The sequence below is a fragment of the candidate division WOR-3 bacterium genome (genome assembly GCA_039803925.1).
In the GTDB taxonomy this organism is placed as follows: Bacteria; Hydrothermota; Hydrothermia; order Hydrothermales; family JAJRUZ01; genus JBCNVI01.
In genome coordinates this window covers 1-82,784 of record JBDRZL010000005.1, presented here as the reverse complement: position 1 = coordinate 82,784, position 82,784 = coordinate 1, and the positions used below count along the sequence as shown (strand labels likewise).

Sequence of the window (82,784 nt, the reverse complement as noted above, 5' to 3'; positions counted from 1 at the left end):
AATAGATGAATTTATTTATTCAAATCCTTATCTAAAAAAAATACTCATTAATATACTTTCTGACAAAGATGTCCTTTTAAAGGCAATCAAAGATAATGAAATACCTATTGAATTTTTACCTGAAATAATAGTTGATAAGAAAATTTATTCAAAATCGATTTTCAAAGAAATCAGTAAGAAGGGTAAGGAAGCGAAAAAAATAATAAAAGATATTTTGTATTATTTTCAAATTGAACCCCCTCCACTTATTATAAAATTCTTCGGAAATTTCGAAATAATTTTAGGAGAGGAAAAAATTATTCTCCAAAGAAAAAAATTAAGACAGTTTTTTAAAATCCTGGTTTTTATGAAAAACAGATGGGTAAGCAAAAGGAGAATTATTGAAATTCTTTATGGAAAATACTCTGAAAAATATGTCAAATCTATCTCAATTCTTTTTTCCTTTCTTAATAATGAACTTAATATTTTTCTTGAGAGAAATATAGAAGGTTATAGATTCTTAGAGAGAAAAAAATGTTTTTATAGATTATTTTGACCTAAAAGAAAAAAGGAATACGGGCGAAAATTTTTTTGAAAAAGGAGATTATAGAAATGCCCTTAACTATTTTGAAAAATTTATAAGTGAAACTGAAAATGAATTTTTAGAAGAAGATAAAGGAAATGAATTTTTTGATAATATCATTTTAGATCTTAAAAAGGAAAGAATAAAAGTTTTAGAAAAATTGGCTGTAATTTATGAAACTTTAAAAATTAGAGAAAAAGAAATAGAATGTTTAGAAAAAATTATAAAACTTGACCCTTACCTTGAATTTCCCTATAAAAAATTGATTCTAATATATGAGGAAATTAACGAAAAATTAAAGGCTAATTTAATTAAAGAAAAATATGAATCAATTGTAAAAAATTTGTAAATTTTAGAATTTATAATTTACTATAAAAAGGAGGTTTAAGATGAAAAACATCATACTAAGTATAACAACTGGTGGTATTACAAATTTAATCCTTTCAGGATTAATTATATCCTCTTATGGTTCCAGAAAAGAAGAAAACAAAATTTTTTGGATACAGCCTAAAATGGGCTGGGAAGTAAATTATGGAACAAACCAGATTTACGCTCTTGATAATTCTGGCGGAGTAAATCCTAATGTGGGTATTGGAACAGATAACCCACTGTCAAGATTCCACTTACTCGGTGATTTTTATAATCAGGGATTTGTGGGATTAAAAAGTTATTATGAACCCTCGGGGATAAGCTGGAATAATGTTGCAACGCTTAATTATACATCACATGGAACAGGAGAAGATGGTTCTGTTGTTTTAATATATGCTCACTTACAGACTAATGCTTCTGGTGGGGCTGTTGATGGATTTATAAGAGTTTTAAGAGATGGAACACCTATAGCAAGTGCTTGCGGAGGTGGATTTTATGATATTTGGTCTGGTCAATGGGGTTATTTCGGTGTAACGCTTGTAACTTATGATGAACCCGGTGCAGGTTCTCATACATATACATTACAAAGGGAAAATGTTTTGCCACAAAATGGTTATACTTTTTTCATTATAGAGCTTAAAAGGTAATAATTTTTTTAAATTTTGTTTTTTCCTTTATGAAATAAATTTTTCTTTTTCTTAAATTTTCATTTATTTTTCTTCCGGTTATATCATAAAAAATTATAATTTTATTTTCTTCTTTTTTGACATTTTCCTCAATATTCAATACATTAACAAAAAAACCGTATGAAATTGTTGGTGCATTTTCAGGGTCAAAAGATATATTATCTGAAAGGTCTTTTGCTTTTAAATAGTATCTTATAAAGGTAGGAGTATTAACATTAGGAATTAAAAATAAGAATTTATATAAAAAAGAATCGCAAGGAGAAACTGAATCCCATGGTTCACTATTAAATCTATAAAACAATTTTTTATTTTTTAAACCAAAAAGATCTTTAATCTCAGACCATATAGGAAAAGGACCAGGAAAATTTGTGTCTGTCCATATTGTTGTGTTTAAAATAGAAGGTCCTATTGTATCACCTCCTCCAAGGGCATAAAAAGCATCTATTCTACCAAATCCATATAAAGTATCATAACCTGGCATTCCTAAATCTTTTGAATAAATCCTCAATATTTTCCTTACATTTTTAGTGGGTATCTTATGAGAGAGCATTAGCGCAATAACACCTGTCACATGGGGAGTAGCCATTGAAGTTCCAGCCATTCCTACATAAAAAAAGGTATCAGGTTTTGGTTTTGGAAAACCTATTTCCCTCATTCCAATTGTCTGTTGAACAACAAGGTCAGGAAAACCGTTTCCATCTCTATCTATTAAATCCCCACCAGGCGCAACAACATCTATTGTATCACCATAATTGGAATAAAAAGTTAAGGAATCAGCTGAATTTGTTGCTCCAACACCTATTACTTCTCTATATGCAGCAGGGAAATAGGGTTCACGATAGGCGCTATTTCCTGCTCCTGCAACCATTATTACCCCTTTTGAATATGCGTATTGAATTGCCTCATAGAATATAGGACCTGGATCAACTGCAGATGCAATACTCATATTTATAATATCACAACCGTGCTCTACTGCATAGTAAAGTCCATCTGTTACCCAATCAGTTGAACCCCATCCATAAGAATTTATAACCTTTATTGGCATAAGGGTTATGTTGAATGCTATTCCTGCAACACCTTTTCCATTATTTGTGCTTTCAATTATTGTTGCTGAAACAAATGTTCCATGACCGTGATCATCATTAGGATGAAAATCATTATGGACAAAATCGAAACCGTTTATAAAATTTGCCCTATCAAAATCAGGTGCTTTTTTATACCAATCAGAATTAACTTCATCTCTCTCGTAATTCGGAACAGGAAAGTCTTCAAAAGCACATCCTGTATCAAGAACACCCACTTTAATTTCGCTTTTTCCTCCCTGTTCAATATCCCAGGCTTGAAAAAGTTTTATTTTTGAAAAATGCCATTGATAAGAAAGATAGGGATCATTCGGTATCCATTTTATATTATGAAGAGTTATATACCACTTAACATTTGGCTGAACATACATAACTTCACTTTCAGTTTTTAACTTATCGATCATCTTTTCTATATTTTCTTCTGTGAAAACTGTATAAAAATTCCCATACTGGCTTTTTCTTAATATCTTTAAACCATTTTTAGAAAAAAATTCATCTTCCTTCACACCCTTTTTTAATTTAATCAGAATCTGATTTTCCACATATAAAGAGGAATTTTTCTTAACCTCTTCTATTTTTATAATTCCTAAAAGTGTAAATAAAAAAAGTGTTACCTTACACATAACATTTTTCTTATTTTTTTATTTTTTTCTGAATCCAGCACAATAAAGTATATTCCCCTTTTTAATTCCTTAAAGGAAAATTCATAAACACCTCTATTTACTTTACCCTCTAAAATTTTCTTTATTAAACTTCCATCAGATTTATAGATTTTTAAAGATATAAAATCTTCTTTTGGAACAAAAAGATAAAGTTTTTTATTTTTTATATCTTCATTAAATACAAGTTCACCTCTATTAACTAAATTTTCATCCACATTAACATAGTTTGCAATAAATTGATAATACTGATTTGGATTAGAAGGATCTCTTCCTACATTCTGATTATTATCTTTTGCTTTTAAATAATATCTTATTATAGATGTTTGAGTAATAGGTGGAATATGAAAATGAAAAGTATCACCCTTAACAGAATCATAGGGAAGTGAATCCCATGGATTCGTAAAAATTTTAAAGTATATTCTTGCCCATTGTATACCAGCAGGATCTTTTATAATTGATCTTACAGGGAAAGGACCATTAAAAGTAGTATCATTCCATACTGTTGTGCCTGTAAAAGAAGGGGGCATATTATCAATAACATTAAACATATAAACTGAATTAGGAGCATTCTGTGGATCATATCCAACATTTCCATTATAAGAATAATCTTGAGCCATTAAATAATATTCTATCACTGTTGGAGGAATAACCTGAGGTATTTTAAAATAATAAGTGTTCTCTTTTACTGAGTCAGGAAATTTAGCATTATAAGGACCACTTCCTCCAATTCTATAATATAATAAAGCAAAATCTATACATCCTCCAGAATCTATAATTGTAGATTTTACTGGATAGGGACCTGCATAGGATGTATCATGCCATACTGTTGTGTTGTAAAATTTAGGTGGAAAATTATCCTGCTGGGGGTCAATAAAAAAGAAAGAATAAGTATTTAAAGGAGCTCCCTGTGGATCTGTTCCCCTATTATGATTAGTTGAATTGTCATATGCTACAATATAGTAATTACAAGTCACTGGTGGATTGACCTGTGGTATCGTAAAATAATAAATATTGTTTTTAACACTATCATGATAAACTCTAAACCACCCTGTATTAGAAAATTTATAATAAAGTGAATCAGTATAAATTCCTGAAGGATCTGTAATTTTACTTTTTACTATGAAAGGACCATAACAGGAAGAAGAAAAAAGTTCTGTCTGGGAAAAAATGGGTGGATTTACTTCATTTAATGTTGCACTTTTAAGTCTTATATATTTCTCAGCTGTTGTAAAATAAGGATTCATTTCAGGCGATTGACTCATAATGGTAGCCGCTGAACCAAGGTTCGGAACAACCCATTCATAGATATACCTATACTCATTTATTATTCCGTAATCATCATAGGCATGGTATCTCTGTCTTATTACAAGACATGGATAAGGACCTCCCAAGGGATCAGGTAAATAAAGGGTTCCTTCCTTAACTACTGTGTCCTTATACTCTTCATGAACAACATCCCCATAAAATTCCCAATCAAATTGAGTTATCCAGTTAGAACCAAGTTGCATTGGAAATTTATAAGGTATCCAGTATGGAGAATAATTTATCTGACCATAAGATTGATTGTAAAACCCATAAACATACATACCATTTGAATTTTCTGATTCATACATATAAGTTAAAGGCTGACCTGTTATCTGTTGTTTTTCAGCAAATTGAGAACCCGGAGGTGGATTTCCTGGAACATTTGTTAAATCAAGTAAAGTACTTGTCCAAACTTGAGCAGTTGGACCTGTTTCAAAGTGCCATACATTAGTCTGATTAATTAGAGAATCCATCTTAACAGATACTGGTGAAGAATTAGCATACCATTGCCACTGATTTCCTATCTGATTCAATCCATATGGCCAGTTTGACTCATTTATTATTGTCTGAGATTTTAGAGACCAGATACATACAATTATAGTTATTAATTTTTTCATTTTTTACCTCCTTTTTTATAATTATAATCTATCAAATTTACAAATTTTTTACAAAAAATTTATTAAGATTTAATAAAACCTTTAAAGACTAAGGAGTATCTGAAATAAAACCTGAAATTTTATATTTCTTTAAATACTTCTTAAAAAGCAAAGTATGCTTACTTTCAAGATCTACCTTTTTACCCTGAATAAATGCCATTAAAACATTTGTCTTTATATCAAGAGGATTACCATCTGTAACTATTAAAGTTGCATCCTTACCTTTTTCAATTGAACCAACCCTATCTGATATACCAAGAATTTCAGCAGCATAAATTGTTATTGACTTTATACCCTCTTCTAAAGGTAAACCAAAAGCACAGGCAGTGCTCACCTTATAGGGAAGATTTCTCGCATTACTTGCAGAAAAAGCACTCCCTGAACCAGCTATACAGAACTTAACACCTTCTTTATAAAGTTTATAAGGCAAGGTAAAAGGTTCATCATAAGGCTCATCCTCCCTCACTGGATTCGTATGTATCCCTGTTATTATTACAGGAATATTCTTACTCTTCAATTCATAAGCTAACCTCCACGAATCATAACCCCCAACTAAAATTAATTTCAAATTTTTAAAATTACCGAAGAAATCCAGAGCATCCCTTACCTCGTAATACTCATCAGCATGAATAAAAAGGGGAATCTCACCCTTTAAAAGAGGAACCATTGCCTCAAACCTCTCATCTGTATCATAAACTTCACTTAATTTTTTATCAGAATACTTAGCCTTTAAATAAGAATAGGCATCCTCAAAAAATTCCTTGATCTTTTTAACCTTTTCTTCATATTCCTTTAAAAGTTCTTCCTCTGATTTTGGTCTCATATAAAACCTGTATGAGAACTCCTTTTTTGAAGGCCATTTGAGATGAATTCCTGATATACTTTTTAAAACCATATCCTCATTTGTCCAACCATCAAGCATTATAACTGATGAACTACCAGTTATTATACCCCCCTGAGGAACAACATTACTTATTAAAATTCCATTTGCCCTTGTTACAGGTAAAAGTTCACTGTCAGGATTTATTGCAACTTCTGCCCTTACATTTGGATTAAAATCAAGAACCTCAGCATAGTCAAGGGTTGCCTCAATAGAAGAAATCTCGATAAGCCCTATAATTGAATTTGCATCTATAAAACCTGGATAAACATGATTACCTTTTAAATCAATAATAACTGAATTTTCTGGAATTTTTATTTCTTTACCGAGATCAATAATTTTACCATCCCTAATTAAAATCTGACCATTTTCAATATCTCCATTTGTAACTGTATGAATAAATCCATTAACAAGTGCAAGATATCCTTTTTGAGGTTCACCAGGAATTTGAATATTTGAATAAAGTAAAGAAACTAAAAGAGAAATAATAAATTTTTTTTTCATTTTTATCCTCCCATTTTAAATTTTTCAAAAGAAGGCTTGGATTTTGTTTTATATTTATTATTGAGATAGTAATTAACAAGTTCCCTCTTTAATTTTTCATCCCTTTCCCTTAATTTTAAATCCATTTCTCTATCAAAAAATTTTCTACCCTCAATATAAACTTCAAGAACCTTACTGAAAGGTGAAAGTGGATCATTATCCCATATAACAAAATCTGCTTCTTTTCCTTCTTCAAGAGAACCAACATATTTATCTACTCCTAACTGTTTAGCCGGATTAATTGTAATAAGTTTTATAGCTTCCTCTTTTTTTAAACCCCCATATTTAACTATTTTTGCTGCTTCAGCATTTAACCTCTTCGCCACTTCTGAGAAATCAGAATGAAGGGAGGTCAAAACACCTGTTTTATACATAAGATAAGCACCATAAGGAATAGCATCGTAAACTTCAAATTTATATGCCCACCAGTCTGAAAAGGTTGTAGCAGAAAAACCAGCTTCCTTAATTTTCTCTGCCACCTTGTAAGCCTCAAGAGCATGCTGAAAACTAACATTTTTTATCCCAAATTCTTTTGCAAGATTTATAAACATTAAAATTTCATCCTGCCTATAAGAATGAACCCAGGCAAATCTTTTATTCTTTAAAACTTCAAGTATCGATTCCTTTTCAAGATCTCTCCTTATAATTTCTTTCTTATTCTTTAATTTTTTCTCATAATCAAGGGCAGCTAAAAAATTATCCCTTATTATTTCCCTTACTCCCATTCTTGTTTTCGGATATCTCTTGCTCTGATTACTCCATGATTGTTTTGGATTTTCTCCAAGAGCAAATTTGAGTATAGGGGGCGCATTTTTATATAAAAGTTCCTCAGGATTTTTAGAGCCCCACTTTAATTTAATAACAGCACACTGACCGCCTATTGGATTTGCTGAACCATGAAGAATTGCTGTCATTGTAACCCCTCCTGATAAAACCCTATAAATCTCAATATCATAAGGATTCAAAACATCTTCAATTCTCACCTCAGAGGTAATTGCATCACCTGACTCATTTACATCGCCTGTTACTGCTATGTGAGAATGTGGGTCAATAATTCCAGGTGTTACATGTTTTCCCTTTCCATCTATGATAATAGCATTTTTTGGAGGCTCAATATCTTTTGAAATCTTTTTAATTTTTCCATTTTCAACTAACATATCATAACCTTCAAGAATACCCATCTCACTTGCAGTCCATAAGGTAGCATCCTTTACAAGTATATATTGAGGGGTTTCAGGTAGTTTTTCATAACCATAAGCAGTCATAGGAAAGAAAAACTTAACATCCTCAAATTTTGGAAGAGTTTCTTTTTTCTCTTCTTTTTTTATCTTTTCCTTAAAATTCATCTGGAAATCAAAAATTCTTCCTTCAGGTAAAATTCCTTTTCCAATAATTTTTCCATTTTCAATTTTCCCGCTTAAATTTAAAAGTCCTTCAAAGCCAATCTCTTTGCCATTAAGAACAAGGTTAATGTGGGCAAAATCCAGTTTAATCTTATCAATATTTATTTTTTTATCACCATAAATAAATGTCCCGGAGTATTTATCCTCTCTTCCTTTCAATTCAATTTCTCCCTTTATTTCATTTTTTTCTATATTCAAAACAATTTCCCATTTACCTTCTAACTCAGGTAATTCTTCTCTAATTATAATTCTTTTTCCATCAACAAAAACTTCATAAATTTTTCCCTCTTTAAAAATATCTTCATCAGTTATTAAAAGATGGGCAAGTTTACCCTTTTCAATTGAACCCATTTTATCATATATTCCAAGCAGTTTCGCTGGTATTTCAGTTAATGCTTTTAAAGCATATTCTTCAGGAAAACCCCTTTCTATTATCTTTTTTAAATTATCCCAGAATTCAGAGGGGCTTTTTAAACCATAGGTTGTTAAAGCAAATTCAATTTTATTTTTATAAAGTAAAAAAGGGTTATAGGGTGAATATTTATAATGTAAAAGTTTACTTAAAGGAACATTTAAAGCCTCCTCAGGTGTTTCAAATTTTAAATCCTCTTCAAAATTTAAAGGTATTATTATAGGATTTTTAAACTCCTTTAAAAGTTCAATTTGCCTGTATTCATAACCTGAACCAAGGACAGCATAATCAAGATTAAATTCACTTGCTATTTTTTTTGCCCTGTAAAGATAAAGGTCATCCTTGGTTTCAAAAATTACTTTCTTTTTACCATAAAGGAAATCTTCAAGGTCTTTTAAATTCTTTATAAACTCCGGCTTTTTCTTACTTTTATTTTTCTCGTAATTCTCCCATACCTTTTTATGCCATATAACATCATAAAAAACCTGTCTTATTAAAGCAATAGCACCCATCAGAGAATTCGGATAATCTTCATCTTCTCTTACTTCAAAACTTATATGTTCGAAAACATCTTTCTTTAAAAGGGTTAAACTAGGTTTTTCATTTAAAAGGGAAAATAGACTGCTTTTACCTTTAAAAATACCCTTTTCAGGAACAATAAGTGCTGCTGTAAAACCATTTGAAAGATAATCCTTTATAATCTTTTCATCAGGAAAATATATATCTGCTATATCTACCTGTGGATTTACATTATCATTCCAGTAATAAACACCCTTTTTAATTTGCTTTTTTTCCTTTGAACCTGAGAAAAATGAGTAAGTAGAACCTGAAGTAGTTTCAATTTTCTTTTCACCCTTATAAATAAAATAGGGTTCTATAAATCCTGGATAAACCCATTTTCCTTTAAGGTCAATAACATAGGCATCAGGTGGTATCTCAATATCCTTCCCTACACTTTCAATAATCCCCTTCCTTATCACAATTTTACCATTTTCAATTACTAAACCTGACTTTACTATTATTTTAGCATTTATAAGTGCATATACCATAGGTGGATTTTCTCTTATACCAAAAGTTGGGCCTATTTGAGAAAAAAGAAAATTAAAAGTGATTAAAAAAAATAAAAGTTTTTTATATAAACTTTTAAACATATCACCTCCTTTTTAGTTATTTTTTATAAAGTTTTCAATTTCACTTATAAGTTCCTCTTCTGCTTTTTCAATTTCAATACTTTTTTTAAACTTTCCTTTAACATAAATTGCAGCTTTTTTTTCACCGATACCTGGAAGAGAAAGACCAATATCAGCAAATTTTGATTCACCTGGACCATTTACAACACAACCCATTACGGCAACTTTTAAATTTTTATACCTATCATCTACCTTTGATTTTTCCTCGAGATAGAGACTTACTTTTTCAGCAATTTCTCTAAAATAAGAGGACTTTGTTCTTCCACAACCTGGACAGGAAGTAATTTCTGCCTTAAATCTTCTTAAACCAAGAGATTGTAAAATCTCCTTTGCCACTTCTACTTCTTTTGTTCTCTTCTCATTTAATTTAGGTGTTAAAGAAACCCTTATTGTATCACCTATACCCTTTAAAAGCAGGCTACCTATACCTATGGAGGAAGAAATAATACCTTTTAATCCCGAACCAGCTTCTGTTAATCCGAGATGAAGAGCAAATTTTACCTTTTTTGCAAGCTCCTCATAAACATAAATAAGTTCGTTAACCTCAGAAACCTTGCAGGATAAAACAATTTTATTTTCCTTCAAACCAATTTCTAAAGCTTTTTCAGCTGATAAAACTACCGATTCTACTGCAGTATCAAGTAAAACTCTTTTAAAATCATAGGGTTTTTTTCTTTTTGAATTTAATTCCATATTTTTTGTAAGAAGGAATTTATCAATTGAACCCCAGTTTACACCAATTCTCACAGGTTTATCATTATCAATTGCTATTTTTATCATCTCCACAAAGTTTTCCTCTTTTCCTGTTGTTCCTGGATTTATTCTGTATTTATCAAGCATCTCACTAACTTTTTTATATTTTCTTAGGAGTATATGACCATTAAAATGAAAATCACCAATGATCGGATTACTATACCCCTTATCCCTCAATATACTTATTATCTCAGGTATAGACTTAGCAGCTTCCTCTGTATTTACAGTTATTCTTACCATTTCACTGCCAGCCTCAATAAGTTCAATCACCTCTTTAACTGTGCTTTCTATATCAGAGGTTTGTGTATCTGTCATAGATTGTATAACAGGAAGTCTTCCCCCACCTATTATTATATTCCCGATTTTAACCTCTATTGATTTTCTCTTTTTCAAATATTACCTCGCAAAACTTACAGCTCTTACCTCCCTTATAACAGTTACTTTAATCTGACCAGGAAACTTCACTTCTTCCTCTATTTTCTTTGCAATGGTTCTTGAAAGTTCAAAAGCCTCTGCATCAGAAACTCTTTCAGCCTGAACAATAATTCTCAATTCTCTACCAGCCTGGAGTGCATAAGCTTTTTCAACTCCATCAAAAGAAGTGGCAATTTCCTCAAGCTTTTCTATTCTTTTTATATATGCCTCAACAGTTTCCCTTCTTGCTCCTGGTCTTGAACCTGAAATAGCATCAGCTGCTGCTATAAGAGGACCATAAGGGGATTCAGGTTCAACATCCTCATGATGGGAAGCTATTGCATTTGCTACAAGATCACTTTCACCATATCTCTTTGCTATCTGTGCACCTATAAGAGCATGAGGACCCTCGTATGAAGGATCAGCAACTTTTCCAATATCATGTAAAAGAGCAGCTCTTTTTGCAATCTCTACATCTAAATCAAGCTCACCTGCTATCATACCTGCAAGTTGTGCAACTTCTTTTGAATGAAGTAGAAGATTCTGACCAAAGGAGGACCTAAATTTCAACTTTCCAACATACCTCAATAGTTCTGGATGCATCCCTCTTAAACCAAGTTCAAGAATAGTTTCCTCACCTATTATTCTAATATATTCATGAAATTCTTCCTCAGTTCTTTTAACAACTTCTTCAATTCTTGCAGGGTGAATTCTTCCGTCTGCAATAAGCCTTTCCATTGAGATTCTCGCAATTTCCCTTCTTTCAGGGTCAAAGGAAGATAAAATAACAGCACCCGGTGTATCATCAACAATCACTTCCACACCTGTCAGAGATTCAAAGGTTCTAATATTTCTACCTTCCCTTCCTATAATTCTACCTTTTATTTCATCAGAGGCAAGGGGTATAACTGTAACAGAAGATTCTGAGGAGACCTGTGAAGCAAGTCTCTGCATAGCTGTAATTATAATTTTTGTTGCCTCCCTTTGAGCATTCTGTTTTGCCTCCTCTCTTATCCTGTGGATAAGCTGAGCACCTTCAAGTCTTGCTTCTGCTTCAATGATTTTAAGAAGTTCTCTTTTTGCCTGCTCACGGGTCATTCCAGAGATTTCTTCCAGTTTCTTCATTTCCTCAGTTAATGTCTGTTCTAACCTTTCCATCTTTGATCTTAAAATTCTTTCCTTTTCAGAAATTTCCTTTTCTTTTACCTTAAGTTCCTCTTCCTTTCTTAAAATAAGTTCTGCTTTTCTTTCTATTTGGTACTCCTTATCCTGAAGCTCCTTTTTGAATTTTTCTAATTCCCTTCTTGCCTTTGCATACTGTAAATCAACCTTTTCCCTCTCCTTCCTTGCAATCTCTTCAGCCTCAGATTTTGCTTTTGCTATAATTTCTTCTCTCATTCTTTTTGCTTCCTCTATAATAGATTTAGAGTCTTCTTTCTTCTTCTTTAAAGAATTCTCTATAATATATTTTGAAACAATATAACCCGTTATAATTCCTGAAAGCAGAGAAAAAATAGAGATAATTAAGAGTATCATTTTTCACCTCCTTCTTTATATTTATATCTTTTATATCTTATTTCCTTGAGTTTTAAAAGTAAGTCTTTTTCCTTACCGATTCCCTTTAAAAAAACAATAGGGAAAAATTCTTTCATATATTTTTGATAAATAGCTTCAGGGTCTGAGTGGGGGTATAGATAACCTATCCCCCTTCCAAGTTTTTTTGCTGAAGGATAGTGGGAGTCCCTTAAATGTAAAGGGACCTCACTTATTTTTTTCTCACTTACATATTTTTTTGCATTTGACATAGAAATTAATACACTATTTGATTTTGACGCAAGGGAAAGGTAAATTGTTCCCATACTTAAAAAAAACTCGCCCTCAGGCAATCCAACCATTTCAAAAGCATTTGCAAGTAAAGTTATTAAAACTATTGCATAAGGATCAGATAACCCCACATCCTCACAGGCAAAAATAAGCATTCTCCTAAAAATAAATCTTGGATCCTCACCTGCTTCAAGCATTCTAAAAAGGTAATAAAGAGCTGCATCTGCATCAGAACCTCTCATTGATTTAATATAGGCTGAAATAAAATCATAATGTTCGTCTTGCTTTTTATCATACCTGAAATAAAAATTGAAATTTTCAAGGTCTTCCATTTTAATTTCACCCTTACCATTCTTTGTCTCAATGAGTATTTCAAGTAAATTAAGGGCTCTCCTTGCATCACCTTCGGAAAAAGATGCTAATCTTAAAAGAAGTTCTTCCTTTACCTCAATCTCAGGATATTCCTTTAAAGCTCTTTTTAAAATCTTAACTAAATCTTCTTCAGAAAGGGGTTTAAATTCAAAAACATAAGTCCTTGAAATAAGAGCCTTATCAAGAACAAAAAAAGGATTTAAAACAAGAGCACCGATAAAAATAATTTTCCCTTCTTCTACTGATGAAAGGAGAATTTCCTGTTGCAAGCGATTAAACCTGTGAATTTCATCTATAAATAAAAGAGGTGCCTTACCATTTGTTTTTAAATACCTCTCTGCTTCCTCTAATACTTTTTTTACCTCCTTAACACCACAAGTTGAAGCATTTAAGTGATAAAAAGGAACATCTATATATCTTGCAATTAATTTTGCAAGACTTGTTTTTCCTACTCCTGGCGGACCGTAAAATATGGAAGAAAATAACTTACCCTTTTCAAGTAATTTTCTTAAAGGGGCATTTTCCCCAATTATATGCTCTTGTCCTACAAACTCCTCTAAGGTTTTTGGTGAAACCCGCCAGGCTAAAGGAACAAAATCCTTTTTTTCTTTTTCCATAAAAAGCATTTTTCATCTCCTTCATTTTATATATTCTCTATCCTCCTGATTAAACTATAAACTTTTTTTTGGGCTAAATCAAATTTTTTTTCGCAAAAATATACTTTTTCAGCAAGGGAAAGAAGAGCTAAGATACTTATAACTTCAAAATCAGGTGTCACAGTGCTTTTTTCACTTTCAAGTAGGATATCGTTGACTATATTCACAACATTTTTTAAATCCTCATCAGATAAATCAGTTCTTACTTCATATTTTTTTCCTCTTATCACAACTTCCCTTATTCTTTCCAATCTAACCCTCTACCTCTTTTATCTTATTAACGAGACTCTCAATCCTTGCAAGAACATTATTCAATTTTTCCTTTAATTCAGCATTTTCCCTTTCAAGATGCTGAACTTTCTCCTTATAATCTTTAAATTCTTTAAGTTTTAAAATAAGTTCCTCAATTTTGTTTTCAAGCATAATCAAAATTTCATCCATCCAGTTCCTCCTTAAACCTAACCGGGGAATAGAACCCTATCCCCTTAACCTATATCCTGTTTTTTCTTCTATATATTTTACTATTTTTTCTACCTCTTTGTCCACATCCCTTTCAGAAAGAGTTTTATCCATACTTCTAAAAAATACTCTGAATGTAAAATTTTTCTCTCCTTCTTTTAAGGGTTTCCCTTTATAAACATCAAAAAGAACAAACTTTTCAATTAAAGTTTCTCTTTTTAACTCCTTTAAAGCCTTAATTAATTCCTGAGCTCTTATTTCCTCTGAACCAACAAAAGAAAGATCCCTTGAAAGAGAAGGATATAAGAAAAGTGGTTTAAAAACTAAAGTATCTTTTAATTTTATTTTATCAAGGGAAATTTCAGAATAAACACTCTGAACTTTTAAATCATAATATTTTAAAATTTCCTCTTTTACCTCTCCTATAAAACCTATTTCTTTATCATCTATTATAATTTTTGCCCCATACTCAAAAAAGGAAAAATTCTCCTCAACAAAATATAAACTGTCCTCAAAATTCTCAAAAAAACTTTCTAAAATTCCCTTTAATTCAAAATAGGGTTCAACTTCTTTACTTTTTAACCAATTTTCCTCCTTAACATCTGCTAAAAGTAAACCAAGTTTCTTTTCTTCACTATAATCTTCATAAAAAACCTTACCTATTTCAAATAGTTTTTGAATTTTCTCATTTTTTCTTAAATTGTTTTTTAAGGAAAAAAGAAGAGAAGGCAAAAGTGATGATCTTAAAACAGAAAATCTTTCAGAAAGGGGATTCTTTATTTTTAAATATTTTTCAGAAAATAAATTTGCCTCCTTTTCTTCAATTAAAGAAATATTGACACATTCAAGAAATCCCTCACCCTTAAAATGCTCCCTTATCCTATCCTCTGTAACATCTCTTTTTCCTATAAAAGAAGAAACTTCTTCTGCCTCTGATTTAAAATTCTCATAACCATAAATTCTTGCAACCTCTTCTATCAAATCTTCTTCAATTTCAATATCCCTTCTGAAACTTGGTATCTCTGCCTCTAAAATACCATTATTTAAATTAGATTTTATATAGAGCCTTTCAAGAATTTCTTTTGATTTTTCAAGAGAAAACTCGTTCCCAAGAATTCTTTTCAATTTTTCTTCTTTTAAAAAAACTTTTTTCTTTTTATATTCATTTTTTATAACATCAATAGGTTTAAAGGGAATACCACCTGATGTTTCAAGAATTAAATCTCTTAATCTGCAAGCTGCGTAATAAACCATTTCAAAATCAGCACCCCTTTCAAACCTGTAAGAGGATTCTGTCTGAATGTTAAGTTTTTTACCTGTTTTTCTTATATTTATCTTTTCAAAAAAGGCACTCTCACATAAAATATCTCTTGTATCTTCCCTTACTCCTGATTCTTCACCACCTATTACACCTGCAATTGCAAGGGGCTTTTCTCTATCAGCAATAACCATAACCTCATCATCCAGTTCCCTCAATTTTGAATCAAGACATAAAATTTTCTCTCCCTTTTTAGCATTTCTTACTATAATTTTTTCTCTAATCTTATTTAAATCAAAGGCATGTAAGGGATGACCTGTTTCAAGCATCACATAGTTTGTAGCATCAACAACTGAATTTATTGCTCTTATTCCACATAAATTTAACCTGTATTTAATTTTTGAAGAACTTTCCTTTACTTTTATATCCTTAATAATTAAACCCACATATCTATCACATGGAGCATTTTCTTCAATTTCAATTTTAAAATCTATTTCCTCTTCTTTAATCTTCTTAATTTCAGGTATTTTTAATTCAAGATTCAAATACGCAGAAATATCCCTTGCAATTCCAATTACAGAAAGTAAATCAGGTCTATTAGGGTAAATTTCAAGCTCATAAATGTAATCATTTAATCCAAGAATCTCTAAAGGGTCATCTTCTAAACTTATCTTTTCATCAAGAAAAATAACTGTTTCACTTTTATCAGCAAGGGATAGTTCCTCCTCTGAAACAATTGTGCCAAGAGATTCTTCTCCTCTTATAACTTTTTCTTCAACAATGTAATCTTTCAGGATAGTTCCTTTTGGAGCAAAGATAACTTTTTTACCTTTTTCAAGGAAAGGAGCTCCTGAAATAGTCTTAAAGTTTCCCTTTTTTGTTCTTAGATTTAAAACAAAAAGATTATCTTTCTTTTTATGCCTTTCAATATCTTCAATTACTGCTACCATTAAATTTTCTTTTCCTTTTCTAAAATCAGTGAATTCTTCAACAGGCATTCCGAGTTTTCCAAAAATTTCTAAAAGCTCCTTTGGGGAAATATTTAAATCAACATATTCTTTTAACCAGTTATATGTTACCTTCATATTGAAAATTGTTTTAGAAAACTTCTTTCATTTTCATAAAAAAGTCTTATATCAGGTATTTTGTATTTAACCATAACAAGTCTTTCAACTCCCATTCCAAAAGCATATCCATTCCACTCTTCAGGATTAATGTTACAATTTTTTAAAACATTGGGGTGAACCATTCCGCAGCCTGCAATTTCAAGAAATCTTTTTCCTTCACCTGTATCCCATAATATAGAAACTTCAGCAGAAGGTTCTGTAAAAGGAAAGTAAGATGGTTCAAATTTTATTTCAAGATCCTTCTTTTCAAAATATTCTTTCAGAAATAGCTCAACTGTTCCTTTTAAATTTGAAAAACTTACATTTTTATTAATGTAAAGCCCTTCCACCTGATGGAATACAGGAGAATGGGAAGCATCAAAGTTATCACGTCTATAGACCCTACCTGGGGCTATTATTCTAATTGGTGGTTTTTTTCTTAACATTACCCTTATTTGAATTGGTGAAGTGTGGGTTCTTAGTAAAAATCCTTTTCTTTCAAGAAAAAGGGTTGCCTGCATATCCCTTGCAGGATGCCATTCCGGAATGTTTAATGCTTCAAAATTATTAAATTCAGACTCAATCTCAGGACCGGTTTCTACTTCAAAGGAAAGTCCAACAAAAATTTCCTCTATTCTTTTAATCTCCTCTTTTAAAATATGTAAAAAACCTCTCTTTTTTAATAAACCAGGTAAAGTCGGGTCTATATCTTTTTTCCTTTTAATCTCAAATTCTTTTTTTCTTAACTCTATTTCCCTTTCAAGAAACTCTTTTACTTCATTTAATAATTTTCCCAATTCTTTTCTTTTTTCAGGCTCAATATCTTTTAGTTTGTCAAAGGATTCTTTTAGAATTCCCTTTCTGCCAAGATATTTAATTCTTATTTCTTCTAAATCCTCTTTATTTTTTACCTTTTCTAAATTTCTTTTAACTTCTTCTTTGAGTTTCTCAATTTCCATTAACTTGCCATAGCTTTTTCAACAATTTCTTTAAAACTTTCTGGTTCATTAACTGCAAGATAGGCTAACATCTTTCTATTTAATAATATACCCTTTTCTTTTAAATTGTGAACAAATTCATTGTATTTAACACCAAGATTTCTACAGGCTGCATTTATCCTTGCTATCCAAAGTCTCCTAAATTCTCTCTTTTTCTCCTTTCTGTGTCTGTAAGCATATCTTAGGGATTTCAAAACTGCCTCATTAGCCTTTCTAAAGGTTTTACTTTTTTGTCCGTAATAACCTTTTGCCATTTCCCTTATTTTTTTATGTCTTCTCCTTGTTTTTGGTCCACTTTTAACTCGCATTTTTTACCTCCTTTTGACCAAATATTTTCAAAATTAAAGTTTCAGAGTTTTATTATATCTTATTTTTTTATTTATTTCAAATTTTTTTAAACTTATAATAATAAACAAAAATGAGAAAAATTTTTTCAAAAAGACCTTTTTTTTCCTTTTCTCTCTCTGGAGGTGGTGCAAGGGGTTTAGTTCATATTGGTTTTTTAAAAGCAATGGAGGAAGAGGGTATAAAACCAGAATGTATTGGGGGAACAAGTATTGGAGGAATTATAGGAATTCTTTACTCCTATAAACTTTCCTGGAAATTTGTTTATGATAAAATAAAAGAAAGCATTGAAAGGGGAATTCTAAAAAAACTTGGTTTTGATGTTTTTACAAGAGAGGAAAAAAATATTTTTAAGAGAATACACGATGCCATAGTGGAAAGAATAAATCTTGCTAAAGCTTTTTTGTCAGAATCAGTTATTCCTTTAAAAGAAACCTATGAAGCAGCAGAAGAAATTTTTGGGGATTTAAGGTTTGAAGATTTAAAACTAAAAACTTTTGTTACTGCCTTTGATCTTGTTAAAGGAGAATATGTTTATATAAATGAAGGATTAGTAAAAGATGCGGTAATTGCAACTTCAGCAATACCTGGATTTTTACCTCCCCTTAAAAAGGAAGGAAGAATTTTAGTTGATGGTGGTGTAATCTCAAATTCACCGGTATATTTTTTGAAAAAATTATATAATCCAAGATTTATAATAACTTCAAGAGTTAAAAATGAAATTGAAACCAGAAAAGATTTTAGAGGTGGTTATGAATTCTATCAGAGAATTTTACAGTTTCACAGGGTTTATTTTGAAGAAAGAGAAATTAAAGAATCCGATTTTCTTATTACCTTTGATACACAGAATTTATCCTGGGCTGATTTTGATAAAATAGATGAATTTGTTGAAAAGGGTTATTTAATAACAAAAGCCAATATAAATAAAATAAAAAGAAAAATTTTAAAAAAGAAAATTTTATTCTGGACCTCTTAAATCAATATAATTAAATTTTTAAAGGTTCTATTCCTTTCTAAAAAAACCAATTAATATGGATTTTGAACTTAAAGAAGAACATAAAATGATAAGGGATATGGTTAGAGACTTTGTTAAAAATGAGATAGAACCAATTGCTAATAAGATTGATGAAGAAGAAATTTTTCCAGAAGAAAATATAAAAAAAATGGGGGAACTGGGATTAATGGGAATGGAAATACCGGAAGAATACGGTGGTGCTGGTATGGATTCAATATCCTATGCAATTGCTGTTGAGGAAATATCAAGGGTTTGTCCTTCTCATGGTGTTATTATGTCAGTTAATAATTCCCTTTTCTGTTATGGAATTTATAAATTTGGAACAGAGGAACAGAAAAGGAAAATTTTACCTATCATAGCAAAAGGCGAAAGAATTGGAGCCTTTTCCTTAACTGAACCTCATGCAGGAAGTGATGCTTCAAATTTAAAAACAAGAGCAATAAAAAAAGGAAATGAATATGTAATAAATGGGAAAAAAGTATGGGTTACAAATGGTTCTCATGCTAAATATATTTTGCTTTTTGCTGTTACTGAACCTGAAAAAAAACATCACGGGATAACATGTTTTATTGTAGATACTGAAAAAAAGGGAATTATAAAATCACCACCTGAAAAAAAACTCGGTATAAGGGCAGCTTACTCCTGTGAATTAACCTTTGAGGATTATGTAATTCCTGAAGATATGAGGCTCGGTAATGAAGGAGAGGGTTTTAAAATTGCGATGAGTGTTTTAGATGCTGGAAGAATAGGGATAGCGGCTCAGGCAGTTGGAATTGCACAGGGTGCTTTTGAACATGCAGTAAAATTTTCCTTTGAGAGGGAAACCTTCGGGAAAAAACTTTATGAGCATCAAGCAATTCAGTTTTATCTTGCTGAAATGAGAACAAGGATTGAGGCAGCAAGGCTTTTAACTTATAAAGCAGCCTATTTAAAACAGAAGGGAGAGAAATTTTCTGAGTGGTCATCAATGGCTAAACTTTACGGATCAGAAACAGCAATGTGGGTTACTGATAAAGCTCTTCAGATTCATGGGTCTCTTGGTTATTCAAGGGAACATGATGTTCAGAGATTATTTAGGGCTGCAAAGGTTACAGAGATTTATGAAGGAACAAGTGAAATACAGAAAATTGTTATAGCGAGAAGTATAATAAATGAAATGAAAAATTTTTATGAAAAGGTTTAAAATTAAAAAATGATTGAAGAAATTTACGAAATTATACTTGACCATTATAAAAACCCCAGGAATTATGGAGAAATGGTAAATCCTGATATAGTTTATGAGGGGGGGAACCCTTTCTGTGGTGATGAAATAAAAATGCAGTTTAAGATAAAAGATGGTGTTATTGAGGATGTAAAGTTTAAAGGAAGGGGTTGTGCAATTTCTCAAGCTGCTGCTTCTATTCTTACAGAATATATAAAAGGCAAAAAAATTGAAGAACTGAAAAATTATACAAAAGATGAACATTTAAAAAGCCTTGGAATTGAACTTTCTCCTGTAAGAATGAAATGTGCTCTTTTATCTTACGAAATACTCAAAATTGCACTTTTCGGTGAAGGGGAAATAGGAAAATAATTTTTTTAAAATTCTTTAAAGGAAGATATAAAATATGAAACTTTTAATTTTACTTATTTTTTCTATAAAGGGAGAAACAAATACTTTTTCAATTGTGGCTATGGATCCTGAGACAGAGGAATGGGGAGTTGCTGTTGCTTCAAGAGTTTTTGATGTAGGGTATATTGTGCCATGGCTTGAGGCAAATGTAGGTGCTGTTGCTACCCAGGCCCTTGTAAATCCCTATTTTGGTCCATGGGCACTTGAACTTTTAAGAAAAGGTAAAAAAGCTGATGAAGTTTTAAAAATAATTCTTGAAAGAGATACTTCACCCCAAGATAGACAGGTTGGAATTGTTGATAGATGGGGAAATTCTGCTTCTTTTACAGGTAAATCAACAATATTCTGGGCAGGTCACAAAAATAAAATGTATGTTGCTGTTCAGGGAAATATTCTTGTAAGTGAAAAAGTTATTGATACAATGCTCATTGTTTTTGAAAACACAAAGGGGTTACCACTTGCTGAAAGGCTTCTTTTAGCTCTTGAGGCTGGTGAAGCAAAAGGAGGAGATAAAAGAGGTAAACAGTCTGCTGCTTTGTATGTTGTAAGGAAAAGGGGTGGATATGAGGGTGTTGACGATAGGCTCCTTGATTTAAAAGTTGTTGATAATCCTGAGCCAGTTAAGGAACTTAAAAGGCAGTATGAAATGTGGCAGTTTGTTTTTCTTGCTCCTGCTTATTTAAGACTTTCTAAGGAAGAAAAGAAAAAGGAAAGGATTTTTCTTGAAAGAGCACATGAACTCCTAAAGAAGGCATTAAAAAGTGATATTAAATCTCCTGAAGTTTACAATTCTCTTGCCTGGGAATTTGCTTTGAGAAAGGTTTTTCCTGAGGAGACGATAGAGGCTGCTAAAAGGGCATTAGAACTTGATCCAGATGACCCGAATATAATGGATACCTTAGCAGAGGCATATTTTGCAGCAGGTGATTATGAGAAGGCAATTTACTGGGAAAAAAAAGCCCTTGAAAAAGAACCCGAAAATGAATTTTTTAAAAAACAATTAAAAAAGTTTGAAAAAAGGAGAAAGTAAGGTCTTAATTTTGCTCTGTTTTATAGAAACTTGATTTTTTTGAAAAAAAAGTATAATTTATTATGAGGGGTTCAGGATTTAATAAAATGGTATTTATTATTTATACTATTATGATTTTTTATTTTTGTGAAACGAAAAAAGAAGGGACAGAGCAAGGTCCAGGAAATGGTGTTTGGCACATAATAGGAGCTCCATTAAGGGATCACACTAATACTGTTGATGTAAGTTTACCTAAAATTTTAGATACACCATACACTTCTTTTTTGATATATCCAAGGTTTGATACTGCAAAACTTGACACAGCTATAAGGAAAAAGGGAGGATGATGAATGATAAATTTTTTACTTTTATTCACCTTATTAAATCATTCCCTCTCTCTAAGAGGGGGAATTTTTGAAAGAAAAAAAGAGTATTATAAAGAAGAAGAAATACTCTTCTACGCTGTATTAAAGAATATCTCCGAAAATCCTGTTACCATATTTTTGCCGTGGATGTGGTCTTACTTACCCCTTCCAAACTTTACCTGTATATGGTTAGATATCTATGATGAAGATGGAAAAATTGTTTTTGATCCATCTATTTACTATTTTAGACCCTTCATGCCCAAACCTAATGAAAAATCTGCCGGAGCCTGGAAGTGGGTGAATGACTTTAAATTCACTTTAATGCCTAAGGATTCTGTTTTCGTTTTTGGGAGTTCCAAAGATCTCGTTTTTAATTTTAAAAAAACATACTACTTTAAAAGAATTATTTTAAAAACAGAAGATAAAAATCTTTCATACTGGGGATTTCATGTTGAGGATTTAGAGTATGAGGTAAACGATACTATAAGGTTTAAAAGTATAGAAGATCCTGAACTTAGTAAGATTGTTAGAATACTTTCCTTTGGTCTATGGATAGAAGGTAAAGGATACTTTAAATACTCAGAATCGGATTTAAGGGAGTTTATAAAAAAATACAGAAAAAAAGAATTTCTTCCCCTTTTTTATTATAAACTTTCCCAAATTTATATAAAGGAAAGAAGAATAAATGAGATTATTTCAATACTTGATACATTATTTACTTATTATCCAAAATCACAGTATACTTTATTGACTTACGGCTACCTTCGTGATATGGAAGATGAAAAAAGTAAAATTGTTTACGATTATATTGAGAAGAAATATTCAGATAACCCGATTCTTGAAATGGAAAGAAAAAATGCAATAAAAATATGGGGTAAAATAAGAAAGGCAAAATGAATCTTTTATTTTTATTTTATATTCCTTGCAGGAAATAAAAAAAATGATATTTTACCTTATGAATTGAAAAAATTCCATATCAATAAAATATCCCTTACTCCTTACCCATTAATTAAATCTCCTCTCTTTACTGAAAATAAGGACTATTTAAAAATATTAAAAAATCCACAAGCAAAACTTACTCCCATTCCACTTGTTACAGAGCCACAGAGAATTGACAAATTCTGCAAGGAAATTGCTTGCCAGATTTATAAAGGATGTGAATTCTTTTTTCTCCACTATAATATCTGTGTAATTGAAACACCAGCAGGGAAAATGATTTTTGTAACAGATTATAAAGTAAGAATCTGCTTCACTTTTGAAGGAGCGGAAGATATTGGATGGTTTGGAGAATTTGGAACACAGCCCCACCAGTTTAAAGGAAATATAGACATTGACGGTAAATTCCCCTATTTTTATATATCTGACCCTGGAAATGGAAGAATATCAATGTGGGAAATAAAAATTTTAGAAATCCCTGTATCCTGGGGAAAAATTAAAATACCGGTTCCTTATTTCCTTAAAACTTTTGGGGAAGGTATATTAATAACACCCTGGGGTATTGATTACTCTGATAATGGAACACCAGAAATTCAGGAAGATGATAAACTTTTTGTAACTGATATGTCTAAAAGAAAAATATTTAAATTCACATATGATGGAATAGTTGTTGATTCCTTTGGAAAATATGGATATGTATGCGGATCTCCAAGGAGATGGGGAAAAATGTTATTTTTTGTAGCACCACAGGATGTTGTTGTGGGAAAGGAAAACGGTGTAAATAATAATATAATATATGTATCTGACCCGGGAAATGGGAGAATTGTAATGTTTAAAGACTCATCAGGTGTAAAAAAAATTATAAATTCCTTCAATTTTTTTGAAAAAAGAAGAAGAATAGGTAAAAGGCAGGGGCTTCCTTTTATGATTGATGTTGATGATGCAGGATTTGTGTATGCATCAGTTAGACACGATAAAATAATTAAATTTTATCCTGATTTAAGTGATACTGTATGGACATATGGAGAAAATGGAATAGGACTGGGGAAATTTAACTATTTAACAGGAATCCATATTTATAAAGATAAACTGTTTGCAGCGGAAAAATGGGGTCCAAAATCAGGAATAATGGCTTTTCAGATAGGAGAAATAACTGATAACATACCCCCTGAATGTAAAATTATATCACCTCCTGATAGCACATTTGTAAATGGAAAAATAAAAATATGCGGAAGAGTAAAGGATAATTCCTATCTAAAATACTATTACATATGGATAAAAAATACTAAGGATTCTTTAGTTTATGCATCATTTGGAACACAAGAAAAAATAAATGAACCACTTGCAATTTTTAATGCTGACTCAGTTGAAGAAGGATTATATAAAATCATTCTTATAGCAAGTGATTTTTCCAACAACATTTCTACCGATGAGGTCCTTATATATGCTGGTGAACCAAAACCAGTGCTTAAAATTGGTGAAAAAGGACTTAATCCTTCACAATTAAGACTCCCATGTGATTTAGCAGTTGATTCTCAATTCATATATATTGCTGACTCTCAAAATGACAGAGTTCAGAAATTCAATAAATATGGTAATTTTATTTTAACATTTGGAAAACACGGAAAAAATAAAGGTGAATTCATACAGCCCGATTTCATATCTTATTACAAAAATAAACTCTTTGTATCTGATAGAAATAATTCAAGAATTGAAATTTTTGATTTAAAAGGCAATTACCTTTTTGAATTCGGTGGCCCACATATATTTAACCAAACTGGTGGTGTTTCTTTTGATAAAAATGGAAATATCTATGTTTCGGATATACATCACCACAGAATAAATGTTTTTGATCAGCAGGGTAATTATATAAGATCATTTGGTGAATATGGAGATACAACTGGAAAACTTAACCAGCCCCACGGCATTTTCATTCTTGATACTTTAATATACATTGCAAACAGACAGAATAACAGAGTAGAAGTTTTTAATATTAATGGAAAATTTAAAAAAACAATAGGAAAGGAAGGCGTAGAGCGAGGTGAATTCTCTCATCCTTACGATATTGTAATAGACATGGATAGTTCCCTTTATGTCTCAGATCAGCATAATAACAGAATTCAGAAGTTTGATAAATTCGGAAATGTTTTATTAAACATTTATGGAAAGAAATTAGAAAATGGTTTAAAACAGCCCAAGGGTTTATCAATAGATAAAAAATTCCTTTATGTAACTGATACATATAATGATAGAGTGGTTCTTTTCCCTCTCAAAATAGGATATAGTATTGATAGTCTTGCCAAATATGATGTAAAACCGGGTGATATGATAATCGTATACGAAGATGGAAAAATTTATTTTGTATTAAATATTCAAGAGGAAAAAGGTATTAAAAGATTAGGCGGTATTACAAAAAGTTTTGTTGAACTTAGCATTGTTGATGTTTCAGGAAGAAAAATTGATTATTTAATAAAGGGCTTCTATCCCCCTGGCAAAATCAGAATAAAATTAGATAAAAAAATTCCTTCGGGTACTTATTTTATAGAGGGCAAAATATCACAAAATAAAATAAGAAAAAAATTTGTATTTTTGAAATAAAGAAATATTGCTGAAGTAAAAATTTTTTTTATCCCTTGATATTTTATAACTATATCATATTTTAATGCTCGCCTTAGATTTAATTTTTTTTAAAAGCAAGAAATCAAAAGGGAGAAAAAATACTTTTTCGATTGTTGTAGAATACCATAACAATATTAAATTTTTCTGGTTCAATAAATTTTTAGGAGTGCCTACTACATACAAAATGTTATTATATAGTCCTCTTTAAATCTCTCAACATAAGCATTTTCTCATAAAATCCTTCGCATTTCGCCTCAATTTTCCTTTTTATCATTATCTAATAAATTTTAAAAAGGAAAAAAATATTAAAGTCATAACACTTATCTGTCCTACCCAGAATATAAACATCCATTTTATTATGTTCGCATAAGTTTTTGAAATTTTTTCATTAAATTCAGCTCTTAATTTTGAAATCTCCTCAGTAATTCTTTTATCAAGTCTTGCAGTTTCTTCAGTAATTCTTTTATCAAGTCTTGCAGTTTCTTCAGTTATCCTTTTATCAATCTTTGCTGTTTCTTCAGTTATCCTTTTATCAATCTTTGCTGTTTCTTCAGCAAGTCTCCTTTCATATTTTTCAGTCTGTAACTCAATTAAATCAATTTTCAGTTTTTCATTAGAAGCATTTAAAAGCTCAATTAATGCATCAACTCCATCATCCCCAAGTTTTTCCCTTAATACCTTTGGAATAGTTATTATTTTCATATTTTAAATTATAAAAAAAATAAACGAAAAATTCAAATATCTGCAGAATACTATACAATATTGAATTTTTCTTGCTCAATAAGATTACAAGGGGGCCTACGACAAAATGTTTTTAATTTTTCTTCCATAAATATACCGCAATTTTTTTAAATCCAAAAGCATTTCTGTTGCTTTGTTGTCTATTTTTCAGAAAATTTGATTGCGAATTTTTTCGCACCCTGAAGGGTGCGGCTACCATAAAATTATAAAGCCTTTGTTTTTTGAAAATTAAGGGTGAAGGATATATTAGGCATAATAGAAATAATATTCTAAAAATGCTTTTACTTTATACCTTAAAAAGTGTGACTTCCCAGCTGAAAATTTTCAAAAAAATGGTAACCTATATTTAATTCCTCCTCTACTTTAACCTTTCTCCATATCATATTTTTCATAAAACTATATAATCTTAATCTTTTTAGCCTCTATCTTATCATATATTTTTTCTATTTCTTTCAGATTATAACATGTTAATTTATCTCTTAAAATTTTTCAAATTGCTATTATTTAATTTTTATCCAGAATTCTGTTGAAGAAGGACCTTCTTCTAAAATTATATATTTTGACTTTATGTGTTTTAATATTATACCTTCATTACCTTTTTCCTTTGCCTCTTTTAAAAAATTAAAAATATCATCTTTACTAATTATTTTTTTATATTCAATCAATTTAAAGGGAGGTAAAAAATTTATACTTTCAAGAATTTTCTTCCTTTCCATCAATTTCCTCTCATAAACTTTTTCACCCTTATAAAATAAAATATCAAACACATAAATGATCGGCTTTCCACCCTTTTTTGTAAATAATGAAGGAATAAACCTTCTCCCCCTTTCATCATAAAGTTCACTATCAAGTATTGTGCCAGGAGGTAAAAACTTTTCAGCAATTTCAATAAGATAATTAAGTCTATAAGTCCAGTTTGGAATTTTTTCAAGTCTTCTCCCCCAGAACTCAATTTTTCCGTTTAAATACCTTAAAACTTGCATTCTCCACCCATCTATTTTAGGCTCACATATAAAATTTTGATAATCAAGCTCTTCTCCAAAATATGGTATTGGCTGCATAAGATAAACTGGCTTTATTTCCATAATTTAAAGAACTTAATCTGAAATTAAAAATTTATTTTATTTGTAAATTTAACTTTTTTTGTATCAAAAGAACTTTCATCCACTATACAATACTTATATTTTCCCCTAAAAGAAGGCAATCTATATATAGCATCAAATAAAAGATTCTCAATAAAAATCCTTAAACCCCTTGCACCCATACCAAGTTTTTTTGCTCTCCTTGCTATTTCTCTCTTTAAACCTTCCTTAAAAATTAGTTTTATACCTTCACTCTCAAAAATCTTTTCATACTGCTTTAAAATAGCATTCTCAGGTTCATCAAGAATCCTATAAAGCTCATCCTCTGTGAGCTCGTCAAGAGTTACAATAAGAGGTAACCTTCCAACAAATTCAGGAATAAAACCGTATTCAATTATATCATCAGGAAGAATATCAAAATACCTTTCACTGTGTTCATCCTTCTTAATAAAACCAAGCGAACTTTTTAACTTTCTATTTTCAATTATTTTCTCAAGTCCAACAAATGTTCCTCCACATATAAATAGAATACCCGTAGTATCCATTGGAATAAAAGCCTGCTCAGGGTGTTTTCTACCTCCCTGAGGTGGAACATTTGCAATTGTCCCTTCAAGAATTCTCAAAAGAGCCTGCTGAACACCTTCACCTCCAACATCCCTTGTTATTGAAGGTGAATCTCCTTTTCTTGCAATTTTATCTATCTCATCAATATAAATAATACCCCTTTCTGCTTTTCTTATTTCAAAATCTGCTGCCTGCAATAATCTCAAAAGAATATTTTCTACATCCTCCCCAACATAACCAGCCTCTGTTAAAGGAGTTGCATCAACATGAGCAAAAGGAACAGAAAGAATTTTTGCAAGTGTTTTTGCAAGAAGAGTTTTACCTGTTCCTGTTGGTCCTATTAAAAGAACATTACTCTTTTCAATATTTTTATCATTCAAAACTATCCTCTTATAGTGCTGATAAACAGAAACAGATAAAATCTTCTTTGCCCTTTCATGCCCTACAACATATTTATCAAGTTCTCTTTTTATTTCTTGTGGACTCGGTATTGAAAAATAAAAATCTGTCTTTAGTTTTCTATCCTTTTCCTCCTCAAACATTAATTCATAACAGAATTTAACACAGTCATCACAAATAAAAGCACCTGCCCCTGAAAAGAGCCTTCTTGCCTGTGCCTCTGCTCTTCCACAGAAAGAACACCTAATTTCTTTCCCTGGAATTAACCTCTTCTCCCTCATTTTAGTTCTTTTCTTGAAGTTATAATCTCATCTACAAGACCATAATTAAGTGCTTCCTGTGGTGACATAAAATAATTTCTATCAGTATCCTTTTCTATTTTTTCCTTTGGCTGGCCTGTATGTTTTGCAAGAATTTCATTTAACATATCCCTCATCCTCATTATTTCCTCTGCATGAATTTTAATATCAATTGCCTGTCCCTGAACTCCACCAAAAGGCTGATGAATCATAATTCTTGAGTGGGGTAATGCATACCTTTTACCTTTTGTTCCTGCTGCAAGTAAAACTGCTGCCATACTTGCCGCCATTCCTATGCATATTGTATTAACATCAGGCCTTATATACTGAATTGTATCATAAATGGCAAGACCAGATGTTATATAACCACCCGGAGAATTTATGTAAAGATATATATCTTTCTTTGGATTTTCTGCTTCAAGATAAAGAAGCTGAGCAATTACAAGATTTGCCACCTGGTCATCTATAGGCATACCAAGAAAAACAATCCTATCCTTTAAAAGACGGGAATAAATATCGTATGCCCTTTCATATCTTCCTGTTTGCTCTATAACAAATGGTATTGTTTGGTTTTTCATTCTATTATCACCTCCATTTTAACATTATTTTTTAAAAACTCCATAGCTCTTTTTCTTTTAATTGAATATTCAATCTCTATAAGAACGTTTCTTTCTTCAAGTCTTTTTTTAAGAACTTCGAAATCCATTCTGTAATCTCTTGCAAGTCTCTTTATCTCTTCCTCTATCTCTTCTTTTTTTACCTCAATTTTAAGCTGCTCTGCAAGCCTTTCAAGAAGTAATCTTCTTCTAATCTTTTCCTCAGCAACTTTATAAAATTCCTCAAATCTCTCATTCACTTCTTCTTCCTTCAATCCATACCTTGAAATAATTCCTCTTAATTCCTCCTCTACATAATATCTTGGAACAGGAACTTTATTTATCCTTGAAAGTTCTTCAAGTATTTTATTTTCAAACTCTTCTTCAGCTTCTCTTTTTAAATCTTCAGCAATTTCCTCCCCGATTTTCTTCTTAAAATCCTCAAGACTTTCCATTTCAAACATCCTTGCAAATTCATCGTCAATAGGCGGTAGTATTACTTCTTTAACAGAAAGAATATTCCCCTCGTATATAAAGGTTCCGTTTTTTTCGTTTCTTGCTACCTTAAAATGTTCTCCTCTCTTTTTACCTTCAATCTCTCTATAAAATTCCTCTGGAATATTTCCCCTTATAAACCTAAAAGATTCCGTTTTGTCCTTTAAAACCTCTCTGCCTGAAATATCATTAACATTATATTTTAATACAATAAAATCACCTTCCTTTACTCCTTCCTCTTTATCCCTTAACTCAGCAAGAGACTCCTGGTACTTCTTTAACCTTTTTTCTATTTCATCAGGTGAAGCTCTTCTAATCCTTTTTTCAACTTTGATATTTTCAAATCCTCTAACATCAAAAGAAGGAAGAATTTCAAAAGAAACAGTAATTTCAAATTCATCACCAGAAATCTTTTTATCCTTTATATAAATAGGTGAAGCAAGTTTTGAATTCTCTTTTTTTACTTCCTCTAAAACTTTTTCCCTTATATATTCCTCTAAACTATCTTCCTCTATTTCCTTTTTATATTTTGCCTTTACAATTTCAATAGGAGCCTTTCCAGGCCTGAAACCCTGAATTTTTACATTTTTCTGATACTCTTTTGAGATCCTTTCAATAAGAGGAGAAATTTCCTCTTTTTTTAACTTGAAAATTAAAGTTTTTTCTGTTTCCATTTAAAATTATTGAGTAAAATTGGAAGTTTTTTCAAACCACTCTTTAAATTTTTTTACACCCTGGACTATTGCCTTTGTAAGATTTTTCTGATATTTCTCATCTTTTAAAAGTTTTTCATCAGAAGGTGTTGTTATAAAACCCATCTCAACAAGAACAGCAGGTGAATAACATCCATTCAATACATAAAAACCTGCCTGCTTGACACCCCTATCTTGTATATTCAATTCCTTGGAAATTGATTTCTGCAATACCTCTGCAAGTTTCTGGGATTCATACAAATATTCAGTTTGAGCCATATCCATAAGAATAGCCTCAATAATACCATCCGGAACCTTTTCATTAGGATACTCGTATTTCAAAGAAGCATTTTCAAGAGCAGCAACAGCTCTTTCCCAGTCAGTCTTTGCTTCAGAAAGAAAATAAACTTCAACTCCATTTGAGGTTTCAGTAACTCTCGGTGAAGCATTACAGTGAAGAGAAATAAAAAGATCAGCACCTATTTTATTGGCGAATTTTGTTCTATCAGAAAGAGTTATAAAGGTGTCTTCTTCCCTTGTCAGAAAAACCTCAAAACCCTCTTTTTTAAGTTCCTCTCTTAAAAATTTTGCTACCTTTAAATTAATATCCTTTTCCTTTGTTCCTTTTTTACTTACTGCTCCATAATCTCTTCCTCCATGACCAGGGTCTATTACAATTCTTTTTATAGCTCTCATTTTTTTATTTTCAGTAATTGGCTTAGTTTTTTCTCTTTTTTCCTCAGCCTTAAATAAACTATCAGGAACATTCCCCCTTAAAGTTAATCTAAAATAATCTCTTTTGTTCTCTATTCTATAATTTTTACAAAGGAAACTTAATTCAAGAAGAATCAAAGCATCACCTTCAATTTTTTTTATTTCAATACCCTTTAAAATTGGATTACTCAATTTTGAAGAAAAGGGAAAAACAGAATCTATATCCCTTATTTTAATTTCTAATTTTTGTTCCTTTAAAGATTTTTCGTATTTAAGAGGACCTTTTACATCAAAGGTAATATAAACTGTATCCTTTTTTTGAACTATTTCGGGTGGGTTTAAAAGTATATTTATAAATATTAAAAGAATCACCTTAACATCTCCCTTTTCAATTCTCTTTCCATTTCCCTCTTTTTAATCAATTCCTTTTTCTCATATTTTCTCTTCTTTCTCGCAAGCGCTATTTCTATTTTAGCCCATTTTCCTTTAAAAAAAACCCTTAAAGGGATTAAAACAAGTCCTTTTTCCTTCCATTTACCAATCAACCTTTTAATCTCTCTTTTTGTAAGTAAAAGTTTCTTTTTTCTCTCAGGATCAGGGAAAAATTTAAAAGCAGGTGGATAGGGTGAAATATGAAATTTATATATATAGGCTTCCCCATTTTCAATTTTTACATAAGCATCCTTTATAGAAGCCCTTCCATCTCTTAAAGACTTCACCTCAGCTCCCTTTAAAACAATTCCACATATATAGGTATCAAAAATTTCATAATCAGATTTTGCCTTTTTATTAACCAAAATATCTTTCTCTATTATTTTTTTCATTTCAAAATCAAATATTTATTATAACTTAAAAATTAAAAAAATTAAAGACCCTGAATTTTCAAAAAATTCTCAAAAAAATTATGATAATCTCTACCGGGAAGGGAAATGGTTAAATCCCTTCTTATACCTAAAACAGGAAAATCTTTGGAAAGATATTTTAGAAAAATATTCTGTGAAACTTTACATAAATCTATTACTAAAGTTTTTTTTGTTATCTTTTCAAGAAACAAATCCTCATTTTTTTTATCTAATTTTATTACAAAATAGTTTTTAAAATTCATTTCCTCTAAAATTTTTTCAATTTCTTTTTCTTCACCATCATGTATAACTATTACTTTATCAAAGTTTTTAAGACTTAAAGGCAAAGAAATAAATTTTTTTTCTGGATTTAGCTTAAATATTCTTAAAAATAATTTTCTTAAAAATTTTTTTAAACTCCTCATCAAAATTCAAAAAATAAACCTAATTTCAAATAATTTAAAAAAGTTTTCCCATCATAAAATGACTTCATTCCCAGAAATGGAAAAATTTCCCTTTTTAAAGTTATTAAAAAATTAAAGGAAGAAAAGTAACCTTTTTCAGTTAGATTTTTTTTCTCTTTTACACCATAAACAAAACCGGGATGAAGGGAAATATTTATCAGATTTTTAATTAAAAATTTAATATAAAAGCCTGCTTCATAATTTTTAACAAAAATATCTGTCCCTGATGAAACTTCAATTTCAGAATAATCAAAATAAAAATTAAATTTTTTTATTCCATATATAAAAACAAATTCCCTCCCAATTCCAGGTTTTTCATTTGGTTTTGAAATGGGAAAAAGTAAATTGGTATAAAAATAAAAGGAAAATAAAAATATAATCATGACTTAAATATATTTTTTACAACAAAAAATAAATTTGCGGGTCTTTCTCCAAGTCTCCTCATAAAATAAGGGAACCAATCCTTTCCAAAAGGCACATAAACCCTTACTTTAAAACCGTCTCTTACAATTTTTTCCTGCAAATCCCTTCTTATTCCATATAACATCTGAAATTCAAATTTAAGAGGAGAAATATTATTCTTCTTAACAAGTTCATAAGTGAAATTAATAAGTTTTTCATCATGAGTAGCAACACAGGGGTATGTCCCTTTTTCAATTGATTCCTTTGAAAAAAGTATTAAAAGCGCTTTTTTATAATTTTCATCAACATCCCTTTTTTTCTGATAGGCAATTTCCCTTGGCTCTTTATATGCTCCTTTACACAATCTTATTTCCGCTCCCATTGAAGAAAGCCTTTCTAAATCAGAAAGAGTTCTTTTCAAATAACTCTGTATTGCAACACCAACATTTCCAAATTCTTTAAAAATCTTTTCGTAAATATTTATTGTCTTTTCTGTAAAAGGTGAATTTTCCATATCAATACAAACTCTATTGTTCATTTCCTTTGCATATTTAACGATTTCTCTTACAGATTGATAGGCTAAATTTTCAGAGATTAAAAGTCCAAGATGAGTTAATTTAATAGAAATTGTAGAATCAAGATTTTCCTCCCTTATTATTTTTAACATATTTTTATAATCATCAATTACAACCTTTATTTTTTCTTCATCAGTTAAACTTTCACCCAGTTTATCAAGGGTACAGGAAATTTTCTTTGAATTTAAATTTTTTATGGCATTAACGGCATCATAAAGATTTTCACCAGCAACAAATCTTTCCACAAGCTTTTTTGAAGGTGGAAACTTTTCAATGTAATTTTTTAAATTGTCTTTACTGGATAAATATAAAAAAATTTCTCTAAACAATTTTTTTCCTCCTTTTTAAAATAAATTTTATGAAAAAAATAATTGATAATTCTCTATAATCTCTAATTTTTTCTTTTAAGTAAAATAAAATTTTTTTCTCTGTAAAGAGTATCGGTAAAAATACTATCAATTAGTTTCTTTAAAATTAATCTTTCTTTAGTATCATAATAATACTCTGCATTACTGTAATAAGTGTTAATAACATAAATGTATTTTCTTTCTAACTTATCTTTATCAATAAAATTTTCAATTTTTTTTGCACATATAGGGTTAAAAGAAGGAGAAAGAAAGTTTATCTTTAATCTATCAATATTGTAAAAAAAGAAATAAGGGTCACTATAGAGAAGAACCTCACTTTTATCAGGGATCAGAGAACCTGCTTTTAAAGCATTAATTTTAAAAGTTTTTGAGGTCTCTAAATCAATTTTTAAAGTGCTCAAAAAAGGAAAGAAAGAAAAAAGAAAATAAATAAAATAAAAATAAGGAAGAAAATTTCTTATATATTTTAAACCCTTATAAAAAAATAAGATTAAAGCTGGATAAAAATAAGCAATGTGTCTCGAAAAATGAATTCCAGTAAAAATTGTAAAACTATCAAGAAAAAGTATTAAAAGAAATAAAATAAATAAAAATGTTATTAAAAAATTTTTTTCTTTAAAGAGATAAAATATAACAAAAAAAAGAAAAAGAGGTGGATAAATTATACTTGAAAGATATTCAGAAATTTTTATATTTAAAATTGGAAACCCCAAAAAAATTGCTGCCAGATGTTTAAAAAAAGTTTTAAAACCTGTAATTAAAGCACTCTTAAATTCATAATTAAAAAAAATACTCTGTGCCCTTAAAGCAAGTGTAGTAAAGTAACCTGTTAAAATTTTATTAATTAAAAAGGGAAAAAGGGAAATTAAAATTAAAGTTAAAATAAAAAAAATATTATCAAATCTTTTATCTTTATAAAACTTATATAAGATGTAGAAAGGAAAAAGAATAATTCCCTCTGGTCTTGTTAGGACTAAAAATAAATAAAAAAGAATAAAAAATTTTTTTTTATCAAGAAAGTAAAGAGAAAGATAAAAGAAAAGTGTATAAAGGGGGAAATTTAAGGTTAGATAAAAATTAAATGTAAAGGGAACAGATAAAATTAAAAGAATAACTGGAATATTACTTTTTTCCATGAAAAATTTTTTATAAAAATTTTTAATAACAAAAATTGTTAGGATAAAAATAAGAGTATTAAAGATGTATGTATAGACTATGAAAAGGTCTTTGTTTTTAAAGCTCAAGAAATATAAAAGAGCATAAATAAAGGGGTGCAAATAACCGGAAGGAAAATTGGAAAATCCCTCTTCAGGGTTCAACTTAAAAAATAAACCTTCTGCAATTTTTATTGAATAAATTGTTTCTGCATAAAAATCAGCAGAGAGAAAAGGAATTGAGGTCATAAAAACTTAAATTTTTTTATACTCTCTTTTTAAAATCAAAGCATCCTTTTCAAGCACAGGACTCTCACAAATTAAAAATCCTCTTACATCTTTTTCTTTTAAAACCTTTAATGCATCCTTATACTTAAATTTTGACTTTTTAAAAATTAAATGTTTTTTTTCTCCTTTTTCCCCATACTCCATTCCTGAAATATGAATATGCATTCTTTTTAAAGAATCTTTACCCAGTGCCTTTTCATATTCCTCTATAATTTTTAGAAATTCATTATAACCATTTATCTTACCAAGGGACCTTGCATAAAGATGTGCAAAATCAAGACAGGGCTCAACTTCACCTTTAAATTCAAGGGAAAGTTCAAGCAATTCTTCAAGGTCTGCATATTGTGTTGGTTTTCCCATTGTTTCAGGTCTAAGTCTTACCTTTACATTTTCCTTATCTAATTTTTCAAGAATATATAATAATGCTTCTTTTACTTTTTTTCTTACACTTTTTAAATCATCTCCGTGGAGATAAGCGGAATGAAAACATATCTCATAGGCACCCATAAGATAACCTATTTTTGCAGAATCGTATATATGTTTCAAACTGTTTTTAAATTTACTCTTTTCTTTTGTATTTAAATTTATCCAATAAGGAGCATGGATAGATAAAAAAACTTTTTTTTCTTCAGCAAGTTCCTTTATTTTTATTGCTCTTTCCTCTTTTATCCTGACACCCTTTACAAACTCAACCTCCATACAATCAAGATTAAGTTCCCTTATTCTTATTATTCCTGATTCTGTGGAGGAATCCTTTGCAGATTCAGGAACTCCCGCAGTACCTATGAATAATTTTTCATACTGGGTTATTAATTTAGCACTCATAAATATTGAAATATGATAAATAAATAGCGGAAAATTTTTCAAACAATGGAAGAAAAATTCAAAAATTATATAAAGGAAATTTTAAAACTTGTTGGTGAAAACCCTGAAAGGGAAGGGCTTAAAGCTACTCCTCAAAGATTTTTAAAAATGCTTATGGAACTGACAGAAGGCTATAGAATTAATCCAGATAAAATTGTTGAAAAAGCTTTATTTTATTCAGATACTTATCAGATGGTTATTGTGAAGGATATTGATTTTGCCAGTTTATGTGAGCATCATCTGATTCCCTTTTTTGGTAAAATTCACATAGGCTTTATTCCTGAAAAAAAACTTATAGGTCTTTCAAAAATTCCAAGAATTGTTGAAGTATTTTCAAAGAGGTTGCAGGTTCAGGAAAGGTTAACTGACCAGATTTCTGATTTTCTTTTTAAAAAAATTGAACCAAAAGGTTTTGGAATAGTTGTTGATGCCATTCATTTATGCACAGTTATAAGGGGAGTTAAAAACAAAAGTGCAAAACTTATAACAAGTAAAATGCTTGGAAATTTTAAGGAATCAGAAATTAAAAATGAATTTTTGAATGCGATTAAAGGGTAGCTTTTTATTTTTATCATTTATTTTTTTATTATCAGTTTATAAAGCAAGTAAAGTTGAAGCATGTCCTGACTTTTTCTGGTATTTAATGGATGGAAAATATTTTGTTGAAAATCATAAATTACCCCAAAATGATTATATCTTTTTACCCCAAGAAGAGTGGATTGCTCATTCCCTATATTTTGAATCTTTACTTTATTTAATTTATAAAAAGTTCGGTGATAAAGGTGTGTATTTTTTAAAAAATTTTTTATTAAGTCTTTTATTTTTTTTAATTATTTATTTAATTAAAAGAAAAACTCAAGTTATTTTAAATTTTTTAATTATATATATACCCATTTATACCTTATTTTTCTGGGGAACAATGTTAAGACCCCATATTTTTACATACCTATCAACTATTTTGATTTTAATAATCCTTGAAAAAGAAATTTATTTTTTGACTATTCCTGTTTTAACTTTTTTTTCTTTATTTCACGCAGGTATAATAGCACCAATAGGAATTTGTGTTATATATATCTTAAATCTTTTGATTAAGAAAAATTTTAAAAAAACAATAATTTTATTTATTTACACAATTTTAAGCATAACTTTAATAATAATTTTCAATCCCTATCATCTTAAATATTTTGAATATATTTACAAAGCATTTACAGAGAAAATAGTTATATGGTCAAAGTATATAACAGAATGGGAGACAATTTTTATTCCAGTTCTGATTGAAAAAAATTTTTATTATATAATTTCTTTTATTTTTATTTTATTTTTACTTACAATATTTTTAATTTCACCATCAAAAAAAGAATTTTATCATGCTCTTTTAATAATTCTATTCTTTTACTTTTCTTTGAAACATGTAAGAAACATTCCTCTTTTCGCAACAATTTCAACCTTTATAATTCCTTCTTACTTTAACAAAATATCAAAATTTAAATTAAAATTTGATTTTTTTGAAAATAAAATATTTTTGAAAATTTTTCTGTTAATTATAAACATTTTTTTAGTGATAAAAATTTTTTTACAGGAAAAGAAAATCTTTATTGATGAAAATTTCTTTCCTGTAAAAGCAGCTCTATTTCTAAAAAATAAAAGGGAAGGTGGAAATATATTATGTCCTTCTGACAGGGGAGGATTTGTTGAATATTTTCTTTATCCTGAATTTAAAATTGCTGTTGATGGAAGACTTAGTGTAAAAACACAATTCCTTGAAGAATTTTTCAAATTCTGGAACCTTGAAATTAATCCTGAAACTTATATAAAAAAATATAAGCCTAATTTTATATTAACTGAAAATAAAATGATTTTGACCAAAAAACTCCTTTCAATACCTTACCTTAAAGTAATTTATAAAGACGAAAACTTTACTATTTTTGAATTGAAATAAAAATTAATATTTCGTAAAATAAAGGATAGTTAATAAGGAGGTAAAAATATGCAAATTTTAATTTTTTTTCTATTTAATATAACTCCAATTTCTTACTGGACAGCTGGCAATTCAAGGTTTATTTTAAAAAAAGACACACTTTTATATCTTGCTTCAGGTGGAACTGTTTTAACATACAGATTTGGGACAGGTATACCTCAATTTAAAAAAGAAATAAGTCTTGAGGGCACAATTTTTGATATTGACTTCATAGGTGATACAGTATTTCTTTCAGGTGAGTTTGGAATCAGAATTTTTAATATTCAAAATCTAAATAATCCCCAACTTATAGGAAACTATTCAAGTAATGAAATAAGGTCTTACGAAAACCTTTTCCCTTATGGTTATGGTGTATCTTCTGGAAAAATAAAAATTTTTAATCTGAATACACCAAATTCACCTGAAACTCTATTTACTTATTCATTACCCTCCTATATAAACAGAATAGAAATATTTTCCAATTTAGGTTTTGCTGTTTCAGGTGATACTATTTATATATTAAACTTACAAAATCCTGTGACACCTTCAGTTTATAGCAAATTAAAAACATCTCTATTTTTCCAGGATATTTATAAAAGAAACGATTCTCTCTTTGTTTTAACAGGTGATTCTTTTAAAATCTTTAGAATTCAAAACCCTTCAACACCTCAATATTTATACGGATTTCAAACAACTGGATTTGGACAAAATTTTGAGCTTTTTGGAAATACTTTAATAGTTGCCCTTTCTTTCTCTGGAGTTGCCACTTACAATTTTACAAATGGAAATGAATTGGCCCATAGCTACTTCTTTTCTAACTGTGTTTCTCTAACAAAATCAGGATCTTATATTTATGCAGCTGACCTTGATCTCGGTCTTATTACCCTTTCTTATCCAACCCTTTTTACCCTTGATACTTTTTCAACTCCTCAGATTACATACAGAACCAAAGTAATTTCCGATTCAATCCTTGTTTTGGCATCGGGATTAGGTGGTGTTTTCTTTTTAAATGTAAGGAATAAGCAAAAACCCTTTTATATGAATTCAATTGAAACATCAGGAACATCTTTTGATATTGAAGTATATGGAGATACTTTACTTTATGTTGCAGATGGTTTTGAGGGTGTTAAGGTTTTTAAAATTAAAAATATATATTCACCGGTTGAGATGGGTTATGTAGCAGTAAATGGATATGCGAAATCTCTTTCACTAAATTTCCCTTATCTCTACACAGCGAACGGTCCAGGATATGGTTTTTCTATTTTAAATGTGTCTAACCCTACAAAGCCACGGGAAATTATCAATTATCCTACATCAGGGAGTGGAGAAGATGTTTTATTTTATCCTCCTAATTACCTTTTATTAGCAGATGGAAATTCAGGAACCAAAATTTTTGATATTTCAGATACAAACAATATTATCTTGATAACAAATCTTCCTTCCTATGGTTTTGCACAATCTTTAAAGATAAATGGAAGCAAACTTGCTGTTGCAGAAGGATGGACCGGTGGACTTTCTTTATGGGATATTACAAATATAACAGCACCCCAATTTTACAGCAATTTTTCAACACCTGGTTTTGGATTTGATGTTGAATTTATAAGACAGGATACCCTGATAGTTGCAGATGGGCAAGTTTACGGTTTAAGAAAAATTTCAATAACTGACCCATATAACCCTACAGAAACAGAATATAAAATCCTCTTTGGAGAGCCAAGGGGGCTTTTTTATTTAAACGGATTCCTTTACACTTCTCTTGGTCCACTTGGGATAAGTATTGTTAACCCGCATATAACATACATATCAGAAGTAAGTTTTATTTCAAGAGAAAATGAAAAAGAAAAGAGAATTGGGCTTTTATATTTACCTGAATTCTTAAAAAAAGAAAAAAATTCTTATAACCTTCTTGGAAGGAAGATAGATATAAAAAATTCTGGAATTTATATAATAAAAAAAGGAAAAACTCTTTATAAATTCATAAAGATTAAATGAGGTTCAAATCCTTTTCATTATAAAGGGGGAAAAAATGTTAAGTATTATACTTACAACCTTAACTTTATTGAGTGAGGGATTTGAAGGTGGAGTAATACCTCCTAAATGGCATATAGGTAATGGGGGTAATTTAACTTATTCCTGGAGGATAGCACAATACGGGGAGTATTTTCCTGTTGAACCACCACAGGAAGGCTTATATTATGTAGTATGTGATACAAACCATGTTATATATCAGGATAGTCTAATAACACCTTCAATTGATTTACCTACCAACTTACAGGGTCTCAAACTTTACTATAATGTTTCTTTTATGAAGGATACAATAATAATCTCAAAGGGTGAAATAATAATAAGACCTTTTTCAGGTGGAACATGGGGATCCTGGACTGTATTAAAAACATACGGTGGTAATGGAAACCCTGTTTTTGAAAATCAAATTGATTCTATAAATCTTCAGGCCTATGTTAGTTATGACAGTATTAAGATAGGTTTTGTTTATTCAAAACCAGCTCAGGATACAGGGTTTTTTATGATTGATTTTATAAAGGTGGAAGCAAAACTTTCAGGAGATGTAGGAGTTAAAAAAATCTTATCACCACTTGAATATTTTGAGCCAAATACACCAACACCTGTTATAATAGAATATGAAAATTTTTCAAATACCCCGCAAATTTTTTATGTTAAATCTGAAATAAGAGATAGTTCAACTAACGCAAGGGTTTATAGGGATAGTTCTTTTGTGAGTATAGGACCTTTAAAAAAGGATACAGTTCAATTAAATAACTTTACAGGTTCTTCTCAAAAAACTTATCGTATTTTAGCTTGGACACAACTTTCAGGGGATCCTGACCCATCAAATGATACTGTTAAAGCTTATTCAACAACAAAGCCCTTTTTTGGAGCAATTATAAAGGAAATTCCTTTGCCGAGAAATGACTCCGCTTTTCAAGATATTACCTTTAAAACTAATGAAAATAGTATTTACATTGTTAATTCTCCAAGAGATACTGTTTTTGCAATTAATGAAAATGGAAATATAATTTCAAAGTATAAATTAATAGATCTTTCTCAAGGTTCAACTTTTGACAATCCCTTTGGAATATATTATGATATTGAAACAGGAACTTTTTATACAAGTCAGTTAGGAATAAGTGGAACCAATATAAATTGGTGTTATATAGTTCATTACACACCTAATTTTAACTTAATTGATAGTTTTAATCTCGTAGGAAAAGGGGTCGGATTAAGAATTTTTGCTCTTTCAAATGCTCAGGGTTCAAATTTATGTTTTGTTCACAGGGCTATTTTCCCTTCAAAATATAGAATTTATAAACTTGATTTATCAAATGAAATAAGTCCAAAGATTGATTCAATTACCTTAACACAACCTCTTTATTTTATAGCAGGTGCACTTGAGGCAGTAAATGATACGATTTTTATTTCGGCTGGATTAGGCTCAAATAAAATAAATCTCTTTACAAAATCTGGAAATATTCTTGGAGATAGAACCTTTGATGACGAAGTAAGAGGAATATGTGTTGAAAGGAGACAGATTGGTGAATACATAAATGCCTATGTAAATATTGGGGGGTACAAACTCTATAAGATATCAACTGGATTAAAATGGGTTCAAAATATTAATGAAAAAACTGTAACTAACATAAGCCTTGCTGTTCCAACCTTTATAAAAGACATTAAGGATATAAGAAGATTTCTCAAAAATCCAGAATTTTTTGATATTAGTGGCAGAAAATCAGAACCGCAGAAGATTAATAAAGTTATTTTTATTAAGGATAAAAATAAGACCCATAAGGTTATTTTAGTGAAATAAGTTCAAAAAGGGAATAATTCTCTTTCTTTTCAAGAAGGATAATATAGGGATAATTTAACCATTTCCCTTCAATTCCTTTTCTTTTAATTATTTCTTTTTGACTGATTTCTTTATTTTTATGAATTTTCAATAAAAGAATTTTTTCAGGTATAAACTCTTCAGATAAGCTTAATAAGGCAAAAAGTGTATCTTTTTTTAAAAAGAAGGATGGTTTAATAATTATGTGATTTTCTGATTCAAAAAGAAGATTTAAATTTAATAAAGAGTCAATAATATAAATCTTTTCAGGCAATAGGTCATTATCACTATCTGTTAGAAAAAATAGAAAATTATTTTCTTTATCCATTTCAAGAACTGTTTCTCTATCAAAAACAACTTTTTTATCTTCACCTTCTTTTATTTTGAATAGAGAATTAACTTTTCCCTCTTCTTTCCCGTGTATAAAGAAAATATAAGAATTAAAAAAAACCGGAAAAATCCCTGTGGATATTTCTTTTTCTTTATCTTTACTTAAAAAAATTATTTTTCCTCTTTGATCTATTAATATACCTTTATTTTCTTTGTCTTCATAAAAATCAAATTTATAAAAAAAATAATTTTTTCTTTTTTCTTCAAAAATTTTTTTTATTTTCCCATTTTTATAAACAAAAATTTTTTTTAATTTTTTTGTTTTTTTATCCTTTAAATAATCATAAAGAGAAAAAAACAAAGTATCATTTTTTATTTTTATATCACCTATTCCATTTTTATCTCGGTATATTCTTTTTGAATTAACCTTGATGTTTTTAATATCAAATCGTAAAACTTTAAGCTCTTCAGCATATTTATCAAAATTTTTATCAATAGTATAGTAAATAATAAAACTATCTTTCTTTTGATGGATAAACCAATTTTTAACAATACCCTTTTCTTTTAAAAGAACAATAGTAATTAAAAAGAAATACATAAAAAATAAAAAGGGGGAATTTAACCCCCCCTTATAAATAAAAAAATTTAAGCCTTACTCTTAAAACTGATAGACAGCGTGGAAAACTGGGTTCCAGTCGTATTGACCGTTAGAAAACTGATGATCAGTTGTTATATCAACAGAAACTCCTCCAGTTTCACTTGTCCAGACCACAAATCCAGCATTAAAAGCCACATGGGAGTTGTCATTATAATTATAGTTCATCATTACTGTATCCAGCTGATTGTTTATATATACTATTGTCAAAAGCCCAAGTTCCTGTGCACCAGCAATTGAACCGGAAAAACCTGCGTAACCGGCTGCTCCAAGATAACCATATAAATCTATTGCATAAGCAAGCTGTCCTGCAATCCAGAGGTCAAAGGATGGTTTATACATGAATTTTCCCCTTGCCTTGCATCTTGCATTAGAAAGATCAACTCCCACAAGTTCTTCAATATATCTTATTAATCTATCACATGGAATTGGAAATTCAAGCCCACCACCTGAAAGAGCTTTCATATCTTCCAAAAATCTTTCATCATTCCTCATTGCATTAATAACTTTTTCAAAATCAGCCTGATTAATTGCATAACCACCTCTCTCCTCTATTTCACTTGCACTTGCAAACCTTATCCCAGGTTCCTTGGTAACTGTAATTTCTTCTGTCTTTTTACATCCTGAAAGCACAAGGAGGAGCATCATTGCTCCTGCAAAAATTTTCCTCATATTTAAACCTCCTTTTTAAATTTAAAAGGGATTTGAACCCTTTTTATTAGTAATATAATATATTTTTTTCATTTCACAATCACAACTTTATTTATGTTTTTCTCTTTGTAATTATAGGGAATAAGGAAGTAAACTCCTGAACCATTATTTTTAATCTTTTTGAATTCTGAAACACTTAACTTTCTACCTGAAACATCATATACATCAAATTTTGAATAGGGGCTTTCAATAAGTTCATAAACTTCCCTGTTACCAATAAATTTAATATCTCCCTTCTCTCCAGCTGATGCAAACACACTAACCTGAGATTGAGGAACAAATTCTATTGCTGAGTTACTCCTTGGAAGGACACTTCCTGTTCCATATGCATAAAGATAAGCATTAACTCCATTTGCATCCTCAATACCAACAGCTGTTGTATATTCATCAGTAACAGTCTGATAATTAAACCTTATTGTTCCATTTTTGTAAAGTATAGCCTGAAAGGTTTGTTTGTTAGCATTAGAATAATTCTTAATTTTATACCAGGTTACAGCAAAATATGATGAATTGGAAGCATAGGTTATCTTTGCTCCCTGAGTTGTATCAGGTGGATAGAGGTCTCTCCAGTAAGGAGCAATAACTGCATTTGGAGCTGTGGAATTGGGCATATTCTGAGGTGTATAGGATGTAGAATTTGAGGTGAAGGAAAGCCATCCGTTACTGCAAACATATACTGAAGAATAAGAGGAACCAAAGAAAGTGAATGAGAAAGGAAGGGTGAATTTGATTGTTTGATCATCACCTGTTATTCCTGTAGGTGTTGAAGTTGTAACCCATGAATAAGAAGCCTGCCTCATATCATACCTTGCACTTGAACCACCTATCCCGTGTCTTGCAAAAGCTTGAATTATTTGACTTTCATGAGAACCTCCATAGAGATCCTTATCAGCCTGAATCATTGCATTTCTACCAGCAAGAAAATCTTTTGGATAGTAGGTATAAGCTCTCCACGTTACTCTATCAGCAGTTGTTTTATCAGTATATGTCCTGAAATCCCATAATGCACCTGAATAAATTCTTGAATCATCATGAACCTCCCCCACCCAGTCATCAGGATACTTATAATTATTCTGCAAATTTCTCTGGTACTGGGATGGCATAACCCATTCTCCCATAACAGGGTCACCTGATTGAGTGCATGCCCAATAATCAGCCCATGCTTCATTCATAGCACCTGACTGTCCACTATATGGTAAACCACCTGCATTTGCATAAATCTTATCTACAACTCCATGCGTGTATTCATGGTATATAACATCAGCAGACCTTGCCATATTCTGAATTTGATAACTTGAATTTCCCCTTCCAAAATGCATTGTTCCATTATAATAATAAGCATTAGCTCCCTGATAATGTTGGTCCACTGAGTGAGAATAAACAGTTGCCTGAATCTGATAATCCATTCCTGTAAAACCGAAGGTTCCTTTATAAAAATCATGTATTTTGTTCACATGATAAAACACCATAACCTCAGTTGTATGTTTACCCTCTGTTGATTCGTCAGAAGGATACTTCCACTCCCATGAAACTTCACTTCCTCCCCCACCCTGTTGCGGAACTAATCTATATGCAGTATTATTTGAAGGTGTTGAAACTGTAACACCAGCTGTTCCGTTTTCATTTTCTACACCCCTTGTAGTTGTATAGTCATTGGTTATTGACTTATATCTAAATTCTATATTACCATTAGGATACAAAACCACCTGAAAACTCTGTCTGTTTGAATTACTGTAATTTTTAATGTTATCCCAGGTAACAACAAACTTATCTGAACCAGAATAATAGGTTATTGAACCACCACCTGCAGCAGGATTAAGGTCTCTCCAGAAAACAGCTATAAGAGCATTTGGAGCATTGGTATTGGGAATAGGGTCAGGTGTATACTTGTTTGAATTAGAAGTAAAACTTAAAAATCCATTTGTGCAAATATAAACTGATGAATAATTCTTTCCATAGAAGGGGAAAGAAAAGGGAAGAGTAAACTGCTTTGTCTGATCATCACCTGTTAAACCAGTTGAAGTGGTAGTATTATCCCATGTGTAAGATACGTTTTGAACAGTATATGTTACCGAACCTCCAGAAGAAGTAAAAACTGCTCTTCCAGGTGGATTATCATCGTTAAAAACTTTAACATAGGGACCTTCAAGATAAGCTGTTATGTTTCCAGAAGTTGAACTTGAATAGTATCCACTTGAATTTGTTGTGGCTGTTGAAGAACCAATATAAACATACTGGTTTGCCATCGGATACTTCTGAAGTCCATCAGCACCAGTATTTGGGAAACACCATCCATATACATAGCCATAAACAGATTTTAATTCATTTCTCCTTTCAACAATTGAACCATTTATTGCATCAATGTAATAAACAAAATCACCGAGTGGATATTCTGAAACAAACCTTATTTTATAAACAAGAATAAGGGAATTTTCATAAGGATAATAAACAAGCTCGCTCTTATACTCTTCTGGAAAAACCTTTAAGCTAAGGTCAGAATAAATAATACTTAAAGCTTCTCTTTCTGTTATTCTGGAATTAGTTTTAAGAGGAGTCCCATCATAAGGAAAGTAATCAGAAGAGACATAATAAACATTACCTCTCTTATTTATATGAACTCCTACAAAAGAATTTTCAATCCTTATCCCATTTATAACTTCCTCAAAAATTACATGAGTATACCCTAACTCATCTTCTATGCTCTTTATTAAGGAAAGATACTTATAATCTATTCCTAATACTTCCCCTTTTAAACTTAAGAAGTTATATGCTTTTTCCAGTCCATTTTTCCCTGGAACAGAGAGCTCAAAATTTGAAATAAGTCTTGGAAACCCAAAATTACCAAATAACACGAAAGCACTTTCTCCAAACTCAGAATTTAAAATTTCAGTTGCATAAGAGGGGGCATACTTAGCACAAGGTTTTAAAAGTTCTTTTGAAGGAATATAAACCCTGTTAAAATCTCCATTTAAAGAGATAAAAGATATAAGAAAGAATAAATACATACTTCAAACCTCCATTATAAAAATCTCTTTTAAACCCGCTTTTTTAATTTCTTTTTTATATATGCGGGTTAGGGAGATTTGAACTCTCATAGTGAAAAATTAATTATTAAACCTAAAAAAGTCCCAGATGCTATGGCTAAAGAATAGGGAACATAAAGTTTAAATTCTCTATTTTTATCTAAAAATTCTGGATTTTTAGTAAATAGAGAAAAGATAAAATTTCTAACACTTTCTTTTCCTTCCCTAAAAGCACCCTTTAAAACAAATTCAATTTTACCCTTAAAAAGACTCACCAAGATAGATATAAAAAGACCTGAAATAGAAGTCATAAAAATAATCCAAAGAACCTGAGGATAACCAACCCAGGAACCTATACCTGCAAGAAGTTTCACATCACCACCACCAACCCCACCCAGCTGAAAGAATATAAAAAAGGGAATAAAAGATACCAAAAAACCTATAAAGGAAGAAACTAAACCAGAAAATCCTTTAAACATAAAGTTATAAAGAAATCCTGTAAAAAAGAAAGGGAATGTCAATTTATTAAAAATCTTACCGTATTTTAAATCAGTATATACTGAAATTATCACAACAAGTCCAACAATTTGGAACTTAATAATATCATAAATCATTCAGGACCAGCATGGATAGTCATAAATTTAAACTTCATCCATACAATTATCCTGTGAACCTCTTTTCCAAGTGCCTTATAAGCAGCAAAAGCAAATAATGCTATCAACCCTATAATCATTGCATATTCAACAGCAGTAGCACCTTTCTCATTTTTAAAAAATTTCTTCATAGTTATTACCCCCCTGCTTTTGTTAATTCATTCCACATATGCTCTATTACCGCATAAGTCACCCTTGAAAGTGCTCTATAAGCTGCAAAAGCATAAAGAGAAATAAGTCCTATAAGCATCGCATATTCAACTGCAGATGCACCTTTTTCTTCCCTTATTAACAACTTCATCATTCAGGTCCAGCAGAGGCTTCTGTCATCTTATTCCACATTTCGTGGATCACCCTCTGAACCTGCTTTCCAAGAGCCTTATAGGCAGCAAATGCAAATAGGGCTATAAGCCCTATTATCATCGCATACTCCACTGCTGTCGCTCCTCTCTCACACCTTAAAAACTTCATCTTAAAACCTCCTATGTTTTTTTGGGATTTGAACCCTAAAATATATCTATTATGGAGGTCCAGCATATATATAAAAAAACTTTGTTGTAAATTCATTTATTAAATCTTCTACTTTTTTAGCAACATAAGCATAAAAAGCAGAGAGACCAGAAATTCCGAGAAGAAATCCATATTCCACACTCGTCCCCGCCCTTTCATCTATCAGAATATTTTTTAGCATAATCATCTTAAAGGGCAGGGGGGATTTGAACCCCATAAATTTTATAAAATTACTCAGGCCCAGCAGAGGCTTCTGTCATCTTATTCCACATTTCGTGGATCACCCTCTGAACCTGCTTTCCAAGAGCCTTATAGGCAGCAAATGCAAATAGGGCTATAAGCCCTATTATCATCGCATACTCCACTGCTGTCGCTCCTCTCTCACACCTTAAAAACTTCATCTTAAAACCTCCTATGTTTTTTTGGGATTTGAACCCATTTAATCAGGTATAACTCTTTGTAAAGTAAAAGTTAAAAAAAGTTTAAAATTATGTTCATTTCCATCTTTTCCATAAAATGTCATAATAGCATTGAGAGGACCTTCAAAATTACCTTTGTTAGGGGCAAATAAATTTTCTACATCATCTGTAACTAAATCAAACTCAGTTGTAACTTCATTGTCAGGTGGAACATAAAGTAAAATACCTTTTCTGTAAGTGGGAAGTGTTTCAACTATAGAATCTCTAATTGGATCTGAACCTGGGTAATAGTAATCAACTCTTGCAGAGTCAATTATTCCGTAAGTTCCACCATAGATCTCTCTGAAAAATAATTTCAATTTTGGATATGTTAACCTTATTTGTCCTGGCGATATTTCATAACTCAGAGTTATAGTCTGAAGATTACTTGATACAACAATTTCAGCTTTTGGATAAAAAGGATTATTAAACTTACAGTTTAACATCATTATTAAAAAAATTAGAATTAATTTTTTCATCATATTCATATTCTACTTAAAGTATGTTGAAATGTCAAATAATGCTTTATATAAGGGTGGTGTTTTTAAAACAACATGGACAAAAGGCATAGGAGCAGGAAATGCACAACTTGCAACAACTTTTCCTTGTTTTAAATCACCTTTAAATCCAACTGATTTGAATATAGGATTTAAAAGATTGAGTATTGATTCTCCAAGTGGGTACTCCACCTTTACCTTAACAACCCATATATCACATGGAATTCTGTATTCTGTGTATCTATACCTTGAATCATCATCAAACTCTCTCTTAAGTTCCTGTCTGACAAGTCCTGAATGGCATCTTGTGCTACAGTTGTTTCCACCTAACATGTCTGTGTAAAGAGCATGAACTGTTGCTCTTCCGTTTTGACCAGGATTTTGAACACTTCCTTCTTTAAAAGGAGGAACAAAAGGAACTGGGAACCAATCAATATTTATTTTTGCCTTATCTGGATTTAAACCATTCCTTTTTAAAACATCTTTAACCCTCTTTTCAACCTCATCTCTTTTACCCTGAGAGAGAGCCATCCATACCCCCATTTTTGCCATACGCTCACCATATACAGGATCAGGATAAACAGCATACTGAGCTCCTGCTCTTGCTGCAAGAGTTACTACCTGCTTCCTATGCAATATCATTCCTAACATAAAAATCCAGGATAAAAGCAAAACAAAAATAGGAAGTATAATCGCAAGTTCTACCAGAAATGTTCCTTTCCTCTTATTTAATTTTATCTTATTACCCTTCATTTTAAAACCCCCTTTATTTAATGATAAGGCCATTGACCCTCAATGGGGTTATTACCTTCTACTCTTATTGTAGGTATAAGCTGTGGAAATGTCCAATATCCGTCTTCCTGAAGTGAGCCTATTAAAGGTATAATATCTGGCAAACCCACTCTTATGTAAAATTCTTTGGGACCCGAAGCAGCATCACTTCTAACAACAAATGGAAAACCTTCAAGAAAACTGAAAGGTTCTTTAATTGCACCAATTTTACCCCAGTTTCTTGAAACAAAAGTCCTCATCAAAAAATTGGAAGGTGGTATAAGGACATAAGCTTCACTGTAAGCTCTACTAAGTTTTTTATTAATTTCAATCTCATCATGCTTATTTCTTATTCTCCTGTGGGGGTTAGGCCCATCAACTTCCTCACCATAATCAACCCTTAAACCAGGTGGAGCCCACCCTGGACCGTTCTTATCAAATCTTAGATTGACCCATCCAATTTCGTTACCTTCAACCTGATTTTCATCATATAAATTAAAGTAACTCATAAACCAAGCAACCCATTTCATTCTATTTCTTGTTACTGGAAAATGATTCTCTGCTTCCTCTTTTATAAAATCTCTGAAAAATATTTTGGAATCATAAGCAGCAAGCATTCTTGTAACAGCAAAATCCTGAATATGAAAAAGAAAATGATAAAGTTTAACAAAGTTTTCCGCAGTTTCATCCGGTAAATCATTAACAAAAAGATCTTTCTTATACCAGGAATAACCTATAAGATATATATATAACCACGGCATACTTAAAGGAAAATCTCTTGATGTTGTTGTAACTGCAATTCTTCTGAAAAGATCCGCTGTCATATAATGAGTTGTTGCTATATTCCTTAAATTGGAAAGAACAGTTTGAGCTCCCATTGCTGAAGCATCAGCCGCATTCTGTGCCCTCATCTTTGCAATTGTCATTCTTCCCATTTCATAAACATAACCCATAACAGCAAAAACTATCAACATGAAAAAAATACCAAAAACTAAAATTGCACCTTTTCTTTTCTTCATATCACACCTCCTTATTGTTTTTCTGTGCCATCCCACTCATCCCATGGGCTTTCATACCATAAACAATCCCACTTTGTCCCCCATCCCCTTAAATCATCCTTAAAAGGAAGAGATTTTCCGTGATCAGGATGATCTACCATAAAACCTTCAACCATATATATCCATTCAATCTCATTAAAAGTAGCTACATAAAAAGCAGCATCATAAAGTCTCCTTGTCCCTTTCCAGTCCCAGGGTGAGCCGGTTCCCCTGTAATTTGCAAACCATCCATTAAAAATTGTAAATTGAAAATCATCACCAACTCCTGCTCCAGGGATACATCCCCATGGAGTACGAATCGGATCCCAACAGGCATCAGCATATGCTGTTCCCCACCCTGAAATATAATTGTCCTCATCTTTGTAATACTCTCCCCATGGATCTGAAAACCACTGATTACCCATTCCTATATAGTAAATTCCTGTAACAAGGTCAGCACAACCTACAGGTGTCCACCATAATGCCTCATACCTTGGCCAGAAACCAAACCATCCTGGTATAGCATATCCCTGAGAATAAAAATATTCCAGGAAATCTCCCCTGTAAGGATGAGCATCACTACCCTTATTTATATTATTACCATGACCAAATCCAGTAATTGCCCTTGACCAGTAAGGTTTATTCTCAGGATAAAAAGTCAAAAAGGGAGAAAAAGATGGTCCTATTAACATTGCTTCAACAAAATAATACTGGTCAATTAAAGCTTGATTTCCTGTTCTATCTTTCTCCGGATTTTTGTTTCTCAGAATTCCATAAGGTGGATACCATGTTCCAAGATGAAAAGGATCATTAGGTTCATCCTTTCCACCAACCTTGACTTCTGCTTCACCTCCACCACCATATTCCCCAAAAGGTCCCCACCCAGGATTCCACCTCTCATACCTATTATTCTCACACCTTATAAAAGCCCTTAAATACCTATCATAAGTTAAAATTCCAGCTTCCTTTTCATCTTCCATATCTGAAGAATTCCATAAAGCAGGATAATACGTGCTATAACCTTTATATTTATAAGGAAATTCTTTATTCTGAAAATGACCTTTCGGAAGTCTTGAATAACCTACAAAAACTAATGAATCCACATTAACAAAAGGAATCAAGGGGTGAAAGGTTCTTCTAACAACTAAAGAATATTCATCTCCTTCATCCTTTAACTCAAATTTAGCATCTTTTATGTGTGTTGAAATAGATTGAAGTGCCTTTCTAACAGCAGTTGTATCACCTTTATTTACAATAGCAACCCTATTTGCCTGAAAGGATGCATAAGTAATCTGAATTCTCCTCAAAGCAAATCTTGCAGTTTCAATGGCACCAAGAGTGAGCATCAAAAATAAAGCCATACCAATTGCTGCCTCTACCATTACCTGACCTCTTCTTTTTTTACTCATATTCAGACCTCCTTTACCATAATAAAACATATAAAAGCTTCATTACAACAAGTCTTAAAACAAAACCTAACATTTTCCAGGCCAAATAAGAAAATAGGGCAATCACTCCTATAATAAGAGCATACTCGATAGCAACAGCACCTTCTTCCCTTTTTACGATTTTCATGGTTTTAATGAGTAAAAAAAATTATACCATTTATAAAGGAGATCACTTCCGAGGAGGAAAAGAGCATAATTTAATAGAAAAATACCAAGAAATCCAAAAATTCCAATTAAGACCGCATATTCAACTGCGGCCTCACCCTTTTCGTTATATATTAATTTTATTACCTTCATTTTTACCTCCCACTATCTTACCCTCAATATAATTATAAATTTAAAGGGGTATTTTTGTCAAGGGTATGTGGAAAACTTTTTATACCCATATATAGCTAAAAATTTTTTCAATTTTAATTTTTCTCTCTCTTCAATATTATCACTCAATTCATAAAGAAATTTAAGTATATTTTCACTTTCAACTCTTGGATTTAAAACAGAGAGTGCTGTCATGTATAAAAGGGAATAATCTTTTTCTTTCAAGAATCTTTCCTTTTCCAGTTTCCAGAAATCTACCCTATTATCTATTGATCTATAGTGAGGAGGGGCTGAAATATATTTAATCTGTGAAATTTCAAGAAAAATATCAAAATCCATAAAATCCCCATTTAAAAAAGATAACTCTGATAATTTAAAGTAATCGTAGAATTCTTTTTTGGAAATCTTTGATAAAAGATTAATTGCTTTAGAGTATTTTTTCTCTTTCTTATAGAAATCCGCTGATAATCTGAAAATATGATTTTTAAAATCAGGAAAAGGAATTTTACTTCCGAGAGCAAAGAAAGTAAGTCCTATAATTAAAGAATAAGTTAAAAACAAAAAGTTATATAAGAAGGGGTAATTTCTGTAAACATAAAAACATAATGAAAAAACAAAAAAAGCAACTATTGTAGCTGAAGATTGGATAGAAATCAAGAGAAAGGATAGGACTAAAGGTAAAATGTACAATTTTTCTCTATTAAAGGATATATATAAAAAAAATACCGAAAGAGTTTGTAATATAATATAAAGGATATTACCAGGCAAAAAGAGAAATCTCGGAACAAATTCACTAATTTTAATAGAATATAAAACAATTACTAAAAGAGTTATAAAAGGAAATATAAAGGAAAAAATATTTACTCTTTCTGGAAAATATTCTTTAAAAGCAAAAAAAGAAAGAACTAAGATTATTATTATAAAAAAAAGATTTGGAATTGTAGGCTTTGCAATAAAAATCGGAGTAACAAGTGAATAATAATATAGTTCTTCTATAGCAAAAATTGAGCTCAAAAGAAGAGGGAAAAAAGGAAAGATAAAAAAATTTAAAATCGGTATAATCTTTTTTTTTATTCCACTTAATCTAAAAAAAAGATAAATAGAAAGAAAAAAATCAATAATTAAAACTTCAATTTTAATTCCTGGTGTTGCACCAAAGGTTACTGTGAAAGGTGAAGTAAAGAGAGAAAAATATATAGTAGGTATTTGTGAGGTTTTTGTTAAATAGCTCAAAACAAAACCTTTTCCACCTGATAGTATAAAATCAACAAAAGGGGGTAAAATTATAATAAAAAAACCATAACATATAAGTTTAAATATAAATTCTTTTTCAAAAAAAAACCTTAAATAAATATAAATTAAAATGAAAAGTGCTATAAAAAAGAGGTAAAAATGTAAAATAAAATCAAATTTATTTTCAACAGCATGTGCAGATTCTAATAAAGTTTCAAAGAAAAATCTTAAACCTATAAAGGATAAAAAAGTTAAAAAGGCTTCAGTTTTTGATTTCCTTTTTACAAAATATTCGAATCTTTTAACTATTTTTTCAGGACTTATTTTTTTAATATATTTTATCAAAAACAGGTATCGCAGGGAACCTGTAAATTAGCAGGGACTTTAACACCTGCCTGCTTTAAAACATTTTCTATTCCCTTCATATAAGAACCCATAAAAGTTTCCATAATTTGACCAGGTTCAAATCCTTTTCTTCTTCCTTCTCCCCAAGGTTTTTGTTCAACTACTTCACTTCCTCTTAGTTTTACTTGTTCCAAATCTGTTCTCTTATATATATTTATATAAGAATAAGGAGAAACCTCTGGAGTTGGTGCTGCCTTCGCAACTTTTTTAGGTTTTGGTTTTGGATTATATTTTTCTAAGATATCAAATACAGTTAAGGGTTTTTCTATTATTGTATCCTCACCTGGTAGTTTTATCTCTCTCACAGACCTTAAAACAAGTCTTATATCTGAAATTTTCTCAAGAAGAGAAAGCTCTTTTACAATTTCCTTTGGGACCGCAAGTGTAACTGAAGTTACCCTCTCTAATTCTTGTGTTTCTGGCATTCCCATAAAACCTGTCTTTTTCTCTGTAACTGTTGGTGGCAAAGCAAGGAGTGATCTTCCAACTGCAAGTACTCTAACTGCCTTATATGTAATTGTTGCAAAGGAAGAATAAGGTCCTCTTACCCTGTAAAGTTGAGGACTTCTTAAATATCTTTCAAGCTCCTGTTCTGGAATATATCTCCTTAAATCTTCAAGAGAAAAGGTTGCTACTACATCTACTTCATCTCCAGGAAGTATTAACCCTCCGACTCCTGAAACCTCATCCACATGAATTGTTATAGCTCTAAAACCTTCGGGAACAAAGGAAGAAAGAACAGTCCATGTCTGTAATGGTAAAAGCAAATTTTTTGTTATCTGTTCCCCCTTTCTTATATCAGTTATTGCAACCATACCTATAATCTCTCCTATATCTGAAACTGCAAGTGGTTCTATAAAAGGTTTAGGAATTTCTCTGTATTCTACAAGATCTTCTGAGATAATTGTTCTTGCGCTTATATCTTTTTTTGCTACAAGAACTCTCTCAGGGGCACCTTTCATTAGAGTCTTCCTTTCTACATCCTGAATATAACTTATTAATAAAAGTGCAGCTATCCCTGCCAGGGATAAAGCTATTAAAAGTCTCCTTACATTAGGTCTCATTTTTTACCTCCTTTTATATATTTCAAGCCCATAAGTATCAGAAATTAAATAATAATCCTCCATTTTATTTACATCTTGGGCATTTCCGGGAGTATCTATATGATTTAAATAAATTAAATCTCCATCTTCTTTTAGTTTATACTCAATAATACCATAAGCACCACATATTGCAAATACTCTATCATCGAGAATTTTTAATCTAAATACAGGAAAACCAGGATTTATTATTTTTTTCAATCTCGGAAAGTGAGGCACACTTAAATCAATTATTCCTATACCTTCATCCCCAAAAGAGGCATAAACATAGTTTCCAAATGATTCAAGATCAAGCACAGGAAATTTAAACTCAGAAAATTCTGAAATCTTTGAAAAAACACCTCCACGCATATCATAAACCTTTACAATGCCCGTTCTATCTCCAGCAACCAGAAAAGTATTATTAACTACATCAATTGAAAGAACATCACCCTTAATCCTTGTAAAAAACTTAGGTTTTTTATTAGAGAGAAGTTCAAAAACCTCTATTCCTCCTTCAAGGTTAGCACAGATTAAAAACCTCTGAGAAATCAGAATATCATAAGTTACCCCCTCTGAAGGTATGTGATAAAAGAAGAGTTCAGGAGAATAAATATTTGTTAAATCAATTCCTATTAAACCCGAAGAACCTCCAGCAATATATAGGACATTATCTTCTTTCAAAGGCACCGCTCTGTAAAGTTCTCCGTAAGTTAAATAATATGAGATTTCTGTTGGTGCTTCAAATCTATAGAATCTGTAAGTTTCTATAAATCTTTCTTCCCCAACATAAATACCTGATTCAGAAAAATCAAGTGATCTTATACCTTTCTTCGTTCTTATACTATTTACAAACTCAGGAACATCCTTCCCAACATTATATATGAAAATTCTATCGCTTCCACCATAGATAAATAAATAAGGATATTTCATTTTTAAATAATAAACTGGCTCAGGTAAATCAAAACTGAACTTCAAATTTTTTGCGGGTATTGAGTAAACTTTTATTTTATTAGTTGCATCGGCAACATATATTTCGTTTTTACCAACAACAAAATCAGTAACAGGAACTTTTATAGAAAAAAGAAAACTCATATTTTGAAGTGTCTCTTCAAATTTGTAAATCTTACCAGTCATATCACATATAAAAACCTCTCTACCTCTTAAGGTGTATAAGTATGGAGAGATGTCCATTTTGTGCTCTATGATTTTACCATCATAATCATAAATAAAAAGACCATTTTCCTGAAGACTTGCAAATTTTTTACCAATCTGAATTAACTTTAAAGTTTTCGCATCTGTCTTAATATTAAAAGTTTCAGATAGTTTTCCATCTTTATATTCAAGACCAATAATACCCTTCTCAGTAGCAACAAAAATTTTATTTTCAATGTCTATACAATCATTAATAAAACCCTCTATTGGGAGAAACCCTTTTATCTCATTTATTCTATCAGCATTTAAAATCCATATTCCACCTTCCCTTATAACTGCTATTATCAAATCTTTAAATTTTAAAATCTTCACAAAAGTTCCAAAAAGCTCAGTTTCTTCTTCTTTTTGAGGATCGTGGGGAGAAAAGAAAGATATAAATCTTACTCCAAGAAGAGGATCAAGAAGATAAAGCACTTCCTTTGTCATTACATTGGCAGATACAAGGGAACCAAAACCACCAAGAGTTTTGATTTCTTCCAGATCTGGTAATCTTAAAACAGAAATACCAGCTCTTCCAACCGAAGCCATAAGTATATTACCAATAGCAACAAAATCATTAATCTGACCAACCAATTGGGCTGTTGAAATAATATTCAAATCAGGGTAACTAAGTAGATATAACCTTCCATCCTCTGTTCCCACAAAAACCTGGGAACCATAGATCTGAAGGCCTGTAATTACATAGGTTGGAATAATTTCCTTTACTATTTCTATAAAAGGTTTTGAAAACTTTCCAAGGTAAAATCCTCCTTCCTTTTTACCAAATAAAATGATGGTATCAAGAACTAAAAATTTTGTAAGCTTTGATGGAGATACATATTCTTCACCTATGGTTATGTTACCTTCTTTCAAAAATTTAATCTGAGATAAAATTGAGTCAGAAACAAGTGCTACTAATCCCTGTGGAGCAATTTGAATTGAATTTAGAGGCCCATTTAACTTAATTTTCCCTTTTCCCTTTAAATTAAATCCATTTACTTCGTATATTTCAATAAAACCATCAGATGTCCCGACATATAAGTAAGGAGGAATTGAAATAATTGAATTTGCATTTTTAACTTTGAATGTATTTTTCTTAACTCTCTCTTTTAAAGAATAAACTATAATTCCTTCCTGTGAATCAAGAATATAAAGATTATTACCTGAGATTGCAAGATCCAGGGATATTCCCTGTGTTGGTATTTCATATTCGGTAAAAGGATCCTGTGGTTTTTCTACATTTATAATAGCAACACCCCTCTGAGAGACCTCGTATACATATTTTCCAGAATGAAAAGACTTTATATAATCTCCTCCTACAAGTGTTGAAATAGTTTGGGACAAAAGAAAAAGGACAAATAAATTCATCCCTCTACCTCCTTTATTTTCTTTAAGAATAAAAGCAAAATGCCTTCTTTAATTTTACTTTCTTCATACAAAAATTTAAAATTTTCAATAACTTTTTTAATATCCTCTTCATCCCTTATATCTTTAATTTTTTCAATAAGTTCATTAAATCTAAACCATCTGTAAAAATTACCAGTAACTAAAATTAAAAAGTCTTCTCTTTCAGTTTCAAAATACTTTACTTCTGATACTCTGTTTGAAAAATCATAAAATTTAGCAGGTTCATAGATTGGAATTAATTCACTTTCTCTTTTTCTATAAAGAATATGGTCACCAAAACTTGCTCCTCTTATCTTTCCTTTTTCTTCATCAAAAAATAAAAGAGAACCCTCAACAATTCCTTCATTTATCATAAGCTTTGAAAATTCATCCTGTAAATTTTTCAAAACAACAAAAGGGTCCTCCTCTGTGAAAAGGTATTTATCGAGAAAAGAATTTATAAAGGGAAATAAAATTGACCAAGTATAACCACCACTTATTATCTGGAAACTAAAGATTCCCCATCTTTCAGGAGAAATTCTAAAAACTTTATAAAAAATATTTGGTATTTCTCCTTTTTCATAAAAAGGATAAAGGGACCATCCCTCTGGTTTATATCCACCAGATTCAGGAATATGATAAGAAAGGAAATCAGAATATTTGGGTTCATAAATTATTTTCCTTCTCTCAACTGGAGTGGAAATAAAAACAAGTATTGCAGATAAAAAGAGGAAAAGTGCAGATAGTGCTACAACAAAAAGAAAAAGAATCCTCCTTAAAGAATCTCTTCCCTCTCTTAAAGATCTTGGTTTTAATGTAAAGTATATATACCCTAAAGTATCACCAAGGGTGCTTAAAGTGGGCTTAAATATATATACTTTATCATTCCTTATTGAAAAACCAACCCCTTTTAAATCAAAGGGAGCTTCATCAGGAAATTTAAATTTGCTCAAAATATAGTCGGTATTTGTATGGGCAATTATAGTATTTTCTCTATCAATTATTGAAATTTCTTCAATATCTCTATTTTCCCTTTTCATACGAGACACAATGTAACTTAAACTTATCTCATCTCCTGTTTCCCAGGGAATTTTTATACTTTCCACAAGACTACTAAAAACTGCATTGGAAAAATTTTCCGCATCACTTGTTAGCCATCTATTTGTTTCATTTAAAACCCACCTTCCAAAGAAATATAATAAAACTACTAAAGAAATTACAGATATAAAAAGCCCTGTAATAATAAAGTTTTTTCTTTCCATTATCTTCTCCCCCTTAATCTTTCTTCTATTACTGCAAGATTTCTCCTTACTTTTGTATTTTGAGGATCAATTTTGAGTATCTCTCTAAAAATTTCCCTTGCTTCTTCTAATTTTCCCTCACTGTAAAGTGTAACACCTCTTTTATAAAGTTCCTGAACTTTTGCCTGAACATCTTCTTCCACCTTAATAGCCTTTTCAGCTTCAACAGGTTTTTCAACAGGTTTTTTCACTACCTCCCTTCTTTCAACTACGAGGGGTCTTTTTTCCTCAACCTTCGGTATTTTACTAAAGTAATAATTTATTTTTTCATCAATTTCAGGATAACTGGGATAAATATTTTTAATCTCCAGTGCATACCTGTGGGCTGCTTGATAATCTTTTTTCCTTTCAGTATCTATTAAAAGGGAATAAAGTTTTCTTAGAGTATCAACTGTCCATAAGCATCTTTGATAAAAAGTAACTACTTCTGGCTCAAAATAAAATTTATCGTATAAAATTTTTGATAAATATAAAGCTGAATCAAGCTCTCCATTTCTATACTTTGATAAAGCCTTTTCCAAAATTTCTTTATCCATTTTCAGGAAATTTTTTTCAATATATTTATTTGCACTGAATAAGAGTTTTTCTCTTAATTTTTTATCTTCAGGTTTTTTAAAAATCAAATCAGAATACTCCATTACAGCATTTTTATAATCCGCAAGCTTTATGTAAAGATCAGCCCTTTCCTCAGGGCTCTGATTTGTGAGTATTATAAAAAATAAAAAACCTTTCATTTTACATACCTCCTCCGAATAGATAATATAAAACAAAAGGGCCAAAAATTATAATAAATATGGTAGGTAAAATTAAAAGTATAGTGGGTATTACTATAAGAACAGGGGTTTTTGCAGCTCTTTCTTCTGCTTGATCCCATCTCTTCCTTCTAACTTCATCAGCAAGAGAAGCTAATGTCTGGGTTATTGGGGCACCAAGCTCTTCTCCATGGGCTATTGTAATTGCAACAAGTGTAAGATCCGGATGTTGAGTTCTATCAGCAAGGGCTCTCAAAGCATCAGTCCTTTTTTTACCCAATCTAAGCTCAGAGAGCATTAAGGCAAATTCTTCTCTCAGTGGACATGGGTGCATAGCCTCTGTCACATACTGGAAAGCTGCATTGAATCCCAGGCCTGCTTGTACTGCGGTGTTTAATTGGTCCAATGCATCACCCAAATCTTTTTGTATTAAATAATGTCTCCTTTTTATCTCCTGATTTAAACTAAAATCCTTATAAAAAAATCCCGCAAAAAGAACTACAAATCCCATAATAAGACTAAAAGAAAAAGGTGCATTAAAAATAAGTATCATTATTATAATTGAAACAATGTAAAATACAAAACCACTTATTACTTTTTCCATAAGAACTGCTTCTACTGATTTACCTCTTTCTCCAGCCATTTCCATTTTCTTTTCAAGAGAATTTAAATAATCTTCTGGTAAATATTTTTTTAAAATCTTAACGATTATCTCAGCAAAGGGAGCCAGGTAGGCAATAATTTTTGAGGCAATTTCAATTCTAACCCTCCTTCTCCTTAATCTCTCGAGACGTGAAGATAAAGCCACTTCTTCAGGTGAAGGAATAAAAGCGAGAACAAGGTAATAAAAAGCAATAAAAGATAATATAAAAATTAAAAGTATCATATTTCTATAGTAATTATTTTTCTTATCCAAAGGGCTGCCATTAAATCAAGGAAGGCTGCAATAAAAAGCATTAGAATACCTATCGGTTCTTCAAGCATAGGGGCAAAAAGGTCTGGTTGTGTTATTCTTAATAAAATTAACAAAAAAAGGGGTAAAAGAGTAAGGACTATAGCTGATAACCTTCCTTCAGCAGTAAGTGTATCTATCCTTCTCTTCAATCTTCTTCTTGCCTTTATTGTATCTGCTATACCTGAAAGAACATCCACAAGAGAACCACCTGTTTTCCTCTGCAAAATTACCGCACTTGTAAATATTTTAAGTTCTCTGGAAGGAATCCTTTCTTCCAGATGATGAAGAGCTTCTTCAAGAGGTACTCCAAGAGAGACCTCATCAAGAACCCTTTTAAATTCTGTTTTCATTGGGGGAGGCATCTGCTGAACCACTATCCTCAAACAGTGATTAAAACCAAGACCAGCCCTCAATCCACTCACAATTAATCTCATCCCTTCCTCCAGTTGGTCATTAAATTTCTCTATCCATTTATTTCTTATCGTATAAGCATACTGAGGAAAGAAAATTATTATAAGAACTGTAAATAAAAGAATGACAAAAATTTTAGTTGCTAAAGTTTTACCTAGAAAGAGATATGTAATAATGGAAAGACCAAATAAAAGTCTGAGTTCGAGTAAAATAAAATTTTTAACAGGAAAATCAGCAGGATCCAGTTTTTGCTGAATATTCCTTATATAATAGATAAAAAATTCTTCAAGAAAAATTATTAAAATATAAATAGCACCTATAATTGTAAGGATAATCAAAATTAAAGTCACCATGATTCCTCTTTCCTCCCTTTATAGTATATACTCTGATCAATTTTAACACCCTTAATTTCAAACTCTTCGTGAACTTTTGGTCTTATTCCAGTCCCCATAAATTCACCTATTATCTCACCTTTTTCGGAGACTCCCTTCTGTTTAAAAATAAATATATCCTGCATTGTTATTATATCTCCCTCAATTCCTGTAATCTCTGATATTTTTGTAACCCTCCTTTTTCCATCTCTCATTCTTTCCACAAAAACTATAAAATCAATAGCTGAGGCTATGTAATTTCTTATTGCTGAAACAGGAAGCTCAGTTCCAGCCATTAAAACCATTGTCTCAAGCCTGTATAATGTATCCCGAGGGGAGTTAGCGTGCACCGTTGTAAGAGAGCCTTCATGACCTGTGTTCATAGCCTGGAGCATATCAAGAGCTTCTCCCCCTCTACACTCACCAACTATTATCCTATCGGGTCTCATTCTTAAAGCATTTCTAACAAGATCTCTTATTGTAATTTCTCCTCTTCCCTCTATGTTGGGTGGTCTTGCTTCAAGTCTTACTATATGAGGTTGCTGCAATCTTAGCTCAGCAGTATCCTCAATTGTAACTATCCTTTCATCCTCAGGAATGAATGAAGATAAAACATTTAAAAGGGTTGTTTTACCTGAACCAGTTCCACCTGCCACAACTATATTTTTCTTTACATAGACACAAGCCTTTAAAAAATCAACCATAAAATCTGCTATTGAACCAAAATTAACAAGATCCTGATAGGTGAAAGGTTCTTTCCTGAATTTTCTTATAGTTATCGTAGGACTGTCAATAGAAACAGGGGGAAGTGTTATATTTACTCTTGAACCATCTGGTAATCTTGCATCACATAGAGGAGAAGCCTCATCAACTCTTCTTCCAATTGGTGCAACAATTCTTTCTATCACCATCCTCAGTTGAGTTTCATTGAAAAAGCTTCTATCAGTCAGATAAATTTTTCCTCCTTTTTCTATGTAAATCTTATTAGGAGCATTAACCATAATTTCAGTAACCTCAGGATCAGCGAGAAGATCTTCAAGTGGGCCAAGTCCGAGTATTTCTTTTATCATATCCTCCACAAATTTTTTTCTAACTTCCTGAGATGGTAAAGGAATATTAAATTCATCTAATTTTTCTACTATTAACTTTTCCACCTTTTTTCTAATTTCTTCTCTATATGTAGCACTTTCTACTGTTGCTGTAAGTTCACCAGATAATGTCATTTCTTTAACAATATGTCCATGGATTAACTTTTTTACTTCATAGGGAACCTCTTCTACAACTTCTTCCACCAAAACACTTTCACCTGGTTTTGATTCAGTCACTACTTCTGCTACTTTTTTTTCATCCCTATCCTCTTTTTTCCTTCTTCTAAAAATACCACTTAAAAAGTCTCTTTTTACCTCCTTTCTTTTTTCCATAAAATCTTCTCTTCTTAATTCACCTAAAATAAAAGCTGATATCTCTTTAATTTTCTCTTTAAAAACCTGAGAAATTTTTTCTTTTCCCGTATCAAAACCAAACTCTGTTACACTCAAAATTGATTCATCTTCTGGCAAAAGAAAGAGAATCTCTTTTTCCAAAATCTTTTCTATTTCTTCCAAGGAAATTCCATCTTCATTAAAGAAGTTTATTACATATTCTATCTTCTGGGGAGGATAATACCTTAATCTGAAAATTTCCCTTAAATTCTTTGACTTTGCAAGTGATAGAAAATCATTCTTCATCACAACAAAAATAAGATCCACAATATCAAGAATATTCAAAATTTTTTCATCAATGGTGTGCCCGCAATCAAAGAGCACATAATCATAATCAGGTTCAATTCTCTTTAATAAGGGACCTATAAAATCATATTCTTTATCCCATATTTCACCAGTTTTAGAAAATATCATATGGAGTTTTGAAGGATAAGAAGAATAGCCATATATAAATTCACCTTTAAACTTTTTCTCCTTTTTGAAACTATCAAGGGCTTCTTTAAAACTCTTCTTTGAATCTGATCCGAAAATGTAGGGGAGATCCCCGTGATTTTCTGCCTCAATTAAAAGTACACTCTTTTTTTTCAGAGAGATTTCATAGGATAAAAGTGATGATAAAACAGATACACCTACACCTCCCTTTGCACCTATCAAAGCATATTTCTTCATAACTACTCTTTTTCTTTCAAGGTTTCAAGAACATAGAAATCATTTGTGTAAGCGTCCCAGAAACCTGATAAACCAATTGTTTCAAAAAAGGAAAAGGGAACAAATAAAACCTTATCAAGAATTTTCACCTCAGGCTGAAGCGGAAAAGCAACCCCATCTATTTCAAGAGTTGACTTTTCAACTGAAAGAAAAGATTTTCTTTTACCAAAATTTATTTCAGCTAACTTTCCTTCCTCTATCCATTTATACCATATATCAAGTTCTTTTTTAAATAAATCTGAAAGTTCAAAATAGGTATTACCATCAATAATTTTTGTAGGAATATAAAATTCCTTTGTTTTTGTCCCTTTAAAAATATGAATCTGTGCTGCTCCTCTTTCATAGGGTAATACATAAGGCGTGACAATAAAAACCACATCCTTTATAACATCATTACGAGTAACCCTTGAAAATAGTAGCTTCCCGAGTAAAGGAATTTTACCGAGGATTGGCAAATAACTTCTAAATTCCTGAACATTTTTCCTTTTTAACCCCCCTATCAGAATACTCTCACCTGGTAAGAGTTTAACTTCAACTTTTGCATTATTCTTTCTTATAGCAGGTATAACATAACCTTGAAAAGTAACAGCATTTGCATAATCAAGATCAGAAATTTCTGGTTCCAAATTTAATATTATATAACCTTCATCATCAAGTTTACCTGAAATTTTAAGTTTTACACCGTATTCTTTCCATTCAATAGTAGCAGTTCCAAGTGCCTGTGCTATAACCACAGGTATCTCTCCTCCACTCAGAAATTCTGAGGTTTTGTCTTCAAGAACCACAAGGGATGGATTTGATAAAATTTTCAATATACCCTTTTCCTCAAGAAAATTAAGTGTACTTGATAAATTAGTTGTTCTCTTTATGGGTCCAATATCAAGAGGAAAAGTTTCTGGAATTTTATATTCTGAAAATCCGAGTTGCTTTAGCCAGTCCCATCCATAATCTGAATTAACATTTCTTTCCACTTCAAGAACCCAAACATCAGTCCTCAAAGTTTTAGGTTTATAAAATTGGAGGGGATCTCTTTTTTTAATTACACATTCTATTTCCTGAGTTCCTCTATCTGTAAAAATAATCATATTTGTTACACCTTCCTTCAGAGCATTCAGTAAAACCTCACGGTCAGAAAGGAGTCTCATTCCCAAAATATCAGGATTGCCGATAGCAACACTTTTAACGGGTCTCACAAACTTAAAAAGTTTTGAATATCCCTCAAATAATACGAGATATGAAACAATAAACAGTTTTAAAATCATTTTTCCACCTCTTCTTTTTCAAGATAAAAGGTAAGTGATGTATTTTGAAAAACATTAATTTCTTTAATTACCTCTTTATAATTTTTAGCAGAAAATTTAAATCTGTATCTTCCAGGAGGAATTATTAATTCTTTCTTTCCCTTTTCAAGAGTATAAGGTGGTAAAGGGGTACCAAGTATAACCAGTTTAACATCCGGAATATTTTGCATGGTTTTTGCATCCATTACCTCCAACATAAGTGAAACCTTTTGAAGCTCAGGTTTAGTCATAGTTTCTTCAATAGGAACTTCTATTTTATAAGGATCCGACTCTGGGGAATAATAGAAGCATCCCCCACTGAAAATCAAAATTAAAGCCCATCTGATCGTTTTCATCGTTTTCATTTTAATATTTTATTATTTTAAATTAAAAATTTTCAAGCTACAATTTTAAAAAAAAATTTTACAAAAGTCAAGGTTATGTAGAATACCATAAAAATATTGATTTTTTTTGGCTCAATAAGTGAATTTTTGCGCACTACCATAAAATTATAGAATAATGGTAATTTTTACCTTTTCCCATTACTCAGTTATTATAGAAATTTGATTTTTGAAAAAAATTTTGTTATAATTTTATACTTGAATTTTAAAAAATAAACTCTTATAATTTAACTTTTAAAACAACCATGAAAGGAAAAAGGAAGGAATTTACCGGTATAGTTGTTTCTGATAAAATGGATAAAACCGTCGTTGTGCTTGTAGAAAGACGGGTGAGGCATCCCTTGTATAAAAAAGAAATAAAGAAAAGGAAAAAATTCTATGCTCATGATGAAAAAAATGAATGTAAAATAGGAGATAAGGTAAGAATTATGGAAACAAGACCGCTTTCAAAATTGAAAAGATGGAGAGTTGTTGAAATAATTGAAAGGGCACCAGGATTTGAGGAAGAAGGAGGAGAAAAATGATACAGCAGCAATCAAGACTTAAAGTTGCTGACAATACAGGTGCTCTTGAAGTAATGGTAATTAGAGTTCTTGGCGGGAGTTCAAGAAAATATGGCACTGTAGGAGATATATGCAGAGCAACTGTCAAAAAAATAGGTACAGGCTCACAGATAAAGGAAGGTGAAAAGGTTTGGGTTGTAATTGTTAGAACAAAAAAAGAAATAAACAGAAAAGATGGTTCAACAATAAGATTTGATGATAATGCAGCAGTTATTATTGATCCGAGTGGGGAGCCAAAGGGAACAAGAGTCTTTGGTCCAGTAGCAAGAGAACTAAGGGAAAAGAGATTTATGAAAATTGTTTCTCTTGCTCCGGAGGTATGGTAAATGGCAAGGAAGATCAAAAAGGGCGACCAAGTTATGGTTATATCTGGAGACGATAGAGGGAAAATTGGTAAAGTTATTAAGGTTTTACCGGAAAAAGAAAGAGTAATAGTGGAGGGTGTAAATATAGTAAAAAGGCATAGAAGGTTTATAAGTGCTGATAGGCCCCATGGTATAGTTGAAATGCCTGCACCCATTCATATATCAAATGTCTCACTTTTATGCCCCAATTGTGGAAAAAAAACAAGAGTGGGATTTAGGTTTGAAGGAGAAAAAAAAGTGAGATACTGTAAAAAATGTAATGAAACAATTGATAAGATGTGAAAATGGCAAGATTACTTGAACATTATAAAAAAAATGTGGTTCCAAAGCTAATGAAGGAATTCAAATATAAAAATCCCTTTGAAGTTCCCAGAATTGAAAAAGTAGTTGTTAATGTAGGATATGGTGAAGCAGTAAATGACCCAAAATTAATAGAGATAATTCAGAAGGAAGTTGCTAATATTACAGGACAATGGCCGAGTATAAGAAGAGCCAAAAAACACGTTGCAACCTATAAGTTGAGAAAAGGAATGCCCATAGGAGTTAAGGTAACATTAAGAGGAAAAAGGGCTTATGAATTCATTGACAGAACAATAACATTTGCCTTACCCAGGGTAAGAGATTTTAGAGGTTTAAAAAGAAATTCATTTGATGGAAGAGGAAACTACAATTTTGGGCTTGAGGAATATATAGTTTTCCCAGAGGTAGATATAGATAAGGTAAAAGTAAATTTCGGTATGGATATTGCAATAGTAACAACAGCAAAAACTGACTATGAGGCATTAAGGCTTTTGGAGGAACTGGGATTTCCTTTTGAAAGAAAAAAGGAGGTAAAAAGTGGCAAGAAAGGCTAAAGTTATGCGATGGCTTATGTATGAACCAAAATTTAAAGTAAGGTACAGAAACAGATGCAAAATTTGTGGAAGACCAAGAGGATACCTGCGGAAATTCGGTATTTGCAGAATATGCTTCAGAGAATTAGCAGTTCAGGGTTTAATTCCCGGTGTAAAAAAGGCAAGCTGGTAAAATGGTTAATGATAGCATTTCTGATATGCTTATAAGAATTAAAAATGCACTAATGAGAAAAAAAGATAAAGTTAGAGTGAGTTATTCAAAATTACTTGAAAGGGTAGCGGAATTAATGAAAAGGGAAGGATTTATTAATGATTATGAAATTAAGGGTGAAGGTGTTAAAAAAGAATTAATAATACAATTGAAATACGATGAAGAGGGTAATCCATTAATTACTGATGTCAAAAGAGTTTCAAAACCTGGAAGGAGAATTTATGTAAAAAAGGACAATATTCCCTGGGTTAATAATGGAATGGGCATTGCAATTTTGTCCACTTCAAAAGGAATAATGACAGACAGAGAAGCAAGAAGATTAAAAATTGGTGGTGAACTTTTATGTGAGGTATGGTAAAATGAGTAAAATAGGGAAAAAACCGATTTTAATACCGAAAGGTGTTGAGGTTAATTTAACCGGTAATATATTAAAAGTAAAAGGTCCTAAAGGAGAACTTAAGCAAGTTATACACGAAAGTGTTGAAGTGGAGATAAAGGATGGAGAGATCAGGGTAAAAAGAAAAAAGGATGAAAAAATTGCTAAGGCAATGCACGGAACAACAAGGTCACTGATAAATAACATGATTAAAGGTGTTACAGAAGGATACGTTAAGGAACTTCTTGTCGTGGGTGCTGGTTATAAGGCAGATTTAAAAGGAAAGGAACTCATACTTGATGTTGGTTATGCTGAACCCAAGAAATATATAATTCCTGAGGGAATCAAAGCAGAAGTAAAAAGAGAAGGACAAAATATAAAAATAAGAATTGAAGGAATTGATAAGCAGAAAGTGGGACAGGTAGCTGCAGAAATCAGAAGAATAAGGGAACCGGATCCTTATAAAGGTAAAGGTATAAGATATTTAGATGAAGTAATAAGGCTCAAACCCGGAAAAGCAGGAGCGGCAAAATAATGGATGTAAAAGAAAAAATATTAAGACGAAAAAGAAGACATAAAAGAGTTAGAAAAAAAGTAATTGGGACACCTGAAAGACCAAGATTATGTGTTTATAAATCAAGAAAACATATATATGCACAGATTATAATTGATCCACCTTTTGGACCCTCAAAAGTATTAACAGGAGCCTCTGACCTTTCACCTGAAATAAGAGATGAAATTAAAAACATTAAGGGTAAAGTTAAAAAAGCTTTTTTAGTAGGTAAATTAATTGCAGAAAAGGCAAAAAAACTTTCTATTACAAAAGTTGTTTTTGATAGAGCCGGTTACAAATACCATGGAAGAGTAAAAGCACTTGCTGATGGAGCAAGAGAAGGAGGACTTGAGTTTTAATTTCAAAAAAAAATTAAAAATTCTATTTATATCCCATGAATTTAATAACTATTCTAATGGTGAAATTAAGTTTATTTACAATTTAGCATTACACTTTTTAGAAAAAGGAAATGAGGTTCATCTTCTTGGTTTCGGTGCAGATCCTGAAATCATAGAAAAAAAAGCAGAATTTCACAGAATTAAAAGAATTGTTGAAAGACCAATTTTTTTAAAATCATTAATATTTCTTATTTTTTCAACAATCTTTGTTTTAAGAAATAGAAAAAAATTTGATCTGATTCATGTTTCAGGTCCAAATATTTTTACTTATCATCACATAAATACCTGTCAATTTGTTCATTCTGTTTACAAAAGATATTTAAAATTTTTTAAAGTTCCTTTGATAAGAAAAATTTATGACTCTTTCAATTATGTTTTTTTTTCTTTTCTTGAAAAAATTATTTACAAGAAATCAAAAATAATAATAGCTGTTTCTGAAAAAATAAAAAAAGAACTTATCAATTTCGCAAAAGTTAATCCTTCAAAAATTGAAATAATTTATAATGGCATTAATCCATCTGAATTTCCCTTTAAATCAGAAAAAGAAAAAGAAGAACTTTTAAAAGAATACCCCTCTTTGAAAAATAAAACAATTTTCCTATTTACAGGTGATATAAAAACAAACAGAAAGGGGGTGGAATTTTTAATTAAAGCCTTTAGAGATTTAAATGATGAAGCTTTTCTTTTAATAATTGGAAATGAAAAAAATTCCCCTTATCCTTATCTGGTAAAAAAATTAAACTTGGAAAATAAAATAAAATTCTTAGGATTTAAAAAAAATATCTCATTTTATTATAGAGCATCAGATTTTTTTATCTTCCCGAGCCTTTATGATCCCTGTCCCATAGTAGTGTTTGAAGCCATGAAAAGTCTTACACCCTGTATTGTTTCTGATAAAAAATTTTGCGGAAGCGCTGAAATAATTGAAAATGAAAAAGAAGGTTTTATAATAAAGAATCCTTTCAATACTCATGAAATAAAAGAGAAAATTTTAAAGGCAATAAAAAATAAAGAAAAAATAAAAGAAATGGAAAAAAATATAAAAGAAAAAATAAAAAAAGTATATTTTGAAAATATTTTTAAAAAATATGAGGAAATTTATTACAATTTACTTTCTTAACTTTTATTTAATTATTATTTTACCCCTTTTTATTTTTGGTAAGGGAAGATAATTGCCATCAGAATCAGTAAGAACTATCTTTAAGGGAATTATATCTGACACCCCCGTATTATTTTTTGAGAAATAAACATTCAAAACTTTTCCTGAACCTGAAAAGTAAAGAGCACCCCTCTTTTTTGTAACAGCAAAAAATATAGTATCTTGTTTCACAGTGCTGAAAAATAAATCATCCTGACTCCATATTGAGCCCTTCTTTAAACTATCCACTTTTAAAAAGGAATTCTCAAAAAGAATTCTCCCTGAAATACCAAAAATTTTATTGCAGTTATAAATTTTTAGAGAAAGATTAAAACTTTTATCAGTTTCAAGATAGATGGGTTCAGGAACTAAAATATAATCAGAAGGCACAGGAGTTTTTACATTTAAACTTGTTTCCTTTACATTTGAACCTTTTACTTTTATCAAATATTTATAGGCAAAATCAGGGTTTAAAAGAGTATCTTTAAAACTATTTATTAAACCTCTATGAGAAAATTTCAAGGGTGAATAAGGTTCCTGGAATCTCACTATAATTACAGAATCAACATAATCAAAATTTTTGATTTCAAGGGAAAGCTCAAGAAAAAATGGTTTTAAATTTATAACTTTTACTATAACTTCTGGCTCTCCCTTCTTACAGAATAAGAAAAATAAAAAAGAGAAAATTATAATATACTTTTTCATTTTACAATCACCCTTTTTTCCTTATCAATTTTATCTTTTTTATTATATAAAATAAAGAAAATACCTTTATAATTGTAAGGAATAAAATTATTATAATTTATTTTTCTTCCTGAAATATCAAAAATTTTTATTTTCTTTAAATCGGCTTCAATTTTCCTTTCAAAAATAACTATTTTACCATCTGACTCTTCATAAGTAATATTCAAAAGTTGAGATAAAAATTTTTTTATTTCTTTATTATTACTTGCTCTGTAAAGTAAATAAAAGAAATCACTTTTTTCTTCAATTTCTGGAATAAAAGTTGAAAAGGAATTTACAAAATAATTTAAAGGATGAGTTAGACCAAAATTTTTACCAATTGTTAAAACATCCTGTTCATTTATTACTCCATCACCGTTACAATCGGCAAAAGTAGCCATTCTTGGAATCCATTTCTGTGCAGGCTGTGGGGAAAAATTATCCCCAAGGTTCCTTGCAGGTCCTGTTAAACCAAAGTAAATTCCAAGAGGTAAGACATCCATTTCATTAACAATTCCATTTGCATCAGCATCTCCTGGATAAACAATGTATTGAGTTTGGGCAGAAAAGGAAACTGCCTTTTCAGCAGAAATTCTTCCAAATCCATAAATTGTATCATAACCCTTTTTTCCAAGATCAACTGCTGTTCCGGTCAAAATTCTCCTTAAATCAAGATTTGTTAGATATTGGTCAAGGGAAAGACAAAGGGCTGCTATTCCAGCTACATGAGGGGAAGCCATTGATGTTCCTTGAAAGAAAAAGTAAGCAAAGGAATCAACACGAGGTTTTCCCTGTGATTCGTAACATGTATTCTGTAAAATTCCATCTGCGTAAAGATCATTATTTCTATCAACAGTTAAATCCCCTCCTGGTGCTACAATATCAAGACCAAAACCGTATTGAGAATAATAGGAAAGGGAGTCCCTGTAATCTGTTGCTCCCACTGCAATACATTCCTTAAAACCAGCAGGATAAGAAATTTTTGAAACAGAACTATTGCCTGCAGCTGCTATTAATAAAACACCCTGAGTGTAAGCATTTTTTAAAGCAAGATGTATAACACTCATTCCTGTTGAATCTCCCGGTGGTCCTCCAAGACTCATATTTATAATTTTTGCACCATTCTGGACACCAAAGGAAATACCCTCTGCAATCTGTGAAGCACTTCCACCCTGAGGACCTAAAACCTGAGCAAGAATAATGGATACAGAAGGTGCAATCCCCGCAACTCCTATATTGTTATCAGTAGTCTGTGCTATTGTTCCCAAAACATGTGTGCCATGAGGTGAAGATGGGTCAGGATAAGGGTCATTATGGTAAAAATCATAAAGAGCAAAAATATTTATTCCCTGTAAATCAGGTGCTATGTGATAATAACCATCAGAACTAATAACCTCATTTTGCTCATAGGGAGGAATAGGACCATTTCTGTAAGCAAATCCATCATCAAGCACAGCAACCTTAATTGAGGAACTCCCAAAACCAAAATTCCAGGCTGTTTCCATTCCTATCTTTTTAAAGTGCCACTGATAAGGATAATAAGGGTCATTAGGAATATAAAAAGGTCTCAAGATGGCATTTTTTGTTACCCTTTTAACACCTTTTAAATTTTTCAATTTTTCTATTACATTTTCAATATCTTCCTTTTCTGGATCAAATTTAACAACAAAAAAGGGAAGGTATTTACTCACATAAGAAATTTTAAAACCCTTTTCAGAAATCAGATTTAAAACTTCAGTTTTTAAACCATCTTCACATATTACCACTACTTCATCTTTTTTATAATTTGAACTTAAAAGGAAAAATAAAAAAAGAAATATTTTCATAAAAAAATTATAGTGATTTATAATTAAAAATTCAAACATGAGAATAAAAAGGGAAACGGATTATGCGATAAGAACAATTCTTTATATGAGTCAGAATCATAAAAAAATTTATAGTGTAAAGGAAATATCACAAAAAACACTTGTTCCAAAAGAATTTCTTTCAAAGATAATCCAGAAACTTAAAAAAAATAGAATATTGAAATCAATAAGAGGTATAAAGGGAGGTTATTCTTTAACAAAGAAACCAGAGGAAATTTCTCTCCTTGATATTATATTAATTTTTGAAAAATCTCTTGCAATGAACATCTGCGCCGTAGAAAAAAAGTACTGCAATCTTTCAAACATATGCTCAGTACATCCCGTATGGGTTGAGATAAGAAAATATGTTGAGAAAAAATTAAAAAAAGAAAATTTTTATAAACTTGCAAAAAGATATAAAAAAATTTTATAATTAAAAGAGGACTAATTTAGTCCAGTTTAAGGTTCAAATCCTTTATTTAAAAGGAGGGAAATATGGAAGAAAAAATTTTAGAAATTCTAAAAAAAGAGGGAAAACCAATGAGACCTTCTGATATTGCAAAAAAAGTAGGAATGGACCAAAAGGAAGTTTCAAAAATCTTATCAAAACTGAAAAAGGAAGGAAAAGTTATAATACCAAAAAGGTGCTATTATTCAGTAAAATGAATTAGAATAAGGAGGGTCAATATGTATCCAATATTTTATTTACCCCAGATAACCTCTGGGTGGCTTATAGCAATATTAGCTACCTTTCATATTTTACCTTCCCATCTTTCTACTTCTGCTATGTGGTTTAATGTTTATATGGAATGGAAGGCTTATAGGGAAAACAGGGAAGAACTCCTTGAATTTGTTAGAAAATTTGCCCTTTTACTAATTGTTTTTGCTTATATTTTTGGTTCTCTTTCAGGTGTTGGAATATGGTTTGCTACAATGGTTGCATCTCCAAGAGGAATTTCAGGAATAATTCACAATTATGTTTGGGGTTGGGCTACCGAATGGGTATTTTTTATAATTGAAGTTCTTGGAATATTTGTCTATTACTATACTTTTGGAAAAGTTGATAAGAAAACTCATCTTATAATAGGGCTTATCTTTGCAATCGGGTCCTGGACAACTATGGCTATAATTGTGGGTATTCTCTCCTTTATGATTTCAACAGGTAAATGGAACTTAAATGGAAACTTCTTTTACGGATTTTTCAATCCCAACTACTTTCCTCACTTTTTATTAAGAACTGTATTAATGTTTTCCATAACAGCACTTTACGCAATATTTATAACTAATTTTGTAAAAAATGAAAATGTTAAAAATGAAGTAATTAAAAAAGCTTCATTACTCGGTATTTTAAGTATACTTATTTCCATTCCTTTTTTATATTTATATTTAAAATCTTTACCATCCTACTCAAAAGAAATATATCCCCTTCTTGTTACAAAGGGTCTTAAAATGGGATTTATCATACCTTTAATTATTTTATTTTTATATTTTGTTTTAAACACCTTTACTACACTTCTATCAAAATTCCTGCCTTCTCTTTTAATGATAATAATTTTATTTGGAGGTATATTTGCAGGTGAAAGGATAAGGGAAATATTGAGAAAGCCCTACATAATTCCAGGATTTATGTATTCAAACTGTATTATAGGTTTTGACCATAAAGTAAAAGGAGTTGAAAGTGATGTATCAAAATTAAATGGGAAGGGAATTCTTGAAATCTATCCCTTTACACCTCCAGAAATGAAAAATATTAATGAAAAAAATATTGTAAAAACAGGTAAATTAATAGCACTTATTGAATGTTCTCCATGCCATTCCTTAGAAAAAAAAGGAGTAAGACCTTTAAAAGGAATGATAGAGAGAATAGGTTTTGAAGATGTTGAAAGTATTATGGAATTTCTTGATTTAATGGGTGAAAATTATAAATATATGCCCCCATTTTTTGGTAATGAAATAGAAAAAAGAGCTTTAGCTGAATATTTAATATCTTTAAAAGGGAGGTAAAAAATGGAAGTTAAAAATACAATTAAAATTTTACAGGACCAAATGGGAGTACCCTTTTTCCCAGTTGTATTTCAATTCCTTATGGTTTTAACCTTTACTCTTCATATATTTTTTGTTAATTTAGCAATCGGAACACTTTTGATTTCTCTGTATTTATCCTTTAAAAGAGATGAATTCAGCAAAAGACTATCATCCTCTTTAATTAAAATGACACCAATCTCTATTTCACTTGCCATACTTTTTGGTATAGCACCCCTCCTTTTTGTTCAGGTAATATACGATGCTTTCTTTTATACAGCAAGTACTCTTCTTGGATTTTATGTGACACTATTCATATTTTCAATGATGATTGCTTACACTTCAGTATATATCGGATATTACAATAAGGAAAAAAAGGAAGGTATTTTTAAATTTTTTGTTCTTTTAGCTCTTTTACTCTTTTTTTTCTCTGGTTTTATAATTCATTCAGTCATCTATTTATCCCTATTACCTGATAAATGGATGTCCCTTTATACATCACTTTTACCCGTTAATACCTCAGGTCTTAACTTAAAGTATTTCCAAATTTCAAGATTTTTGCATTTTATAATACCCTCTTTAATTCAGACTGGAATTATCATAATGCTTTATTCGGATTACTTTAAAAACAGAGAGGATTTTGAAAAAAATTATCTTGAATGGTCTTATAAATTTGGGTCTAAAATTGCCCTATTATTTTTGATTATACAGATTTTAATTGGAATATGGTTTTTATTAGAAGTTCCCTTTGAATTTAAATTTTTCTTTAACCACTTTCTTATCGTGGGAATCATCTTTTCTCTTGTTCTCTTTTATTTCCTATATGTAAGTTCAAAGAAAGTTTATTCATTTCCCAAAATCATTTTACTTTTATCACTTATTACAATTTTCCTTATGAGTTATGCAAGGGAAATTTTGAGAATGAATTATCTTTCTCAGTACGGTTATTCAATTTATAACTACAAGATGAATTTAGATATTGGAAGCACCCTTTTATTCTTTCTTACTTTTGTTATGGGTCTTGTAATTATTTCCTTTATCCTTTACATATCTTTTAAGGCAGGAAAAGTTAAAGGTGTTTACACTTCCTCAGAAAAGGAAATAAAATGGGGGAAATTTAGTATTATTCTTATGGTTCTCTGGCTTGCAATTGTAGTTCTACTGGGTATTATTATAACAATAAAAAATATATCATAGAAATTATGATAAAAATCTGCTAATAGGAGGATAAAAGGAAAAATTAGGTAAGAAGTATAATCTTTTAAATGATTATATTTTTTGAAATAATTAAAATTTAAGGTTAAAATATTCCTATGGGATTTAAAATTTATCTTGCGAAACCAAGAGGCTTTTGTGCAGGTGTTGAAAGAGCAATAGAAATACTTGACCTTGCTTTGAAAAAATTTGGTCCCCCTATTTATGTAAGGCATGCAATTGTTCATAATGAGAAGGTGGTTAAGGAATTTGAAAAAAGAGGGGCAATATTTGTTGAGGATATTGAAAAAATTCCAGAGGAAAGTATTTTGATATTTTCAGCTCATGGTGTTTCCCCGGAAATCAGGGAAAAGGCAAAGAGAAAAAAATTAAAAGTAATAGATGCTACATGCCCGCTTGTTACAAAAGTTCATCTTGAGGCAAAGTATTATGCAAAAAATGATTATTTAATTCTTTTAATAGGTCATAAAAACCATGTGGAAGTTCAGGGAACCCTGGGTGAAGCACCTGATAAAATAATTGTTATTGAAAAAAAAGAAGACATAGATAAACTTGATGGAAAAAAATTTGAAAAAATAGCAATATTAACACAAACAACTCTTTCAGTTGATGATACGAAGGATTTAATTACGGAAATTCAGAAAAGATTTAAAAATATAGTTAAACCAAAAGCAGATGATATATGCTACGCAACCCAAAACAGACAGGACATGGTAAAGAGATTAGCTCCTTTTACCGATATATTTCTTGTTATAGGATCGCAAAAAAGCTCAAATTCAAATAGATTAAAGGAAATAGCAGAAAAATATGGAGCAAAGGCATACCTTATAAATGATAAAAGTGAAATTCCCTTGAAAGAAATTGAAAATATAAAATCACTTGGCATAACCTCAGGTGCTTCAACACCAGAGAGTCTTGTTCAGGAAATTATTGAGGAATTAAAAAAATATGGTGCTGAAGAGGTTATTGAAATAAGGGGAATAGAAGAAAATATTAAATTTTCCCTACCTTTAGAACTTGAATCTTTTTGATTTAAAAAATAAATTTATTGAATATATTCTACTTGAAAGAGGTTATTCAATAAATACAAAGGAAAGTTATGAAGATGACCTTGAAAAATTTTTTATATTTATAAATAAAAATGAAATTGATTTATTTGAAATTGATAACCTTGATATAACACTTTTTATTGCTGAATTAAAAAAAGAAAACTATTCAGAAAGTTCAATTTTAAGAATTTTATCTACTTTAAGAAGTTTTTTTAAATTTTTATCAGAAAGGGAAAATTTTAAAAAGGATCCGACACTATTAATAGAACTTCCCAAAAAATCTCTAAGATTACCCTATTTTTTAACCTATGAGGAATTTGAAGCCCTAACTAGCTCAATCGATATTGAAAAACCTTATGGATTAAGAGATAAAGCTTTAATAGAACTTTTATACGGTACAGGAATGAGGGTGAGTGAGGCTTTAAATTTAAAAAGAAGTGATATAAACTTTGAAGAAGAAGTAATAAGAGTTAAAGGAAAAGGTGAAAAGGAGAGAATAATTCCTGTAAATAAAATATGTCTTTTTTACCTAAAAGAATACATAGAAAAAGAAAGAAATAAAATTTTAAAAAATAAAAACTCTGATTTTTTGTTTTTAAACAAAAATGGAACAAAATTAACAAGAGTTGGATTTTGGAAAATATTAAAAAAATATTCAATAAAAGTAGGGATTAAAAAACTACATCCCCATATATTGAGACACACTTTTGCTACCCATATGCTTTTAAATGGTTGTGATTTAAAAACTTTAAAGATAATTTTGGGACATTCTTCAATCTCAACTACACAGATTTATACCCATGTAACAAGAGCACATTTACATGAAGTAATTGAAAAGTATCATCCGAGAGGTAATTTTAAAAATGGTAGATTTTCAAAAATTACATAGGAATAAATATATAAAAAACATTTATGAAATAGCAAAAAAATTGAAAAAGGAAATCTTCCTCGTTGGTGGTGCAGTTAGAGATTTAATTTTAGGTAAAGAGGAAATAAGAGATTTTGATTTTGTTTTACTATCAGACCCCAAGGATTTTGTTGAAGAACTCTCAAAAAAATGGAAAAAATCTTATAAAAGTTATCCCTTTAAAACCTATGAATTTGAATTTGATAATTTTGAGTTTGATTTTGCAATGGCAAGAAAGGAAAGTTATTTAAAGGAAGGAAGTTTGCCCCAAATTGAAAAAGCTGAAAGTATTGAAGAAGATTTAAAGAGAAGGGATTTCACTATTAATGCAGTTGCCCTTTTAATTTACCCTGAAATGAAAATAATTGATGTTTATAATGGAATTAATGATATTAAAAATAAAAAAATAAAAATTTTAAAAAATGAAAGTTTCCGTGAAGATCCTACAAGAGCAATAAGAGCAATAAAGTATAAAGTAAAACTTAATTTTGATTTAGAAATAACTGAAAAAGAATTTGAAATGGCTAAAAAATTTATTAAAAATGTAAGTTTTCCAAGAATAAAAAAAGAAATAAGAGAAATAAGCATATTGAAAGAAAGAAAAAAAATCATTGAAGAACTTTTAAAATTTAACCTTTTAAAAAGTTATTTTGAAGAAAATCTGGAAGAAGAAAATAAAATATTAAAATTTCTTGAACTTTTTGATAAAAATTTAAAAAATTTTTCAAAAAAAGACTGGATCTATATTCTCGCAATAATTCTAAAAAATGAAAATTATATAAAAAAAATAGATTTATTTCTTGAAAAAAATGAAAAGAGAGAACTTTTAAATTCTTTTAAAAATCAAAAAAAAGAAAAGTGTTATGAAATGAAGGATAAAAGTTTATTCATTTCTCTTTTAAAATCAGATTTTCCTTATTATAAAATTAAAAGTATTATAAAAAACTTTTGTAATTTAAGAATTTTTGTTAACGGTGATTTTTTAATTAAAATGGGATTTAAAGGTGAAAAAATCGGTAAAATTCTAAAAGAAATAAAAATAAATAAAATAGAAGGTAAAATAAAGGATAAATTTGAGGAAATAAAATTTATTGAAAATTATTTTAAAATATGAAAATTCCCTACTTTAAAATAAAGTTAATGGAGGAAGAAAAAACTTATTTACTTAATGTTCTTGAAAAAGGGCAATTATCCTTCGGAGAGGAATGTTTAAAATTTGAAAAAAATATTGCAGATTTAACTAAAAGTAAAGCTATTTTTGTTTCTTCAGCTACTACAGGTCTTCATCTTGTTTATAAAGCACTTGAAATAGGTAAATATGATGAAGTTCTCGTCCCCTCTTTTACTTTCACAGCAACAGTCGAACCTTTAATTCATCTTGGTGCAACACCAGTTTTTGTTGATGTCATATCAGAAAAGTATCCTGTAATAGATTTAAAGGATGCTGAAAAAAAATTATCAAAAAGAACAAAAGCACTTGTTTTTATGCACTATGCAGGATTTATTGTTGATATGAAAGAATATATAGAATTTTGTAAGGAAAATAAAATTTATCTTATTGAGGATGCAGCCCATGCTTTCCCAGCCGAGAGAGAAAATAGATATGCTGGAACATTTGGTATAGCAGGAGTTTATAGTTTTTACGGTAATAAGAATCTTCATTTAGGTGAGGGTGGTATGGTTTTAACAGATGATGAAAGGTTATATGAAAGAATAAAATTATTGAGAAATCATGGTATAAAAGATTTATCTGTAGAAAAGGAAGATCTTGTATCTGATTATGATATAAGTTTTCCTGGATTTAATTTTAGACCAACTGAACTTCAGGGTGCTCTCGGGAATATTTTATTTAAAAGACTAAAAGAAAGGCAGGAAAAAAGAAAAAGAATTTATTTTAAAATAAGAGAAGAAATTGAGGGTAAATTTACATTTCCCTATGATAAAAATGAACCTTCTTCCTATCATATAAATCCTATTTTTACAAGAGATAAAAAAGAAAGGAAGGAACTTATAAAATATTTAAAAGAAAAGGAAATTCAGTGTTCCCATCACTATCCACCAGTTCATCTTTTTTCTTATATAAGTGAAAGATATGGAAGAATAAATCTTTCAGTAACAGAAAATTTATCAAAAAGGGAAGTTACTTTGCCCCTTTACCCTTGTTTAAAAGATGAAGAGGTAGATTACATAATTGAGGTTTTAAAAAAATTCTAACATAACATTCTCAATACTCTTTACTTTTTATAAAACATTCTCTGAAAAATTTTAAAGAGATAATAGATAATTTGAAAAGTAGATTAAAAATACTTAAAGACTAAAATATGAAAAAGAAAAAAAGTTTAAAAAATAATGATAGAGAGGAAAAAGTGAGGGAAATCATCAAATTTTTTGAAAAATATGGCGACAAGGCAACAAAGGATGCTTTTGGAATTAAGAAGAATTGCTGTATATTTATGGAAAAAGAAATTTAGGGAATCGCAAAGGTAAAATAGAATCCCTTATTCCTAAATCAAGAGCACCTATAAGGAGAAGACAAAGACTTTTTATCCTGAAATAGTTGAATTTATAAAAAGGAAAAGGTGGAAAGTGTCCCAGAATGGGGCAGGATACTTTGAAAGTGCTTCTTGATAAATTTTTTGGGGAAAGAAAAATAAAATCCCTTTCTGCATCAACTATTAAAATACCAAATCCAAAAGCATAAATATCTTTTTATGCAAAAACGGGTAAAGTAAAGGTATATTTTCTGTGCAGCTCTTTTAAAGACGAATTTTGGTTTTGCTTATGCTTACAAATCTTTGAGAGGTGAAATGCAAAAGATTTTATGAGAAAATGCTTATGTTGAAAGATTTAAAGAGGACTATACAAGAACATTTTGTAGGAGGCACTCCTTATAATCTTATTGAGCCAGAAAAATTCAATGTAAACCCCATAAATCTTTAAATAATTTTCTCCCCTTCTTTTATTTTTTAAAAAAATATATTAATAATCCTTATCAGCCTAAAATGTTATGGTATTCTACAATTAATTGAATTTTAATTACAAAAACTTTACAATTTAAATATGAAAAAAATAATTTTAATTTTTGTTTTAGTTTTTTTAAATAGCAGACTCTTTGCTCAAAAAGAAGTCCCCTTTACACTTGAAGATAGAGATAGATTAATAAGAATTGAAACATCTTTAAAAGAATTTAAGGAATATACTGAAAAAAGATTTGAACAAATTGATAAAAGATTTGAGCAGATTGAAAAAAGATTTGAACAAATTGAAAGAAGATTTGATCAAATTATTCATATTTTTATTGGGATTGTTGCTGCTTTTGCAGGGATTGTTGCAGTTACAATAGGATTTGCAATATGGGATAGAAGAACTGCATTACAGCCTTATTTAAAAATAAATAAAGAAATAAAGGAAAGAGAAGAAATAATTTTAAAAATTTTAAAGGAATATTCAAAGAAAAACCCTGAACTTGCCGAAATAATTAAAAATTTTGGACTATAATTTTATCAGAATTTCACATTATGCAATAAATAGATTTATTCAGGATAAAGAAATTTCTGGCTCTCCTCTGCCTCCCTTTTCATTATTTCCACTTCTTCTTCCATTGAGAAAACTGGATTTTGAGAGAATATTTTCCATGGAGGAGGCGGAATTTTTATTTTACCCGTGGTCTTAAGAGAAAGTTCTGTATCATCTACTTTTATATAAGCACCATATACACAAATTTCATATACAGAATCTTTTATTATTTCTTTGGAAATTTCAAAAGGTGAAAAATGAAAATATAAAATATTTTTATCTTTAGTCTTAATATAATAATAATCTACAGAAAATAATTCCATCAGGGCTTTTTTCTTGTTTTTTTCGTCCTTTATATATTCTCTCGAAACTTCACATTTTCCACATATTTTAAAAGGGACTTTTATTTCGGCTCTTTTATTCCACATAAAATCAAGAGGAAAAAACTCTTCTCCTTTTTTAGCGTATTTTATAATTAATGGAGACCTTTCTTGCACGGAATCACTTTTTATATAAAATAAAGGTGTTGAATCAGTTTTAACTTTTAAATAAAGTGAGTATTTTTCCCATTCATAAGTTTTTAAATTTAACAATATAACTTCTGTACCAGTGAAAAAACAAATTAAATCTTTGTTTATTTTTGAAATTTTAACAATCTCAAAACTTTTAAACAGGCTGTTTTCAGGAGTATATACTCTGTATCTATAAGTAGTAGTGTTGAATTCAATAAGATAATCGGCAAATTTATCATGATATTCATAATGAATGATAGGAACTATCCATATATTTTTATCTGTGATAAAGGAAGTAAAGATACCATAATCATTAAGTTCTGGAATCCTCGCTATACCTATTTTTTTTCTTTTATAATCAAAATAGCCAATACCCCCGGCTCCTTCATAACCTTCACCAGTATAAAAGTCTATAAGAAACCATATTTTATTACCGATAAGATAAAGATCTTTCGCCTCATACAAGAACACACTGTATCTTCCAAATTTTCTTTCACTTTCATATTTAAGATGAAATTTTAAATGCTCAGGTACTAATCTTTTAAAAGAAAAAAGGCTTAAGGGTGGTAAAGGAAATTTTTCCTTTTTTGAAGGAGTAAAGATTATAAATGTATCTTCCCTTTCTCCGTTTTTTCGCCCTTTTTCTAATTTTATTTTTAATGTATCTTTTATTATAAATTCATATTCTTTTTTTCTTTTTTCCGATTTAAACTTGCTTTTTGAAATATTTTCAAAACATTTTTTTTCAAGATTGAAATAAAGGCTGTATCCTCCACTGAAAACATTTTTAATTTCAACCAATTTTTTGAGAGAATCAATATTTACTTCTGCCTCTGGAAGGCGGTATGAAACAATTTCTTTTCCTGCCTCTTCTTTTTTAAAACAATAAGTAGAAACTTTATTTTCAAATTTTTCAAATATATAAATACCATTTTTATCTATAACAAGAAAATATAATTTATCATTAAATTCAAAAACTTCGTGAATTAAAGGAAAATATTCATTTAAGTGAAAATATCCGCCAAAAAGATAAGGAAAAAGAAAAATTAAAAATGCAATGACTTTTTTATTATATAGTTGCGCCTTCATATCTTTTTAGCCCCCTTATCCACATAAATTTAAAAATTAAGTAAAATATCAAAAGAATGAGGATTTGATAAAAAAGGAAAAAGAAATTTCTCTCTTTTAATAAAAATTTTACTGGATAGTTGGAAAGAATTATAACAGGAATTATTGTGATAAAAATTTTTCTGAAAATACCTTTATAAATTTTTTCTGGATATTTTGCAAATTCATAAAAATCATAAATTATGTAATAGAGATTGTAAACTTCAATTATCCA

General features: G+C 30.3%; 86 protein-coding genes. 33 read left to right on the top strand and 53 right to left on the bottom strand.

The genetic code is table 11. The features are described from left to right. The 3 genes from ABIN17_03910 to ABIN17_03900 all read left to right on the top strand — a co-directional run. A partial coding sequence (locus tag ABIN17_03910; GenBank protein ID MEO0284204.1) for a hypothetical protein occupies positions 1-535 on the top strand: 535 nt, incomplete at its 5' end. 187 nt (positions 536-722) lie between these two features. Next, a complete protein-coding gene (locus ABIN17_03905; GenBank protein MEO0284203.1) occupies positions 723-911 on the top strand; it encodes a hypothetical protein in 189 nt (62 codons plus the stop codon). A 40-nt stretch (positions 912-951) separates the two neighbouring features. After that, positions 952-1,578: a hypothetical protein gene (locus tag ABIN17_03900; protein ID MEO0284202.1), complete on the top strand. Its 627-nt coding sequence runs from the start codon at positions 952-954 to the stop codon at positions 1,576-1,578. On the opposite strand, the gene ABIN17_03895 is transcribed toward ABIN17_03900, so the two are convergent. From ABIN17_03895 to rplT, 12 genes are all read right to left on the bottom strand, one after another. Further along, complete coding sequence (locus tag ABIN17_03895; protein ID MEO0284201.1) at positions 1,568-3,322, bottom strand: S8 family peptidase; 1,755 nt, start codon at positions 3,320-3,322, stop codon at positions 1,568-1,570. The genes ABIN17_03900 and ABIN17_03895 overlap by 11 nt on opposite strands. Then, a complete protein-coding gene (locus ABIN17_03890) occupies positions 3,310-5,283 on the bottom strand; it encodes a hypothetical protein (protein ID MEO0284200.1) in 1,974 nt (657 codons plus the stop codon). Before ABIN17_03890 ends, ABIN17_03895 begins: the two co-directional genes overlap by 13 nt. Positions 5,284-5,371: 88 nt before the next feature. Continuing rightward, positions 5,372-6,706, bottom strand: a complete 1,335-nt coding sequence (locus tag ABIN17_03885) for an amidohydrolase family protein (protein MEO0284199.1) — start codon at positions 6,704-6,706, stop codon at positions 5,372-5,374. Between the two features lie 2 nt (positions 6,707-6,708). Further along, positions 6,709-9,711 (bottom strand): amidohydrolase family protein, encoded by a 3,003-nt coding sequence (locus ABIN17_03880; protein MEO0284198.1) that lies wholly within the window; start codon positions 9,709-9,711, stop codon positions 6,709-6,711. Positions 9,712-9,723: 12 nt separating this feature from the next. Continuing rightward, positions 9,724-10,896, bottom strand: a complete 1,173-nt coding sequence (gene ispG, locus ABIN17_03875) for a flavodoxin-dependent (E)-4-hydroxy-3-methylbut-2-enyl-diphosphate synthase (GenBank protein MEO0284197.1) — start codon at positions 10,894-10,896, stop codon at positions 9,724-9,726. 3 nt (positions 10,897-10,899) lie between these two features. Beyond that, complete coding sequence (rny, locus tag ABIN17_03870; GenBank protein ID MEO0284196.1) at positions 10,900-12,453, bottom strand: ribonuclease Y; 1,554 nt, start codon at positions 12,451-12,453, stop codon at positions 10,900-10,902. Continuing rightward, a complete protein-coding gene (locus ABIN17_03865; protein ID MEO0284195.1) occupies positions 12,450-13,739 on the bottom strand; it encodes a replication-associated recombination protein A in 1,290 nt (429 codons plus the stop codon). The genes rny and ABIN17_03865 overlap by 4 nt, the downstream gene beginning before the upstream one ends. 17 nt (positions 13,740-13,756) lie before the next feature. Continuing rightward, positions 13,757-14,020 (bottom strand): cell division protein ZapA, encoded by a 264-nt coding sequence (zapA, locus tag ABIN17_03860; protein ID MEO0284194.1) that lies wholly within the window; start codon positions 14,018-14,020, stop codon positions 13,757-13,759. Between the two features lies 1 nt (position 14,021). Further along, complete coding sequence (locus ABIN17_03855; protein ID MEO0284193.1) at positions 14,022-14,210, bottom strand: hypothetical protein; 189 nt, start codon at positions 14,208-14,210, stop codon at positions 14,022-14,024. Between the two features lie 36 nt (positions 14,211-14,246). Beyond that, entirely contained in the window at positions 14,247-16,571 is a 2,325-nt protein-coding gene (gene pheT, locus ABIN17_03850; GenBank protein ID MEO0284192.1) for a phenylalanine--tRNA ligase subunit beta, read from the bottom strand. After that, positions 16,568-17,551, bottom strand: a complete 984-nt coding sequence (pheS, locus tag ABIN17_03845; protein MEO0284191.1) for a phenylalanine--tRNA ligase subunit alpha — start codon at positions 17,549-17,551, stop codon at positions 16,568-16,570. The genes pheT and pheS overlap by 4 nt, the downstream gene beginning before the upstream one ends. Continuing rightward, positions 17,551-17,898, bottom strand: coding sequence for a 50S ribosomal protein L20 (gene rplT, locus ABIN17_03840; GenBank protein ID MEO0284190.1), 348 nt, complete (start codon positions 17,896-17,898; stop codon positions 17,551-17,553). Before rplT ends, pheS begins: the two co-directional genes overlap by 1 nt. A gap of 110 nt (positions 17,899-18,008) precedes the next feature. On the opposite strand from rplT, the gene ABIN17_03835 reads away from it, so the two are divergent. The 7 genes from ABIN17_03835 to ABIN17_03805 all read left to right on the top strand — a co-directional run bounded on the left by ABIN17_03835 (position 18,009) and on the right by ABIN17_03805 (position 25,470). Beyond that, the gene (locus tag ABIN17_03835) at positions 18,009-18,911 is read left to right on the top strand and encodes a patatin-like phospholipase family protein (GenBank protein ID MEO0284189.1); all 903 of its coding nucleotides are present in this window, start codon (positions 18,009-18,011) and stop codon (positions 18,909-18,911) included. A gap of 55 nt (positions 18,912-18,966) precedes the next feature. Beyond that, entirely contained in the window at positions 18,967-20,133 is a 1,167-nt protein-coding gene (locus ABIN17_03830; protein MEO0284188.1) for an acyl-CoA dehydrogenase, read from the top strand. A 9-nt stretch (positions 20,134-20,142) separates the two neighbouring features. After that, positions 20,143-20,523: a Fe-S cluster assembly sulfur transfer protein SufU gene (sufU, locus tag ABIN17_03825; GenBank protein MEO0284187.1), complete on the top strand. Its 381-nt coding sequence runs from the start codon at positions 20,143-20,145 to the stop codon at positions 20,521-20,523. 34 nt (positions 20,524-20,557) lie between these two features. Further along, entirely contained in the window at positions 20,558-21,592 is a 1,035-nt protein-coding gene (locus ABIN17_03820) for a DUF1028 domain-containing protein (protein MEO0284186.1), read from the top strand. Positions 21,593-21,678: 86 nt separating this feature from the next. Further along, positions 21,679-21,918, top strand: a complete 240-nt coding sequence (locus ABIN17_03815) for a hypothetical protein (protein MEO0284185.1) — start codon at positions 21,679-21,681, stop codon at positions 21,916-21,918. 3 nt (positions 21,919-21,921) lie between these two features. Further along, the gene (locus tag ABIN17_03810; GenBank protein MEO0284184.1) at positions 21,922-22,833 is read left to right on the top strand and encodes a hypothetical protein; all 912 of its coding nucleotides are present in this window, start codon (positions 21,922-21,924) and stop codon (positions 22,831-22,833) included. Positions 22,834-22,896: 63 nt separating this feature from the next. Beyond that, a complete protein-coding gene (locus ABIN17_03805) occupies positions 22,897-25,470 on the top strand; it encodes an NHL repeat-containing protein (GenBank protein MEO0284183.1) in 2,574 nt (857 codons plus the stop codon). A 294-nt stretch (positions 25,471-25,764) separates the two neighbouring features. Here ABIN17_03805 and ABIN17_03800 read toward each other — a convergent pair whose 3' ends face one another. The 12 genes from ABIN17_03800 to ABIN17_03745 all read right to left on the bottom strand — a co-directional run bounded on the left by ABIN17_03800 (position 25,765) and on the right by ABIN17_03745 (position 36,033). Next, positions 25,765-26,193: a hypothetical protein gene (locus tag ABIN17_03800; GenBank protein ID MEO0284182.1), complete on the bottom strand. Its 429-nt coding sequence runs from the start codon at positions 26,191-26,193 to the stop codon at positions 25,765-25,767. Between the two features lie 539 nt (positions 26,194-26,732). After that, positions 26,733-27,317, bottom strand: a complete 585-nt coding sequence (locus ABIN17_03795) for a hypothetical protein (GenBank protein ID MEO0284181.1) — start codon at positions 27,315-27,317, stop codon at positions 26,733-26,735. 23 nt (positions 27,318-27,340) lie between these two features. Next, complete coding sequence (gene clpX / locus ABIN17_03790) at positions 27,341-28,558, bottom strand: ATP-dependent Clp protease ATP-binding subunit ClpX (protein ID MEO0284180.1); 1,218 nt, start codon at positions 28,556-28,558, stop codon at positions 27,341-27,343. Further along, positions 28,555-29,154, bottom strand: coding sequence for an ATP-dependent Clp endopeptidase proteolytic subunit ClpP (gene clpP / locus ABIN17_03785; GenBank protein MEO0284179.1), 600 nt, complete (start codon positions 29,152-29,154; stop codon positions 28,555-28,557). Before clpP ends, clpX begins: the two co-directional genes overlap by 4 nt. Then, positions 29,151-30,341: a trigger factor gene (tig, locus tag ABIN17_03780; GenBank protein MEO0284178.1), complete on the bottom strand. Its 1,191-nt coding sequence runs from the start codon at positions 30,339-30,341 to the stop codon at positions 29,151-29,153. Before tig ends, clpP begins: the two co-directional genes overlap by 4 nt. Positions 30,342-30,347: 6 nt before the next feature. Beyond that, complete coding sequence (locus tag ABIN17_03775; protein MEO0284177.1) at positions 30,348-31,445, bottom strand: N-acetylmuramoyl-L-alanine amidase; 1,098 nt, start codon at positions 31,443-31,445, stop codon at positions 30,348-30,350. Then, positions 31,442-31,897 (bottom strand): SsrA-binding protein SmpB, encoded by a 456-nt coding sequence (gene smpB, locus ABIN17_03770; GenBank protein ID MEO0284176.1) that lies wholly within the window; start codon positions 31,895-31,897, stop codon positions 31,442-31,444. The genes ABIN17_03775 and smpB overlap by 4 nt, the downstream gene beginning before the upstream one ends. 41 nt (positions 31,898-31,938) lie before the next feature. After that, positions 31,939-32,340 carry a hypothetical protein gene (locus ABIN17_03765; GenBank protein MEO0284175.1) on the bottom strand — a complete coding sequence of 134 codons (402 nt, stop codon included), beginning with the start codon at positions 32,338-32,340 and terminating at the stop codon, positions 31,939-31,941. Next, a complete protein-coding gene (locus tag ABIN17_03760) occupies positions 32,340-32,762 on the bottom strand; it encodes a hypothetical protein (GenBank protein ID MEO0284174.1) in 423 nt (140 codons plus the stop codon). The genes ABIN17_03765 and ABIN17_03760 overlap by 1 nt, the downstream gene beginning before the upstream one ends. Beyond that, the gene (locus ABIN17_03755; protein ID MEO0284173.1) at positions 32,759-33,685 is read right to left on the bottom strand and encodes a proline dehydrogenase family protein; all 927 of its coding nucleotides are present in this window, start codon (positions 33,683-33,685) and stop codon (positions 32,759-32,761) included. Before ABIN17_03755 ends, ABIN17_03760 begins: the two co-directional genes overlap by 4 nt. A 62-nt stretch (positions 33,686-33,747) precedes the next feature. Further along, complete coding sequence (locus tag ABIN17_03750; protein ID MEO0284172.1) at positions 33,748-35,127, bottom strand: hypothetical protein; 1,380 nt, start codon at positions 35,125-35,127, stop codon at positions 33,748-33,750. Between the two features lie 6 nt (positions 35,128-35,133). Beyond that, positions 35,134-36,033, bottom strand: coding sequence for a TIM barrel protein (locus tag ABIN17_03745; GenBank protein ID MEO0284171.1), 900 nt, complete (start codon positions 36,031-36,033; stop codon positions 35,134-35,136). A gap of 3 nt (positions 36,034-36,036) precedes the next feature. Between ABIN17_03745 and folE the strand changes: the two genes are divergently transcribed. The 4 genes from folE to ABIN17_03725 are packed head-to-tail and all read left to right on the top strand — an operon-like array spanning position 36,037 to position 41,813. Continuing rightward, the gene (gene folE, locus ABIN17_03740; protein MEO0284170.1) at positions 36,037-36,588 is read left to right on the top strand and encodes a GTP cyclohydrolase I FolE; all 552 of its coding nucleotides are present in this window, start codon (positions 36,037-36,039) and stop codon (positions 36,586-36,588) included. Continuing rightward, the gene (locus ABIN17_03735) at positions 36,572-37,969 is read left to right on the top strand and encodes a hypothetical protein (protein MEO0284169.1); all 1,398 of its coding nucleotides are present in this window, start codon (positions 36,572-36,574) and stop codon (positions 37,967-37,969) included. The genes folE and ABIN17_03735 overlap by 17 nt, the downstream gene beginning before the upstream one ends. Before the next feature lie 48 nt (positions 37,970-38,017). Beyond that, a complete protein-coding gene (locus ABIN17_03730) occupies positions 38,018-39,979 on the top strand; it encodes a hypothetical protein (protein ID MEO0284168.1) in 1,962 nt (653 codons plus the stop codon). A gap of 34 nt (positions 39,980-40,013) precedes the next feature. Further along, a complete protein-coding gene (locus ABIN17_03725) occupies positions 40,014-41,813 on the top strand; it encodes a hypothetical protein (GenBank protein MEO0284167.1) in 1,800 nt (599 codons plus the stop codon). Here ABIN17_03725 and ABIN17_03720 read toward each other — a convergent pair. The 25 genes from ABIN17_03720 to ABIN17_03600 form a co-directional block, all read right to left on the bottom strand. Continuing rightward, positions 41,797-42,759, bottom strand: coding sequence for a hypothetical protein (locus tag ABIN17_03720; protein ID MEO0284166.1), 963 nt, complete (start codon positions 42,757-42,759; stop codon positions 41,797-41,799). The genes ABIN17_03725 and ABIN17_03720 overlap by 17 nt on opposite strands. A 60-nt stretch (positions 42,760-42,819) precedes the next feature. Further along, positions 42,820-43,488, bottom strand: a complete 669-nt coding sequence (locus ABIN17_03715) for a hypothetical protein (protein MEO0284165.1) — start codon at positions 43,486-43,488, stop codon at positions 42,820-42,822. A 68-nt stretch (positions 43,489-43,556) separates the two neighbouring features. Then, positions 43,557-46,532 (bottom strand): nidogen-like domain-containing protein, encoded by a 2,976-nt coding sequence (locus tag ABIN17_03710; GenBank protein ID MEO0284164.1) that lies wholly within the window; start codon positions 46,530-46,532, stop codon positions 43,557-43,559. Between the two features lie 86 nt (positions 46,533-46,618). Continuing rightward, positions 46,619-47,164, bottom strand: a complete 546-nt coding sequence (locus ABIN17_03705) for an A24 family peptidase (protein ID MEO0284163.1) — start codon at positions 47,162-47,164, stop codon at positions 46,619-46,621. After that, positions 47,161-47,334: a Flp family type IVb pilin gene (locus ABIN17_03700; protein MEO0284162.1), complete on the bottom strand. Its 174-nt coding sequence runs from the start codon at positions 47,332-47,334 to the stop codon at positions 47,161-47,163. The genes ABIN17_03705 and ABIN17_03700 overlap by 4 nt, the downstream gene beginning before the upstream one ends. 5 nt (positions 47,335-47,339) lie before the next feature. Beyond that, the gene (locus tag ABIN17_03695) at positions 47,340-47,507 is read right to left on the bottom strand and encodes a Flp family type IVb pilin (GenBank protein MEO0284161.1); all 168 of its coding nucleotides are present in this window, start codon (positions 47,505-47,507) and stop codon (positions 47,340-47,342) included. Continuing rightward, positions 47,504-47,674: a Flp family type IVb pilin gene (locus ABIN17_03690; protein ID MEO0284160.1), complete on the bottom strand. Its 171-nt coding sequence runs from the start codon at positions 47,672-47,674 to the stop codon at positions 47,504-47,506. Before ABIN17_03690 ends, ABIN17_03695 begins: the two co-directional genes overlap by 4 nt. Positions 47,675-47,723: 49 nt before the next feature. Beyond that, complete coding sequence (locus ABIN17_03685) at positions 47,724-47,894, bottom strand: hypothetical protein (GenBank protein MEO0284159.1); 171 nt, start codon at positions 47,892-47,894, stop codon at positions 47,724-47,726. Positions 47,895-47,943: 49 nt separating this feature from the next. After that, a complete protein-coding gene (locus ABIN17_03680; protein ID MEO0284158.1) occupies positions 47,944-48,114 on the bottom strand; it encodes a Flp family type IVb pilin in 171 nt (56 codons plus the stop codon). Positions 48,115-48,152: 38 nt separating this feature from the next. Then, positions 48,153-48,650 (bottom strand): hypothetical protein, encoded by a 498-nt coding sequence (locus ABIN17_03675; protein MEO0284157.1) that lies wholly within the window; start codon positions 48,648-48,650, stop codon positions 48,153-48,155. A 12-nt stretch (positions 48,651-48,662) separates the two neighbouring features. Continuing rightward, on the bottom strand, positions 48,663-49,421 hold the full coding sequence (locus tag ABIN17_03670; GenBank protein ID MEO0284156.1) for a TadE family protein: 759 nt from the start codon (positions 49,419-49,421) through the stop codon (positions 48,663-48,665). 17 nt (positions 49,422-49,438) lie between these two features. After that, the gene (locus tag ABIN17_03665) at positions 49,439-50,458 is read right to left on the bottom strand and encodes a Tad domain-containing protein (GenBank protein ID MEO0284155.1); all 1,020 of its coding nucleotides are present in this window, start codon (positions 50,456-50,458) and stop codon (positions 49,439-49,441) included. 11 nt (positions 50,459-50,469) lie between these two features. Then, positions 50,470-51,885 carry a TadE family protein gene (locus ABIN17_03660; GenBank protein ID MEO0284154.1) on the bottom strand — a complete coding sequence of 472 codons (1,416 nt, stop codon included), beginning with the start codon at positions 51,883-51,885 and terminating at the stop codon, positions 50,470-50,472. Positions 51,886-51,898: 13 nt separating this feature from the next. Beyond that, the gene (locus ABIN17_03655) at positions 51,899-52,051 is read right to left on the bottom strand and encodes a hypothetical protein (protein ID MEO0284153.1); all 153 of its coding nucleotides are present in this window, start codon (positions 52,049-52,051) and stop codon (positions 51,899-51,901) included. Next, positions 52,048-52,221, bottom strand: coding sequence for a hypothetical protein (locus ABIN17_03650; protein ID MEO0284152.1), 174 nt, complete (start codon positions 52,219-52,221; stop codon positions 52,048-52,050). The genes ABIN17_03655 and ABIN17_03650 overlap by 4 nt, the downstream gene beginning before the upstream one ends. Positions 52,222-52,278: 57 nt before the next feature. Then, positions 52,279-53,817, bottom strand: a complete 1,539-nt coding sequence (locus ABIN17_03645) for a hypothetical protein (GenBank protein MEO0284151.1) — start codon at positions 53,815-53,817, stop codon at positions 52,279-52,281. Next, positions 53,814-54,941 (bottom strand): Flp pilus assembly protein CpaB, encoded by a 1,128-nt coding sequence (gene cpaB, locus ABIN17_03640; protein ID MEO0284150.1) that lies wholly within the window; start codon positions 54,939-54,941, stop codon positions 53,814-53,816. The genes ABIN17_03645 and cpaB overlap by 4 nt, the downstream gene beginning before the upstream one ends. Positions 54,942-54,944: 3 nt before the next feature. Further along, positions 54,945-57,518, bottom strand: a complete 2,574-nt coding sequence (locus ABIN17_03635) for a hypothetical protein (protein MEO0284149.1) — start codon at positions 57,516-57,518, stop codon at positions 54,945-54,947. Continuing rightward, entirely contained in the window at positions 57,515-58,798 is a 1,284-nt protein-coding gene (locus ABIN17_03630; protein MEO0284148.1) for a hypothetical protein, read from the bottom strand. The genes ABIN17_03635 and ABIN17_03630 overlap by 4 nt, the downstream gene beginning before the upstream one ends. Further along, positions 58,798-59,571, bottom strand: coding sequence for a tetratricopeptide repeat protein (locus ABIN17_03625; protein MEO0284147.1), 774 nt, complete (start codon positions 59,569-59,571; stop codon positions 58,798-58,800). Before ABIN17_03625 ends, ABIN17_03630 begins: the two co-directional genes overlap by 1 nt. A 1-nt stretch (position 59,572) precedes the next feature. Next, positions 59,573-60,475: a type II secretion system F family protein gene (locus ABIN17_03620; protein MEO0284146.1), complete on the bottom strand. Its 903-nt coding sequence runs from the start codon at positions 60,473-60,475 to the stop codon at positions 59,573-59,575. After that, complete coding sequence (locus tag ABIN17_03615; GenBank protein ID MEO0284145.1) at positions 60,472-61,308, bottom strand: type II secretion system F family protein; 837 nt, start codon at positions 61,306-61,308, stop codon at positions 60,472-60,474. The genes ABIN17_03620 and ABIN17_03615 overlap by 4 nt, the downstream gene beginning before the upstream one ends. Then, positions 61,302-63,476 (bottom strand): ATPase, T2SS/T4P/T4SS family, encoded by a 2,175-nt coding sequence (locus tag ABIN17_03610; GenBank protein MEO0284144.1) that lies wholly within the window; start codon positions 63,474-63,476, stop codon positions 61,302-61,304. The genes ABIN17_03615 and ABIN17_03610 overlap by 7 nt, the downstream gene beginning before the upstream one ends. Positions 63,477-63,478: 2 nt before the next feature. Further along, positions 63,479-64,777 (bottom strand): pilus assembly protein N-terminal domain-containing protein, encoded by a 1,299-nt coding sequence (locus ABIN17_03605; GenBank protein MEO0284143.1) that lies wholly within the window; start codon positions 64,775-64,777, stop codon positions 63,479-63,481. Beyond that, complete coding sequence (locus ABIN17_03600) at positions 64,774-65,160, bottom strand: hypothetical protein (protein MEO0284142.1); 387 nt, start codon at positions 65,158-65,160, stop codon at positions 64,774-64,776. Before ABIN17_03600 ends, ABIN17_03605 begins: the two co-directional genes overlap by 4 nt. A gap of 281 nt (positions 65,161-65,441) precedes the next feature. Between ABIN17_03600 and rpsQ the strand changes: the two genes are divergently transcribed. The 9 genes from rpsQ to ABIN17_03555 are packed head-to-tail and all read left to right on the top strand — an operon-like array spanning position 65,442 to position 69,636. Next, positions 65,442-65,720 carry a 30S ribosomal protein S17 gene (rpsQ, locus tag ABIN17_03595; GenBank protein ID MEO0284141.1) on the top strand — a complete coding sequence of 93 codons (279 nt, stop codon included), beginning with the start codon at positions 65,442-65,444 and terminating at the stop codon, positions 65,718-65,720. Then, positions 65,717-66,085 carry a 50S ribosomal protein L14 gene (gene rplN, locus ABIN17_03590; protein ID MEO0284140.1) on the top strand — a complete coding sequence of 123 codons (369 nt, stop codon included), beginning with the start codon at positions 65,717-65,719 and terminating at the stop codon, positions 66,083-66,085. Before rpsQ ends, rplN begins: the two co-directional genes overlap by 4 nt. Next, complete coding sequence (rplX, locus tag ABIN17_03585) at positions 66,086-66,406, top strand: 50S ribosomal protein L24 (protein MEO0284139.1); 321 nt, start codon at positions 66,086-66,088, stop codon at positions 66,404-66,406. Positions 66,407-66,408: 2 nt separating this feature from the next. Beyond that, positions 66,409-66,978, top strand: coding sequence for a 50S ribosomal protein L5 (rplE, locus tag ABIN17_03580; protein ID MEO0284138.1), 570 nt, complete (start codon positions 66,409-66,411; stop codon positions 66,976-66,978). After that, positions 66,962-67,150 (top strand): type Z 30S ribosomal protein S14, encoded by a 189-nt coding sequence (locus ABIN17_03575; protein ID MEO0284137.1) that lies wholly within the window; start codon positions 66,962-66,964, stop codon positions 67,148-67,150. Before rplE ends, ABIN17_03575 begins: the two co-directional genes overlap by 17 nt. Position 67,151: 1 nt before the next feature. Beyond that, positions 67,152-67,547, top strand: coding sequence for a 30S ribosomal protein S8 (rpsH, locus tag ABIN17_03570; GenBank protein ID MEO0284136.1), 396 nt, complete (start codon positions 67,152-67,154; stop codon positions 67,545-67,547). Between the two features lies 1 nt (position 67,548). Further along, the gene (gene rplF / locus ABIN17_03565; GenBank protein ID MEO0284135.1) at positions 67,549-68,100 is read left to right on the top strand and encodes a 50S ribosomal protein L6; all 552 of its coding nucleotides are present in this window, start codon (positions 67,549-67,551) and stop codon (positions 68,098-68,100) included. Continuing rightward, positions 68,100-68,477, top strand: a complete 378-nt coding sequence (gene rplR / locus ABIN17_03560) for a 50S ribosomal protein L18 (protein MEO0284134.1) — start codon at positions 68,100-68,102, stop codon at positions 68,475-68,477. The genes rplF and rplR overlap by 1 nt, the downstream gene beginning before the upstream one ends. Then, a complete protein-coding gene (locus ABIN17_03555) occupies positions 68,446-69,636 on the top strand; it encodes a glycosyltransferase family 4 protein (protein MEO0284133.1) in 1,191 nt (396 codons plus the stop codon). The genes rplR and ABIN17_03555 overlap by 32 nt, the downstream gene beginning before the upstream one ends. Before the next feature lie 3 nt (positions 69,637-69,639). On the opposite strand, the gene ABIN17_03550 is transcribed toward ABIN17_03555, so the two are convergent. Beyond that, positions 69,640-70,359 (bottom strand): hypothetical protein, encoded by a 720-nt coding sequence (locus ABIN17_03550; protein ID MEO0284132.1) that lies wholly within the window; start codon positions 70,357-70,359, stop codon positions 69,640-69,642. Beyond that, the gene (locus ABIN17_03545) at positions 70,356-72,203 is read right to left on the bottom strand and encodes a S8 family serine peptidase (GenBank protein ID MEO0284131.1); all 1,848 of its coding nucleotides are present in this window, start codon (positions 72,201-72,203) and stop codon (positions 70,356-70,358) included. The genes ABIN17_03550 and ABIN17_03545 overlap by 4 nt, the downstream gene beginning before the upstream one ends. 37 nt (positions 72,204-72,240) lie before the next feature. Between ABIN17_03545 and ABIN17_03540 the strand changes: the two genes are divergently transcribed. From ABIN17_03540 to ABIN17_03495, 10 genes are all read left to right on the top strand, one after another. Beyond that, on the top strand, positions 72,241-72,654 hold the full coding sequence (locus ABIN17_03540) for an Rrf2 family transcriptional regulator (GenBank protein MEO0284130.1): 414 nt from the start codon (positions 72,241-72,243) through the stop codon (positions 72,652-72,654). A 62-nt stretch (positions 72,655-72,716) separates the two neighbouring features. Next, positions 72,717-72,887 carry a winged helix-turn-helix domain-containing protein gene (locus ABIN17_03535; protein MEO0284129.1) on the top strand — a complete coding sequence of 57 codons (171 nt, stop codon included), beginning with the start codon at positions 72,717-72,719 and terminating at the stop codon, positions 72,885-72,887. Between the two features lie 21 nt (positions 72,888-72,908). Beyond that, complete coding sequence (locus ABIN17_03530; GenBank protein ID MEO0284128.1) at positions 72,909-74,225, top strand: hypothetical protein; 1,317 nt, start codon at positions 72,909-72,911, stop codon at positions 74,223-74,225. A 3-nt stretch (positions 74,226-74,228) separates the two neighbouring features. After that, a complete protein-coding gene (locus ABIN17_03525) occupies positions 74,229-75,440 on the top strand; it encodes a hypothetical protein (GenBank protein MEO0284127.1) in 1,212 nt (403 codons plus the stop codon). 116 nt (positions 75,441-75,556) lie between these two features. Beyond that, positions 75,557-76,489: a 4-hydroxy-3-methylbut-2-enyl diphosphate reductase gene (gene ispH / locus ABIN17_03520; protein MEO0284126.1), complete on the top strand. Its 933-nt coding sequence runs from the start codon at positions 75,557-75,559 to the stop codon at positions 76,487-76,489. Then, positions 76,476-77,396 carry a site-specific tyrosine recombinase XerD gene (gene xerD / locus ABIN17_03515; protein MEO0284125.1) on the top strand — a complete coding sequence of 307 codons (921 nt, stop codon included), beginning with the start codon at positions 76,476-76,478 and terminating at the stop codon, positions 77,394-77,396. Before ispH ends, xerD begins: the two co-directional genes overlap by 14 nt. Continuing rightward, positions 77,371-78,528 carry a hypothetical protein gene (locus ABIN17_03510; protein MEO0284124.1) on the top strand — a complete coding sequence of 386 codons (1,158 nt, stop codon included), beginning with the start codon at positions 77,371-77,373 and terminating at the stop codon, positions 78,526-78,528. Before xerD ends, ABIN17_03510 begins: the two co-directional genes overlap by 26 nt. 26 nt (positions 78,529-78,554) lie before the next feature. Further along, positions 78,555-79,628 carry a DegT/DnrJ/EryC1/StrS family aminotransferase gene (locus tag ABIN17_03505; GenBank protein MEO0284123.1) on the top strand — a complete coding sequence of 358 codons (1,074 nt, stop codon included), beginning with the start codon at positions 78,555-78,557 and terminating at the stop codon, positions 79,626-79,628. 107 nt (positions 79,629-79,735) lie between these two features. Beyond that, on the top strand, positions 79,736-79,885 hold the full coding sequence (locus ABIN17_03500; GenBank protein ID MEO0284122.1) for a hypothetical protein: 150 nt from the start codon (positions 79,736-79,738) through the stop codon (positions 79,883-79,885). 589 nt (positions 79,886-80,474) lie between these two features. Further along, the gene (locus ABIN17_03495) at positions 80,475-80,912 is read left to right on the top strand and encodes a hypothetical protein (protein ID MEO0284121.1); all 438 of its coding nucleotides are present in this window, start codon (positions 80,475-80,477) and stop codon (positions 80,910-80,912) included. Between the two features lie 35 nt (positions 80,913-80,947). On the opposite strand, the gene ABIN17_03490 is transcribed toward ABIN17_03495, so the two are convergent. Both ABIN17_03490 and ABIN17_03485 read right to left on the bottom strand, forming a co-directional pair. Next, a complete protein-coding gene (locus ABIN17_03490) occupies positions 80,948-82,531 on the bottom strand; it encodes a hypothetical protein (GenBank protein MEO0284120.1) in 1,584 nt (527 codons plus the stop codon). Further along, positions 82,512-82,784: ABC-2 family transporter protein (locus ABIN17_03485; protein ID MEO0284119.1), on the bottom strand; the 273-nt coding region annotated here is incomplete at its 5' end. The genes ABIN17_03485 and ABIN17_03490, both read right to left, overlap by 20 nt.

What these genes read in the sequence shown, in the direction of transcription:
- ABIN17_03900 (MEO0284202.1), top strand. Translation starts at nt 952, where the DNA reads ATGAAAAACATCATACTAAGTATAACAACTGGTGGTATTACAAATTTA.
- ABIN17_03895 (MEO0284201.1), bottom strand. Translation starts at nt 3,322, where the DNA reads ATGTGTAAGGTAACACTTTTTTTATTTACACTTTTAGGAATTATAAAA.
- ABIN17_03890 (MEO0284200.1), bottom strand. Translation starts at nt 5,283, where the DNA reads ATGAAAAAATTAATAACTATAATTGTATGTATCTGGTCTCTAAAATCT.
- ABIN17_03885 (MEO0284199.1), bottom strand. Translation starts at nt 6,706, where the DNA reads ATGAAAAAAAAATTTATTATTTCTCTTTTAGTTTCTTTACTTTATTCA.
- ABIN17_03880 (MEO0284198.1), bottom strand. Translation starts at nt 9,711, where the DNA reads ATGTTTAAAAGTTTATATAAAAAACTTTTATTTTTTTTAATCACTTTT.
- rny (MEO0284196.1), bottom strand. Translation starts at nt 12,453, where the DNA reads ATGATACTCTTAATTATCTCTATTTTTTCTCTGCTTTCAGGAATTATA.
- ABIN17_03865 (MEO0284195.1), bottom strand. Translation starts at nt 13,739, where the DNA reads ATGCTTTTTATGGAAAAAGAAAAAAAGGATTTTGTTCCTTTAGCCTGG.
- ABIN17_03855 (MEO0284193.1), bottom strand. Translation starts at nt 14,210, where the DNA reads ATGGATGAAATTTTGATTATGCTTGAAAACAAAATTGAGGAACTTATT.
- pheT (MEO0284192.1), bottom strand. Translation starts at nt 16,571, where the DNA reads ATGAAGGTAACATATAACTGGTTAAAAGAATATGTTGATTTAAATATT.
- pheS (MEO0284191.1), bottom strand. Translation starts at nt 17,551, where the DNA reads ATGGAAATTGAGAAACTCAAAGAAGAAGTTAAAAGAAATTTAGAAAAG.
- rplT (MEO0284190.1), bottom strand. Translation starts at nt 17,898, where the DNA reads ATGCGAGTTAAAAGTGGACCAAAAACAAGGAGAAGACATAAAAAAATA.
- ABIN17_03835 (MEO0284189.1), top strand. Translation starts at nt 18,009, where the DNA reads ATGAGAAAAATTTTTTCAAAAAGACCTTTTTTTTCCTTTTCTCTCTCT.
- ABIN17_03830 (MEO0284188.1), top strand. Translation starts at nt 18,967, where the DNA reads ATGGATTTTGAACTTAAAGAAGAACATAAAATGATAAGGGATATGGTT.
- sufU (MEO0284187.1), top strand. Translation starts at nt 20,143, where the DNA reads ATGATTGAAGAAATTTACGAAATTATACTTGACCATTATAAAAACCCC.
- ABIN17_03820 (MEO0284186.1), top strand. Translation starts at nt 20,558, where the DNA reads ATGAAACTTTTAATTTTACTTATTTTTTCTATAAAGGGAGAAACAAAT.
- ABIN17_03815 (MEO0284185.1), top strand. Translation starts at nt 21,679, where the DNA reads ATGGTATTTATTATTTATACTATTATGATTTTTTATTTTTGTGAAACG.
- ABIN17_03810 (MEO0284184.1), top strand. Translation starts at nt 21,922, where the DNA reads ATGATAAATTTTTTACTTTTATTCACCTTATTAAATCATTCCCTCTCT.
- ABIN17_03800 (MEO0284182.1), bottom strand. Translation starts at nt 26,193, where the DNA reads ATGAAAATAATAACTATTCCAAAGGTATTAAGGGAAAAACTTGGGGAT.
- ABIN17_03795 (MEO0284181.1), bottom strand. Translation starts at nt 27,317, where the DNA reads ATGGAAATAAAGCCAGTTTATCTTATGCAGCCAATACCATATTTTGGA.
- clpX (MEO0284180.1), bottom strand. Translation starts at nt 28,558, where the DNA reads ATGAGGGAGAAGAGGTTAATTCCAGGGAAAGAAATTAGGTGTTCTTTC.
- clpP (MEO0284179.1), bottom strand. Translation starts at nt 29,154, where the DNA reads ATGAAAAACCAAACAATACCATTTGTTATAGAGCAAACAGGAAGATAT.
- tig (MEO0284178.1), bottom strand. Translation starts at nt 30,341, where the DNA reads ATGGAAACAGAAAAAACTTTAATTTTCAAGTTAAAAAAAGAGGAAATT.
- smpB (MEO0284176.1), bottom strand. Translation starts at nt 31,897, where the DNA reads ATGAAAAAAATAATAGAGAAAGATATTTTGGTTAATAAAAAGGCAAAA.
- ABIN17_03765 (MEO0284175.1), bottom strand. Translation starts at nt 32,340, where the DNA reads ATGAGGAGTTTAAAAAAATTTTTAAGAAAATTATTTTTAAGAATATTT.
- ABIN17_03760 (MEO0284174.1), bottom strand. Translation starts at nt 32,762, where the DNA reads ATGATTATATTTTTATTTTCCTTTTATTTTTATACCAATTTACTTTTT.
- ABIN17_03750 (MEO0284172.1), bottom strand. Translation starts at nt 35,127, where the DNA reads ATGACCTCAATTCCTTTTCTCTCTGCTGATTTTTATGCAGAAACAATT.
- folE (MEO0284170.1), top strand. Translation starts at nt 36,037, where the DNA reads ATGGAAGAAAAATTCAAAAATTATATAAAGGAAATTTTAAAACTTGTT.
- ABIN17_03735 (MEO0284169.1), top strand. Translation starts at nt 36,572, where the DNA reads ATGCGATTAAAGGGTAGCTTTTTATTTTTATCATTTATTTTTTTATTA.
- ABIN17_03730 (MEO0284168.1), top strand. Translation starts at nt 38,018, where the DNA reads ATGCAAATTTTAATTTTTTTTCTATTTAATATAACTCCAATTTCTTAC.
- ABIN17_03725 (MEO0284167.1), top strand. Translation starts at nt 40,014, where the DNA reads ATGTTAAGTATTATACTTACAACCTTAACTTTATTGAGTGAGGGATTT.
- ABIN17_03720 (MEO0284166.1), bottom strand. Translation starts at nt 42,759, where the DNA reads ATGTATTTCTTTTTAATTACTATTGTTCTTTTAAAAGAAAAGGGTATT.
- ABIN17_03715 (MEO0284165.1), bottom strand. Translation starts at nt 43,488, where the DNA reads ATGAGGAAAATTTTTGCAGGAGCAATGATGCTCCTCCTTGTGCTTTCA.
- ABIN17_03710 (MEO0284164.1), bottom strand. Translation starts at nt 46,532, where the DNA reads ATGTATTTATTCTTTCTTATATCTTTTATCTCTTTAAATGGAGATTTT.
- ABIN17_03705 (MEO0284163.1), bottom strand. Translation starts at nt 47,164, where the DNA reads ATGATTTATGATATTATTAAGTTCCAAATTGTTGGACTTGTTGTGATA.
- ABIN17_03700 (MEO0284162.1), bottom strand. Translation starts at nt 47,334, where the DNA reads ATGAAGAAATTTTTTAAAAATGAGAAAGGTGCTACTGCTGTTGAATAT.
- ABIN17_03695 (MEO0284161.1), bottom strand. Translation starts at nt 47,507, where the DNA reads ATGATGAAGTTGTTAATAAGGGAAGAAAAAGGTGCATCTGCAGTTGAA.
- ABIN17_03690 (MEO0284160.1), bottom strand. Translation starts at nt 47,674, where the DNA reads ATGAAGTTTTTAAGGTGTGAGAGAGGAGCGACAGCAGTGGAGTATGCG.
- ABIN17_03685 (MEO0284159.1), bottom strand. Translation starts at nt 47,894, where the DNA reads ATGCTAAAAAATATTCTGATAGATGAAAGGGCGGGGACGAGTGTGGAA.
- ABIN17_03680 (MEO0284158.1), bottom strand. Translation starts at nt 48,114, where the DNA reads ATGAAGTTTTTAAGGTGTGAGAGAGGAGCGACAGCAGTGGAGTATGCG.
- ABIN17_03675 (MEO0284157.1), bottom strand. Translation starts at nt 48,650, where the DNA reads ATGAAAAAATTAATTCTAATTTTTTTAATAATGATGTTAAACTGTAAG.
- ABIN17_03670 (MEO0284156.1), bottom strand. Translation starts at nt 49,421, where the DNA reads ATGAAGGGTAATAAGATAAAATTAAATAAGAGGAAAGGAACATTTCTG.
- ABIN17_03665 (MEO0284155.1), bottom strand. Translation starts at nt 50,458, where the DNA reads ATGAAGAAAAGAAAAGGTGCAATTTTAGTTTTTGGTATTTTTTTCATG.
- ABIN17_03660 (MEO0284154.1), bottom strand. Translation starts at nt 51,885, where the DNA reads ATGAGTAAAAAAAGAAGAGGTCAGGTAATGGTAGAGGCAGCAATTGGT.
- ABIN17_03655 (MEO0284153.1), bottom strand. Translation starts at nt 52,051, where the DNA reads ATGAAAATCGTAAAAAGGGAAGAAGGTGCTGTTGCTATCGAGTATGCT.
- ABIN17_03650 (MEO0284152.1), bottom strand. Translation starts at nt 52,221, where the DNA reads ATGAAGGTAATAAAATTAATATATAACGAAAAGGGTGAGGCCGCAGTT.
- cpaB (MEO0284150.1), bottom strand. Translation starts at nt 54,941, where the DNA reads ATGAGACCTAATGTAAGGAGACTTTTAATAGCTTTATCCCTGGCAGGG.
- ABIN17_03635 (MEO0284149.1), bottom strand. Translation starts at nt 57,518, where the DNA reads ATGAATTTATTTGTCCTTTTTCTTTTGTCCCAAACTATTTCAACACTT.
- ABIN17_03630 (MEO0284148.1), bottom strand. Translation starts at nt 58,798, where the DNA reads ATGGAAAGAAAAAACTTTATTATTACAGGGCTTTTTATATCTGTAATT.
- ABIN17_03625 (MEO0284147.1), bottom strand. Translation starts at nt 59,571, where the DNA reads ATGAAAGGTTTTTTATTTTTTATAATACTCACAAATCAGAGCCCTGAG.
- ABIN17_03620 (MEO0284146.1), bottom strand. Translation starts at nt 60,475, where the DNA reads ATGATACTTTTAATTTTTATATTATCTTTTATTGCTTTTTATTACCTT.
- ABIN17_03615 (MEO0284145.1), bottom strand. Translation starts at nt 61,308, where the DNA reads ATGGTGACTTTAATTTTGATTATCCTTACAATTATAGGTGCTATTTAT.
- ABIN17_03610 (MEO0284144.1), bottom strand. Translation starts at nt 63,476, where the DNA reads ATGAAGAAATATGCTTTGATAGGTGCAAAGGGAGGTGTAGGTGTATCT.
- ABIN17_03605 (MEO0284143.1), bottom strand. Translation starts at nt 64,777, where the DNA reads ATGATTTTAAAACTGTTTATTGTTTCATATCTCGTATTATTTGAGGGA.
- ABIN17_03600 (MEO0284142.1), bottom strand. Translation starts at nt 65,160, where the DNA reads ATGAAAACGATGAAAACGATCAGATGGGCTTTAATTTTGATTTTCAGT.
- rpsQ (MEO0284141.1), top strand. Translation starts at nt 65,442, where the DNA reads ATGAAAGGAAAAAGGAAGGAATTTACCGGTATAGTTGTTTCTGATAAA.
- rplN (MEO0284140.1), top strand. Translation starts at nt 65,717, where the DNA reads ATGATACAGCAGCAATCAAGACTTAAAGTTGCTGACAATACAGGTGCT.
- rplX (MEO0284139.1), top strand. Translation starts at nt 66,086, where the DNA reads ATGGCAAGGAAGATCAAAAAGGGCGACCAAGTTATGGTTATATCTGGA.
- rplE (MEO0284138.1), top strand. Translation starts at nt 66,409, where the DNA reads ATGGCAAGATTACTTGAACATTATAAAAAAAATGTGGTTCCAAAGCTA.
- rpsH (MEO0284136.1), top strand. Translation starts at nt 67,152, where the DNA reads ATGGTTAATGATAGCATTTCTGATATGCTTATAAGAATTAAAAATGCA.
- rplF (MEO0284135.1), top strand. Translation starts at nt 67,549, where the DNA reads ATGAGTAAAATAGGGAAAAAACCGATTTTAATACCGAAAGGTGTTGAG.
- rplR (MEO0284134.1), top strand. Translation starts at nt 68,100, where the DNA reads ATGGATGTAAAAGAAAAAATATTAAGACGAAAAAGAAGACATAAAAGA.
- ABIN17_03555 (MEO0284133.1), top strand. Translation starts at nt 68,446, where the DNA reads ATGGAGCAAGAGAAGGAGGACTTGAGTTTTAATTTCAAAAAAAAATTA.
- ABIN17_03550 (MEO0284132.1), bottom strand. Translation starts at nt 70,359, where the DNA reads ATGAAAAAGTATATTATAATTTTCTCTTTTTTATTTTTCTTATTCTGT.
- ABIN17_03545 (MEO0284131.1), bottom strand. Translation starts at nt 72,203, where the DNA reads ATGAAAATATTTCTTTTTTTATTTTTCCTTTTAAGTTCAAATTATAAA.
- ABIN17_03540 (MEO0284130.1), top strand. Translation starts at nt 72,241, where the DNA reads ATGAGAATAAAAAGGGAAACGGATTATGCGATAAGAACAATTCTTTAT.
- ABIN17_03535 (MEO0284129.1), top strand. Translation starts at nt 72,717, where the DNA reads ATGGAAGAAAAAATTTTAGAAATTCTAAAAAAAGAGGGAAAACCAATG.
- ABIN17_03530 (MEO0284128.1), top strand. Translation starts at nt 72,909, where the DNA reads ATGTATCCAATATTTTATTTACCCCAGATAACCTCTGGGTGGCTTATA.
- ABIN17_03525 (MEO0284127.1), top strand. Translation starts at nt 74,229, where the DNA reads ATGGAAGTTAAAAATACAATTAAAATTTTACAGGACCAAATGGGAGTA.
- ispH (MEO0284126.1), top strand. Translation starts at nt 75,557, where the DNA reads ATGGGATTTAAAATTTATCTTGCGAAACCAAGAGGCTTTTGTGCAGGT.
- ABIN17_03510 (MEO0284124.1), top strand. Translation starts at nt 77,371, where the DNA reads ATGGTAGATTTTCAAAAATTACATAGGAATAAATATATAAAAAACATT.
- ABIN17_03505 (MEO0284123.1), top strand. Translation starts at nt 78,555, where the DNA reads ATGGAGGAAGAAAAAACTTATTTACTTAATGTTCTTGAAAAAGGGCAA.
- ABIN17_03500 (MEO0284122.1), top strand. Translation starts at nt 79,736, where the DNA reads ATGAAAAAGAAAAAAAGTTTAAAAAATAATGATAGAGAGGAAAAAGTG.
- ABIN17_03495 (MEO0284121.1), top strand. Translation starts at nt 80,475, where the DNA reads ATGAAAAAAATAATTTTAATTTTTGTTTTAGTTTTTTTAAATAGCAGA.
- ABIN17_03490 (MEO0284120.1), bottom strand. Translation starts at nt 82,531, where the DNA reads ATGAAGGCGCAACTATATAATAAAAAAGTCATTGCATTTTTAATTTTT.